Origin of the sequence: Streptomyces pallidus (ex Mingjun et al. 2026) (assembly GCF_051550185.1) — a bacterium.
Taxonomy (GTDB): Bacteria; Actinomycetota; Actinomycetes; order Streptomycetales; family Streptomycetaceae; genus Streptomyces.
The window spans coordinates 4,796,919-4,909,771 of the sequence record NZ_CP196181.1 but is presented as its reverse complement, the minus strand read 5'-3'; the positions used below and the strand labels follow the sequence as shown (position 1 = coordinate 4,909,771).

Here is a 112,853-nt window from a genome sequence, read left to right as displayed (position 1 = left end):
TGGGCCGAACTGCTGCTCCTGGGGCTGCTCTACGGCGCGTACTCCGGCGGCAGACTCCTCGCCCGCGGTGACGTGCACCTGGCCGTCGACCACGGGCTCGCCATCCTCCGGACCGAAGAACTGCTGGGGATCGCGTTCGAACGGCCGCTGAACCGGCTCTTCTCCCAGCACGCCCCGCTCGGCGTACCCGCCGACTTCGTGTACGCCTCCCTGCACTACCTGGTCACCCCGGCCGTGCTGGTCTGGCTCTACCGCCGCCGCCCCGCGCACTACCGCACCGCCCGCACCTGGCTGGCGGCCTCCACCCTCCTCGGGCTCGTCGGCTTCGCCCTGATGCCCACCTGCCCGCCCCGGCTGCTCGACGCGGCGCACGGGTTCACCGACACCATGGCCCAGTACAGCGGGTACGGCTGGTGGGGCGCCGAGGCCAGCGCCCCGCGCGGGCTCGGCGGGCTCACCAACCAGTACGCGGCCATGCCGAGCCTGCACGTCGGCTGGGCCCTGTGGTGCGGCGTCCTGTTGTGGCGGCACGGGCGGCACCCGCTCCTGCGGGCCTTCGGCGTCGCCTACCCGGCCGTCACCGTGCTCGTGGTCATGGGCACCGCCAACCACTACTTCCTCGACGCGGTCGCCGGGGCCGCGGTCATGGGCCTCGGCCACGCCGCGGCCCGCGCCCTGTCGGGCCGCACGCGGGCACGCACGAAGACCCCCGCGACAATCCGCGAGGCAGTCCGCGAGGCGCCTCCGGCGGGGGCCGGGGAGGCCGCCCCACCGGCCGGTTTCCGCGGCACGACCCCGATTGTCGGTGGCGGATGGGACACTTCCGCCCGTGAGCTCCCACCCGCACAGCGGCCCGCCCCAGCAGACGACCCTGCGGCAGCGGCTCGCTGACCTGCGCGGCCCCGCCGTGCCTCCCCGCCCGCTCGACGCCCGCGCGCTGGCGGCCCTCGCCGCCAACCCGGGCTGCGGCAGACGCGCGCTGCTCGACGGGGCCGGGGTGGACAAGACCGCCCTCGCCGCGGCCCTGGGCACCCCGGCCGCCTTCGGCCAGTCGCAGTTCGCGATCATCCGGGGCCACTCCTTCGAAGCCCGGGTCAAGGCCGACGGCGGGGCCGAGCTGCTGCGGCTGGTCCACCGACACCTGGCCGGCGGGGCCGAGGCCCCCGGCAGCGGCGCCCGCGTCCCCGACCTCACCGCCGCCGGCCCCGAGGGCCGCGCCGCGCGCACCGCGCTCGCCCTGCGCGAGGCCACCGCCGCCGGCGAGTGGACCCTGCTGGACCACCCGATGCTGGCCCTGGAGGTGGCCGGCACCCCCGCCTTCCTGGAGCCGGACGCCGTCGTGGTGCATCCCGACGGCCGCTGGACCGTGGTGGAGATCAAGTCGTTCCCGCTGCTGGACGGCGCCGCCGACCCGGCGAAGGTGGGCGCCGCCGCCCGGCAGGCCGCCGTCTACGTCCTCGCGCTGGAGAAGACCGCCGAGAAGCTGCCCACCGCCTCCGTCGGGCACCGCGTGCTGCTCGTCTGCCCCGAGGACTTCTCCAACCTGCCCGCCGCCGCGCCCGTCGACATCCGCCGCGAGCGCTCCGTGACCCTGCGCCAGCTGGACCGGCTGACCCGCGTCGAGGAACTGGCCGCGGCGCTGCCCGAGGGGCTCACCTTCGACCCCGCCCGGCCCGCCGAGGAGCTGACCGAGGCCGTCGCCGCCGTCGCCGCCGCCTACGCCCCCGAGTGCCTGGCCGCCTGCGAGCTGGCCTTCCACTGCCGGGAGCGGGCCCGGGCCGCCGGAGAGGCCACCACGCTCGGCCGCGGCGTCCGCGCGGAGCTCGGGGCGTACACCACCGTCGAGGAGGCCCTGGCGGCCGCCGCCGGCACGCGCTCCCCCGACGATCCGGCCGACCCGGCCGACCCGACCGCGGCCGCGCTGCAGCACGCCGCCCGGCTGCGCTCCGAGGCCCTCGGGGAGGCCGCATGCCGCTGATGGACACCCTCGCCCGACTGGAGGCCGTGCGCTCGGGCCGGGCCCAGGCGCTCGCGACCGTACGCCACCGGCACCTGCACGAGCGCCCGCTGGTCCTCGTCCCGCTGACCACCGCGGGCGAGACGGGCGCCCCGCTCGGCGCGCTCGTCGGCACCGACCCGGACGAGCCGCGACTGCTGGTGGTGGCCCAGCCCCGCGACCGCGACCTGCGCTGGGCGTTCCTCGCCCGGCTGGCCGACGAGGTGCTGCCGTACGTGGAGGCGTACGCGGACGAGGTCGAGCTGGTGGAGCGCACCGAGACCGACCCGGAGACCGGCGCCCGCGCCAAGGTGTCGGCGGAGCTGTGCCTGGACGCCCCGCAGCTCGTGGTGCCGAGCCGGGCCGGCGTCGACTTCGTCCGGCTGCTGGGCCGGTCGATGCGGTTCAGGCGGACCGCCGAGGAGGACCCGGAGAACCCCTACCCGGCCCCCTCCCGGGTCCCGCTGCTGGGCCGCTGGCTCACCCATCTGGGCGAGCGGGCCCGCGTCCCCGGCTCGTCGATGCTGCTGGCGGCGACGGAGCTGCTCGGCCGACACTGGGCGACCGGCCAGAGCAACCTGGAGGACCAGCACCTGGGCGCGCTGCTGGCCTGGATAGCCCCGCCGGAGGGCGTGTCCGGCGCCGCCGCGGCCCTGCGTGCCGAGCAGGGCCGCGGCCCCGACGGGCAGCTGCTGGTCCCGCCCGCCGGACCGGCCACCGACCCGGCCTTCGACAACAAGCTGCTGGCCCCGGCGATGGCCCGGTACGACGCCGCCCGCGCCGCCGGCCGGCCGACCGAGGTGGCCCGCGCCGAGGAGGCCGTGCGCGAGCTCGTCGCCACGCAGCTGCGACCGACGTGGCGGGCGGTGTGGCAGGCCCTGGAGCTGGTGCGCGCCCTGCCCGGGGCGGAGCGGGCGGAGGAGCGCTGGGTCCGCGACCGCTGGTCGTACACCGGGCACCGCGACCGGGTCCGGGCGGGCGAGCCGCCGCAGCCGCGCCGCGACGACGCGGTGACGGCGGCCCAGAAGCTGGCCACCCGGGAGACCGAGCAGGTGCGGCTCGACGCCCAGGAGGCGTTGGACGACCCGCTGGTGATGGCGGGGCGGCGGCTCGCGGGCGAGGCCTTCGCGGGCGAGGTCACCGATGTCGTCATGGAGTGGACGGAGTCGAAGCGGCCCAGCCCGCGCCCGCTGGTGACGGTGGCCACCGAGGACCGGCCGCAGCTCGCCGACGGCCCCGGCAGCGGCGGGCAGAAGGTGTTCCGGTCCCTGGAGGGGCGCCCGCAGAGCGCGCAGTTCGTCCGCCTGGAGTCCGACGGCAGCGTGGTGCTGCGGCTGCTGGACAAGATGGGCCGCGGCCGGGAGCCGGAACCGGGCTCGGTGCCGGAGAAGGGCGAGCGGGTGTGCTGGACGCTGTTCGAGCACGACGCGCGCGGCGGCCCGAAGCTGCCCGAGCCGGAGAAGACGCCCTGGACGCACGGCGGCCCGCCCGGATCCGCGACCGCCGTAGCCTGGCTGCCCGACGCCGTGACCGACGAGGACCTCCTGTGACCGCGATCGAGAGCTGTTCCGTGGCCGGCTTCGACCCGGGTGCGGCGGCCGCCGCGGCCACCGCCGCGATCCTGCACGACACGCTGCACGGGCCGGAGCGGGGCGTCGTCGTCGACTCCCCGCCGGGGGCCGGCAAGTCCACCCTCGTGGTGCGCGCCGCCCGCGAGCTGGCTGCGGCCGGCCGCCGGCTGATGGTGGTGGCGCAGACGAACGCCCAGGTCGACGACCTGGTGCTGCGGCTCGCCGAGAAGGACCCGGAGCTGAAGGTCGGCCGGCTGCACAGCAGCGACGCCGACGCCTACGACCCCGCGCTGCGCGAGCTTCCCTCGGTGACGCTGTCGGCGAAGCTCGCCGACCTCGCCGAGCTGCCGGTCACCATCTCCACGGCCGCGAAGTGGGCGTACGTCAAGGACGCCGAGCCGTGGGAGCACGCGATCGTCGACGAGGCGTACCAGATGCGCTCGGACGCGCTGCTGGCCGTGGGCGGGCTGTTCGAGCGGGCGCTGTTCGTGGGCGACCCGGGGCAGCTGGACCCGTTCAGCGTGGTCGGTGCCGAGCAGTGGGCGGGCCTGTCCTACGACCCCTCGGCCTCGGCGGTCACCACGCTGCTGGCGCACAACCCGCAGCTGCCGCAGCACCGGCTGCCCGTGTCCTGGCGGCTCCCGGCGACGGCCGCGCCGCTCGTGTCGCGCGCCTTCTACCCGTACTCGCAGTTCCGCAGCGGGACCGGCCCCGGCGAGCGCCGCCTCGCGTACGGGGTCCCCTCGGACGGCTCCGGCCCGGACCGGGTGCTGGACGAGGCCGCCGAGGCCGGCTGGGGCCTGCTGGAGCTGCCCGCCCGGCACACGCCGCGCACGGACCCGGAGGCGGTCCGGGCCGTGGCCCTGGTGGTCCGGCGGGCCCTGGACCGCAGGGCGGCGACCTCGGACGAGCAGTCGCCCGCCCCGGTCCCGCTCACGGCGGACCGGATCGCCGTGGGGACCGCGCACCGCGACCAGGCGGCCGCGGTGCGCACGGCACTGGCCTCGCTCGGGGTGTCCGGGGTGACCGTGGACACCGCGAACCGGCTCCAGGGCCGCGAGTACGACCTGACGGTGGTGCTGCACCCGCTGTCGGGGCGGCCGGACGCCACGGCCTTCCACCTGGAGACGGGCCGGCTGTGCGTGCTGGCCTCGCGGCACCGGCACGCCTGCGTGGTGGTGGCCCGGGCGGGGATAGCGGAGCTGCTGGACGACCATCCGTCCGCGGAGCCGGTGCAGCTGGGGGTGACGGTGAAGTTCCCCGACGGCTGGGAGGCCAACCACGCGGTGCTGGCGCACCTGGCGGAGCACCGGGTGTCCTGGCGGCCCTGAGCCCGTCGGACGGTCTCAGCGGGGGGTACGGGGCTTGCGGGTGACCATCCGCTCCCGGAGCAGCTCGCCGACCTCGGCGAAGGTGCGCAGCTGCTCCGGGGTGAGGACGTCGACGAGGTGGCGGCGCACGGACTCGACGTGCAGCGGGGCCGCCGTCGTGATCGTGTCCACGCCGAACGGGGTGAGGACGACCTCGGCGCCGCGCCCGTCGGTGGCGACGTCCTCGCGGCGGACGATGCCGCGCTGCTCCATGCGGGTGAGCTGGTGGGACAGGCGGCTGCGGGACCACTGCATGAGCTCGGCGAGGGCGCTGATGCGCAGGCGGTGGCCGTCGGTGGAGCCGAGGACGGACAGGACGTCGTAGTCGGCCTCGGACAGTCCGCTGTCCTGGGTCAGGTCGCGGGCGATCTCGGCGTTGACCAGCGGGAACATCCGCCGCCACGCGTACCAGGCATCCTGCTCGGAGTCGGTGAGCCAGCGCGGCCCCGATGCGCTCATACGGCCACTCTACCCAGATCGATGACATGTCATCTACATGGTTGACGCGTCACCCATCCATCCGCTTCGATAGGTGACACGTCAACCACTCACACTCCGCGCGCCACCGGGGAGCCCCACCATGACCCGTCTGCACGTCATCTCCGCCCCCGTCCGCCCGACCTCCTCGGCCCGCCCGGTGGCCCGCTGGGTCGCCGAGCAGGCCCGCGCCCACGGCGGCTTCGAGGTGACACCCGTGGACCTCGGCGAGATCGCCCTGCCCTTCCTCGACGAGCCGGAGTACGCCTCCACCGGCATCTACACCCACCGGCACACCCGCGACTGGAGCGCCCTGGTGGACTCCGCCGAGGCCTTCCTGTTCGTCATGCCGATGCACAACGGCGGCTTCACCGCCCCCTTCAAGAACGCGATCGACCACCTCTTCCACGAGTGGCAGGGCAAGCCGGTCGGCCTGGTCAGCTACAGCGCCGGACCCACCGGCGGTGCACCGGCAGCCGAGATGCTGCGCCCCGTGCTCACCCGCGTAGGCATGCTGCCGGCGCAGCGGACCCTGGCGCTTCCCGGGATCCACGAGCTCCTCGACGGAGCCGGCGGCTTCCGGGCGCCGGAGGGGGCGGCAGGGGCGCTGGCCGGCGTCCTCGACGAAATGACGTCGTCGCGGCGGCGGCGGGTCGCGGCCTGAGGACGGCGCCCTTGCGCGGCGTTGGACAATGGAGGGTGGCCCGGAAGGACCGGTCCCGTACGTCCAGCAGGTCAGCAGGAGGACACGCATGGCAGAGCCCGAGCGGACCGAGCGGAAGCTGCGACCCGCACCCCTGCTCTTCGAGCCCTCGGAGGCGACCGCGGACCCGGAGCACTTCTTCGACCTGGAGTCGATCGAGGACCCGCGGGAGCTGCTGGCCCGGGCCACCGAGCTGACGCTCGCCTTCCGGGCGGCGACGGAGCGGGCCATGGAGTTCCAGGCGGTGGCGGCGGCCCAGCTCGCGGACCCGCGGCGGTTCGACCGGCTGGACCCGGCGGTGATCGCCGCCGAGGCCGAGTGGACCGAGGACTACGCCCGCAAGATGATCGAGTTCGGGGAGACCCTCCAGCGCAGCGGCGGCCCGGGCACCGCCTGACCGGGACGGGACGGGCGGGCTCGGCGGGGCCCGGCGGGCGGGTCGGGCGCGGCGGAACGGGCGGAACGGAACGGGCCGGTGGAACGGGCCGGGCGGATCGGCCCGCGGCATATGCGGAGCGCAACATAGCGCATGCGCACCGCCCCGGTCCGGGTTTCCGGTAACTGCTGGAAACCGTATCGCTACGCGCGGTAGACCGGACGGCATGACGACGCTGACGACGGCCTCCGCTTCCGCCTGTCCCACCCAGGACGCCCGCACCGCCACCCACGTCACCCCGCTGGGCGCCGCCTGGCTCGCGTCGGCCTCGGCCCGTCCGCACGGCACCCTCGCCGCCTGGCAGGCCCGTCCCGCCGCCCCGGCCGTGCTGCCCTGCGGGACCGCCTTCGACGTCGTCAACGTCCCCCTCGTCCTCGGCCGCCGCATGCTGGACCTGCTGTGGTCCGAGGGGCCGGGCTGCGGGCCGGTCGCCGTGCACCGCGGCCGGATGCTGCTCTTCGCCACCACCGGGACCGCCCACCGGCTCCCGTCCCTGCTGACCTGGGAGGAGTGGGGCGGGCCGCTCCCAGCGCCGCTGTGCCACGGCCACGGGGACGCCGTCACCGTCCCGCCACTGGCCGCCGCCCCGGGCCCGTCGCGCTGGCTCGTGGCCCCGGACACCCGCTCGCCGTGGCTGCCCGGGCCGGAGACGCTGCTGTGGGCGTACGTGCGGGCGGCCCGAGCTGCGGATATCGATTTTTCCTTCCGGCCGTCCTCCTGCTAATGTCTTCCTCGTCAGCAAGCGCCGCTAGCTCAGTTGGTTAGAGCAGCTGACTCTTAATCAGCGGGTCCGGGGTTCGAGTCCCTGGCGGCGCACAGACGGAAGAAGGCCTCCCACGCGAGTGGGAGGCCTTCTTCGTCATGCCGGCGCCCTCCGGTCAAGTGGTGATCTTGACGGTGTACGCGCCCGTCGCGGTCCGGTCCGCCACCTCGACCCTGATCCGCTCCCCCGGCACGGTGAACGACTGCCCCACCTCCAGCGGTGCGTCCGCCAGCGGCGGGTACACCGAGCGGTCCCAGCACGCCTCCGTGTCCGGGTGCCCGTCCAGCACCTCGATCGGGCCGCCGCCCGAGGGCGCCTCGTTGCGCACCCGGTAGACCAGGACGCCCTCCGTGCAGGTGCCCCCGTCGTTCCCGGAGGAGCCGCGCGCCTCGACGGCGATGGCGCTGCCGGGCCCCGTACGGATCACCGCGAGCCGGGTCCCGCCCGTGACGCCCGGCAGCGGGGAGCGCCCCACGGGCTGCAGGGTGTGCAGGGAGGAGCCCGACTGCACGCAGTCCACCTGGGAGGCGTCCAGCCAGCCCAGCTTCCACTTGTGCCAGCCGAAGAGGTCGGGGGACATGCCGAACTGGCTCCCCATGACGTCCCAGTCGCCGACGTACGTGTCCCAGTCGCCCTTGCCGTCCGTCGGCCGGTGGTAGAGGTCGGGCAGGTCGAAGACGTGGCCGGTCTCGTGCGCCAGGACGTTGCGGTCCGGCGGGTGCCGCTCGAAGACGGTGACGATGCGGTGCAGATCCGTCCCGTCGGCCCGGATCGGCCGCTCGAAGTTGACCACCTTGGTGGCGTCCGAGTCCACGCCCGGCGCGTCCGGGTCCGCGACGAAGTACACGATGTCGTACCGCGAGAAGTCGACCTCCCGGTCGGCGGCGACGACCGCGTCGCGCAGGTAGGCGGCCCGGTCCCGGGCGGCCCAGTCGCGCTGTATCCCGTACGCGGTGGACGGCTTGGGCATGGTGATCCACTGCGCCTGCGGGTGCGGGACGAGGCGGAACCGGCCGTACGAGGCCCGCTCGAAGAAGTCGCTGGTGGCGGGGAAGTAGTCGGCGGCCAGCTCCCCGGTGGTCAGGGTGGCCCGGTGATCGGGGAAGGACAGGAAGACCATGACCGCGTTCAGACTGCGCTGCGGCTGCGGGTAGGCGCCGTTCCAGGTGTCCAGCCCCAGGGAGTGGTGGGCCGAGGTGCGGGTCAGCGCACAGGGCCCGGCGCCGGGATCGGCGGCGGACGCGGGGCCCGTGACGAGCGACATGGCCGCGAGCGCCGTCAGGGAGGTGAGGGCAGCCGCCGTGCTGCGCATGCGGGAGCGATCCACTCCCCCGGGTGTCTCCTGTCGCGGCACATCGACCTCCCGTGGTGGATTCGTACCAACTCCTCCCACCCTGAGGTGATTGTCGTACTAGCGCCCTGTTCCAGTGCCCCACACGAGTGAGCAATACGGCAACCCGGTGACTTCAGAGGTTCACCCTCTTGCTACAGAACGTCACGACCGATCACGGGAGATCAGTAGGGGCCGGAGGCCGCTCAGGGCTGCGCAGAAACGATCGCGCGAGACGTGCCGACAGCCCGTCAGCACACCGACGCAGCGCCCCCCATCCGGCGACGCCGCTGGATGGGGCCGTACGGCTACCTCTATGATCGGCACACTTTCCTGCACGGACACGACGAGCACTGCGGGAGCCAACGGTGAGCGGAACCTCTGACGAAACCGGTTCGGCGGCCGACAGCATCCGATCGGCCATTACGGAGCGTCACCCCACCGTGCCAGTCATGCCCACCCCGGCCCCCCGCACCGACTCCGAATCGCGCGACTTCCGGGCCGCGTTCAACGCCGCCCACCTCGCCATGGCCGTCGTCGACCGCAGCGGCCACGTCGTCGCCGCGAACACCGCCCTGGCCGGCCTCCTCGGCACCGAACCGCACGCGCTCGTCGCACAGCGCGCCGCCGACCTCGTGGACCTCGGCGCCGAGGCCCGCACCTGGCAGGCGTACCAGGAGGTGCTGCGCGGCCGGCAGGCCCGACTGCGCTGCACGCGCCGCCTCAAGCACCCCGACGGGCATTCCCTGTGGACCGAGGTCACCCTCGGCCCCGTCCCCGGCACCCGGGACGTGCTGCTGTCCGTCGCCGACATCAGCGACCGCCGCGACCTCCAGGCACGGCTGCGGCACCTCCAGATGCACGACCCGGTGACCCGCCTGCCCAACCGGACCCTGTTCTTCGAACGGCTCTCCGCCGCCCTGGAGGCCTCCTCGTACGAGCACGGCGGCACGGGCCGGATCGGCCTGTGCTACCTCGATCTGGACGGCTTCAAGGCGGTCAACGACACCCTCGGCCACCGGGTCGGCGACCGGCTGCTGACCGCCGTCGCGGCCCGCCTCACCCAGTGCGCCGACCAGTCCGGGTACGGGCGCACCGGCGGGCACCTCGTCGCCCGGCTCGGCGGCGACGAGTTCGCCCTGCTGGTGGAGGACTCCACCGGCACCGAGCAGCTCGTGGACCTGGCGCGCAGCGCCCTGGCCGCCGTCCAGGAGCCCTTCGACCTGGCCGGGCAGCGGCTGTCGGTGTCGGCGTCGATCGGCGTGGTGGAGCGGGCCGCGGCCGGCACCTCGGCGACCGGCCTGATGCAGGCCGCGGACACGACCCTGTACTGGGCGAAGGCCGACGGCAAGGCCCGCTGGACCCTCTTCGACCCGGAGCGCAACGCCCACCGGATGACCCGTCAGGCCCTCGCCTCCACGCTCCGCCCGGCCGTGGACCGCGGCGAGTTCGAGGTCGAGTACCAGCCGCTGGTGGACCTGGAGAGCGGGGCGGTGCGCGGGGTGGAGGCCCTGGTCCGGTGGAACCACCCGCAGTTCGGCAGCCTGATGCCGAATCGGTTCATCGGCATCGCCGAGGAGGACGGCTCCATCGTCCAGTTGGGCCGCTGGGTGCTGCGGACCGCCTGCCGGCAGGCCCGGCGCTGGCAGATCGAGCACCCCAGCGACTCCCCCGTCTTCGTCTCCGTCAACGTCGCGGTCCGCCAGGTGTGGGACTCCGACCTGGTCGGCGACGTCGCGGGGATCCTCGCCGAGACCGGGCTCGCCCCGCAGCTGCTCCAGCTGGAACTCACCGAGTCCGCGGTGATGGGCTCCGCGGGCCGCCCGCTCCAGGCCCTCCAGGCCCTCAGCGACATGGGCGTGCGGATCGCCATCGACGACTTCGGCACCGGCTACTCGAACCTCGCCTACCTGAGCCGCCTCCCCGTGTCGGTGCTCAAGCTGGACGGCTCCTTCGTCCGCGGCTTCCGCTACGACGAGGGCACCCACCCGAACCCGGCCGACGAGACCATCGTCGAGGCCCTCGTACAGCTCGCGCACCGGCTGGGCCTCACCGTCACCGCGGAGTGCGTGGAGACCGCCGGCCAGGCGGCCCGCCTGCGGCGCGTCGGCTGCGACACCGGCCAGGGCTGGCTGTACTCGCGCGCGGTCGCCCCGGAGCGCATCGCCGAAATGATCGGCACCCGCCCGGGCGCCGACCCCGACGGCTGGTAGGCCACGCCCGTGGCCTGGTCGCACCGTCCCGCAACTCCCTCCGCGACGCAGCATGGTGGCCGCGGCCAGGCCACGTCCGACACCACCGCACGGATCCCCCGGCCGGCGTAAGGGGCCGCGGGAGCCGCCCGGGTTGCGGTTCGTCGGCGAGGGGGGACACCTCCGCCCCGCACCCGGGCTGGTGGGTGCGGGGCGGGGTGTCGCTCGGCGCGGGGTGGGGGGAGATCAGCAGGCGCCGAGGTCCTTCCAGACACCCCATTCACCGGTGGTGCCGGGCTCCTCGTTCTGCGTCCACCACTGGGCCTTCCACTTGCGGCCCTTGTGCGAGACCTCCGCACCGCCGGTGTAGACCGTGCCCGCGGCGTAGGCCGGGGCGGTGCAGCCCGTGGTGGGCGGCGGGGTGGTCGGGGGCTGCGTGGTCGGCGGGGTGGTGGGGGGCGGGGTCGTGGGGGGCTGGGTGCTGGGCGGCGGCGTGGTCGGGGGCTGCGGGGAGCCGCCGAGGGCGTCGGAGATCTGGTTCAGCAGGGTGGCGTTGTCGTCCAGGCCGAGCAGGGAGTACATCATCGCGCCGGCGAGGCCGCGGCTCTTGCCGTAGTCGACGCGGGCCCGGACGGACTTCTGGTCCAGGCCGGTGAAGAACTCGCCGTCCTTGTGGAAGTACGAGGCCTTGGCCCGGTCGTCCCAGAAGGTGGTCGCCGGGTTGTCGACGATGCCGCCGAGCTCCTTGTAGTGGGCGATGCCGGCCTGCTGGCTGTAGGGGCGCGGGCCGGAGCCGCCGGTCGCGGTCTGGGCGAGGCCGTGGGTCGTGCCCTCCGGGACGCCCTTCCAGCCGCGGTAGTAGAACTCGTAGCCCAGGGTCAGCTTGTCGGCGGGGAAGCCGCCGGCGATGCCGTAGACCGGGTCGCCGTCGATCCAGGCGTCGATGGCGTTCTTGATGCCGTACTTCTCGGTGCCCGGGGCGATCGGGTCGGTCGGGTCGGCCGGGGAGTCCAGCAGCGGGGACTGGTGGTAGGTGGGCCCGTCGCCGTCCCAGGCGCCGTGCATGTCGTACGTCATGATGTTGGCGTAGTCCAGGTACCGGCCGATCTTGTCGGTCTCGATGTACCTGATCTTGTCCTGGCCGGCCGGGAGGGCCGCGGTCAGCATGTACTTCCTGCCGCCGCCCGCGGCGCCGTACTCGTCGAGCTGCTTGCGGAACTCGGCGAGGAGGAGGGTGAAGTTCTGCTTGTCCTCGGGGCCGTAGTGGTTGCCGAGGTGACCGCCGGAGGAGCCCGGGTACTCCCAGTCGATGTCGATGCCGTCGAAGATGCCGGCCGCGGTGCCGGGGCCGCCGAAGCCGCCCTCGACCGGGAGGTTGCCCTTGAGGTACTGGTCGATGCAGGAGGAGACGAACTTCTTGCGGGAGGCGTCCGTCTTGGCCGCGTCGTGGAAGTACTTGGAGTAGGTCCAGCCGCCCAGCGAGATGTTGACCTTCAGGTGGGGGTACTTGGCCTTCAGCTCCTTGAACTGGTTGAAGACGCCCACGATCGGCTGGTCCCACTTGTCGGCGACGCCGTCGACGGAGTCGGCCGCGCCGAAGGACTTCTGGTAGTCGGCGTAGGAGTCGCCCGCACCGTCGCCCGCGTTGGGGTTGTTGTCGTCACCCGCGGCTTTGTTGGCCATGAAGCAGGTGAGGTTGGTGGGGTGGATATTGCCGAACGAGTAGTTGATGACGTCCAACTTGCCCGCTATGCCACGGGTGTCGAGGTGCTTGGGGTAGAAGGCGTTCCCGTACACGCTCCACTGGTCGTAGTACGCGATCCGGACGTTGCCGCCGCCGGCCGTCGCGGAGGCGTCCGCGGCCCGGGCGGTGCCGAGCCCCGCGAAGCCGGCCATCGCTCCGGCTGCCAGCGCGGCCGTGGCGGCGGCCGCGACGAGGGGTTTACGGATGTGCATGAACTGCCTCCGGGAAGTGGGAGGGGAGGGCAAGAGGTTCGGGTGGGAGAAGTGATAGCGATCACCAACTGACCCCGTCAATGGTTTGGACCAAATAAGGACTAGACCACTTGGCGCACAAAACCCCTCGTCAGAGGCGTGCGAGGGCAACAGAAACCGCTCGCCACCCCGGGTGACGAGCGGTTTAAGGGTCCCTTAGGACAAGCTCCCGCAAGGTTTCGGCAACAAACCAGCCGAACTGCGTTCGCCTGGGATCAATCAGCTGCCGGCTCCCCGGCGGGCATCCTGTACGCATCTGCGACGAGCTCGTACGAGCGCAGCCGGGCCGCGCCGCCGTGCGCGTTGGCGGTCAGCATCAGCTCGTCGGCGCCCGTGCGGGCGACCAGGGCGTCGAGCCCGGCGCGGACCTCGTCCGGGGTGCCGTGCACGACGTTGGACATCCAGTTGTCGACGAACTCCCGCTCCAGCGGGGAGTATCCGTACGCCGCCGCCTCCTCGGGGGTGGGTATCAGCCCGGGCCGGCCGGTGCGCAGCCGCAGCATCGACAGGGCGCCGGTGAGGACCTGGGCGCGGGCGTCCGCGGTGGTCTCCGCGGCCAGCGTGGACACGCCGATCAGGGCGTACGGGGCGTCCAGGACGGCCGAGGGGCGGAAGGTCTGCCGGTAGAGCTCCAGGGCGGGCAGGGTGCCGGCGGCGGAGAAGTGGTGGGCGTACGCGAACGGCAGGCCGAGCTCGCCGGCGAGGCGGGCGCTGAAACCGGAGGAGCCGAGGAGCCACAGCGGCGGACGGCCGGTCGGCCCCTGCACCGGGCCGGGCACGGCGTGCACCCGGGCGTACGGGTGGCCGGCGGGGAAGTCGTCGTCGAGGAAGCGGGTGAGCTCGGCGAGGAGGCGGGGGAACTCGTCCGCGGCCTCGTCGAGCCGGCCCGGCCCGCGCAGCGCGGCGGCCGTGCGCCCGTCGGTGCCTGGGGCGCGGCCGAGGCCGAGGTCGATCCGGCCGGGTGCGAGGGCCTCCAGGGTGCCGAACTGCTCGGCGACGGCGAGCGGGGCGTGGTTGGGCAGCATGACCCCGCCGGAGCCGAGGCGGATCCGGGAGGTGTGGGCGGCGAGGTGGGCCAGGATCACCGCCGGGGAGGAGCTGGCCACTCCGGGCATGGAGTGGTGCTCCGCGACCCAGTGGCGCTGGTAGCCACGGGACTCGGCGAGCCGGGAGAGGGCGACGCTGGTGCGCAGGGAGTGGTGGGCGGTGCTGCCGCTGCCGACGGTGACGAGGTCGAGGACGGAGAGCGGGACGGGCGCGCGGCCGTGGCGGGTGCCGCGCACCGGGTCGGGCACGGGGTCCGTCGCCGCGGCCGCGTCCGCTCCGGGGTGTCGTCCGGCGTCCTGTCCCGTGTCGCGTCGGGCGTTCTCGGGGTCCCCGATGTCACTCACTGTCGCTCCCGTCTCGGTTCGGCATCCGTACGAGGAACTCGAACCGTGAGGGCCCGGCGGGCATTCCCGCCCCTTCTGGGGTGGGCCCTTGACCTTGGCATATGCCAATGGAGTAGATCGAGGCAGAGGCACATGATTGAGCCATCAATCTCCCCAACAGGCGCTCCACGCGGGCCCCTTGGTGGCTATCGTGGTAACGCAAGCGGTAACAACCTGGTAGGGGGAGACCGTGGCGCTGAAGCCCGAGCCGACCGCGCCGTTCCATTCGGTGCAGTACGCCCTGCGCGTGCTCGAAGCCATCGCCCGCCATGCCGGCGGGGTGACCGACGTACAGATCGCGCGCGAGACCGGACTGCCCGCCGTCCACCTCGCGCCCATGCTCCTCATGCTGCGCAGGGAGGGGTACGTGCTGGAGGTGTCGGACGGCGCCTACGCCATAGGCGACTCCCTCGTGCTCCTCGGCTCGGGGACGGACAGGCAGCAGGCCCTGCAGAACAAGCTCCAGGACACCCTGGACCGACTGCGGGACTCGGTCGGCGCGGCGGTCTACATCAGCCGGTACGAGGACGGCGAAGTGAAGATCACGCAGGTCGCGGACAGTCCGCGCACCCCGAAGGTGCACGAGTGGGTCGACTTCCGGTCCGCGGCGCACGCCAGCGCGGTCGGGAAGTGCCTGCTCACCCAGCTCGACCAGAACGGGCGGCGCGACCACCTGTCCCGGCACAAGATCGCCCGGCTCACGTCGAAGACCATCGTGAACGAGCGGGTCCTGATGTCGAAGCTCGACGCCCAGCCGGCCACGGTCCCGATGCTGGACCTCCAGGAGTACGCGCTCGGCACGGTGTGCGCCGCGGTCCCGATCACCGCGGGAGCCTCGGTGGGCTGCCTGGCCCTGTCGATGCCGGTCGAGCACGCGCACCGGCTGCGGGCCGCCGCGGAGGTCCTGAACCGGAAGGCCGCGCCCCTGCTGCTGTCGCTCGCCCTCTGAACCGCCCTGTGACGCGCCTCACGGGAGAGGGCGCGGACGGGCAGGGCGGGGCGGGACAGCGCGTGGCGGAGGCGGCGGCCGGGGGAACGGCCCGGGGCCCGGAGGCGCGGGAAAACACTTCGGGCGGTTACCGGTGAACCGGTAACCGCCCGAAGGACAGGTGCGCCGCCAGGGACTCGAACCCCGGACCCGCTGATTAAGAGTCAGCTGCTCTAACCAACTGAGCTAGCGGCGCCTGCTGACAGAGAAAATACTACCTGGTCCCGAGGGGTGCTCCAAACCAGGTTCTCCGGTCAGCGCTCCAGGAGCTCCGCCCGGCCGTGAGCGGCGTACGCGGCGAGCAGGGCCGCCCGGGATTCCGGGTCGAGCGGGCGGTAGCCCTGCGTGCCCGGGGGTGACCACCAGACCGGGTCCGGGCAGCGGAAGCCCGCACGGCGCAGCGCGACCCGGTGGATCTTGTTGGTGGCGGTGGTCGGCATGGCGTCCAGGACGCGGACGTAGCGCGGGGCCATCTTGGTGCCGAGGTCGGGCTGGGCTGCCAGGAACGCGGAGAAGGCCTCCGGTGCGAACCGCTCCCCCGGCTCCAGGACGAGTGCGGCCATGACCTGGTCGCCGGCCGCCTCGTCCGGCACCGCGTACACGGCGACCGCGGCCGCCGGGGACCAGCGGGCCAGGATGTTCTCGATCGCCGCGGCGGCCAGGTTCTCGCTGTCGACGCGCAGCCGGTCGTCCGTGCGCCCCGCGAAGTAGAGGAACCCGGCGGCGTCCCGGTAGAAGAGGTCGCCGGTCCAGTACCAGCCGTTGCGGGTGCGGGCCGCCTCGGCGTCCGGGTTGCGCCAGTACCCCTCGAACCGGGCGCGGCCGCGGTTGACCAGCTCGCCGATGGCCGCGGAACCGTTGCGCAGGCGGCCGTGGCCGTCCAGCTCGGCCGGCGGGCACTCGGCTCCGGTCTCCGGGTCGACCACGGCGAGGTCGTCCCCCGGCGCCGCCCGGCCGAGGGCGCCGGGCGGGGTGTCGGGGGTGCGCTGCACGGAGGCGCCGCCCTCGGTGGCCCCGTAGCCCTCCACCAACCGGACCCCGAAGCGGTCGGTGAAGCGGGCCGCGTCCACGGCCCCGGCCTCGGTGCCGAAGCCGAGGCGCAGGGGGTGTTCGCGGTCGTCGGGGCGGGGCGCGGTGGCCAGCAGGTACTGGACGGCCCGGCCGACGTAGGTGAAGTACGTCGCGCCGAAGGCCCGTACGTCGTCCAGGAACGCGGAGGCGGAGAAGCGGCGGCGCAGCGCCACCGGGGCGCCGGCGGCGAGGGCGGGCAGCCAGTCGGCTATGACGGCGTTGCCGTGGAAGAGCGGCATGCAGACGTAGTGGACGTCGTCCGGGGTGACCGAGAAGGCGCGGGCCAGGGAGTCGCCGGCGGCGGCGAGCCGGCCCTGGCTGCAGACGGCGGCCTTGGGGGTGCCGGTGGAGCCGGACGTGAAGTAGAGGAGGAAGCGGGAGTGGGACCCGGGGGCGGTGTCGATGCCGGCGTCGCCGGGCGCGGCGGCCGCGTACGGGGCGAGCAGGGCGGCGTACTCCTCGGTGCCGGTCACCAGGATGCGCACGCCCGGCAGGTCGAGGCCGCGCAGCAGCGGCTGGTGGGCGGGCTCGGTGACCAGGATCCGGCAGTCGGTGTGCAGGACGTCCCGCGCCAGCTCGGGGCCGCGCCGGGTGGGGTTGATCCCGGCGACGGCGGCCCCGGCGAGGGCCGCCGCCCCGAGCCAGAACGGGAACTCGGGGGTGTTGTCGAGCAACACCCCCACGTGCGGTTCGGCCCGGGCCGGCAGGAGGTCGGCGAGCAGCGCGGCGCGCGCGGCGCTCTCCTGGGCGGTCCGGTGGCGGCTGAGCACGGTGACGGCGCCTCCGTCCGGGCCGTGGTACTTCAGCCCCGGGCGGTGGTCGCCCCATTGGCGGGCGACGAGCTCGGCCACGGTGCGGGGGGCGGGGGTGCCGGGTGTCGTCCGCATGCGGCCGGAGGGTAGCTGACGCAGCGTCAGAACTGAATGCCGCCGCGGTGCCCGGCCCCGGCCCTACGGCCCCGGCCCCCGACCCTCGGCCCCGCTGCGACCCCCGGCCCCGCTGCGGCCCTCGCCCGCCGCCGCTCAGAACTGGACGTCGGAGCAGGCGTAGAAGGCGTTCGGGGTGTCGTGGACCGTCCAGACGGCCAGGATCATGTGCCGGCCGGTCTTGCCCGCGGGCATGGCGCCCTGGTGGACGGTGGTCATGGCGGGGCGTGCGCCGTTGTAGGCGACCGTGAGGAAGGGCTGGGATTCGAGGGCGGCGCGGGTGAGGGGTTTGGTGGGGTCCCAGCCGTTCCTGGTGACGTAGTACCTGATGTCGGTGGTGGCGTGGTTGGCGGTGAACTGCCACCGGAAGGCGTAGCCCTGCCCGGCGGTGACCCGGGTGGCGGGCCAGGCGCCGCCGCGCGGGTCGTCGAGCTGGGCGAACTCGCCGTGCCCGCCGGCGCATATGCGGCCGTCGGCCGGGCCGGCGGCGGGGAAGCCCTTGAGGCCCTCGACGCTCTGCGGCTCCCACTGGATCGGGCCGCAGTCGGGGACGGTCCTGTTGGCGCAGAGCTTCTGGCGGCTGATGGGGGTGTCGGTGTAGCCGTGGCTGCTGGCTCCGGGTGCGACGGCGAGCGCGAGACCGGCGGCCACGCCGATCCCGAGGGCGGCGGCGCCGGCGCGCCGGGGCAGGCGGGCGGGCGTACGGAACGGCGTGCGGACGCGAACGGGCATGCGGATGGGGCGCATGGGTCAGCTGCTCCTCGAACGTGGGGGGAGTTCCGGCGAGAGCGTGCGCGCGTGCGGGGATGGCCGCGGGGGCGGTTCCCGCGGCCGCACCGGGCACGTTTCCAGGTCTAGACCAAGTTCCAATCTATTGACGGGAGTTGGCCATGTCCAGACCAATGCGGGAACGTTCGGTCCGGATCGGACCGCCGGGAGGAGGGCTGCCCGCACGGGCCTCCGCCCCTCTTCCCGGCCCCGGGCAGCCGATGGCGGGCGGCCGGCGGCCGTGGCCGAAAGGAGCGGCGAGGCGGGCACGACCGCGGCCCCGGCCCCCGCCCTGGTCGGGGCCGGGGCCGGGGCCGGGAGCCGGGAGCCGGGGGCTGGGGGCTGGGGGCTGGGGCTACTCCGAGCGGCCCGTGTAGAAGGCGACGGTGAGGTCCTTCACCAGGGCCTTCCGCTCGTAGTCGTCCAGCTCGACCAGCCCGCGCGAGGTCAGCCGGTGGACGGTGTCGTCCACCGCGTCGACGACCGAGGTCAGCACGGTGTCCCGGTGCTTGGCGTCGATCGCCGCGACCCGGCGCCGCCGCATGGCCTCGGCGACCTCGGGCGCGTACTCGATGCGGGTCGGCTGGGCCGAGTACACCTCGATCCCGACGGCCTCGGTCTCGGCCGCCAGCATCCGGGTCAGCGCGTCCCCCACCGCCTCGGCGTCGCGCAGGGTCGGCGCGTCCTCGTGGAAGGCGTCGGCCGGCAGCTGGGACAGCACCCGGGCCATCGCCGACTCCACCTGCTCGGCGAGGTACTCGGTGTGGTCCTCGACGGCCAGCACCGCCCGGGCCGTGTCCTTGACCTGCCAGACGACCTGGACCACGACCTGGAGGGCGAGACCGCCCGAGTCCACGGCGGGCATGGGGTCGCTGCGCCAGTGCCGCAGGCGTACGTCGACGCGGCGGCGCAGGAGCAGCGGGCTGACCCAGATGAGGCCGGTCCGGCGGACCGTGCCGCGGTAGCGGCCGAACAGGGTCAGCACGCAGGCGTGCCCGGTCTTGCCGCGGCCGAGACCGCCGAGGGCGAGCAGGGCCACGATCCCGAGGAAGGCGAGCGGGGGCCAGTGGGTGGGGCGCAGCCCGTGGTACGGGCGCGGGGTCGCCCCGGCTGCGGCCTCGAACGCGCCGGGCAGGGCGCCGGCCCGCCAGAACACCGCCAGGCAGCCGGCGAGGGCGAGCCCGCCGACGGCCACCCCGACCCAGCCGGGCAGGACGGGCCCGCGTTGCTCCCGCAGCCGGTCGTCCCCGCGGGGGACCCGCCGGCCGGGGGCGGGGCGGGTGGCGCTGCGCCGGGCCGCGGCCGCGGGCGATCCGGCCGGGGCGCCGCCGGGGCGCGGCGCGCGGGCGGCAACGGGCGGGAAGGGCAGGTGCACCGGCACGTCGGTGACCGCGAGCCCGCGTCCGGGCGCGCCCTCCGGGTCGTCGCCGTCGTCGCCCTCCGGGCCGGCGCCGTCCGGCATGCCGCGGGCCACGGCCTGCGCCACGATGTCGGCGACAGCGGGCGCGCCCTCACGGTCCCCCTGCCGGAGCTCCGGCCCGCGGGTCCCGGGTTCGCCCCGGTCGTCCGCGGCGTCCGCGAGCTGCGGTGCAGGTACGCGGACCAGGGTGTCGGGGTCGTGCACGTCCGAACCCCGGCCCGGCCCGCTGCGGTCGGGGGCTCCGGCCGGCATGGACGGTGGTTCGGCCGCGGCCGCGGGCCCCGGCACGCGCGGTGGTTCGGCCGCGACTCCGGCAGACGGGTTCGGGGGTTCGGGCGCGACCCCGACCGACGCGTGCGATCGCCGGCCGGCGGCTCCGGCCAGTGGGTGCGGTTGTTCGGCCGCCCCGGCGGGAGCATGCGAGGGTTCGGCCGCAGTACCGGCTGACGCCTGCGACGGCTCGGTGGCGGCCCCGGCGGGGGCATACGGCGGCCGGACCGAGGCTCCGGGCTGCGCGTGCGGCAGGTCGGCCGCCACTCCTGCGGGAGCATGCGGTGGTTCGGCCCCCGCTCCGGCGGGCGCGGGCGGCCGTTCGGGCGCCGCCCCGGCGGGCAGGTGGGGGAGCAGGGACGCGATCCCGGCCGACGAGCGAGGCAGTTCAGCCACCCCGCCGGGAACGTGCGACGGCTCGGCCGCAGCTCCGGCTGACCGGTCCGGCCGTCCGGCCTCGAAGCCCACCGACGGGTGCGGCAGTTCGGTGGTAACTCCGGCCACCGCGCGCGGCATGTCGGCCGCCACCCCCGTGGGGGCCTGCGGCGGTCGGGCCGCAGCTCCGGTCGGCGCGTGCGGCAGGTCGGCCGCCGCCCCGCCGGGCAGGTGCGGCGGCATCGCCGTGATCCCGACCGACGGGTCGGGCGGTCCGGCCACCCCGCCGGGAACATGCGACGGCTCGGCCGCAGCTCCGGCTGACCGGTCCGGCTGTCCGGCCTCGATCCCGACCGACGCGTGCGACGACTCGGTGGCGGCTCCGGTCGGCGTGTACGGCGGCTCCGTGACGGCTCCGGTCGGCGTGTACGGCGGGTCGGCCACGGCCCGGGCGGGCGCGTGCGGCGGTTCGGGCGCCGTGGCAACGGGCGCGGTGGGCGGCTGAGCCGTGGTTCCGACCGGCGGGGGCGGCGGGGCGGGGCGGGTTCCGGCCGGCGGGGGCGGTGGTTCGGCTGCTGCCTCGGCGCGGGCCGGCGGCACCTCGCCGCGGGCCGGCGCCGGGCGCCGGTACGAGACCGCCAGCAGCGGCGCCGGAACCCCCACGGCCCAGCCGTGGCGCCCGGGGCCGACCGGAGCCTCGGCCCGGGCCGGGGCCGACTCGGTGGCCTGGTCCGCGGTCTGCGGTGCAGCCCGATGCGCGGACGGCGCAGGGCCGGGCGCGGCAGTGGCGGTGTCCTGGCCCGTCTGACCGCCCGCAGCAGCCACGGTGACGGCGCCCCCGGCGGGGCGGGCCCCACCGGAGCCTTGCCCGTCCGGCCAGAACCCGTATCCGGCCGGGTCTGCCTGCCCCGCGGCCGACGACACGGTCAGCGCCACCCGCCCGATCCGCCCGGCCGGTACGGGCTCCGCGCCGCCGGCGTCGGCGCGCTGCCCGGACGCCGCCGGGCCGGGAACACCGCCGTGCGGCCGGGCCGGGCCCGCGGCGGCCTGCGCCGACACCGCGGCGGCCGGACTGTCGTGGCGGGACCGGTCGGCGTGCCGGGCGACGCCGGCGTACGCACCGTCCGGCGCGGCCACCGCATCCGGCACGGCCGGGGGCCACCCGGTCGGGGTCGCCTGCCCGGCCGCGGTCCGCGCGGCCGTGCCCGCCGAGGCGGAGACGTCGCCCTGCGGCGGAACCTGACCGGCGGTCACGGGCCCGCCCGGCGCGGCGGCGGTCGACCGCACGGCCGAAGCCATCGCGTCGGCGAACCCGTCCGGCGACTCCGCGTTCTCCGGCGCGGCGGCCGCGGCGGGAAGCCCGCCCTGCGGCCGGATCCGAGCGGCGGAGACGGCGGGCCCGCCCACGGCGTCCGCGGCGGCGGCGTGTCGCCCGGACTGACCCGCCGCGGACGGGACGCCGTCCTCCGGCGCATCGGCGGCGCGTACCGCGACGCCGGGCGGATCGGCCGGGCGCAGGACCGCGACCTGCGGCCGGCACTGGGCGGCGGCGGGCGGTGCCTCGGGGTCGCCGGCCGCAGCAGTGGGTTGCTCCGGGAGGTCGGGCACGGCAGCGGTGTCCGGCAGGACGTGGTCCGTGGCGCGGGCCTGGCCGACGCCAGCGACCGGTGCCGGGGCCGACGCCGGTGCCGGGGCCGCCGGGCACGGCGGGGACGCAACGGCCGGGGCCGTGGCCGGCCGCATGAGGAGGAGGGTGCCCGAGGTGTGGGAGGTCGGGGCATGCGGGGAGGCCGGGGGCACGCGGAGGGTGCCCGTGGTGGAGGTGGTGCGGGTGGGGTACATCGTTGCCTCCGTCATGCGAACAGCCGGCGCCAGGTTTCCGGGCCCGGATAACCGTTGGCCGCGGCGCCGCGCCAGCCCTGGGCGCGCTGGAACGCCTCGACGCTGCGGCGGTCGGCCTCGCTCCAGCGGGGTCCCGGACCGGCGGTGTAGTGCTTGCCGAAGCCCTTCTGCACCAGCCGGTGGCCGAGGGCGGCGATCGAGGGGTGGGTGGACCCGGGCCGGAACACCGCCGCACCCGGATAGGCGGGCACACCGGCCGCCACACCGGCCGACACGCCCACGGGCACACCGGCGGGCATGCCGGCGGGCAACGCGGCGGGCACGACCGTCGGCGCCCCGGCCGGCCCCGGGCGGGCCACGGAGCCGGCCGCCCCGGGGCGGGTCGCCGCACCGGGAGCCACCGGACCGGCCGCAGACCCGGGAGCCACCGGACCGGCCGCAGACCCGGCTGCCACCGGACCGGCCGCAGACCCGGGAGCCACCGGACCGGCCGCAGACCCGGGAGCCACCGGACCGGCCGCAGACCCGGGAGCCACCGGACCGGCCGCGACACCGGGCGCGCCGGGGCGGGCCGGGGAGCCGAGCGGGCCGGGGGCGGCTTCCAGCGTCGGGAGGATGTCGTTGCCCTGCCCGTCGACCAGGAGCTGCCAGGTGTGCGGGCCGGGGATGCCGTCCACGTCGGTGCCCGTCCAGCCCTGGGCGATCTGGAAGGCCTGGGTGGCCAGCAGGTCGGAGTCGGACCACTTCGTGCTGGGCCCCTTGGGGTAGAACCGGCGGCCGCCCCGGTCGATCAGCATCCTGCCGAGCTCGGCGACGTACTGGTTGTCGGCGCCCGGGCCGAACATCGCCGCCCCGGGGTAGTCCTTGGACGGGAGCGCCGGCTTGGGATCGGCCCCGGTGTCGGGCCCGGTGGTCCCGCCCGTCACCCCGTTGAACCGGTACGGGACGTACTTCGCCGCGTTGTTCCAGTACCCGTACGGGGTGGCCAGCTTCCGCGTGTGCGGGCGGGTCTGCTCGTAGGCGACGTAGTGGGTGTGGGTGTCGTCGACCCAGCCGCCGAAGAGGGTGACGTGCGAGCCGTTGTTGGGGTCCGCCGGGTTGTGGAAGAGGAGCATGTCGCCCGGCAGCAGCTCCTCTTTCGTGATCTTGGTGGCGAACTTGTCGAGGCTGCCGGTCCACTCGTTCGTACCGAGGTTCCACGCCATGGACACGTAGCCGGAGCAGTCCTGCCGGTAGCCGTCGGCCCAGTAGCTGTACATGCTGTACGGGACCTTCGCCTCCAGCCACAGCTGCGCCCGGTTGATGATCGACGTGCGGTCGATCCGCTTGATCGAGGACGGCGCTCCCGGCGTGCCGCCGGGCTTGACCGGCCCCGGGCGCCCGTGCAGCGGGGACCGGCCGCCCTGCGGCGAGGAGGGACCGTCCCCCTCGCCGCCGTCGGCGCGCGCGGGCTTGCCTCCCTTCGCGGGCTTGCCTCCCTTCGCGGGCTTGCCTCCCTTCACCGGCTCGGTGGGCTTCGCAGGATTGCCCGGCTTGACGGGCTTGCCCGGCTTGGCGCCCTGACCGCTCTCCCCGATCCGTCCGGCCCCCTGGGTCGGCCCGCCGGGCCCGGTGTCCGCGGGGCCCGGGACGGGGTCGGCGGCCGGTGCGTGCGCCACCGCTGCCGGTACCGTCGCGCCGCCGGTCAGGACCACGCCCGCCGCGGTGGCCAGCACCAGCGCACGGCGCGCGCCGTGCGCGGCCGGGTGGCCGCCGTCACGAAACGCTATGGCCCGCGTACGGGAGAGGGAGCGGCGCCGGTGTACACATCCCGGGCAGCCGCAGTCACCTGCGGGCTCGTACTCCTCGAAAACGGGCGTCGGCATCGGCACCTGCGTCGGGGGCTGCTTCGTCATGCGGGTCCGTCCACTCCCCTGCTCGTCCACTTTTCAGGCAGCCGGACATCTGTCGGGGCGTCAGATTCGGCTGCACCCAGACATATCGTGCACGATAAACCCCTCAAACATGGGCTAATCGGACAAGGCGGGCGCGGCTGGTCATGAGTACCCCTGGATGTGGGGTAGAGTTTTCTCTGTCAGCAGGCGCCGCTAGCTCAGTTGGTTAGAGCAGCTGACTCTTAATCAGCGGGTCCGGGGTTCGAGTCCCTGGCGGCGCACCGACAAGAGGAAGCCCCTCGCAGTGAGAACTGCGAGGGGCTTCCTCGTCGTGCGCGTCAGATCGGCCCGGTCCCCCGTCCGGCCCTGCCCGAGGTGCGCCCGGGCGCGCCGACCGGTGTCACACCTTCTCCGGCGTACCCGCGCCGGTACTCGTACCCGCGCCCGTGAGGTAGGCCGAGACGACCACGTTCGCCGTGTACTCCTTGGCCGCCTTGTCGTACGTGCCCCCGCAGGTCACCAGCCGCAGTTCGGGCCGCCCCGCGATCCGTCGGCCGTACGCCTTGTCCGGGTCGAAGCTGCTGCGCTCGTACACCTGGACGTCCTCGATGGTGAACTCGGCGACCGAGCCGTCGGCCCGCACCACCCGTACCCTGCCGCCCGGTAGCGCCGAGCTCAGGCCGTAGAAGACCGCCGGTCTGGACGCGGTGTCCACGTGCCCGACCAGCAGCGCGGCCCCCGCCTCGCCCGGCGTCGTGCCCCCCTGCCACCACCCCACCGTGCCGGGGCTGCCGTACGGGGGCGGGTCGATCGCGCCCCGGGCGTCCAGGCCGCGCGGGACCACCGGGGCCCGGATGCCCAGCGACGGCACCTCGACCCGCACCGGCGGGGCGGCGGCCAGCGGGGCGTGGGCGGCGGGCAGGCCGGGCACCGGGAGCGCGGGCCCGCCCGCCCGGGCGGGCTCCGGCAGCGGCGGCATGCCGGTGATCTCCCGGCCCCACAGCCACAGGCCGAGCACCAGCACCGTCCAGGCGGCGAAGGTCAGCAGTCGCCCGGTCGGGGAGGCTCCCGACTCGTCGGGGCCGGTCACCGGCGGACCCTCACTCGCCGCTGCGACGGCGGCGCAGGGTGAGGGCGCGGCCCGCGACGGCCAGGGTGGCCGCGGCAGCGAGGACGGCGCCGACCACGGTGTGCGGCAGGCCGGGGCCGTCGGCCCCGTGGTTCTTCTTCGCGGCGACGGCGGCAGTCCGCGCCGCGTCCGCCCCGGCCCCGTCGGTCCCGCCGGCCGCGTCGGCCGTCCCGGCCCCGCCCGCCTGCTTCGCCCGTTCCGCGATCCGGGCCGTCTCCGCGAGCTCGGCGGCCATGCCCCCGCCCCCGGCGTGGACCGGCCGGATCGGCGACTCGTGGGGGTCCGGGCGCTCCCGGCCCTCGTCCGGGTCGCCCTGGCCGTGTTCCTTCGACGAGTCCCCGTCGCGTTCCTTCGCGGAGTCCTCGTCGCGCTCCCGCGCCGACTCCTTGTCGTGCTCCTTGCCGGAGTCCTCGCCGCGCCCGCCGGTCGAGTCCTCGCCGCGCCCCCTCGCGGAGTCCTCGCCGCGCTCCCTCGAAGAATCCCTGTCGGGGTCCCGGCCCAGGCCCTTCCCCGGATCCTTCCCGGAGTCCTTCCCGGAGTCCTTCGCCGACTCCTTCCCCTGTGCCTGGCCCCCGCGCCGGCCGACCTCCAGGGAGCCGCGCAGTTCGGAGCCGTCGCACCGCACGCGGACGTCGTACCGGCCCGGCTCGGCCCGCGAGCTGATCATCGTGTCGCCCCGCAGCGTCCCGTCACCGTCCGGGCCGGAGGACAGGTGTGCCTCGGCCACGAAGACGGAGGACCTGGCGGTCGCCCAGCGGGCGTCACAGCCGTGGACCCGCAGCTTGACCTGGGCTCCCGGCTCGGCCCGGTGTGGATCGACCGAGACGCCCCCGCGGTCCTCCTCACCCGCGAAGTAGGCGGTGGGTGCGGATGCGGCGGGGCCGGCGACGGCGGTGAACGCCGCCAGGGCTGTGGCCAGCCCGCCGGCGCGGAGAGCGATCAGAGCACTGCGCATGGTGAACCTCCTCATCAAGGAGGTTCACGCGCGGCGCGGCACTCCGCATCCGGAGCGACACGCCGTTGCGCCGATCGGATCAGACAAAATCGACCAGGTCGGCGATGGAGTCCACCGTCCGGGTCGGGCGGTAGGGGAACTTCTCGGTGTCCTCGGCCGTGGTCAGGCCGGTCAGCACGAGGAAGGTCTGCATGCCCGCCTCCAGCCCGGCCAGGACGTCGGTGTCCATGCGGTCGCCGATCATCGCGCTGCTCTCGGAGTGGGCGCCGATGGCGTTCAGACCCGTCCGCATCATCAGCGGGTTGGGCTTGCCGGCGAAGTACGGCTGCTTGCCGGTCGCCTTGGTGATCAGGGCGGCGACGGCGCCGGTGGCGGGCAGCGGGCCCTCGGTGGAGGGGCCGGTCTCGTCGGGGTTGGTGCAGATGAAGCGGGCACCGGCGTTGATCAGCCGGACCGCCTTCGTCATCGCCTCGAAGCTGTACGTCCGGGTCTCGCCCAGGACGACGTAGTCGGGGTCGTGGTCGGTCAGGATGTAGCCGATGTCGTGCAGGGCGGTGGTCAGGCCCGCCTCGCCGATGACGTACGCCGTGCCGCCCGGGCGCTGGTCGTCGAGGAACTTCGCGGTGGCCAGCGCAGAGGTCCAGATGTTGTCGACGGGGACGTCGAGGCCCATGCGGCTCAGCCGGGCCTGGAGGTCGCGCGGGGTGTAGATCGAGTTGTTGGTCAGCACGAGGAAGGGCTTGCCGGACTCGCGCAGCCGCTTGATGAAGGCATCGGCGCCGGGGATCGGGGTGCCCTCGTGGATGAGGACGCCGTCCATGTCGGTGAGCCAGGATTCGATCGGCTTGCGCTCTGCCACGGGACTGTTCTCCGCTCTCGGTGACCCGTCACCGGTGACGGTGTCCGGTGACCTGAAAGTGTGGTCTCCGCCACCCTATCGGTGCCGGGCCGTGGGCACGGAGGGCGTCCACAGCCCGGGCACCGGGCCCCCGTGGGGTCAGCCGAGCTTGACGTTGTCCACGGGCCGGTACCAGTTGTTGCTGCCGCTGTACCGGAAGCGGACCTGTACGTTGGTGGCGCCGGCCGGGACCTGGAGGGCCAGGTACTCGGCCTCGGCGACCGCGTCGGCGGTGTGGTTCCTGACGAGGGTCGGGGTGCCGCCGTCGTAGGAGAACAGGACCTGCGCGGTCTGGCCGGCCTCGTGGCGGTAGTGGGTCTGGTAGGTGAGGGTGCGCCTGGTGCCGCCGGTCACCGGCCAGGCAGGGGTGACCAGGGTGGAGGCAAAGCTTCCGGTGTGGGTCCCGTCGTCCCACTCGTCGGAGTCGGCGACCGCGAAGACGTCACGGGAGCGCACGTTCAGCTCGCGCCACTGGTCGCGCTGGGACCGGGTCCAGAACTCGTCGGTGGCGAAGGCCCATCCGGCCCACTCGGTGACACCGCCCGCGCCCGTCCGGGAGTTGCCGACGGACCAGCCGGCCGGCGGGGTGTGCGTGAAGCCCTTCACGGCCGCCGGGATGCCCGTCTCGTCCACGCGGGCCTGGAGGTTGGGGCGCAGGGTGTCGAACGGGTCGTCGTCCGGGGCGGAGAGCGGGACCCCGTCGACGGCGGTGCCGGCGCCGACGTGGGCGAGCGCGGTCGCCGCGACGTCGACGGGCTTGACGTCGTCGCGCACCGAACCGGCGGGGATGCCCGCGCCCTTGGCGATGACGAAGGTGCCGCGCTCGGCTGCGGTGGAGCCGCCGTGGCCGCCGGTGCCGGTGTGGCCGTGGTCGGTGGTGACCAGGATCTTCCAGTTCTCCCGGGCGTGGGCGGGGCGGGCGGCGACCGCGTTCAGCAGCTGGCCGACGAGGACGTCGACGCGGGCGACGGCGTCGAGCTACTGCTGGCTGGCGGCGCCGTAGGAGTGCCCGGCGGAGTCGACCTGGCCGAGGTAGCCGAAGGCGGCGTCCGGGTTCTGGTCGCGGAGTTCGGCCGCGGCCGCGGCGGCGATCCTCGGGTCCTCGTTGGTGTAGCCGTCGCGGTCGCCCTTGAGGCTGAGGCGCTTGTCGACCTTGGCGGAGAAGACCGGGCCGTTCTGGTCGGTGGAGGTGATGGGCTCCCAGTCGGCGGCCGCGTAGGTGTTGAGCGAGGGCTTGGTGTTCTCGATGCGGGTGAGGGGGTCGGGGTGAGCCGCGTAGTTCTTGCCGGTGAAGGAGTTGTCCTTCACGCCGTGCTCGTCGGGCCAGACGCCGGTGGCGATGGTGGACCAGCCGGGGCTGGAGGAGGTGGCGGCCATCGGGCCGGCGTACAGGGTGCTGCGGGCGGTCAGAGCCTGGGCCGTCAGGCCGTTCAGGTGCGGTGCGTCGGCGGCCTTGACGCGGTCGAGGACCCCGCCGTCCAGGCCGATGACGAGGACCTTGCCGGTGGTCGCGGCGGTCACGGCCGACGCGGTGTGCCCGCCGGGGGCGGTGGCGAGCAGGACGGTGGCCGTAGCGGTCGCAGCCGTGGCGAAGGCGCGTCCGGGCAGGACAGTGGGCACGTCGAACTCGTTGAGGCACATGACCAGGACCAGGCTGCCGCCGGCGGCGAGCGCCGGCAGGGCCTCGGGCAGGATCACCCGGCGGACGATCCGGGCGGGCATGGACCTCCGGGGTCCCCTTACCAACGAAACCGTGAACACCCCCGGCCATGTGGACCAGACCCGTTACTTTCCCGTGACCGAAGGCGGGCACCTGCCTCCCCTCAAGCGCGCAGACGCGTCGTGAAACTGAACCGGTCACCGCGGTAGAGCGAACGCACCCGCTCCAACGGCCGCCCGTCCTGGTCCCTGGAGAACCGGTGGATCAGCAGCATCGGCAGCGCGGGCGGCGTACCGATCAACAGCGCCTCGCGCGGCGTGGCGAGCACCGTCTCCACCTTCTCCTCGGCGTCCCCGAAGGCGATCCCGCCGACGAGTCCGGTCGGAAATCACTGTCCAGCCGCGGCGCCGATACCGGGAGCCAGATCGGGAGGACAGGCGAACTGTTCGAGCCCGATCAGGTTTCGGCCGGGCCTCCGGCCCTGACGCCGTACGCCCTTGGTGTAACTCGCCAACGACAGCGGCTGTTCGAGCTTGGGCCCGGCCACGACGGTCCCGCGGCCGGAGCGCCGGATCCGCCCCTTGGGGATGCGGCCGTGCTCCGGAATACCGGAACGCACGGGCGAGCCAGGACGGTGTTCTTCCACCCTCGGACTGTACGCAACCGGAGTGTCCGCACCCGCCCACCCCTCACGCGGCCCCCCTCACCCTCCTCAACCGACGCCCGGCGAACACCAACCCCCCGCCCAACACCACCGCCGCAACAGCCACCGCACCCCCGTACACCCGCTCCCCGCTGTCCGCGAGGGCCCCGGCCTCCACCGCCTCACCGTGCGGCCGCTCGACGGAGAACCGGTACCCGCCGGCCTCACCGACCCAGTCGCCGTCATCGGCCCGACGCTGCACGAGGGCCGCGTCGACCACCACCTCCCCGGCAGGGGCGTCCGGCGCGAACTCCAGGTACACCCGCACGGTCAGCGACCCGCCGCCCCCCACGGCGAACCCGGGAAACGCGGACCCGCCGTCGAAAACGGCAATGATCTCGTCCCGGTCGCTCCGCTCCAGACTCACCGGGAACGTCCCGCCGGGAGCCTCGAACTCCATCCGCAGGTGCTCCGGACGCAGCACCCGCGCCTCGTCCGTGAACACCACCACGGGATGGATGGCGGTGCACTCACCACCAGTGGTGTTCGTCAGATCGAGGAACCAACTCTGCGCCCCGCCGCCGGTCCGGTACACGGCCGGACCACCACGGATCCGGGCCCCGATCGGAAAGGCGCTGCTCTTCCCGTCCCCACACGTCGCATGAGCCCGCGACGGCAGCGCGGGCGCGGGCCGGGCACCACCACCGGTACCGACGTCGGCACCCGCGGTCGGTGCGGCGACGGCAACCAGGGCGGCGGAGAGAGCAAGGACTTTGCGCAGTCGCATGGCAGACCTCTTCCGCATGGCAGACCTTCGCTTCGCTGCTCGCCGGACGGACTGACGGTCGGACGAGGCGACAATCACCACGGCCTGCCCGCACCCTGCCACGCGCGCGCGACACCCCCGCCCCAGCCGCGCCCGAGTCCGACCCGATTACGCCTGATCGGCCCAGACACCCACGACAGCCGCGCCGGCCCCGCCTCCCCCTCCCCCGGCGAAGCCCCGGGAGCGGGTCCCCCACCAGCGGCAACCCGCCCGTCGCGCCTCCGACGGGGCCGCATCCGACTCGTGTGCTCCGGCCCGTTCCTCCGGTGTTTCCCGGCAGCTCTTCGGCATTCCGGGGTGGGCCGGTCGGTCAAGGGGGGCCGAAGGCCCTCGCGCAGCGACGCGACGCAGGAGCGCCCTTGAGGGACCGGCCCACCCCGGAAGGACGATGGGCGGCCGGGAAACACCCCGCGGCTTCGGCACCCCGACCAAGGGGACCCCGGCCACCGCGCCCCCTTATGCAGCCACCCTCCCACCCGCGGTCCCCCACCCCTCAGCCCTCACCCCCACGCCCCCACACGCACCCCACCCCCGAAGAACGGCGCCAACGCCAGCTCCGCCGCGCCCTCGGCCACACCGCCCGCGGCTACGCCGACCTCCGGTGCGGTGCCGCCGAGGCTGCGCACCTGGAGGACCCGGCGGACTCCCGCCGTGAACACCTCCGGGGCGGAATCCACCACGCGTCCCCCGAGCCACACCCGGTCCGCGTCGAGCAGCGCCACCACGTTGGCGGCACCCTCGCCCAGGATCCGGGCCGCCCCCGGCAGGTCCCCGCGGGCCACCGCGGCCAGGCACAGCACCTCGGCGCAGCCCCTCCCCCCGCACCGGCAGGGCGGCCCGTCCAGGCTCAGCACCTGGTGCCCGAACTCCCCCGCCGCCGAGCGCGCCCCGCGGTACACCTCGCCGTCGAGCCGCAGCCCCGCGCCGAGGCCGCTGCCCAGATGCAGGTACAGGGAGGCCCCGGAGCCGGCGTTGCCCAGCCCCGGACCCGCCCCCGCAGCTCCCGCGTTGGTGTCCTTGTCCACCACCACCGGCGGCGCGTCGGGCCCCAGCCCGTCCACCACCGCCCGGCGCAGCGGGAACCCCTCCCACTCCGGATGTCCGGTCACCCGTCCCATGACCCCGGCCCGCCAGTCCAGCGGCCCCGGCGCGGCGACCCCCACCCCGAGCAGCTCCGGCAGCCGGCCGCGCACCAGCCCGACCGCCCGCACGACCGCCTCCACCACCGCATCCGGACCGGCCCCGAAGTCCAGGGGGCCACTGCACCGGTCCACGACCCGGCCCGCCAGGTCGACCCGTACCGCCCGCAGCTCATCGCGGTCCGCGTGCACGCCCACCGCGTACCGGGCCCCTGCCGCCAGCCGCAGCAGGGTCCGCGGTTTGCCGCCGGTGGACGCGCCCCGGCCGGCCTCGGCGACGAGTCCCTCGGCCCGCAGCCGCGCCGTGATCTTGCTGACGGCCTGCGGGGTGAGTCCCGTACGGGCGGCGAGGTCGGCGCGCCCGAGGCCCGCGGCCCCGGCTCCGCGCAACAGGGCGAGCACGAGGGCATCGTTGTGCCCGCGCAGGGCGGGCAGGTTCACGCCGCCGGCGCCGACCCGAGCCGTACCCCCGCCACCCGACTCCCACTCAGATTCCACCCACCCATTCTCCCCCGTCCTTGCACTTAAGCAACACTGTTGCCAAAGTTATCCCCATGAACCCCACACCCCCCACACCCCCCACACCCCCCAAGCCCACCCCCACCCACGCCCACACCCCCGCCCACCCCCTCCGCGTAGCCGTGATCGGCTACGGCCTCGCCGGATCGGTCTTCCACGCCCCCCTGGTCGCCGCCGCCGACGGCCTCGTCCTCGACACCGTCGTCACCTCCGACCCCGGCCGCCAGGCCCAGGCCCGCGAGGCCTACCCGGACGTCCGCATCACCGCGTCACCGGAAGACGTGTGGGTCCGGGACCCGGAGGTCGCCCTGGACCTGGTCGTCATCGCCTCCCCGAACAAGACGCACGTCCCCCTGGCCACGGCCGCCCTGAAGGCCGGCATCCCGGTCGTCGTGGACAAGCCCCTCGCCGCGACCGCCGCCGAGGCCCGCGAGCTCGCGGAGCTCGCCGACCGGACCGGAACGTTCCTCTCGGTCTTCCAGAACCGCCGCTGGGACAACGACTTCCTCACCCTCCGCCGCCTCCTCTCCGCCGGCGAACTCGGCGACGTCCAGCGCTTCGAGTCCCGCTTCGAGCGGTGGCGCCCGCAGCTCAAGGGCGGCTGGCGCGAGTCCGGCGCCCCTGAGGAGATCGGCGGCCTGCTGTACGACCTCGGCAGCCACGTCGTGGACCAGGCGCTCGTGCTCTTCGGCCCTGCCGTACGCGTGTACGCGGAGACCGACGTGCGCCGCCCGGGCGCCGAGACGGACGACGACACCTTCATCGCCATCACGCACGCGAACGGCGTCCGCTCCCACCTCTACGTCAGCGCCACCACCGCCCAGCTCGGCCCCCGCTTCCGCGTCCTCGGCTCCCGCGCCGGCTACGTGAAGTACGGCCTCGACCCGCAGGAGGCCGCGCTGCGCGAGGGGCACCGGCCGGGCGGCGACGGCACGCCGTGGGGCGAGGAGCCGGAGCACATGTGGGGCCGCCTGGGCTCCGGCGAGTCCCCGCTGACGGGCGGCGGGACCCCCGTACCCACCCAGCCGGGCGACTACCCGGCTTACTACGCGGCCGTGGCGGCCGCACTGCGCGGCGGCGGGCAGGCTCCGGTCACCGCGCACGAGGCGGCGCAGTGCCTGGCAGTGCTGGAGGCCGCACGCGTCTCGTCCCGCGACGGCGTCACCGTCGACCTCTGAGAAAAACCCAGCCGGCCGGCCCATCGTCGTCTCCGAGCCACAGGACGGTAATAGAAACGGCTCACAGCCACGACACCCGGAACAAACGATCTATCCTTCACAATCTGACGATCAGCACACTCGTTCGCTCGTGAAGGATGGACCCGCCTCGTGAAGCTGCTCCGGATCGCCTCGGCCGTCGTCACGGCCGCGATCGCCCCGGCCGTCCTGCTGGCCTCGCCGGCCTTCGCCGCCGAAGCCTTCACCGCCGTGGCGGTCGGCAAGCCGGCAGCCGCTCAGGCCGTCCTCGACAAGGACCCCGTCGGCGGGAGCGGGCAGCAGCAGGACAAGCCGGGTGAGGACCCGCAGGCCGCCAAGGACCGGGCCGCCATCCAGGCGATCCTGGCCGACCCGGCGACCGGGCCGGGTGTCCGCGAGGCAGCCGAGAAGGCACTCAAGGGGACGGCCGAGGACATGCGGAAGTTCCTCGACGTCGAGTGGGCCAAGCAGCAGCTGTCGGACGACCGCGTACTGGTCGCCCGTATCACCGAGGCCGGCGGTCCGGCCGTACGGAAGGCCGGCGACGCCGCCATGGCCATCGGCACGCGCGAGGCGCTCACCGAGTTCCTGCGCAACGGTCAGCACGTCGCCCGCTTCGAGGACGACAAGGCGGAGCTGGCGCGCATGCTCCCCGGCGCCGGCAAGGCGGTCACGGAGGCGGTGAACAAGCTGCTGAGCAGCGGCACGCGCGACGAGGTGCGCGAGTTCGTCCAGAACGGGCAGCACAAGGCCCGCGCCGAGGACGACCGGGTCGCACTGCTCGGCATGTTGAAGGACGCCGGGCCGGGCCTCAAGGAAGGGATCACCAAGCTCCTGGAGAAGAACCCGACCCCCGCCGAGCTGCGTACGTTCGTGACGACGACGCAGCACGAGCTGCGCGACAACGACAACTCCGCCCTCATCTCGGCCATGCTGAAGGGCGCCGGACCGGAGCTGAAGAAGGCCGCTCTCGCCGCCCTCAAGGGAACGCCCGCCGACCGCGTCGAGTTCCTCAAGAACGGTCAGCACGCCGCGCGCGCCAAGGACAAGGCGGGCGACCAGGGCGGCAAGGACGAGGGCGAGGGCGGCGACAAGAGCGGCAGCAAGGACTCCGCCGCCAAGTCCGCCTCGGACAACGGCTCCGCTTCCGGCACCGGCACCGGCGCCGGAAGCAGCACCAAGGCGACCCCGCCCGGCAGCTCCGGCCCACTGGCCAGCACGGGCGCCAACGCGCAGCTCGCCGTGGCGGCGGGCGCGGGCGCAGCCGCCCTGGGTGCGGGCGCGGGCCTGCTCTACGCGGGCCACCGCCGGCGCATGGCGACCAAGCGCTGACCAACGACACGGCCGCAGCGGGGTGGACGGCACAAGCCCACCCACCCCCTGCGGCCGAACCCAAAGCAACCGGGCCAGCACCAGCACCAGCACCAGCACCAGCACCAGCACCAGCACCAGCACCAGCACCAGCACCAAACGCTAGGCGCTCTTGAACACCTGCCGCTGCCGCCCCAGCAGCCCGATCTCCAGCTCCACGACATCACCGGCCCGCAGGTACGGCTTCGGCTCCGGCTGACCCATGGCGACACCGGCCGGCGTACCGGTGACGATGACGTCGCCGGGGTAGAGGGTCATGAGCTGGCTCAGGTAGCGCACGACCTCGCCGACGGGGAAGATCTGGTCGGCCGTGTTGCCGTCCTGCTTGAGCTCCCCGTTGACCCACAGCCTGACGTCCAGCGCCTGCGGGTCCTGGATCTCGTCGGCGGTCACCAGCCACGGGCCGAGCGGGGTGAAGGTCTCGCAGTTCTTGCCCTTGTCCCAGGTGCCGCCGCGCTCGATCTGGAACTCCCGCTCCGAGACGTCGTTCACCAGCACGTACCCGCCCACGTGGGCGAGTGCCTCCTCGGCGGAGGCCAGGTAGCGGGCCGTGCTGCCGATGACGACGCCGAGCTCGGCCTCCCAGTCGGTCTTCACGCTGCCGCGCGGGATCAGGACGGTGTCATCCGGCCCGACCACCGTGTCCGCGGCCTTGAGGAACAGGATCGGCTCGGCGGGCGGCTCGGCACCGATCTCGGCGGCGTGCTCGAAGTAGTTCAGCCCGATGCCCACGACCTTGCCGATGCGGCCGACCGGCGCACCGATCCGCAGCCCCTCCGCCTCCAGGACCGGGAGCGCCCCGGACGCCGCAGCCTCCCGGACCCGGGACAGCACGGGGTCGTCGGCGAGCAGGGCGCCGTCCACCTCCGTGACCAGGCCGGACAGATCGCGCAGCGACCCGGCCTCGTCGAGCAGTGCGGGGCGCTCCGCCCCGACCGGTCCGACTCGCAGCAGCTTCATGGGCATTCTCCCGTGGTCGAGGGTGGTCGGCCCACGGGCGTGCCCCGGGCCGGACGATGGGTGCGGCCATCGGAGGATTGGCTGATCCTCCAAGACCCTCGAACAATCCGCAAGACCCTGTTCACAGGCTGGAACACCCGGCCGGAACCATCCCCCCGGGGCCACGCGCCCCGGGGACCACACTCCGCGGCGCCCTACGCCCCGCCCACCACCTCGCGCCGCTCCTTGCGGTACCGGAGCCACGCCTGCTCGGCCACCGACCAGGCGGTGGTGGTCGCGAGGTACAGCCCGGCGGCCAGCGGCACCACGGCGGCGGTGATCAGCGTCCCGAACGACAGCAGCGGCAGTACGCCGCCCACCCGACGCAACATCTCCCGTTGCTGCGCACTCAGCTCAACCCCCGCCGCCGAACCGGCACGGGCACCAGCACCCGGACCGGAAGCAGCAGAGGCGGAGGCGGAAGCAGAAGTAGAGGCAGCGGCAGAAGCACCCCCCACCAACGCAGCCGTCCGCCGCGCCCGCACCGCACTCAACGCGGCCACCACGGCTATGACCGCGAACAGCGCCAGGAACACCAGTCCCTGCGCCCCGAGCACGCCCCCGGCTCCGAGCGCGTCACCCCACCGCGCGCTCAGCGGGGCCGCGAACAGCCGGTGGTCCAGCAGCTCACCGGGCGTGGTGAAGGCCCGGTACATGAGGATGAACACCGGCGCCTGCAACAGCATCGGCAAGCATCCGGCCACGGGCGTGGCGCCCTTGAAGGCGGCACGGTTCAGCGGGTGCAGGGCGAGCCGTACGAGCACGGTGAACAGCACGATCGCCGCAGCGGTCGCGGACCCGGACAGTGCCGGCTCCAGGAGCCGGCCCAGCTCGACAACAAGATCAGCGAAAACGGACACGCGGGCCCTCCGAGGGGTCTCGTCGAACGTCGAAAAACAGGCATGCATTTCGGCGCGACGACCCGCGAGGGACGCACGGCAAAGCCCGACCCGCGCCCGACACGGCAGGCAGCACGGGCAACGTGGGCGGAGTAGAAAGCAGAAAGGGTAGGCAGCGGCGCTGCGCGTCCCTACGCGGCCGTCAGGACGAGACGGCCGGGCGCCCTGGGCCGTGACCGGCCCGAGGCGTCGGGATCACGCTGTGGCAGGAACGCCGTACGACGCTCGCGATCACGGATCGCGGTACGTATGCGGTGCGGCGGCACGGGCCGCACGAGACGCGCCACCAGGGCCGCAACCCCTACGGTGACGGCGGCGGCGGTGGCGGCGAGGGCGACCATGACGGCGCCCGGCCCGTTCTCCCCGGCGAACAGCCACAGGGCTCCCGCGAGCAGCAGCAGCGGCGCCAGCCGCGAAGCGGCGGCCCCGACGAGAGAGCCGGACCATCGAGCCCCGAGAGACGGGAAAGACCGGGAAGACCAGGGAGACCGGGAAGACCGCAGATGCCTGGAAACCCGGAAAGACCGCAAGGACACCCGGCGCTCGCCACCTTGCTCGTCCACGACCCGACCCACCCCCTCTCGCCTTCCCGCGGTCGCTCACCTCCACGACCCGCGCACACGCGCACGCACGCACGCACCCCGATACTAACCGCCCCCACCGACAACACCCCCGCCGGCCAGGCCACTTAACGGACCAGCGTCCCCCACACCACGAGCCGGTACTTGGAGGAGAACTCGGGCGTGCAGGTGGTGAGCGTGATGTAGGCCCCGGGTTCGCCGAACCCGAACTCCGGCCTGACCGTGCTCCGCGGTACTGGTGCGATCACCCCGACGTCGCGCTCGCTCGTCTCGGCCAGCGTCCTGCGCACGGTGTACGTGAACGTGCGCCCCCGCACCTCGACGACCAACTCGTCCCCGACCCGCAGCCGGTTGATGTACCGGAACGGTTCCCCGTGGGTGTTGCGGTGCCCGGCCAGCGCGAAGTTGCCCTCCGCGCCCGGCTGGGCGGTCCCGGGGTAGTGACCGGCGTACCCCTTGTCGAGCACGGACCGCTTGTCGACCCCCTGCGCAATCGGCGCGACGACACCGAGCCGGGGAATCCGCAGCACACCGTACGCAGAGACCGGCCCCGACCCCCCACCACCCGCCGACGAACCCGATGCAGCCGGCACAGGCAAAGGCACAGGTTCCGGCGCAGGCGCAGGCGTAGCCGCAGGCGCGGGCGAGGAACCTCCGAGCTCCCCAGGGGCGGGACCGGGCCCACCCCCGATCCCGCCCCACCCCCTCTCCAGCGCCGCGACCTGCCGCTGGGCCGAGGCGGCGACCAGCCGGTTGGTCCACCACACCTGGTGCACGACGAACAGCAGCACCACCACACCCACCGTGACGGTCAGTTCGGCGGCCACCCACAACAAGCCACGCACCCCGCGCAACCCCCGCAAACCGGCCCGGGAGGACCCCGCTCCGCGGCCGTGCACCACCACACGCATGTGATCCCGCACGGGGCGCACCTTAAGACCTCCCCCGCCAACAGACCAGCGGCAGTACGGTGTGAACCATGCGCCCCGACACGCCTGCCGAGCACATCGCCGAAGCCGAGCGCCTGATCCGCACGGCGACCCGCTACCCCGAGGACCAGGAGCCGCTGCTGCTCCAGGCCGCGGCCCATCTCGAACTGGCCGACGCACGAGAGCGGGCGAGCGCGCTCTACGACCAACTCCTCGCCGGCAAACCGGCCAACGTCCACCTGATCAAGGCGTTGCAGGCCGCGAACCTGTGGGAGTACGGGCACGAGCCCGAGGCCCGCGCCCTCATCCAGGGCATCCGGGCCGCAGCCCCCTCGGACCCCGCCCCATGGGAGGTCATCGCGGAGGCCCTGGAGGCCCACGACGAGCTCGCCGACTCGCAGGAGTGCTTCACCCAGGCGGCCACCCTCCTCATCTCGGACGCCGCACCGCTGACCCCGGCCACCACCGCGCTCCTCACGGGCCGCCACCGGGTACGCCGCCTGCTGGGGCTCCCGCACGACGACTGGGACATGGTCGCCGACACCCGTCACACCGGCCCGATCCCGCTGGACGAGCTGCACGACCCGAAGCGCATCTGGGCCCTGGGCTCCGACGACCCGGCCGAGCTCCGGGCCGAGATCGCCCGGCTCCGCGCGGAGCTGGGCGACCGACGCGCCGCCCTGTCCCGCCCCTTCCCGGTGGCGATCCTGCACTGGCCGCAGCGGGAGCTGGCCGAGCTCCTGACGAGCTACCCGACCCTGGCGGCGGAGTACCCCTCGCACGAGGCACACCTCGCCCAGATCGAGACGTCGCTGCGCGCCCTGGCCGCCTCGGGCACGACCAACCTCGGCATCGTCACCGCCAGCGTCCCCTCGTACGAGGCGTTCGCCGCGTCGGAGAAGACCTCCCCGGCGTCCCCGTCCCTCCTCCCGGAGTACGCGACGACCCTGGCCGCCCGCGGCAAGGCCACACCGTGGCCCCCGTCCCCGAACGCCCCCTGCTGGTGCACCTCGACCAAGCCCTACGCGGAGTGCCACGGCCGACCGGCCGCGGCGTGACCCCGGCCGCGGTGGCCCCTACCTGCTCAGCCCGCTCAGCTTGCTCAGCAGCGGAGCGGCAGTTCGAGTTGTTGGTGGCCGCGGGCCACCGCCCTCGGCGGGGTGGGGCGGGTGGAAGTGAGGGTCAGGAGGGCGCGGAGGGCCCTGGTGACCTCGTCGGGGGTGTCGCGGATCATCGACGGGGTCGCGCTGACCACCAGGATGCCGTGGGCCTCCAGGCGGAGCCGGCGGCGGAGGGTGGCCTGCCAGGCGTCGCGGGTGTAGTGGTACTCGGCCGAGTCGATCTCCAGGGCGACGCCCTCGTCGGGCCAGTACGCGTCGGGGCTGGCCAGGAAGGCGCCGTCCGGGGTGTAGAGGCGGGCGTTCCACAGGGGGGTCGGGAGGTCCGTCGCGGTGAGGGCGTCGCGGGCACGGGCCTCGGCCGGGGAGCGGACCCCGGCCACGAGTTCCGCGGCCGCGGCGCGGATGGCCGGGCGGCGCAGGAGGCGGGCGGTGCGGAGTTCGGCGTACAGGTCGTGCGGGTGGCACCAGCCGGACTGGACGACGTGGGCCAGGATCGCGCGGACCCGGTCGGGGTCGGTGGCGCGCGAGGCGAAGTCGGCCGCCGCGCGGACGGGGCGGGTGGAGGGGATGCCCGCCACCGTGATCGTCCGGGGCCAACGGGTCGTCGGTACGGGCCGCACCTCGGCGGTGGCGGCCGGCTTGCGCGGGGCGCGGACCAGGACGTCGGCCGGGGTCCAGGGGGCGTCGCGGATGCCGAGCAGGGCCAGGGCGGCGCCGCCGGTGAGGGCGGCCGTCGCGCCGGAGAGCGGGTCCGCGGCGGGCTCGGCGGCGTACAGGACGGCGGCGAGGGCGCGCTGGCGGTGGTCAGGGGGGCCGGTCTGGAGGAGGTACACGCGCGGCAGTAACCGCTGCCAGGGGCCTCCGGGGCGGGTGCGGGAGGTGACGGTGCCGTCCGGGACGCCGGAGGCGGTGAGCTGGTGGCGGGTGGCGAGGTTGAGCTGCCTGCGGAACCGGGGCGGGGGCTTCGGTGTGATCATGCCGGCGGTATGCCCGCCCCACAGCCCCGGGACCCCTGACCGACCCCTCTGCCCCTCCCCGGCTCGCCCGGCCCCGCCCCAACCGGCCCGACGCAGTTCAGCCCGGCCCGGCGTGCCGAAGGCCGACCGGCCCCGCCAGGCCCGTCCCCGCCGGGCCGCCGCAACCCGGCGAGCTGCGCCCCGGGCCACTGCGACCCCGGGCGCAGCTCGCCGCGGCCACGCCCGACCCGACGAGCCCCACCCTGCCCAGACCGGCCTACCCTGGCCCGACGCGGCCAGCCCCACGCGGCCGGCCCCGGTCAGCCGGCCCCGGTCAGCGTCCCGGCCGGTCAGCGGCCCGGGTGGTCCGGGGAGAGGAAGACGATCACAGCGGTGGTGTGGGCGGTCGGCAGGGCGGGGACCTCGTGCCAGCCCAGGCGGCGGTAGGTGGCCACCGTGTCCGCCGCCAGGCGGGAGGTCAGCAGCCACGCCCGCCGGTCCGGCGCGTCGGCGGTGACCTCGGCGAGCAGGGCCCGGCCGGTGCCGCGGCCGCGCGCGTACGGGCGTACGGCGAGCTCGTCGATCTCCAACGCACCCGCGAGGAGGTCCCGCACCCGGTCCGGGCCGAGCTGTGCGGCGACCTGGGCGTATCCGCGGTCGGAGGGGAAGTCGGCCGGGGTGAGCCGGGCCGTGGCGAAGCCGTCGACGCCCACGGCGGACTGGGCGATCGCCGTGCGGAAGCCGGGGCGCCGGCTGTCGGACTGCAGCCGGGCCGCGAACTGGCGAATGGTTTCCGCACCCTCGTTCCACGGCGGTGCCGAGAACACCTCGGCGTAGGCGTCGACGAGTTCGTCCGCGAGGTCGAGGACGGCAGCTCCGTAGCAGATCACGATGTCCGCACCTCTCTCTTCGTCCCGATTGGGGTGGGACGGCGACTGTATGCCCGTCCGGGACCGCAGGGCGCGTACCGCACGGATCCGGCGAGTGTGCGACAAATCCCTCCCCCGCGCGCGTGTCGCGGACCGTGCAGCCGCGTTGAGCAGCCCGTGGACAGACTGCTTCGGGCGGCCGGCCGGTGCGCCCTCGCCTTCCTCCTCGTTCTGGGTGTGGTCGCACTGCTGCCGCGTGCCGTGCAGGAGGCCGTACCGGATGCGGTGATCGGCGGGGCCGTGCTCGTGCTCGGGGCGCTGGCTGCCGCCCGCCGGGTACCGAAGCGGCCGCGTTAGCCTCGTAGACGGGCTCGCCGCGCGTACGTACGCGTGCGTACGGGGGCCCTGCGGTGCGGTGTGGTGTGCTGTGGTGCAGTGCGGATCGGACCGGGCGCAGGCCCGCGGCCCGAGCCGCGGGCCATACGGCATGCGCACGCACAAGCGAAGGCACACGCACGCGCACACACACGCACGCACCGATACACGGATTCGACGAACTGACGAGGGAGTTGGGAATGGCGCGGGTACCGAGTTCCGCAGTGGCGGCCGTCGGACTGGTCGGCGGTTACGCCGTCGCCCGGTGGACCAAGAAGCGTCCGCTGGGCGGTGTCGTCCTGGGCGCGGCCGGGATCGCGGCCGGGCGCGAGTGGCACCGGCGCGGCGGCGTCCCCGCAGCGGCCGGGCTCGGGGCGCTGTACCTGGCCGGCTTCGCGGGCGCGCACCCGCTGGCGAAGAAGGTCGGGGCGTGGCCGGCCGTTCTCGGCGCGACCGCGGTCGTGGCCACCACCGCCTGGGCCGTGGCCGACCGCGGCTGACCGACCGGGGCCGCCCCGCCCACCCCACGGCCGGCCAGGGCCACGGCCGGCCGAGGCCACGCCCCGGCGCGGCCGAGGCCACGGGTGCCGGGGCGGGACCACGCCCGCGCCGCTCCCCAGGACCCGTTGCGGCACGGGAGCCACGCCACCACCGCGTCCGTTCCCCTCGGCGACCGCCCGGCACGCTCGGAGCTCGCACGCCCGACACCTCGGCGGTGCGGTAGCGGCAGACCCGGAGGGCGGCGGAGAAGCCCGCGTACTCAGCTACCGGGGGGCCAGGGCCGTCCTCGGTACCGGTACCCAGCGCGGCGGGCACGGCGCGGCACGGCACACCACCGTCGGCGCGGCGCGGCGCCGGCGGCCAAGCGTCGCCGGGGGCGCCGGCGCCCGCGCCCCCGGGTCACGCGCCGAAGGCTCGGGACACGGTGTGGATCATGAGGCCGGCCAGGGCGCCGACCACCGTGCCGTTGATGCGGATGAACTGGAGGTCGCGGCCGATGTGGGCCTCGATCTTGCGGGTCGTCTGCTCCGCGTCCCACCCGGCCACCGTCTCGGTGATCAGCGAGGTGATCTCGGCCCGGTAGGTGGTCACCACGTACACCACCGCGCCCTCCATCCACCCCTCCACCTTGTCCTGCACCCGCTGGTCCGTGGCCAGCCTCGTCCCCAGCGACAGCAGCGAGGCCCGTACCCGCAACCGCAGCTCGCTCCGTTCGTCCTCCGCGGCCGCCAGGATCAGCGACCTGATCGCCGTCCACGCGGAGGCGATCACGTCCTGGATCTCCTCCCGCTCCAGGATCTCGGTCTTGAGCCGTTCCACCCTGGCCCGGGTGTCCGTGTCCGCCTGGAGGTCGGCCGCGAAGTCCGTCAGGAAGCGGTCCACCGCCCCGCGCGCCGGGTGCTGCGGCATGTCCCGCATCTCCGTGAGGAAGCGCAGCAGCTCCTTGTACACGCGCTCGCCGACCTTGCGGTCCACGAAGCGCGGGGTCCAGCCCGGTGCACCGCCCTGGACGGCGCCCATCACCGAGTCCCCGTGCGTCACCAGCCAGTCGCGCGCCTTGGCGCACACCAGGTCGACGACCCTGTGGTGCCCGCCGTCCGCGACGACCCGCTCCAGGGTCTTGCCGATGCCCGGCGCGATCTCGGCGGACTCCGCGCGACGCGTGATGGCCTCCCCGACGACGGCCTGGACGTCGGAGTCGCGCAGTACGGTCAGGGCCCCGCGCAACGCCGTGGCGAGCTCGGCGGTGACCCGGTCCGCGTGCGCGGGCTCGGCCAGCCAGACCCCGAGCCGGCGGCCGATGCCGAGGGCGTGCAGGCGGGTGCGGACCACGTCCGGGGCGAGGAAGTTCTCGCCGACGAAGTCGCCGAGCGTGGCACCGAGCTGGTTCTTCTTGGTCGGGATGATCGCGGTGTGCGGGATGGGCAGGCCGAGCGGGTGGCGGAAGAGCGCCGTCACCGCGAACCAGTCCGCGAGCGCGCCGACCATGCCCGCCTCCGCGGCGGCCCGGACGTAGCCGACCCACGCGCCGGCGCCGGTGTGCTCCACCCAGGTGGTGAGGACGTACACCAGCGCCACCAGGAGCAGCAGGCCGGTGGCGGTGACCTTCATCCGGCGCACGCCGCGGCGGCGCTCCTCGTCCGCCTCGCTGAACACGAAGCCGCTGCGGGTGGGGGTGCGGTCCGACCGGCCCCCGCTCCGCGGGCCGGTGCCCGGGCCCGCGCCCGTGCCCGTGCCCGTGCCGCCGCCGGCCACGGCCAGCGCCGCGCCGGCCCCGGGTCCCGCCCCGGCCCCGGGTCCCGGTCCCGCCCCGGCCCCGGCTCCGGTCCCGGCCCGTGCTCCGGGGCCTGATTCCGACCCCCGCCCGTGGCCCGGGTCCGGGCCCTCGGGGGTGTCGCCTTCGGGTGCGGTGTGGTCGTTCACGTGCTTCTACCTTCCCCCGGGCGCCGGTTTTGTCTGCATAGCATCCGACTCCCCGCGATCCCCAGGAGTTCCCGGCGCGCCCGGCGCGCCGTCCTTGAAGCCCTCGGACCCGCGGACTCGCGGACCCTCCGCCCCTCAGGCACTCGGACCCTCAGGCTTCCAGGCCCTCAAGCCCCCGGCCCCCTCGACCCACCGGCCCCGGGCCACGTACCCCGGCCCCGGACCCAGGCCACTGACCCGGGCCCCGAACCCCGTACCCGGGCCCTCACAGCTCCTTGCGGAGGCTCGGGCCGCCCAGGCCCTGCTGGCCCTGCTGGCCGTTCGGCAGCTTGGGCGTCTTCGGCGGCTTGACCTTGACCTCCACCCCGCCCCAGAAGGCGAGGCCCGTCACGACCACCCGCGGGGCGCCCGGCGCCGGCGGGCCCGCGGCGCCCTTCTGGTCGAAGCCGCCCATGATGCCGACGCCCCGTACGTCGAGCTCCACGTCCGGCGGGACGATGATCTCGACACCTCCCATGATCGCGACGCAGTTGATCACGACCTCGCGCTCCGCGAAGTACGCCTCGCGCAGGTCGAGCTGGCCGCCGCCCCAGAACGCCACGGCGTCGAAGCGCGGGGGCACGGTCCAGTTGCCCTTGCGGTCGAACCCGGACATCACGGCCACGGCCGTGCCGGACGTCCCCGCGGGCCTCCCGACGCCGACCCGCGCCGCCCAGGAACCGTCGGCCCCCGTCCCCGCCGCCGGGAACGGCACTCCCGCCGGGGCACCGCCGGGCGCCGGCAGGTCCCGGGTCAGCGGCTCCAGCTCGGCGTAGGTACGCGAGGTGTACGCCGCCTCCAGCCGCTCCTCGAATTCGTCCATGTCGAGCCGTCCCTCGGCGACGGCGTCGCGCAGCCGCTCCACCACCCGCTCCCGGTCGGCATCCGACGCCCTCAGTTCCGGCAACGCCTTCTGCGGCCCCTCGTCAGTCATGGGGTCCAGCCTATGCAGCGGGGCCCGGGAGTTGTACGGCCCGGACCCCCGTCTTGTCCCCTGATCCGCCCCTGACTCGTCCCTGGCCCGCACCCCCTAGAGGTCCCGGACGAGCCACCCCCCGCGCACCCGCCCGCATCCGCCCGCCCCCGTTCCGCCCCTGCCCACACCCCCGCAGGCCGCTCCCCTCAGCCCCGTCCCGCGTACATCCGCGCGATCACGTCCTCGATGTCCGGCTCCCGGACCGACAGGTCCGACAGCGGGTACCTGGCCGCCACCTCCGCCACCAGCGGCGCCGCCGAGGCCCCGGCCGGGAAGGCCAGCCACTGCCGCGGCCCCTCCACCTTCACCACCCGCGCCCCCGACACGCTGATCGCCGGAAGCTCCCGCTCCAGGTCCAGCACGAGCATCCGCTCGCTCTCCCCCACCGACCCCGCCGCGTACAGCCCGGCCAGCGCCCCGTCGTACATCAGCCGCCCCTGGTCGATGACCATCACCCGCTCGCACAACTGCTCGATGTCCTGGAGGTCGTGGGTGGTGAGCAGCACCGTCGTGCCGAGCTCCCGGTTCAGCTGCCGCAGGAAGCCCCGTACCTTCGCCTTGCTCACCACGTCGAGCCCGATGGTCGGCTCGTCCAGGTACAGCACGTCGGGATCGTGCAGCAGCGCCGCCGCGATGTCCCCGCGCATCCGTTGCCCCAGCGACAGCTGCCGCACCGGTACGTCCAGCAGCGCGCCCAGGTCCAGCCGGTCCACGCAGCGCTCCAGGTTCTCCTCGAAGCGGGCCCGCGGAATCCGGTACAGCCGCCGCACCAGCCCGTACGAGTCCTTCAGCGGCAGGTCCCACCACAGGGTGGTGCGCTGCCCGAACACCACCCCGATGCGGTGCGCCAGCCGCATCCGCTCCCGCGCCGGGTCGATGCCGGCGACCCTCAGGCGGCCCCCGCTCGGGTTCAGGATGCCGGTCAGCATCTTGATCGTGGTCGACTTCCCGGCGCCGTTGGGTCCGATGTAGCCGACCACCTCGCCCCGCGCCACCTGGAAGCTGATCCCGTCCACGGCCCTGACCTGGCGTTTCTCCCGCCGCACCAGGCCGGCCCGACGCCGGACGTCGAAGACCTTCTCGACCCCGTCCAGCTCGATCAGCACCTCCCCGCGCACGACGTCCCCACCCACATCCACACCCGCACCCGCACCCGCACCCATGCCCCTGCCCTCACTACCCACCACGCCTCAACTCCCCGTGCTCCGATACATGCGAAGGCCCGCGCGCCAGGCCAGCGACGCGGGCACGAACACCACGAACGCCACCACCGGGCTCATGAACGCCAGCCACCCGGGCAGCCCCAGCGGATCCGGCCGCCCCAGCACGTACAGCGCGGGCAGCCAGTTGACGAAGGCGAGCGGTACGAGGAACGTGACCCCGCGCAGCAGGTCCTTCGCGAAGACGGTCGGCGGGTACTGGAGCATCGTGTTGCCGCCGTACGTGAACGAGTTCTGCACCTCCGCCGCGTCCCCGGCGACGAACTGGAACGCGGCCCCGGCCACCATCACCGCCCCGAAGATCGCCGCCCCGGCCACGACCATCACGGGCAGCAGCAGGGCCTTGGCGAGCGTCCACTGCACGTCCAGCACCGCCACCCCCCAGGCCATCACCCCCAGCCCCTGCACGACCCGCCCCAGCCGGCGCAGCGCGAACCGGTCCGCCGCCACCTGGGCGAGCACCGGCACCGGCCGCACCAGCATCGTGTCGAGCGAACCGTCGCGGATCCGCAGCCCGATCCGTTCGGTGGTGCCGAGCAGCAGGTCGGCGAGCCCGAGCGAGGCCGAGGAGGCCCCGTACAGCAGCGCGATCTCGGGCAGGGTGAATCCGCCCAGGGCGTCGACGTGCGAGAACATCAGGAAGATCGCGACGAAATCGAGCAGCGTGATCGCCGCGTTCCCGACCGTAGAGAGCACGAACGACGCCCGGTACGCCATCGTCGACCGGATCCACATCGCGGCGATCAGCCCGTAGCCGCGCAGCCCCTCCAGCGCACGCCCGCCCCACGCCCCCGGGAACCCCGCAGCGCCCCGGAACCCGGCAGTGCCCGGGAACCCGCCGGCGCCCTCGAACCCCCGTACCGCGCGGACCTCCTCAGCCACCCTGCACCACCACCTTCCGTGTCGCGGCCGACTGCACCAGCCGCCCCAGCCCCAGCAGCACCACGACCCACCCCGCCTGGAAGGCCAGCGCCCGCGCCACCCCCGCGGCCCCCGCATCCCGGCCCAGCAGTACGTCCATCGGCACCTGGAGCATCGCCGACCACGGCAGCACCCGCACCAACTCCCCGAAGCCGCCCGGGAACACCGTCAGCGGCAGCAGCATCCCCGAGAAGAAGACCGAGGCGACCGTCGCCATCAGGTTGACCCCGGAGCCGTCCATCAGCCAGAACGCCGCGAGCCCCAGCAGGTACCGCAGCGCGAAGCTCACCACCAGCCCGAGCAACACCGACACCAGGAACAGCAGCCAGCGCAGCGGATCCGCGGGCAGCGCCAACTCGAAGGCCAGCGCCCCGGCCACCAGCGGCACCGCCCCGCGCGCCACCAACTGGAACGCGGCCCGCCCCAGGTCGGCGGCGAGCCACCACAACTGCAGGTCCGCCGGCCGGTACAGGTCGACCGCGATGTCCCCGGTCCGGATCCGCTCCTGGAGCTCCTCCTGGAAACCGCCGCCGATCAACGCCGCCGCGGCCAACATCGCCTGGCTCACCCATACGAAGGTCAGGGCCTGCGCCTGGTCGTAACCGCCGAGGCCCGGACGCTCGTCCCACAGCGCGAGGTACGTGTACGCGAGGATGAACCCGAAGACGGTGTTGGTGAAGACCCCCGCCGCCGTCGCCGTTCCGTAGGTGGCGTACCGCCTCAACCCCCCGGCCGCAACGGCCAGATAGAGCCGCACCCGCCCAGCCGCCCGACCGCCGGCCCGACCCACCGCCCGCTGGCGCACCGTATCCCTCCGATTTCCCGCGTCGTTCCCACGTCGTCCGTGCCTGCCCAGGCCAAAGACGCGCGAGCTTAGTGCGGAGGAGCGATCCGTGCGACCGATTTGCACCCGCGTTACGCCCGTTCGACGCGGAACGAGCAGCCATCGGGTAGACAGCATGGAGTACAGATCCGGATATTTCGAACACCTTCGAGGAGCCCCGGCCATGAGCGACCAGTCACCACCCCCTGGCTGGACCCCTCACGACCCGGACGCCTCCCGCAGACAGCCCGCCGGACAGCACCCCGCCCCCGAACCGAAGCGCCCGCGCACCGGATGGCGCCGCCTGGTCCCCACCTGGCGCGTGGTCCTGGGCTGCGTCCTGCTGCTGCTCCTGCTCCTCGGCGGCGCCCTCATCGCCGGCTACCTGCTCGTCGACATCCCACCCGCCAACGCCGCGGCCACCGCCCAGTCCAACGTCTACCTCTACTCCGACGGCTCCCAACTCGCCCACGACGGCGAGGTCAACCGCGTCAACGTCCCGCTCTCCCAGATCCCCCGAACGGTGCAGGAAGCCGTACTCGCCGCCGAGGACCGCGACTTCTACTCCGAGCGGGCCGTCGACCCCAAGGCGATGGTCCGCGCCGCCTGGAACACCCTCACCGGCAAGGGCAAACAGTCCGGCTCCACCATCACCCAGCAGTACGTCAAGAACTACTACCTCGGCCAGGAACAGACCATCAAGCGCAAGGTCAAGGAGTTCTTCATCGCGATCAAACTGGGCCGCGAGAAGTCGAAGGACTACATCCTGGAGGGCTACCTCAACACCAGCTACTTCGGCCGCAACGCCTACGGCATCCAAGCGGCCGCCCAGGCCTACTACGGCAAGGACGTCGGCCGGCTCACCACCGCCGAGGGCGCCTACCTCGCCACCCTCCTCAACTCCCCCAGCACCTTCGACGTCGTCACCCACCCCGGCAGCCGCGACCGAGCCCTCGCCCGCTGGAACTACGTCCTCGACGGCATGCTCAAGAAGGACTGGCTCACCGACACCGAACGCGCCACCATCCGCTTCCCCGAACCCGGCAAGGTCCGCGCGGCCCCCGGCCTCTCCGGCCAACGCGGCTACCTCGTCGAAGCCGTCAAGGACTACATCACCGAACACAAGATCCTCGACGAGAACACCCTCGCCGAGGGCGGCTACCGCATCACCACCACCATCGACCGCCGCCGCCAGACCGACCTCGTCGACGCCGTAGACGACCAGATGGTCAGCAAACTCGACCCCGAACAGCGCCCCGTGGACCGCTTCGTCCGCGCCGGCGGCACCTCCATCGACCCGGCCACCGGCAAGGTCGTCGCCATGTACGGCGGCATCGACTACACCAAGCAGTACGTCAACAACGCGACCCGACACGACTACCAGGTCGCCTCCACCTTCAAGCCGTTCGTCTTCGCCTCCGCCGTCGAGAACGACTCCCGCACCCAGGACGGCCGCCTGATCACCCCCGCCACCCTCTACAACGGCGACAACAGGCGCCGCGTCGTCGGCACCCGCATCTCCTACGCACCCGAGAACGAGGGCCAGATCAGCTACGGCCTCATCCCCGTCACCACCGCCACCGACCTCTCCGTCAACACCGTCTTCGCGCAGATGGTCGTCGACGTCGGCACCGCCAAGGTCAAACGGACCGCGATCGCCCTCGGCATCCCCGCGAACACCCCCAACTTCACCGCCACCCCGGCCATGGCCCTCGGCACCATGCAGGCCAGCGTCCTCGACATGACCCAGGCGTACGCCACCCTCGCCGACCACGGGCAGTACACCCCGTACACCTTCGTCGAGAAGATCACCAAGGGGGACGACACCGTCCCGCTCCCCGACCGCACCCCGCGCCAGGCCGTCAGCCGCGAGTCCGCCGACACCACCACCTCCGTCCTGATCGGCGTCGTCGACAACGGCACCGGCACCGCCGCCCTCGCCGCCGGCCACCCGTCCGCCGGCAAGACCGGCACCGCCGAACTCGACCGCGCCGCCTGGTTCGCCGCGTACACCCCCAACCTCGTCACGGTCGTGGCGATGATGGGCCAGGACCCCGACACCGGCACCCCCGAATCCCTGTACGGGGCACTCGGCCAGGCCCGCATCGGAGGCGGCGGCTACCCCGCCCGGATCTGGGCCCAGTACACGAAGACGGCCCTGGAGGCGACCGACCCCGTCGACTTCGACCTCGAACTCCAGCCCGGCGCGGCCGCCACCCCGCCGCCCTTCGCCCCGCAGACCCCGCAAGAACCCGGCGAGACCACCCCGGGCACGCCGCTTCCGCCGGAACGCCCCGGCCGGCCGACCGGACCCCGGGACGGGCAGGACCAGGGCCAGAACGAAGGCCAGGACCAGGGCGACCAAGACCGAGGAGGCCAGAACCAGGACCAGAACCAGAACCAGGACCAGGACCGGACCGAGGGACAGCAGCAGGGCGGCCAGGAAACCGGCGGCCGGACCACCGGCGGCGGCACGGGCGGCGGCACCAGCAGCGGTACCACCGGCGCCCTCGGCGGCACGGGCGGCGGCCCGCCCCTGCGCACCCGTACCCGCCCGCCCTCCGAATACCTGGAGTGACGAAACCCGGAACGACGAACGACACCCGGTCAGTGCCCGGACGTCGCCTTCAGCCCCACCACGGCCACCAGCAGCAGCACGATGAAGAACACCCGGGACGCGGTGACCGGCTCACCCAGCACGACCATCCCGAGCACCGCGGCCCCGGCCGCACCGATGCCCACCCACACCCCGTACGCCGTCCCGATCGGCAGCGTCCTCGCCGCGTACGACAACAGCACCATGCTCGCGACGATCCCCGCACCCGTGAACACGCTCGGCCACAGCCGCGTGAACCCGTCGCTGAACTTCATGCCGACCGACCAGCCGACCTCGAGCAGACCGGCGACGAGAAGAAGAACCCAGGCCATGACGGCACCTCCGAAAACGAGAACGGAAACGGGGGTGCGTCGTCTTGTCGTCAACCCGGTACGGCGCGTCTCGTCGGGGCGGTCCACCCCACCGTAGCAAAGCGCCAGCACGACAAAAGGGCCGGTGACCGAGGTCACCGGCCCAGCGGCCGACCGCGGCACGACCGCGAACGAAAACGAGAACAAGCCAGACGAAAGAAACCGATCAGAGGTAGAGGCCCGTGGAGTCCTTCGACCCCTCCAGGCGCTCCGACGCCACCGCGTGCAGGTCCCGCTCGCGCATCAGCACGTACGTCGCACCCCGCACCTCGACCTCCGCCCGGTCCTCCGGGTCGTACAGCACCCGGTCACCCGGCTCCACGCTGCGCACGCTCTGCCCGACCGCCACCACCTCGGCCCAGGCCAGCCGCTTGCCCATGGCAGCGGTCGCCGGGATGAGGATCCCGCCGCCCGAGCGCCGCTCGCCCTCGGGCGAGTCGGACTTCACGAGCACGCGGTCGTGCAGCATGCGGATGGGCAGCTTGTCGTGGGTGGTGTTGGTGTTGTCGCTCACGCCACGAAACTACCCGCCCGCGCCCCGCCTGTCCGCCGCAGGGTCCTCAGCGCTTGCGGCGCGCCGACACCACGATCAGCCCGACCACGCCCGCGGCCAGCAGCACGACCGGCACGATCCGGTCCATGCGCGGGGCGCCGTCGTCGTCCCGCAGGCCGTCCCGCACGTCCGTGACGAAACGGTTCACGGTGACGACCGCCCGCCCCGCCGTGTGGTCGACCGTCGACACGACCTTGGCCTTCGCGTCCCCGACGATCGTCCTGGGGTGCAGGCGCACACCGATCTCGTCGAGCGTCTCGGCGAGCTGCCCGCGGCGGCGGACGATGTCCGCCTCGATCTGTGCGGGGGTCCTGGCTTCCGGCACCGCGCTGCCTCCGTCGTCGTGGTCGTGCCCATGGTCTGGTCGCATGGGGGCGTGATCCGCCATGGACAGTCTGTCAGCTTAGTCTCGTGGCGTAGCGATCCACCTCCCGAGGAGACTGTCGAGATGAGTGAGCGACTCCAGCCGGGCGACACCGCCCCTGCCTTCACCCTGCCCGATGCGGACGGCAACGAGGTCTCGCTCGCCGACCACAAGGGCCGCAAGGTGATCGTGTACTTCTACCCCGCCGCGCTGACGCCGGGCTGCACCAAGCAGGCCTGCGACTTCACCGACAACCTGGACGTGCTGGCCGGGGCCGGCTACGAGGTCATCGGCGTGTCGCCGGACAAGCCGGAGAAGCTGGCGAAGTTCCGCGAGAAGGAGCACCTGAAGGTCACCCTCGTCGGCGACCCGGAGAAGCAGGTCCTGGAGGCGTACGGCGCGTACGGCGAGAAGAAGCTGTACGGCAAGACGGTGACCGGGGTCATCCGCTCCACGGTGATCGTGGACGAGGAGGGCAAGGTCGAGCGCGCCCTGTACAACGTCAAGGCCACCGGCCACGTAGCCAAGATCATCAAGGACCTGGGCATCTGACGCCCGCTCCACCCCGGAACGGCCCGCACCAAACCGGTGCGGGCCGTCCCGTCTATCGGCGGTGATCGAGAACGGAAGCGAAGGGGTGGGGTGACCGATGCCGGTGACCCGGTACGCCCGTGAACGACTCACGGAGGCGGCGCGAGCGTCGCGGACGCTGAGCGAGGCGGTGTGGCCGGGCCACTCCCCCTGGAGGTCGACCGCATCGACGGCGACCGGAGTCACGACCGGCAGGAGAATCTCCGGCTGCTCTGTCCCAAGTGGTATGCCGTCACCAGCACCTGGTGTCGAGGGGGCCGCCGCCGCAAGGGCCAACTGGCCGCAAATGAGCACGCTCACCGCCCGCTATCATGACAGGCGTTCGGCGGCGGTGGCGCAATGGCGACGCAGCAGACTTAGGATCTGTGGCCCGTGAAACGGCTTGAGGGTTCGAATCCCTTCCGCCGCACCAGAAGAGCCTGCGAGTCAGATGTGATTCGCAGGCTCTTGGCTTTAGCCCAGCAGGTCACGGATGAGCGGGACCAGGGCGCGGAAGGCCTGGCCGCGGTGGGAGATGGCGTTCTTCTCGGCCGGGGTCAGTTCCGCGCAGGTGCGGGTCTCGCCCTCGGGCTGGAGGATCGGGTCGTAGCCGAAGCCGCCCGTGCCGGCCGGGCTGTGGCGCAGGGTGCCCAGGAGGCGGCCCTCCACGACGTGCTCGGTGCCGTCCGGGAGGGCGAGGGCCGCGGCGCAGGCGAAGTGGGCGCCGCGGTGTTCGTCGGCGATGTCGGAGAGCTGGGCGAGGAGCAGGTCGAGGTTGGCCTTGTCGTCGCCGTGGGTGCCGGCCCAGCGGGCCGAGAAGATGCCGGGGGCGCCGTTCAGGACGTCGACGCAGAGGCCGGAGTCGTCGGCGATGGCGGGCAGGCCGGTGGCCTGCGCCAGGGCGTGGGCCTTGAGGAGGGCGTTCTCGGCGAAGGTGACGCCGGTCTCCTTGACGTCCGGGACCTGCGGGTACGCGTCGGCGCCGACGAGCTCGTGGGGCAGGCCGGCGTCGGACAGGATGTGGTGCAGCTCGGTGACCTTGCCGGCGTTGCGGGTGGCGAGGACGAGGCGGGGGGCGGAGGGCGTCGAGGTCATGGCGCCCATTATCGCGGCGCCGTGACGTCACCCTCCTGCCCGCCGGCCCGGGGGCAGTTCGGCCTCAGCTCGGGGTGCAGACCTTGGAGATTTCCTTGGCGGCGTCGGCGACGGGGGTGACGTCGGGGGTCTTGTTGCCGCTCTGGATGGAGTCGCGGACGTTCTTGACCGCGGTGTTCATCGAGTTGATGGCCTTGCCGAGGTCGGCGTTGTCCGTCTGGTCGCCGATCTTCTTCAGGTTCTGCTCGATCTTGTTCAGGGCGTTCTGTGCGTCCTGCGGGCTGTTGCCGGCGTTGGAGACCGACTGCTGGAGCTCGCCGACGCCGTCGGTGATGGCGACGGCGGTGTTGGCGCAGTCCATGGCCGTCGAGATGGCGTCGCAGGCCGTCAGGGCCGGGAGCGTCAGTGCGGCGGCCACGGCCACGGCGGCTATGCGGAGCTTCATGCGGGTCCCCTCACGAGCATGGGTGAATGCGGTGTTCGGATGTGTGTGCGGACGCGCGTACGTCCACGGGCGCACGGTTGTGTCTCCGTGCGCCCGTGATCACAAGGACGCAGGAGTGCGGCTCGTGGTTCTCGGCGTCCGTGGGCCCGTCGGTCAGAGTTCGTGGGCGAGGGCGCTGCGCTGGATGGCTTCGAGGTCGGCGCAGCCGCCGGCGGCGAGGTCGAGGAGGGCGTTGAGTTCCTTGCGGTCGAAGGGTTCGCCTTCGGCGGTGCCCTGGACCTCGACGAAGCGGCCGTCGCCGGTGCAGACGACGTTCATGTCGGTTTCGGCGCGCACGTCCTCTTCGTAGCAGAGGTCGAGGAGGGGGACGCCGTCGACGATGCCGACGCTGACGGCGGCGACGGTGCCCGTGAGCGGCTTGCGGCCGGCCTTGATCAGTTTCTTCCGCTGGCCCCAGGCGACGGCGTCGGCGAGGGCGACGTAGGCGCCGGTGATGGCGGCGGTGCGGGTGCCGCCGTCGGCCTGGAGGACGTCGCAGTCGAGGACGATGGTGTTCTCGCCGAGGGCCTTGTAGTCGATGACGGCGCGGAGCGAGCGGCCGATGAGGCGGGAGATCTCGTGGGTGCGGCCGCCGATCTTGCCGCGTACGGATTCGCGGTCGCCGCGGGTGTTGGTGGAGCGGGGCAGCATCGAGTATTCGGAGGTGACCCAGCCTTCGCCGCTGCCCTTGCGCCAGCGCGGGACGCCTTCGGTGAAGGAGGCGGTGCAGAAGACCTTGGTGTCACCGAAGGAGATGAGGACGGAGCCCTCGGCGTGCTTGCTCCATCCGCGTTCGATGGTGACCGGGCGGAGCTGTTCGGGCGTGCGGCCGTCGATGCGTGACATGCGTCCGAGCCTAGTGGGTGCGGGGGTGCGCGAAGACCCCGTCGGCCGGGCGGGCGGGCGCGGGGACGGGGTCTGCGGCGGTGGCGCGGCGGCGCGCGGCGTGGTGGCGCGCGGCGTGGTGGCGTGGTGGTCAGTGCGCTCGGCGGGGCCGGGCGGTGGGGACCGGTGTCACATCATGTCTTCGATTTCGGCGGCGATGGGGTCGGCGTCGGTGCCGATGACGACCTGGACGGCGGTGCCCATCTTGACGACGCCGTGGGCGCCGGCGGCCTTGAGTGCGGCTTCGTCGACGAGGGCGGGGTCGGCGACTTCGGTGCGCAGGCGGGTGATGCAGCCTTCGACTTCTTCGATGTTGTCGATGCCGCCGAGCCCGGCGACGATCTTCTCAGCCTTGGTGGCCATGTGTCTCTCCCTGAGTTCTGCGAAGAACGAGTCTCGGCGGCCCTGGTCCGGCCAGTGCGCTCCGGTTTGTCACGGTAGCCCACTGTTGGCCCAGCTACGCGGGCGCGGGTGTTGCCCGTGCCGAATGATGGCGGTCAGTGGCAACCCGCCTTGTGGTGCGGGCGTGTGGGACCGCACCGGAAGTGGTCTACACCAGTGTGCCGTACGGACGCAGCTGCCCCAAACAGGCCCGCCAGGGAGGTAGCCGATGAGCGCGAGCAGTGCGGCGGCAGCGCCGCGGCGCAGCGGGTGGAACAGCCTGTTCCAGGGCCTGCAGAAGATGGGGCGGAGTCTGCAGCTGCCGATCGCGGTCCTGCCGGCGGCGGGGATCCTCAACCGGTTGGGGCAGCCGGACGTGTTCGGCGTGGAGGGTCTGGACTGGCAGGCGGTGGCGAGGGTGATGGCGGGCGCGGGGGGCGCGCTGCTGAACCCGGACCTGGGCCTGCCGCTCCTCTTCTGCGTCGGCGTGGCGATCGGCATGGCGAGGAAGGCGGACGGTTCGACGGCGCTGGCGGCGGTGGCGGGCTTCCTGGTGTACCGGGGGGTGCTGCACGCGTTCCCCAACGTGTGTCCGCCGGGGACGCGGAACATCGGTCCGGGCTGCATCGGGCCGAACGAGACGTTCGTGGAGTTCACGTACCAGAATCCCGGGGTGTTCGGGGGCATCGTCATGGGCCTGCTGTCGGCGTGGTTCTGGCAGCGGTTCCACCGGGTGCGGCTGGTGGACTGGTTGGGGTTCTTCAACGGGCGGCGGCTGGTGCCGATCGTCATGTCGTTCGTGGCGATCGGGTTCGCGGTGTTGTGCCTGTGGATCTGGCCGCCGGTGGGCGGTGGGCTGGAGGGTTTCTCGGACTGGCTGGTGGGGCTGGGTTCGTGGGGTGCGGGGATCTTCGGGGTGGCGAACCGTGCGCTGCTGGTGATCGGGTTGCACCAGTTCCTGAACGTGCCGGTGTGGTTCCAGTTCGGCAGTTACACGAAGCCGGACGGGACGACGGTGCACGGTGACATCAACATGTTCCTGGCCGGTGATCCGGAGGCGGGGCAGTTCCTGACGGGTTTCTTCCCGATCATGATGTTCGCGCTGCCGGCGGCGGCGTTGGCGATCACGCACTGTGCGAAGCCGCGGCGGCGCAAGGAGGTGGGCGGCCTGATGCTGTCGGTGGCGTTGACGTCGTTCGTCACGGGGATCACGGAGCCGCTGGAGTACTCGTTCCTGTTCGTGGCGCCGGCGTTGTACGTGGTGCACGCGCTGCTGACGGGGGTGTCGATGGCGGTGACGTGGGCGCTGGGGGCGAAGGACGGGTTCACGTTCTCGGCGGGGCTGATCGACTACGTCATCAACTGGGGGTTGGCGACGAAGCCGTGGCTGATCGTCCCGGTGGGTCTGGTCTTCGCGGTGGTGTACTACGGGATCTTCCGGTTCGCGATCACGAAGTTCGACCTGCCCACCATGGGTCGGGAGCCGGACGAGGAGATCGACCGGATGGAGCGGGAGAACACGCAGGCGTAGCCGGGCCGGGAGCAGGGTTCCGCCCGTTGCCCCGGAGGGCGTCGAACCGGGCCGTTCCGGGGGCTTCCGCTTGTTCCGGTTGGGGCTTCGGCGGGTCGGATCCGGGTCGGGCGGGGAGTTGTGGGGAATGTGGTGCACGCCACAAAAAATCGAAGGTTCCTTATCTAACCCTCACCGTGCTACAACTGGTCTACACCACGTCATTGGTGTAGACCACGCGGGCCAATTCCGGGCCCGCGTCACCCCCGAACGAAGACGTCGCCGTCCCCCGTGCTCCTCCGGCGGCGCCTTGCCCTCTGGAGGAAGTTGTGACCACGGTTGCCGCCCCCGCGGCCGAGAAGAAGAAGGGCGCCGGCGCGATGGCTGTCATGCAGCGCATCGGCCGCAGCCTCATGCTGCCCGTTGCGGTGATGCCCGCCGCCGCGCTCCTGGTCCGCTTCGGCCAGGATGACATGCTGGCCGACGACTCGCTGCCCGCGCTCGTCCAGAAGCTCGGCGGCTACATGGCCGCAGGCGGCGACGCCATCCTCGGCAACATGGCCCTGCTGTTCTGCGTCGGCATCGCGATCGGCTTCGCCAAGAAGTCGGACGGTTCGACCGCACTGGCCGCGGTCACCGGCTACCTGGTCTTCAAGAACGTCCTCGCCACCTTCACCGACTCGAACCTGCCGACGGTCGCCAAGGTCGTCGACGGCAAGATCGTCAACGTCGAGGCCCCGGTCAACGCGGGCGTCCTCGGCGGCGTCGTCATGGGCATCATCGTCGCCCTGCTGTACCAGAAGTTCTACCGGACCAAGCTGCCGGACTGGGCGGGCTTCTTCGGCGGCCGCCGCCTGGTCCCGATCCTCTCCGCCTTCGCGGGCCTGGTCGTCGGCATCGTCTTCGGCCTCGTCTGGCCCGTCCTCGGCACCGGTCTGCACAGCTTCAGCGAGTGGCTCGTGGGCTCCGGCGCCGTCGGCGCGGGCATCTTCGGTGTCGCCAACCGCGCGCTGATCCCGATCGGCATGCACCACCTGCTGAACTCCTTCCCGTGGTTCCAGGCGGGCGAGTACAACGGCAAGAGCGGCGACATCGCCCGCTTCCTCGCCGGCGACCCGAGCGCCGGCCAGTTCATGACCGGCTTCTTCCCGATCATGATGTTCGCCCTGCCCGCCGCCTGCCTCGCGATCGTCCACTGCGCCCGGCCCGAGCGCCGCAAGGCCGTCGGCGGCATGATGTTCTCCCTCGCGCTGACCTCCTTCGTCACCGGCGTGACCGAGCCCATCGAGTTCACGTTCATGTTCATCGCGCCGGTCCTGTACGCGGTCCACGCGCTGCTCACCGGTGTCTCGATGGCGCTGACCTGGGCCCTCGGCATGAAGGACGGCTTCGGCTTCTCCGCCGGCCTGGTCGACTTCGGCCTGAACCTCGGCATCGCGACCAACCCGTGGGGTCTGGCGTTCGTCGGCCTGTGCTTCGCGGTCGTCTACTACGTGATCTTCCGGTTCGCGATCACCAAGTTCAACCTGCCGACGCCGGGCCGGGAGTCCGACGAGGAGCTGGCCGAGCTGCAGAAGGCCGAGGCCAAGTAGGCCGAGCCGGCCTACCGGCCCCGGCGCTTCCGCCGTGCGCCGCGGACGAGGCCCCCGCTCTCCCTTCCGGGAGGGCGGGGGCTTCGCCGTACGCCGGGGCGGCCGTGGGGCCGAGCAGGCGGTGCCGGGGCGTCAGACCTCGTAGACGGCGCCGGCGTGCGCGAGGTCGACCGGGCCGTCGTAGACCGCGCGGGCGTCGGAGAGGTTCTGCCGGGGGTCCGTCCACGGCGGGATGTGGGTCAGGACGAGCCGGCCGACGCGGCCGCCGTGGGCGAACTCCCCGGCCTCGCGGCCGTTGAGGTGGAGGTCCGGGATGTCCTCCTTGCCGTGCGTGAAGGACGCCTCGCACAGGAACAGGTCCGCGCCGTCGGCGAGCTGTGCGAGCTCGGGGCAGACACCGGTGTCGCCGGAGTAGGTCAGCGTGCGGCCGCCGTGCTCGATGCGGATGCCGTAGGCCTCGACGGGGTGGCTGACCCGCTCGGTGCGTACCTGGAAGGGGCCGATCTCGAAGGCGCCGGACTTGAGCGTGCGGAAGTCGAAGACCTCGCTCATCGAGCGCTCGTCGGGGACGTCCTCGTAGGCGGTGGTGAGGCGCTTCTCGGTACCCTCGGGCCCGTACACGGGGATGGTGCCGCAGCGGCCGCCCTCGTGCCGGTAGTAGCGGGCCACGAAGTACGCGCACATGTCGATGCAGTGGTCGGCGTGCAGGTGGCTGAGGAAGATCGCGTCGAGGTCGTAGAGGCCGCAGTGGCGCTGCAGGTCGCCGAGGGCGCCGTTGCCCATGTCGAGGAGCAGCCGGAAGCCGTCGGCCTCGACGAGGTAGCTCGAACAGGCCGATTCCGCGGACGGGAACGACCCCGAGCAGCCGACGACGGTGAGCTTCATGGAGCGACAACCTCCGGGACGGTCCGTGGACGGAATGCGGGCCGTGCGTGGGTCGAGCGTAAGGCGCGAAACGTCGGGTCGCTCCTCCGCGGCAGGCCGTTGTGGGGGGAATCACCTGTGGTGTCACCCGGGGGAGCGACGGTGTGCACGGGCGTGCCGGGGCCGTGCGGGGTTGGTTGCGTGCCGTGGGCGACGGGCGCGGCTACCGTCGGACTATGGATACGTCCTGGTGGCCCGCGGCCCTCGCGGTGGTCGCCGTGATGTTGTTGGTCCTGGTCGTGGGGCGTCGGCCGGGGATCGGCCGGCGGGCGCCGCCGCCGCACGGTCCGGGTCCGGCGCCTCGGCCGCGGGCGGGCGAGCTGTGGACGCTGGCGGACGGGCGGTCCTGTCTGGTGCTGGCGGCGGCGTCCGTGCGCGGGCACCGGGCGCGGGTCGCCTGGATCAGCGGGAAGTACGACGACCGGCGGGCCGGGGTGATCCCGCTGCCGCCGGGGACGGTCGGGGTGACGCCGGGCCGGGTGGGCTACCTGGAGGCGGACCGGCCGTCGGAGGTGTGGGTGTGGGAGTTCCGGAGCCGGCTGGGGGTGCTGGACCCCGCGGTGTGGGACGAGGTCAAGGGACTCGGAGGTGGCGGCTGATGGCAGCGGCGCGGGGCAGGGTGCGGGTGCGGCGCGTCTACGATCCGCCCGAGCCGGGGGCGGACGGGGTGCGGGTCCTGGTGGACCGGCTGTGGCCGCGGGGCCTGGCGAAGGCGGCGGCCGCGGTGGACGAGTGGCCGAAGGCGGTGACCCCGTCGGGGGAGCTGCGCACCTGGTACCACGGAGGCGGGGGGACTCCGGAGGAGTTCCGGGCGCGGTACGAGGCGGAGCTGGCGGCCCCGGAGGCGGCGGCGGAGTTGGAGCGGTTGCGGAGGCTGGCGGAGCGTGGGCCGGTGACGTTGCTGACCGCGGTCCGCGAACCGGGGTCGAGCCACGCGGCGGTCCTGGCGGATCTGCTGTCCCCGTAGCCCGCGCCCCGGGGCCCGTGCCCGCCCCGGGGCCCGCGGGGCGCCGCGGGGCCGGGAGCGGGGCGGGAGTCAGGCCCAGAGCTGGTTCTGGACGGCTTCGATGGCCGCTTCCGTCGTCGGGGCGGTGTAGACGCCCGTCGACAGGTACTTCCAGCCGCCGTCGGCGACGACGAACACGATGTCGGCCGGTTCGCCGGCGGCCACCGCCTTGCGGCCGACGCCGATCGCCGCGTGCAGTGCGGCGCCGGTGGAGACGCCGGCGAAGATGCCCTCCTGCTGGAGGAGCTCGCGGGTGCGGGTGACGGCGTCCGCGGAGCCCACCGAGTAGCGGGTGGTGAGGACGGAGGCGTCGTACAGCTCGGGGACGAAGCCCTCGTCGAGGTTGCGCAGGCCGTAGACGAGGTCGTCGTAGCGCGGCTCCGCGGCGACGATCTTCACGTCGGGCTTGTGCTCGCGCAGGTAGCGGCCGACGCCCATGAGGGTGCCGGTGGTGCCCAGGCCCGCCACGAAGTGGGTGACGGAGGGCAGGTCGCGCAGGATCTCCGGGCCGGTGCCGGCGTAGTGGGCGCCGGCGTTGTCCGGGTTGCCGTACTGGTAGAGCATCACCCAGTCGGGGTGCTCCGCGGCCAGCTCCTTGGCGACCCGGACCGCGGTGTTCGACCCGCCCGCCGCGGGCGACGAGATGATCTCGGCTCCCCACATGGCGAGGAGGTCGCGGCGCTCCTGGCTGGTGTTCTCCGGCATGACGCAGACGATCCGGTAGCCCTTGAGCTTCGCCGCCATCGCCAGGGAGATGCCGGTGTTGCCGGAGGTGGGCTCCAGGATCGTGCAGCCGGGGTACAGCCTGCCGTCCTTCTCGGCCTGCTCGACCATGTGGAGCGCGGGGCGGTCCTTGATCGAGCCGGTCGGGTTCCGGTCCTCCAGCTTGGCCCAGATGCGGACGTCCTCGGAGGGCGACAGCCGGGGCAGCCGGACGAGCGGCGTGTTGCCGACCGCGGCGAGCGGGGAGTCGTAACGCATCAGGCGGCGCCGCCGGCCACCGCGGGGAGGATGGTGACGCTGTCGCCGTCCTTGAGCTCGGTCGCGATGCCGTCGAGGAAGCGGACGTCCTCGTCGTTGAGGTAGACGTTCACGAAACGGCGCAGCTTGCCGCCCGCCGCCCGGTCGATGAGTCGCTCCTCGATGCCCTTGTGGCGCGTCTCCAGGTCCGCGAAGAGCTCGGAAAGGGTGCTGCCCTCACCGCTCACGGCCTTCTCGCCGTCGGTGTAGGTGCGGAGGATGGTGGGGATGCGGACCTCGATGGCCATGGCAGGCTCCAGTGTGAAGTGGTGCGGGGAGGGGTTGAGGGCGCGCGGCTCAGGGCCCCCGCGCGAGGGGCTGCGGTGCTCAGGCGGCAGGACAGATGCTGCTGGCGAGACGGCACAGGTCGACGTGCAGCCGCGCCACGAGCAGCAGTCTGCCGGGCGTCTCGATGCTCACGTCGGGAGGAACCATGCGGTCATGTTAACGATTCCCGGTCCGGCGTTTGGAGTGTGATCCCGCATCATGGACTCCTCCGTCCCGCATCCTGGTCAGTAGGCCTCGACGACCTCGACCGCCTCCTCGGTGATGACGCCGTCGACGATGCGGTAGGAGCGGAACTGGAACTCCCCGAGGCCGTCGGTGTCGGCGGTGGAGACGAGGACGTAGTGCGCGGCGGGCTCGTTGGCGTAGGTGACGTCGGTGCGCGACGGGTAGGCCTCGGTCGCGGTGTGCGAGTGGTAGACGATGACGGGTTCCTCGTCGCGGTCGTCCATCTCGCGGTACAGCTTCAGCAGGTCCTTGGAGTCGAACTCGTAGAACGTGGGCGAACGGGCCGCGTTCAGCATGGGGATGAACCGCTCCGGGCGGCCGGTGCCCGCCGGGCCGGCCACGACGCCGCACGCCTCGTCGGGGTGGTCCTTGCGGGCGTGCGCGACGATCTGGTCGTAGAGGGCCTGGGTGAGGGTCAGCATGAGCGACAGGATAAGCATGCGGGCCCCCGCGTACCGAGGTGTGGTACGTGAGGGCCCGCATGCTGGACACGTGGCTGGTGGGCCACGGTCGGGGTGCCGGTCAGGAGGTGGTGCTGCCGGCCTTGGTGAAGGCGGCTCCGGCCGGGTTGCGGCGCTTGAGCACGAGGTAGGAGACGCCGAGGATCAGCGCCCACAGCGGGGCGCAGTACAGCGAGACGCGGGCGTCGGCGTCGGCGCCCATCATCACGATGACCACGCCGATGAAGGCGAGGGACAGGGCGCTGGTCCACGGCGCGCCCGGCGTCCGGAACGGGGAGGCGGGCAGTTCGCCGCGCTGGACCCTGGCCCGGTAGCGGATCTGGCAGACGAGGATGACGATCCAGGCCCACATGCCGGAGATGGTGGCGAAGGAGACGACGTAGTCGAAGGCCTTGCCGGGGGCGACGTAGTTGATCCAGACGCCGAGGAGCATGAGCGCGGCGGAGAAGGTGGTGCCGACCAGCGGGGTGCCGTTCTTCGTCAGCTTGGTGAAGAACTTCGGGCCCTGGCCGTTGAGCGCGAGGTCGCGCAGCATGCGGCCGGTGGAGTACATGCCGGAGTTGCAGGAGGACAGGGCTGCGGTCAGGACGACGAAGTTGACGATCGCGGCGCCGATCCCCAGGCCCATCTTCTCGAAGGCCAGCACGAAGGGGCTCTCCCCCGCCTTGAACTGGGACCACGGGATGACCGACATGATCATGATGAGGGCGCCGACGTAGAAGACGGCGATGCGCCACGGCACGGTGTTGATGGCCTTGGGCAGGGTCTTCTCGGGGTCCTTGGACTCGCCGGCGGTGACGCCGACCAGCTCGACGGCCAGGAAGGCGAAGACGACGATCTGGAGCGTCATCAGCGTCTCGCCGATGCCGTTGGGGAAGAATCCCCGGTCGTTCCACAGGTTGGAGAACGAGGCGCCTGCGGCGGCGTCGGAGAAGCCGATGGTGAGGATGCCGGCACAGATCAGGATCATGCCGACGATGGCGGTGACCTTGACCATGGAGAACCAGAACTCCAGCTCGCCGAAGAGCTTCACGGAGATCAGGTTGGCGGTGTAGAGGACGACGGTGAAGATCAGGGCGTAGGCCCACTGGGGGAAGCTGTCGTGGGTCCAGTACGACATGTACTTGGCTGCCGCTGTGACCTCGGTGATGCCCGTGACCACCCAGAACAGCCAGTAGGTCCAGCCGGTGGCGTATCCCCAGAACGGGCCGAGGAACTCGCGTGCGTAGTCCGAGAAGGAGCCCGAGACCGGGCGGTACATCAGCAGCTCGCCCAGGGCGCGCATGATGAAGAAGATGGCCAGGCCCGCGATGGCGTAGGCCAGGATGAGACTCGGTCCGGCCTTCGAGATGGCCTTGCCGGCGCCCAGGAAGAGGCCGGTGCCGATGGCTCCGCCGATCGCGATCATCTGGATCTGGCGGGCGCCGAGCGTGCGGTGGTACCCCTCCCCGCCGTCGGCCCCGGTTCCCTCACCGGGTGCCGCGTGGTGCTGCTCGACCTGCGCTGAGGTCATGATCTGGTGCGCCTTTCTCCACGCCGACCCGCGCCTGACTGGCTGCGGATCGGGTCCTCGATCCCCCCGGATACGGATGGAGTTGCACGCCGGCGGTCAGCCGGTTCAAGCAGGCCGGCGGGAACATGGGTGGCGCCCCTTCGGCAGTCGTGAAGATCTATCACGGTTCGGGGACGACCGAAGGGAGTAAAAGTGGCACTGTGCCCGATAAAAACGGGACAAGAGACAAGAAAACGATCAGATCACCGTATGGCGGTGATCTGATCGTTATCCCGATCTGAGCATCAGCTGAGGATCCGCACCGGGCTTTCCGGGGGGATCCAGCGAGTTCCCGTGGGGCCTCAGAGGGTTTCGATCAGGGTTTCCTGGAGGCCGCCGAGCCAGAGGTACGCCATCACCATCGGCTTGCGCGGGTCGTCGTCCGGCAGCCGGTAGAGGGCGGCGCTCTCGTCGTCCTCGGTGATGTCCAACCGGGCCGCGATCGTCAGCCGCAGGTCGTTGAGGGCGCCGAGCCAGCGCAGCGGCAGCTCACCGGTGAGCTCCAGGACCGCCGCCCCGTCACCCCCGGGGGTGAGCGCGTCCAGGCTGCGGACGACGGCCAGCGCGTCCTGGCGCTTGCGGGTGCGCAGGTCGTTCTCGGTGAACCGGCGGAACTCCGCCGACCGGGCGACCAGCTCGTCCGCGTCGACACCCTCCTCCGCGCTGCCGGGACCGGGGCCGTAGGCGTCCGGGAACAGTCGCGCGAGCGCCGGATCGGAAGGGGGCTCGGTGGGGCCCTCGGCGAAGAGGGCGGCCAGCGGGTCGGCCCCCGCGTCCGGCTCGGGCCCGCCGGGGCCGATGAGCTCCAACAGCTGTACGGCCAGGGAGCGCAGGATGGAGATCTCGATCTCGTCGAGCGCGATGGCGGCGCCGCCGCCGTTGCGTGCTTCGAACATTCCGGTGGAGCGCCCCATCACATCCGGTCCTGGGAGAGGGTCGCCCACAGGCCGTAGCCGTGCATGGCCTGCACGTCGCGCTCCATTTCCTCGCGGGTGCCGCTGGACACCACGGCCCGCCCCTTGTGGTGGACGTCGAGCATCAGTCTGTGCGCCTTGTCCTTCGAGTAGCCGAAGTACGCCTGGAACACGTACGTCACGTAGCTCATGAGATTCACCGGGTCGTTGTGCACCAGCGTCACCCAGGGGACGTCGGGTTCGGGGACCGCGGATGCCTCTTCGGCCGATTCGGTGCGTTCGATCTCAATGGGAGCAACACTCACCCGTCCCATGCTGCCACTGTGACAGGCCCGTCGCACAAACGGGACCTACATTTCGTCACTCTGACGAAATGTGCGCTAGCATCCCTGACATGAACCCTGCGGACCTGGGCCTGCCGGTGGACGTGCCGTCGACAGCGCTCTTCACGGACCATTACGAGCTCACGATGCTGCAGGCCGCCCTGGCGAACGGCACCGCCGACCGCCGCTCGGTCTTCGAGGTGTTCACCCGCCGGCTGCCCGAGGGGCGGCGCTACGGAGTGGTGGGCGGCACCGGCCGCGTCCTGGACGCGGTGGAGAACTTCCGCTTCGACACCGCCGTGCTGGAGTTCCTGCGCGAGCGGGCCGTCGTCGACATGCGGACCCTGGACTGGCTCTCCTCGTACCGCTTCTCGGGTGACATCTGGGGCTATCCGGAGGGCGAGGTGTACTTCCCCGGCTCGCCGATCCTGCGGGTCGAGGGCAGCTTCGCCGAGTGCGTGCTGCTGGAGACCGTCGTCCTGTCGATCCTCAACCACGACTCGGCGATCGCGGCCGCCGCCTCCCGGATGGCCTCGGCCGCCGGCGACCGGCCGCTGATCGAGATGGGCGCGCGGCGCACCCACGAACTGGCCGCCGTGGCCGCCTCGCGGGCCGCGTACGTCGGCGGCTTCACCTCCACCTCGGACCTGGCGGCCGGATTCCGCTACGGCATCCCCACCGTCGGCACCAGCGCGCACGCCTTCACCCTGCTGCACGACAGCGAGCGGGACGCGTTCACCGCCCAGGTGGCCTCGCTCGGCCGGGGAACCACCCTGCTGGTTGACACGTACGACGTGGCCGAGGCGGTCAGGGCCGCCGTCGACATCGCCGGCCCGGAACTCGGGGCCGTCCGGATCGACTCCGGCGACCTGCTGCTGGTCGCGCACCGGGTGCGGCAGCAGCTCGACGAACTGGGCGCCACCGGGACACGGATCGTCGTCACCTCCGACCTCGACGAGTACGCGATCGCCTCGCTGGCGGCCGCCCCGGTCGACGCGTACGGCGTCGGCACCCAGCTGGTCACCGGCAGCGGGAACCCGACCTGCTCCATGGTCTACAAGCTGGTCGCCCGGGCCGACTCCGCCGACCCCAAGGCACCGCTGGTGCCGGTGGCGAAGAAGGCCTCGAGCGGCAAGACCTCCATCGGGGGCCGCAAGTGGGCCGCCCGCCGGCCGGACGCCGACGGCGTCGCCGAGGCCGAGGTGGTCGGGACCGGGCCGGTCCCGGCGGCCCTGGCCAACCGGCAGCTGCTGGTGCAGCTGGTCAAGGGGGGCGAGGTGATCGGCCGCGAGCCGCTGGAGGTCGCCCGGGACCGGCACCGCGCCGCCCGCGGGCGGCTTCCGCTCTCCGCGACGCAGCTGTCGCGGGGCGAGGCCGTGATCCCGACCGAGTACGCCTGACCGCTGGCCGCGGCCCCGCCGCCCCCTCTCCCGCCCACCACCCTGACCGCCCACCACCCTGACCGCCGCCCGGCCTGACCGCCGCCCGGCCTGACCGCCGCCCGGCCTGACCGCCGCCCGGCCTGACCGCCGCCCGGCCGGGTCGCCGCCCGGGCCTGACCGCCGACCGGGCCTGACCGCCGACCCGGCCTGGTCGCCGACCGGGAGGGCCCGGCGCCGCCCGGCGGCTGCCGCCGGGGGGCTGCCGCCGGGGGGCGCCGGGGGGCGCCGGGGGGCTGGCGTTGCCGCTGCGCGGAGCCTTCCCCTACCCCGCCCCTTACCGAAACCGGGGACTCCGCCCCGACCCCCGGCGCCTCAAACGCCGGCGGGGCTGAAAGTCGGGGCTCCGCCGGACCCCGCGCCTCAAACGCCGGCGAGGCTGGAACTACCCCGCGCGGCGGGGGCGCTTGGCACCGCGGGGGCACCTGGCGCTTGGGGCGCAGCAGACCTCGGCGCGGCTGGGGCGGCCGGCGCTGGGCGTGGCCTCTCTCGCCAGCAGGCCGGGGGGCCCGGCGGGGCTGGGGGCCCGGCGGGGCTGGGGGCCCGGGGGGCTGGGGCGCCTGGTGGGGCGGGAGCCTTGAACGCGGGGGCTGGGGTCCGGGTGCTGCGCGGCCGGTGCGGTCAAGCGCCGCGCGGGCCGGATCATGGCGGTGGTCGGCATTCCGGCGCCGCCGGGGAAATCCAGCCTCGCCGGCGTTTGAGGCGCGGGGGTCCGGGGGCGGAGCCCCCGGAGTTCAGCCCCGCCGGTGTCGAGCCGCCGGGGGTCCGGGGGCGGAGTCCACGGTTTCGGGAAGGGGCGGGGTGGGGGAAGAGGCCCCACGCAGGGCCCGCCGCCGGACACCGCACCGCGCCACACCGCACCACACCACACCACACGCACACCACAAGACAAGCCGAAGGGCACGCGACATGCACCGCGCACTGATCGTCGTCGACGTACAGAACGACTTCTGCGAAGGCGGCAGCCTCGCGGTCGCCGGCGGGGCCGACGTCGCCGCCGCCATCACCGAACTGATCGGGCAGTCCACCGCCGGCGGCTACCGGCACGTGGTCGCCACCCGCGACCACCACGTCGACCCGGGCCCCCACTTCGCGCGGCCTCCGGCCGACCCCGACTACGAGACCACCTGGCCGGCCCACTGCGTGGCCGGCACCGAGGGCGTCGGGTTCCACCCGAACTTCGCGCCCGCCGTGGCCTCCGGTGCCGTGGCCGCCGTGTTCGACAAGGGCGCGTACGAGGCCGCGTACAGCGGCTTCGAGGGCGCCGACGAGAACGGCACCCCGCTCGCCGACTGGCTGCGCGAGCGGCAGGTCACCGAGGTCGACGTCGTCGGCATCGCCACCGACCACTGCGTGCGGGCCACGGCCCTGGACGCCGCCCGCGCGGGCCTGCGCACCCGCGTCCTGCTCGACCTCACCGCGGGAGTGGCCCCGTACACCACGGAGCGGGCCCTGGACGAGCTCCGGGCCGCCGGGGTGGACCTCGTCGGCACCCCGGTCGTCCGGGCCGCCTGAGGACCCGCACCGGCGCTCCCGCCCGCCGGCATTCCGCGCCGGCGCGCGGCCGAGCCGCTCAGGCGCCGCGCAGCAGGGCCCGTATCGGGTGCCAGAGCTCGCCCGCCTCGTCCGGGACGGCCCGCCACAGCAGGCCGTCCGGATGGTGCAGGACTGCCGTGACCTCGTCCGGGGTCGGTGGCTCGGTGTTGCCGCGCAGGTACACCGCGCGCAGCCCGAGGTTCCGCAGCCTGGTCAGGGCGCGGGCCCGGTTCGCCGCGAGCACCAGGACCCGTACGGGCCCGGAGTCGCTGCTCCCCGCCGGTCTGGGCAGGGTCAGCGCAACGACGACGCTCCCGTTCGGGAGCCTGGTGAAACCTCCTGCAGGCATGCTGTACGTCTCCCCCGTCAGCTGGATGTCTAATAACACCGGTCGCATGCGCATCTAAACGCGATCGGCCGCCGCCCGCTAGGGGGCGACGGCCGATCATGCTGTGACCTGCGGTTTTATCCGATCACTTGGTGGCGGGGCCGACCTCGATCGTCATCTGGAGGCCGTCGTAGGTCTCCTTCGCGATCTTGATCTTGGTGTTGGTGTCAGCCACCTTCACCGAGCCGGTCGGGTTCTCGTCGTAGTAGTACTTGCCCTTGTGGTCGTCGAAGACCAGGTTCGCGGGCTTCGGCTTCAGGAAGAGCGACTCACCCTTGTTGTGCAGGGTGAAGGCGTCCGTGGAGTACGCGCTGAAGGTGGCGTCGTACGGCTGGATCTTGTTGCGCAGCAGGGTGCCGTCCGACCACTTCATCGGCTTGGCGTTGGCGTCGATCGGCAGGATCAGACCCTGGCCCGGGTGCTGGCTGGTGTTGTTGTCCTTCTGGGACTTGTCCCACAGCCAGATCAGCAGGCCGTCCTGGTACGGGTAGTGCTCGACCCAGTTCGGGCGGGTGTTGGCCCAGCCGAAGTTGTACGGGCCCACCTTGAGGGTGGAGTCGTACGAGACGTAGCGACGGTTCTCCGCGATGTAGTACTGCGGGTACTCCTTGGTGAACCCGGAACCGACGCGGGAGAAGCCCTTGCCGGTCCAGCCGTTGTCGCCGTTCTCGGCGCCGTCGGTGAACAGGGTCTGGCCGTCCGCGGTGATCGCGAGGGCGTCGGCGGTGAAGCCCTTGCCGCCCGCGCCGCCGTCCGTCTGGTAGCGGAAGCGGAGGTCGATCTTCTTGCCGGCGTAGGCGTCGAGCGGGAACTTCAGGTCCTGCCAGCCGCCGGAGACGTCGGTGAGACCGGCGTTGCCCGCGGCGTCGGCCGGGATGGCCTTGCCGTTGGCGGTGCCGTTCAGGACGGTCCAGGTGGCGCCGCCGTCGGTGGACACCTCGGTGTAGAGGTAGTCGTAGTCCTTCTCGATGTCCCACCAGCCCTTGAGGGAAAGGGCCGCGGAGGACTTGCCGGTCAGGTCGACCGAGCGGGTCAGGGTGTTCTTGAGGTCGTCACCCATGTTGCTCCACCACTGCGAGGAGCCCTCGGCGGGAGCGACGATGTCGGTCTTGACCTGCTTCTTCGGCAGCTCGACGACCAGCGCCTGCTTGTCCTTGGTGTTGTACTCCGAGACACCGAGCTTGTGGGTGGACTTCGTCGCGGCCTTGGCCGTGTCGTAGTTCAGCCAGCCCAGCTGGAGCTTGTCCCAGGCGGTCATGTCGCCCGGCATGTCGCCTATGGAGTCCTTGCCCTCGCCGAGCCAGGAGCCGGCCGACATCAGGGACCAGAAGCCGACCGAGTTCTCGCCGCCACCGGAGGTGTCGTAGAGGTCCGGCAGACCGAGGTCGTGGCCGTACTCGTGCGCGAAGACGCCGAGGCCGCCGTTCTCCGGCTGCATCGTGTAGTCGCCGACCCAGATGCCGGTGTTGCCGATCTGGGTACCGCCGGCCTTGTTGTTGGCCGGGCCGGTCTTGCCGGCGTCGGTGCCGTAGGCGTACCAACGGTGCGCCCACAGCGCGTCCTTGCCCTGGACGCCGCCGCCGGCCGACTCGTCCTCGCCCGCGTGGACGATCTGGAAGTGGTCGATGTAGCCGTCGGGCTCGTTGAAGTTGCCGTCGCCGTCGAAGTCGTTGCGGTCCCACTGGTCGTACTGCGCCAGCGTGGCCTTGATGTCGGCGTCGGACTTGCCGGCCTTCTTCTGGGCGTCGACCCACGCGTTGACGCCGTCGCGGACGGTGTCCCACACGTTGGCGCAGTTGCTCTGGCCGCAGTAGTTCGAGCCGTAACGGGCCTCGTTGTACGGGATCTTGACCCAGTCGGCGACCTCGCCGTCGACCGAGTAGCGGCCCGAGGAGGTCTTCTCGTAGTAGGTCTTCAGCGACTCCTTGCCGTTGCCGGTACCGAAGTACAGGTCCTGGAAGTACTGCCGGCTGAAGTCCTTGCGCCACGCCGTGCTGTTGTTGTTGGCACGGTCGGGCTGGGCGATCGTGTTGTGCAGCGGGCCGGGGGTGCCGCCGTACTTCGGGACCGCGGGCTTGGGGCCGTCGGGGCCGTCCGGGTCGAACATGGTCGTGTTGTCGACCTGGTCGCCGAACTCGACGAGGATCGTGAAGATCTTGTCGGTCTTCTCGCGGCCGAGCTCGACGTACTTCTTGTCGTCGAGCTTGACGACCTTGGAGGCGCCCCGCTGCTCGACGGTCTTCTTGCCGCTCAGCACCTGGTCGAGGGCAGCTTCACGGGCCTGGGCCTGCTGGTCGCTGAACGGGCCCTTCAGGTTGTGCTGGACCTGCTCCTTCGCGGGAGCGGTCGGGTCCTGGCGGTTCGCGGCGGGCGCGGTCGCCGGCGCGTCGACGGCCTGGGCGGTGGTGAGGAAGGCGCCGGAGGCCGTGGTCGCGGCCAGGGTCACGCCGATGGCCGCCGCACGCAGGGCACGCCGACGGTAGGAATTGCTGGTCACTTGATGTCGTTCCCCTCCCGCGGCCGCGACACAGGTCGGAACGTCTCCGTAGGAGTGGGGGGTTCCGCGCGGCGCGCGTCTCAAGTGACGACATTTGACCGGAGAGTCTAAAGAAAAGACAGACCTTGACTTCTTCCTTACAACTGCACTATGCGGTCGGGGAGTTCCGCTATCCGGACGTTACGCAGTCATACGGGACGAAGGACGCGTCCTGCCCACGATGTGGGACGGGCGTACCCCCGTGCGCCCCCCGTGCACCGGGCACCGTGGGTCAGGTCACGCTTACGGCCCGTTCCGTCCGGGCATGCCCGGGACGTAGAGTCGCTTGACGCGCGACCCAGTTGAGCAGACTCCCCCGCAGCCGCCTTGAGGACGGAAACCGCCATGCCGCGCCCGACTGCCGCCCAGTTCCTCTACGGGTCCGCCGCCGTCGTCGCCTCGACGATCGCCATGCTGCTGCTCTCGCAGAGCAGCTCCGGAGCGGGTGTCGCGGTCATCACCACCGCCGGCCTCGCCCTCGGCCTGCTCGTCGCGCTCACCGCCGCCGCGCCCCGCGGCCGGGGCCGGCACGCCTCCGGGGCCGGATCCGCCGCCGGAGGCCGGCCGGGAGCCGTCACTGTTACCGAAGTCACTCCCCTTCAGGCGCCCGAGGGCGCCGACGAGGACACGGCGGCGGCCGCCCGGGTGCCGGAACCCCGGGCGGCCGCCGCCGAACAACCCCGACGACCCGTACAAGCGGCACGGCCCGCACACCCCGCACAGGCCGTGCACCACTGAGCTAGGTGTTCTGTCCGGGGAGGTTGTGTACAGGTGATGCAGGTCTCGGTTGGAGCATCTTGAACGGGTGAGGGCCTTCCGGGTTCGGTGTGGATTGCGACATCTCCACCGAACGACAGAAGGCCCTCATGCCCCACCGTAATGCACCCCTGACCGAGACCGGTCGTCTGCGCCTGGCCCGCTGCGTCGTCGAGGACGGCTGGCCCTTGCGGAGGGCAGCCGAGCGTTTCAGGGTCTCGCCGACCACGGCCCAGCGGTGGGCGGTCCGCTACCGGGCCCTGGGTGAGGCCGGCATGGCAGACCGGTCCTCCCGCCCCTTGCACAGCCCCCGCCGCACGCCGACCCGCACCGAGCGCCGGATCATCAAGGTCCGTCTCGCCCGCCGGTGGGGCCCGGCCCGCATCGCGTATCTGCTGGGGCTGGTGCCCTCGACCGTCCACCGGGTCCTGGCCCGGTTCGGCCTGGCCCGCCTGGCGCACCTGGACCGGGCCACCGGCCGGCCCATACGCCGCTACGAACGCGAGCGGCCCGGGGAACTGGTCCATGTGGACATCAAGAAGCTCGGCAACATCCCCGACGGCGGCGGCCACAGAACCCTCGGCCGTGCCCGCGGCGGGCGCAACAGCTCGGCACACCGGGACCCCGCCCGGCCCCGCACCGCCCACGGCCGCCCCAACCTCGGCTACAGCTACCTCCACACCGCCGTCGACGACCACTCCCGCCTGGCCTACAGCGAGATCCTGGCCGACGAGACCAAGGAGACCGCCACCGCGTTCTGGACCCGCGCACAGGCATTCTTCGCCGACGCCGGGATCACCGTCGAACGGGTCCTGACCGACAACGGCTCCTGCTACCGCTCCCACACCTGGCGGGACACCCTGGCCGCGGCCGGGATCGCCCACAAGCGAACCCGGCCCTACCGGCCCCAGACCAACGGCAAGGTCGAACGCTTCAACCGCACCCTCCTCGACGAGTGGGCCTACGCCCGCCCTTACCGGTCAGAGACCGAACGGCGCGAGGCATTCCCGCAGTGGCTGCACTCCTACAATCACCACCGCGGACACACCGCACTCGAAGGCAAGCCACCCTCCAGCCGCGTCCCCAACCTCACAGGGCAATACAGCTAGGCGGTCACCACCACCGTCTTGCCGACCTTGTCGTGCAGGGCCTGCCGGTACGGCTTGTCCACGAGCATCGACACGATCAGCGCCAGCGGCCACAGGCAGAAGCAGCAGATGAGCGTGGGCAGCCACAGCACCGCGGCACGGGCCAGGGCCGGGCCGGACTGCGGGACGCTGCCGTCGTTGAGCATCGCCACGCGCAGCCCCAGCGCCCTCTTGCCGACGGTCCTGCCGTCCTTCCTGGTGAACCACCAGTCGTAGCCGACGAACGCCACGATCGAGAGCAGGGTCATGGCCAGACCGGAACCGCTGTACGACTTGGCGAAGACCTCGCTGACGTCCTCGCCCTTGTCGGTCTGGACCGCGTACCGGTTCGTGCCGAAGGCCAGTTGGATGAGGAACAGGGGGATGAACACGATGACGACGTCGATGGCCCGGGCCGCGAGGCGCTTGCCGAAGTCGGCGAGCGGGGGCATGCCGGCGAGCGGGTCGGGCATGCCGTAGCCGCCGCCGGCTCCCGAACCGAAGGGGTCGCCGCCGTACGGGGGCGGCGGGGGCGGGTAACCGCCGCCCGGGCCGCCGCCGCGCGGGCCGCCGTCGTACGGGCCCCCGGGGGGCGGCGGGCCTCCCGGAGGGCCGGCCGGGGGGCCGGCCGGGGGCGGCGTCCCGCCCGGGGGCGTTCCGTTCGCCGGGGTCGGGCCCCCGGGCTTCTTGCGGAAGGGGTCGTCCTCGGGCGGCTGCTCCGGCGGCGGCTGGTCGGTGCTCATGCCCCGAGTCGAACCCGGCCCCGGGGGCCCCGCAACGCGGCGGAGTCCGATCGGGGGAGGCCGCTCCCGGCCCGCCTTCTGAGGGGTGGTCAGCGGGCCACGTAGGTCCCGGCGGCCCTGTCGTGCGCGGCCCGGCGGCGGGGTCGGTCCGCGAGGCACCACAGCCCGCCCACGGGCCCGAGGAACGCCCCGACCAGCCAGCGGGACAGGGCCGCGCCGAAGCCGGGCGGGCGGTACGTGGCGGCGGACAGGACGCGGACGCCGAGCAGCTTCTTGCCGGGGGTCCGGCCCCAACGGGCGGTCGGCAGCACCTCGTAGAGCAGTCCGAACACCACGAGGGCGCCGAGGACCAGGCCCGCGTACCCGGCGATGGTCGCGTCGAACAGCCAGACGGTGGTGGCCCTGCCGGTGCCCCGGGCCGCGTCCACCTTGGACTGGAGGTGCGCCTCGGCCGCCGGTACGAGGGGCAGGGCGACGGCCGCGGCGACGGCGCCCAGCACCAGGCTGTCCAGGGCGCGGGCCAGGAACCGGCGCGGCAACCCGGAGGGGCGCACGGCCCGCTCCGCCATCTGCTCGAAGACGGCCCGGTCGGTGGTCCGCGCCGGAGCCGGGACCGTCGGGGAGGCGGCGGGGGCCGCGGTGGCGGAGGCCTCGCGCACGGTGCGGGGCGGCTGCGCGGGCCCGGCTGCCGGCGGGGTCCGGTCGGCGAAGCCGCGGTCGGCCGGGGACACGGGGGGCTCGGCGGACGTACGGGGCGTGGGCGACGCGGGAGGCACGGCCGCGGCGGGGGCTTCGGCGGCCGCGGGGAACGCGGCGGCTCCGCGCGCCGGGGCCGACGCACGGGACGGCCGTGCGTCGGGCTGCGGCTCCGGGCGCGGGGCGGCGGGCGCGGCCGGGGCGCGGCGCTCCGTCGCCTGGGGCCACGAGGAGGTCATCCCGGAGTCCGCTCCGCTTCCGGGGACGGTGGGCCACGCCGTGACCGGGGCCGACTGCACGGCCGCGGCGGCGGCTGCGGCGGCCGGGGAGCGGGCCGACAGGATGCCCACGCCTTGGGCGGGGTACCGCTCGGCGGCCGCGGCCGCCGCCGCGGATGCGGCCGGGGTACGGGCGAAGGAGACGCCGGGCCCGCGCTCCGGCGCCCCGTCCGGGCGGCGGTCCGCGTACCCCTCCGGGCCCCTGCTCGGACCTTCGCCGGGACCGCTGTCGCTGCCGCCTGCCGTGCCCTGCGCCCCGCCCGTGGCTCTGCGGACGGTCGGCTCCGGCTCCGGGTGGGGGCCGCGGCCCGGAGCCGCGCCCGCGGGCCGGGCGGGTGCGTGCCCCGCGGCCGGTTCCGGCTCGGGCCGCCCGGCGGGGTCGCCGCCCCAGGACACCCGGCGGTCGTACGGCCCGCCGAAGCCGGACTGGCGCAGCGGGTCGGCCTGCCAGGCGTCGGCGCGGGCCGCCGGAAGCGGCGTCGACGGCGCCGGAAGCGGCGCCCGTTCGGGTTCGGGATCGAGATCGGGTTCGGGATCGAGATCGGGGTCGAGATCGAGATCGGGTTCGGGATCGAGATCGGGGTCGAGATCGGGGTCGGGTTCGAGATCGGGGTCGGGCAGGGCCTCGGTCACGGAGGTCTCGTCCGGCAGTGCCGGGCGGAGCCGGTCGGCCGGCGTGGCGGGCCGGCTCGTGCCCGGCACCCAGGACAGGCCGTTCCAGTACCGGACGTAGCCGGGGATGGACGGATCGGGGTAGTAGCCCTCGCGGGCCGCGTGCTCTCCGTCACCAGGGGAGGCCGTCATGTCCCCAACTCCGATCGTGGGCTTGAGGCTTGTGCAAGGGAAGGACCATAGCCAAGAACCGCCCCCCGGGAGGTCCGGTAACGGGAGAATCCAAGCCTTCGGGCGAACATCCCTCCGTAGGGTTGTTTTCAGCCACCAAAAGATTCACGCCATAGTGCGATCCGGTGCGCGAAGTCGCGTCATAGCCGGGCGCACGGGCGCTCTCTGCGGGTGTGGGGCGACAACCCGGCCCCGCGCACCGAACCGAAGCGAGGCCGCCATGCACCACCACCCCGTCGTCGAGCGCGAGCTGGAAGTCAGGCTGGTCCTGTCCCCCGAGCACAGCGTCCCGGTCCCCGCGCGACTGGTGTACCTCGTGGACGACCCGTACGCCGTCCACGTCACCTTCCACACCGGCTCCTGCACCCCGGTCAACTGGACCTTCGCCCGCGAGTTGCTGGTCGAGGGGGTGTTCCGCCCCTGCGGGCACGGGGACGTCCGGATCTGGCCCGCCAGGCTGGAGGACCGGTCGGTGCTGTGCCTGGCGCTCACCTCCCCCGACGGAGACGCCCTGCTGGAGGTCCCGGCGGCCTCGGTGTCGGCGTGGCTGGAGCGCACGCTGCGGGTGGTCCCGCCGGGCACCGAGGCCGACCTGCTGGGTCTGGACGCGGCGCTGGCCGAGCTGCTCGCCCCGACCCCGGCCGACGACCTGTGGATGCGCGATGCGTGGCCGTCGGACGAGGCCGCGGACGGTGACCTGTGATGCGGGGCGTACGCGGCCGCGTACGGGGCCGTCGGGGGCCGGGCCTGGGACCGGGTACCGGTCCGGGTCCCGGGCCCCGTGAGCGGGAGCGGCAGCGGTCAGAAGAGCTTGCCGGGGTTGAGCAGACCCAGGGGGTCGAAGGCCTGCTTGACCGCGCGTTGCATCTCCAGCCCCACGGGTCCCAGTTCGCGGGCGAGCCACTCCTTCTTCAGGACGCCGACCCCGTGCTCCCCGGTGATGGTCCCGCCCAGCCCCAGACCGAGGTCCATGATCTCGTCGAAGGAGGCGCGGGCCCGGCGCGTCTCTTCCTCGTCCGCGGGGTCGAAGCAGACCACGGGGTGGGTGTTGCCGTCGCCGGCGTGCGCGCAGACCCCGATGACGAGGTCGTGGGCGCGGGCGATGCGGGCGGTCCCGTCGAGCATCTCGGCCAGCCGCGAGCGGGGTACGCAGACGTCGTCGATCATCGTGGCCGGGCGCAGCGCGTCCAGCGCGGTGAGCGCCATCCGGCGGGCCTTGAGCAGCAGTTCCGACTCCGCCTCGTCCTCGGCGGGTACGACGGCCGTGGCGCCGGCGGCCGTGCACAGGCGGGCGACGGCCGCGAGGTCGTCGGCGGCGTGCGGGGTGTCGAACGCGGCGAGCAGCAGGGCCTCGGTGGTCTCGGGCAGGCCCATCCGTCCCAGGGCGTTGACGGCCCGTACGGTCGTACGGTCCATCAGCTCCAGCAGCGAGGGCGTCAGCCCGGCCTCCATGACGGCGCAGACGGCGGCGCAGGCGGCCGCGGCGGAGGGGAACTCGGCGGCCAGCGCGAGCTGTCGGGGCGGGGCCGGGCGCAGGGCGAGGACGGCCTGGACGACGACGCCGAGGCTGCCTTCGGAGCCGACGAAGAGCCGGGTGAGGTCATAGCCGGCGACGCCCTTGGCGGTGCGCCGGCCGGTGCGCAGCAGCCGGCCGTCGGCGAGGACGACGTCGAGGCCGAGCACGTATTCGGCGGTGACCCCGTACTTGACGCAGCACAGGCCGCCGGAGCCGGTGCCGATGTTGCCGCCGATGGTGCACTGCTCCCAGCTGGACGGGTCGGGCGGGTAGTACAGGCCCTGTTCGGCGACGGCCCGCGAGAGCACGGCGTTGACGACGCCCGGTTCGACGACGGCGGTGCGGTCGACGGTGTTGATTTCGAGGATGCGGTCCATGCGGACCAGGGAGAGCAGGATGCAGCCGTCGGTGGCGTTGGCGGCGCCGGACAGGCCGGTGCGGGCGCCCTGGGGGACGACCGGGACGCGTAGGGCGGTGGCGGTGCGCAGGACGTGCTGCACCTGCTCCGCGGTGCGGGGCAGGACCACGGCCGCAGGGGTGCCGGCGGGGCAGAAGTTCGCCATGTCGGTGGCGTAGGCGGCGGTCACGTCCGGGTCGGTGAGGAGGGCCTCGGCGGGGAGGCCTTCGAGGAGGCGCGTGCGCAGCCGTGCGGTGAGCTCGTCGTCCTTGAGTTCCATGGGCCCAGCGTGGCACCGGGGGCCATCGGTGTGAACACGGCCGCGGCGGGGTTCGGACACTGCGGCGGCCCATTCATATTGACGCACAGTGATCGCATGGACCGTATCGACAGGGAAGCCCAGGAGGCTGCGCCGCCGCCCGTGACGTTCACCGGCCGCAAGACGCTCGTGGCGGCCGCGGTCGCGGTGGTCCTGATCGCCGGGGCGCTGGTCATCCGGCCGGCCCGCGCGGGCGACGACGCCCGCCCCCCGGGGCCGATGGAGCGGGCCGCGTCGGCGGTCGGGACGGGGGCGCCGGCGGCGGTCGTGGACCTGTCGGCGCTGATCGCGGACCGGGAGAAATGGGTCGCGGAGCACCCGCGGGACGGGGCGGCGTGGGCGGTGCTGGGCTCGGCGTACCTGGAGCAGGCGCGGCGCACCGCGGACCCGGTCTGGTACCCGAAGGCGGAGCGGGCGTTGAAGCGGTCGCTGGAGCTCCGCCCGGCGGAGAAGGGCAACTTCGACGCGATGACGGGCATGGGAGCGCTGGCCAACGCCCGCGGGGACTACGGGACCGGGCGCAAGTGGGGCGAGCTCGTACGGGCGCAGGCACCGAAGCAGTGGACGGCGTACCCGGTGCTCGTGGACGCGTACTCGGGGCTGGGCGACTACCCGGCGGCCGAGAAGGCGATGGAGCGGCTGGTCGAGGTCCGGCCGGGGCTTACGGCGCACCTGAAGGCCTCGCAGGTGTACCGGGACCGGGGCTGGCGCGAGGACGCGGCGGTGGCGCTGGAGCGTGCGGCGGGGGCGGCGAAGTCCCCGGTGGAGAAGGCGTACGTGCTGTACCGGCGCGGGGAGCTGTTGTGGGAGCGGGGCGAGCCGGCCGAGGCGATGCGCCAGTACGAGGGGGCGCTGCGGGCGGATCCGGCTCAGGCGGACGCGCTGGGCGGCCGGGCGCGGGCGCTGGCGGGGCTGGGGCGCGGTGGGGAGGCGGTACGGGACTACCGGCTGGCGCTGGGGCGGGCGCAGTCGCCGCGGCTGGCGCTGGAGCTGGGCGAGCTGCTGGAGTCGCTGGGGCGCGGGGACGAGGCGAAGGCGCCGTTCGACCTGCTGCGGGCGGCGGCGGCCGCGGGTGGGGGGAACGCAGGCGGGCCGGCCGGGGTGCGCGCGGCAGCCGGGCGGGGCGGGGTGAACGACTCCGTGGTGCTGGGCCTGTTCGAGGCGGATCACGGGGATCCGGGTGCGGCGGTGCGGCGGCTGACGGCGGAGTGGGCGCGGCACAAGAACATGCAGGTGGCCGATGCGCTGGGGTGGGCGCTGCACCGGCTGGGCGATGACGCGGCGGCGTTGGAGTACGCACGGAAGGCGGCGGACCGGGGGCTGCGGAGCGCGGACTTCGCCTACCACCGGGCGGTGATCGAGCAGGGGCTGGGCGACGACGCGTCGGCGCGCCGGCACTTCCAGGAGGCGGTGCGGACGAACCCGCGGTTCTCGCCGGTACGGGGACCGCTGGCGGCGGGGGCGCTGGCGGCGCTCGGGGAGCCGCCGCCGGGCGGGCCGGAGAACGTGCAGCCGACCGCGCCGTGGGTGATGCCGGAGCTGCCGAAGCCGTCGGCTTCGGCGTCGGCGTCGGCGTCGGCGTCGCCGAAGCCGAGCGGCCCGGCGGAGAAGCGGGGACCGGCGGGACCGAAGCCGGCCAGGACCGGGGAGCCGGCCCGGCCCGCGGAGCCCGCCGAGCCCGCGAGGACCGCGGAGCCCGCCGAGCCCGGGCCGGCGAAACGCGGGCCGGCGCAGCCGGACCCCGACCCCGGTCCCGAGCGCGAGCCCGAGCACGAGGCTGATCACGACCCTGAGCACGAGCCCGAGCCGCAGCCAGGGCACGGTCAAGGGGCCGAGCCCGATCGCGGGCACGGGCACGAGGACGGGCCCGTGCCCGGGCCCGGGCACGCCCGGCCGAAGCCGAACGGCCCGGCGGCGCGCTGATCCGGTCCCGGGCACGGGGCAGGCCCCCTGCCGTCGGGCGAGGGGCCTGCTGCCGTCGGGTCCGAGGCGGGGCCGGGGCCGGGGCCGGGCCGGGGCCGGGCTCGTGGCTCCTGGCGGTCCTAGAGGTTGCCGCGCTTCTCCTGCTCGCGCTCGATCGCCTCGAACAGGGCCTTGAAGTTGCCCTTGCCGAAGCCCATCGAGCCGTGGCGCTCGATGATCTCGAAGAAGACGGTCGGGCGGTCCTGCACCGGCTTGGTGAAGATCTGGAGCAGGTAGCCGTCCTCGTCGCGGTCAGCGAGGATCTTCAGCTCGCGCAGGGTGTCGATCGGCACGCGGGTCTCGCCGACCCACTCGCCGAGGGTGTCGTAGTACGAGTCCGGGGTGTCGAGGAACTGCACGCCCGCCGCCCGCATCGACCGGACGGTCGCGACGATGTCGTTCGAGGCGAGCGCGATGTGCTGGACGCCGGCGCCGCCGTAGAACTCCAGGTACTCGTCGATCTGCGACTTCTTCTTCGCGATCGCCGGCTCGTTGATCGGGAACTTCACCTTCAGGGTGCCGTCCGCGACGACCTTCGACATCAGCGCCGAGTACTCGGTCGCGATGTCGTCGCCCACGAACTCCTTCATGTTCGTGAAGCCCATGACCTTGTTGTAGAACCCGACCCACTCGTCCATGCGGCCGAGCTCGACGTTGCCGACGCAGTGGTCGATGGCCTGGAAGGTGCGCTTCGCCGGCGGCTCGACGATCGGGGCGGCGGCGACGTAGCCCGGCAGGTAGGGGCCGGTGTAGCCCTTGCGCTCGACCAGGGTGTGGCGGGTCTGGCCGTAGGTCGCGATCGCGGCGAGGACGACCGTGCCGTGCTCGTCGGAGATCTCGTACGGCTCGTCGAGGCCGCGCGCGCCCTGCTCGACGGCGTACGCGTACGCGGCGCGGACGTCCGGGACCTCGATGGCGAGGTCGACGACGCCGTCGCCGTGCTCGGCGACGTGCTCGGCGAGGAAGCGGCCGCGGTCCGTGCTCGCCTTGATGACCGAGGTCATGACGAAGCGGGCGGAGCCGTTGGTGAGGACGTAGCTCGCCGTCTCGCGGACGCCGTTCTCCGGGCCGGAGTAGGCCACCAGCTTCATTCCGAACGCGGTCGCGTAGTAGTGCGCGGCCTGCTTGGCGTTGCCGACGGCGAAGACGACCGCGTCCATGCCCTTCACCGGGAAGGGGTCGGCCTCACGCGCGGTGTGCGGGGTGGTTTCGAAGTTCACCAGAGACTCAGTCATGAGCGCAGAGTCCCGCCGATCCACAAGCTGCGCAATAGTTTCCTGTTCTGCTGTACAAAGTGCCCAGCATGGCCGCAACATTGTTGAAACATCTGTGCAGGATGACTACCAGTGAGCCGCCTGGAGGCACCGCTATGGGAATCGATGAACTCGACGGTCGCCTCATCGTCCTGCTCGACCGTGAACCGCGGATCGGCGTCCTGGAGGCCTCGCGCCGGCTCGGGGTGGCGCGCGGCACCGCGCAGGCCCGGCTGGACCGGCTCCAGTCGAACGGGGTGATCCGCGGTTTCGGGCCGCAGGTGGACCCGGCCGCCCTCGGGTACCCGGTGACCGCGTTCGCCACGCTGGAGATCAAGCAGGGCCAGGGCGCCGACGTGCGGTCGCATCTGAGCGGCGTGCCGGAGGTGCTGGAGCTGCACACGACGACGGGGCACGGGGACATGCTGTGCCGGCTGGTGGCGCGCTCCAACGCCGATCTGCAGCGGGTGATCGACCGGGTCGTCGGGTTCGAAGGGATCGTGCGGGCGTCGACGGCGATCGTGATGGAGAACCCGGTGCCGCTGCGGGTGATCCCGCTCGTGGAGCAGGCGGCGCAGGAGGGCTGACCGGAGCCCGGATCCGGGGGCCGAAGCTCCAAAGGAAGCGTTGCAAAGAAACCCTTGCATAGATTTCTTTGCAGGCTTAGGGTTGCGGCATGCCCGAGAAGCCGGAAGCCCCGGAAACCCCGGAACTGCAGACCCGCACCCTCGACGCCCGCTCCCTGCGGGGCCTCGCCCATCCCATGCGCATCCGCCTGCTGGGCGCCCTGCGCCAGGACGGCCCGGCCACCGCGTCGCAGCTCGCGGAGCGGCTCGGCGAGTCCAGCGGCGCCACCAGCTACCACCTGCGCCAGCTCGCCGCCCACGGCTTCGTCGAGGACGCCCCCGGGCACGGCAAGGGCCGCGAGCGCTGGTGGAAGGCCGTCCACGACGGCACGGTCTTCGACGAGCAGCTCGTCTACGCCGAGGACCCGGCCACCCGCGGCGCCGCCGACCTCTTCCTGCACGAGATCGCGACGATCCACACGCAGGAGATGAGCACCTGGCTCGGCAACGCCCACGCCTGGTCCCAGGAGTGGCGGCGGGCCTCGGACATCAGCGACTTCAGCCTGCGCCTGACCCCCGGCCAGAGCCACGAACTCATCCACCGGGTCCACGACCTGATCAACAGCTACCGGGACGCGCCCCAGGACGAGACGTCCGAGACGGTGCGCTTCCACACCCACGCCTTCCCGCGCCACACCGGCGCCGGCGAGTAACCACCGGGCCCGGCCCGCACGCCAGCGCGACCCACGGCACGCAGCACGCAGCACGCAGCACTCAGCCCACGCAGTCAGCACGCAGCACTCCCGGCACGGCGCCCGAGACCCGCGCACCCTCCACGACGGGTGGCGCGCCGGTCAGCCATGCCCTCCACCGCCTTTCCCCACGCAGAAGGAGTCCTGCCATGCACGCCTTCACCCCTGCCGACGTCCAGGCCGGCACCGCGCTCCCGGCCCACGCCGCCCGTACCGCCGAGTTGGCCGCCGAGGCCGCCGCCGGGCAGCTGGCCGCCGAGGCCGCCGACCCCCGGCACCGCACGGCCGGCGCGCTGCGCAACCGGCTCGGCGAGACCCTGGTCCGCGCCGGGAACCGGCTGCTCCAGCCCGGCCACGGCCACGGTCACGGCCAGGTCCGGGCCGCCGGATGAGCCGCCGCCCCTTCGCCGCCGTCCTCGCCGCCAACACCATCTCCACGGCGGGGAGTTCCCTCACCCTCATCGGTGTCCCGTGGTTCGTGCTGCAGACCACCGGCAGCGCCGGCCGGGCCGGGGTCGTCGCCTTCTGCGCCACCCTGCCCGTCGTCGTCGCCGCCCTCGTCGGAGGCCCGGTCATCGACCGGGTCGGCCGGCGCCGGGTGTCCGCGGCGTCCGACGCGGTCTGCGCACTGGCGGTCGGCGCGATCCCGCTGCTGCACTACGCGGGCCTGCTGGAGTTCTGGATGCTGTGCGCGCTGATGGCGGTCGGCGGCCTCGTGCACACCCCCGGCCTGACCGCCCGCCACGTCCTGCTGCCCGACCTCGCCGAGCACGCCGGCACCACGGTGGCCCGTGCCGCGAGCCTGTACGACGCGGTCTTCCGCGGGGCCAGGATGATCGGAGCGGCGGTGGCCGGCGTCCTCATCGCGGTGGTCGGCGCCGAGGCCGCCCTGCTGGTGGACGCGGCCAGCTTCGCGGTCTCCGCCCTGCTGGTCGCCGTGTTCCTCCGGGGCGTCCCGGCGGCAGAGCCGCAACCGCGCCCGGAGAAGGCCTCGTTCGCCCGCTACCGGGCCGAACTGGCCGAGGGTTGGGCCTTCCTGGCCGGCTCGCGGCTGCTGCTGGGCGTCACCGTGATGGTGATGACGACCAACGGCCTGGACCAGGGCTGGTCCTCGGTGCTGCTGCCCGTCCACGGCCGCGAGGCCCTCGGCGGGGCGGCCGCGCTCGGCCTGCTCGTCGCCCTCTTCGGCGGCTTCGCACTGCTCGGCGCCCTGCTGTACGGGGCGTGGGGCGAGCGGTTCCCGCGCCGGGCGGTGTTCGCGGCCGCCTTCCTGCTCTGCGGGGCGCCCCGCTACGTCGTCGCCGCCCTCACCGACACCACCCTGCCGCTCGCGATGACGATGGCCCTGTCCGGGCTGGGCGCGGGCGTGCTCAACCCGATCCTGACCACCGTGGTCTACGAGAAGGTCCCCGACGCGCTGCGCAGCCGGGTCGCCGGTGTGACCACCGCCGGCTGCGAGCTGACCATGCCGCTGGGCGGCCTCGCGGCGGGCCTGCTCGTCGACGGGTTCGGGCCGGTCCTGGCGCTGCTCGCGTTCGGCGGGGTCTACCTGCTGACGACGCTCGCGCCGCTGGTCTTCCCGTCCTGGCGGTCGATGGAGCGGGAGCCGGTCAGCAGGACGGGGCCGGCTCTCCCCGGTTCAGCGCGCGCAGCGCGTTCACCGCGTCCGACAAGGAGCTGACGGGGATCAGCTGGAGGCCCTCGGGCAGCTCGGAGGCCGCGTCCGAGCACTCCGCCGCCGGGACGAGGAACACGCTCGCCCCGTCGCGGTGGGCGGCCTGCGTCTTCAGGGCGACGCCGCCGACGGCGCCGACCCTGCCCTCGGCGGTGATGGTGCCGGTGCCGGCGACGGTGCGGCCGCCGGTGAGGTCGCCGCCGCTGCCGTCGCCGTCGAGCTTGTCGACGATGCCGAGGGAGAACAGCAGGCCGGCGCTGGGGCCGCCGACGTCGGCGAGGTTGAGGTCGACCTTGACGTCCTTGGGGTCCTTCTTCAGGAAACCGAGGGCGGCCCTGGTCGCATCCTCCTGCGATTCGGTCATCTGCTCCAGGTTGTGCTTCTCGATCTCCTCGTCACTGCCGCCGGAGGGGTAGACGGCCTCCTTCGGCATGACCGAACGGCTGCTGTCGAACCAGTCGTCGAGGAGCTCGGGCAGGCGCACGGTCGTCGACGGCCCGGTGGCCTCGATCGTGGTCATGCGCAGCTGGCCCTTGGTCTCCCGGGCCGGGGCGCCGGTGATGACGATGACCGGCTTGCCCTCGTGCGCCCCGAGCACGTCCGCCGTGAGCCCGGGCTGGGCGATCACGAAGGGCAGCGGTGCGAGGGCCGCCACGGCGAACAGGCCGAGCACGGGCACGGCGCAGACGGCCAGGGCGGCGGGACGCGACAGACGTGAGAGGCGAGAGAGCACGCGGCCAATCTATCGGGCGGCCCGGGCACGGCCGCGCCCCGGCAGCCGGGACGCGGCCGCACGGGGCGCCGTAAGCGGTCGGCGCCGGGCGCCGTACGCGGTCGGCCCCAGGCCTCGTACGCGGTCGGCGCCGGGCGCCGTACGCGGTCGGCCCCAGGCCTCGTACGCGGTCGGCGCCGGGCGCCGTACGGCCGGTGGGTGGCGTCGTACGGGGCCTGCGGTGCGGGTCAGCGCAGGGCGTCGGCGACCTCGCGGGCCGCGTCCACCACCCGGGGCCCGATCCGCTCGGGCACGGCGTCGGACAGCATGACCACGCCGACGCTGCCCTCCAGCCCGCTGATCCCGACGAGCGGGGCGGCGGCGCCGCTGGCACCGGCTTCGAGCTCGCCGTGGGTCAGCGTGTACCCCGGCTCGATGAGGGTGCCCTGGCGGGCGGCCAGGATGGCCCGCCCGGCGGCCCCGCGGTCCAAGGGGTGGCGGAACCCGGCCCGGTAGGCCACGTGGTAGTCGGTCCAGGTGGGCTCGACGACGGCCACGGCCAGCGCCTCCGTACCGTCGACGAGGGTCAGGTGCGCGGTGGCCCCTATGTCCTCGGCGAGGGAACGCAGCGCCGGCAGGGCCGCCTCGCGCACCAGCGGGTGCACCTGCCGGCCCAGGCGCAGTACGCCGAGCCCGACACGGGCCCGGCCGCCGAGGTCGCGGCGGACCAGGGCGTGCTGCTCCAGGGTGGCCAACAGGCGGTAGACCACGGTGCGGTTGACGCCGAGACGGTTGGAGAGCTCGGTGACGGTCAGACCGTGGTCGGTGTCGGCGAGCAGCTTGAGGACTCTGAGACCTCGGTCGAGAGTCTGTGAGGTTTCCGCGGTCACGAAGCCTCTCCCTCGTGGTGAGCGGCGGTGACTCTCGGGGTGGAGCGGCGCCGGTCCCACGGCGACACGCACGGAGAGGCCGCCGGTTGCGGCCATGGCACCGGCTGCGCTCCCGCGGCGGCGCTGCCACGGGGCGTTCGATGCGGGGACAGTAGCGAGCAGGTCCGCTGAGCGGAAGTCCTCGTCCAGAATCCGGGCGCGGACGGGCCATTTATGCCGTTTCGGCAGCGCGGAACGCGCCGATCCGCGCTGCCGTGCGCCCCAGTACGCCTGTGCCAATCACACGAGCACCGGCGGAGGCGGCGGCTGACGCCCCCACCCACCGGAACCGCCAATTCCGCAGCAGGGCGGGCCCGTACGATGCTCCACACCGCGGGCCCGCCCGAAACGTTTCCTACGCCGGAGCCGTCACCGCATGCGGGTGGCCCACTCCTGGACCTTCTTGATCCGCTCGCGCAGCTGCCCGGCGGTGGCCTCCGCGCTCGGCGGCCCGCCGCACACCCGCCGCAGCTCGGTGTGGATCACCCCGTGCGGCTTGCCGCTCTGGTGGACGTACGCCCCCACCATCGTGTTGAGCGACCGGCGCAGCTCCAGCAGCTCCTTGTGGGAGACCACCGGCCGGCGCTCGGCCGGCAGCTCCAGCAGATCCGCCTCGGTGTCCGGCCTGCGGCGGCTGTGCGCGATCTGCCGCGACTGCCGCTTCTGCAGCAGCAGCTGCACCTGGTCCGGCTCCAGCAGGCCCGGGATGCCGAGGTAGTCCTGCTCCTCCTCGCTGCCCGGGTGCGCCTGCATGCCGAACTCGGCGCCGTCGTACAGCACCCGGTCGAAGACGGCGTCGGACTCCAGCGCCTCGAAGGACATCTGCTCGTCCTCGCCGGTGTCCTCGTCCTCCTGCCGGTTGGCCTCCTCCATCTCCTTCTCGGACTGGGCGTACGGGTCGTCGTCCTCGCCCGCCTTCTTCGGCCGGTCGAGGACGTGGTCGCGTTCGACCTCCATCTCGTTGGCGAAGCCGAGCAGGTACGGGATGGTCGGAAGGAACACGGACGCGGTCTCGCCGCGCCTGCGCGAACGCACGAAACGGCCGACGGCCTGCGCGAAGAACAGCGGGGTCGAGATGGTCGTCGCGTACACGCCCACCGCGAGGCGGGGGACGTCGACGCCCTCGGACACCATGCGGACCGCGACCATCCAGCGGTCGTCGTTCCCGCTGAAGGTGTCGATGTGCTTCGAGGCGCCGGCGTCGTCGGACAGCACGAGGGTCGCCTTCGTGCCCGTGATCTCCCGGATCAGCTTGGCGTACGCGCGCGCCGAGTCCTGGTCGGAGGCGATGACGAGCCCGCCCGCGTCCGGGATGCCCTTGCGGACCTCGGTCAGCCGCTGGTCGGCGGCGCGCAGCACGTTCGGCATCCAGTCGCCGCGCGGGTCGAGCGCGGTCCGCCACGCCTGGCTGATCGCGTCCTTGGTCATCGGCTCGCCGAGCTTGGCGGCGATCTCGTCGCCCGCCTTGGTGCGCCAGCGCATGTTGCCGCTGTAGGACAGGAAGATCACCGGCCGGACGACGCCGTCGCCGAGCGCGTTGCCGTAGCCGTAGGTGTAGTCCGCGGACGAGCGGCGGATCCCGTCGTTGCCCTCCTCGTAGGTGACGAAGGGGATCGGGTTGGTGTCGGAGCGGAACGGCGTACCGGTCAGGGCCAGGCGCCGCGTCGCCGGGTCGAAGGCCTCCAGGCAGGCGTCGCCCCAGGACCGGGAGTCGCCGGCGTGGTGGATCTCGTCGAGGATGACGAGGGTCTTGCGCTGCTCGCAGCGGTTGCGGTGCAGCATCGGGCGGACGCCGACACCGGCGTAGGTGACGGCGACCCCGTGGTACTCGCGGCTCAGCGGGCCCGCCGAGTACTCGGGGTCGAGCCGGATGCCTATCCGGGCGGCGGCCTCCGCCCACTGCTTCTTCAGGTGCTCGGTCGGCGCGACCACGGTCACCTGCTGCACCACGTGGTGGTGCAGCAGCCAGGAGGCGAGGGTCAGCGCGAAGGTGGTCTTGCCGGCGCCGGGGGTGGCGACGGCGAGGAAGTCACGCGGCTGGGTCTGGATGTACTTGTCCAGCGCGCCCTGCTGCCAGGCACGCAGCTTGCTGGCGGTACCCCACGGCGCACGGCCGGGGAAGGCGGGTGAGAGGTGGTGGGAGGCGGTAGTAGTCACGGTCTCCGGTTCGGGCTCTCGGCGGCGGTCGATCGAAGGACAACCGGGCCACCCTACCGGGGTCGGCCCGCCCCTCGCGGAGGGACAGGCCCCTGACCTCGGGCGGTGCGGCGAGCGTCACACCGGCCGCAACTCCCGCAGCCGGGAAGCGATCACCGGCACCTCGGCCTCGGCTCCGGACGCCACGTCGACGACCAGGTCGTACGCGGCGTCCTGGTCGGCGTCGGCGAGGTCGACGCCGTTGACGGCGAGGAAGGTCGCGGCCGCGAGCCAGGCGGTGCGCTTGTTCCCGTCGACCAGGGGGTGGTTCGTCGCGATGCCGTGGAGCAGCGCGGCGGCCTGCTCGTACGGGTCCGTGTACGCGGGCGTGCCGAACATGCGCGCTCGCGGCCGGTGCACGGCGGACTCCAGCAGGCCGGCGGCGCGCAGCTCCACGGGCTGGTCCTGGGCCAGGCAGGCGTGCCGGGCCAGGTCGAGCACCTCGGCGAGGGTGAGGTGCCGCACGACGGGGGCGCGGAGGGCGTCTCCACGGAGGGGGTCGCTCATGCGCCGAGCCGCTTCAGGAGCGGGGCGTGCCGCAGGGCCAGTCGGGCCGCCGTTTCGCCGACCCCGTCCCGTTCCCGGCGCAGGCGGTCCCGTACGGCCGCGGCGGCGTGCTCCTCGGGCGTGGAGCCGGTGGCGTCGGCGAGGTCGGAGAGCTCCGCGTACTCGGCGGCGGAGAGCCGGATGATCAGCTCGGTCATGCACGCAGCGTAGCGGCTGGGCGCCAGCGGCTCAGCTGCTTTCGGCGGCGGCCGGCCGCTCGTGCAGGCGGGTGGCGACCCAGGCGCCGACCAGGGCGACCGCGGCCATCGGCAGGAAGACGACCACGAAGGCGGCCGGGTGCGAGACGGCGGCGGCGTCCGGCCCGCCGGCGGTGTGGGCGGCGGCCCCGACCGTGCCTCCGCCGAGCGCGGCGAAGGCCGCCCCGCCGGCCGCGAGCAGCACCACGTTCGCGAGCGCGTCGGAGATCTGCAGCGCGGCCGAGTTGGCTCCCGCCTCCTCGGGTGCCGACAGCTTCAGCAGCAGCACGCTCGTCGAGCCGATCACCAGCCCCATGCCGAGGCAGCCGACGCCCCAGGCCAGGGCCAGCGTCCACACCGGCACCCACGGCACCAGCACCGCCGGCGCGGCCGCGATCGCGAACGCCACCAGCACCATCCCGCACACCATCAGCCGCTCCCGGTACGGCGCCACCCGGCCCGTGGACTGGATCCACGACCCGCCTGCCCACGTCAGCCCGCCCAGCGCCAGCGAGAACCCGGCCAGGGTGGGGCTCAGCCCCCGCTGCGTGACCAGCATCAGCGGCACGAAGCTCTCGGCCGCGATGAACGAGCCCGCCGCGACCCCGCGCAGCAGGACCACCGACGGCAGCCCGCGCCGCGCCCGGTACGTCCCGCGCGGCAGCAGCCCCAGCACGGCCGGCACCAGCAGGCCCGCCCCCACCGCCCCGGGAACCAGCGACCACCACCGCAGGTCCTGGGCGGCGTACTGGAGCAGCCCGGCCCCGAGGGAGATCCCGAGCGCCAGGCGGATCCGGCGCCGGTCGAACGCGACGGGCGGCGCATCCGGACCCACGGGCCCGGACGCGGTCCGCCGTATCGCGGGCAGCGCCACCGCGAGCGGGACGACGACCAGCACCGGGATCCCGAGGAACACCCAGCGCCAGCCGAGGTGCTCGGTCACCGTCCCGGCGGCCAGCGGCCCGACGATCGACGGGACCACCCAGCTCGCGGCGAAGGCCGCCATGATCGCGGGCCGCAGCTGCTCCTCGTAGGCCCGGCTCACGACCACGTACAGGGCGACGATGACGAGCCCGCCGCCGAAGCCCTGCACGGCCCGGCCCAGCACGAACACCCACATGGCCGTCGCGGTCCCGGCCAGGACCAGCCCGGCGGCGAACGCCCCGATCCCCACGGTCAGCGCCCGCAGCGGCCCCTGCCGGTCGCACCACTGCCCGGACAGCACCATCCCGAGGAGGCTGGTGGTGAAGTAGGCGGAGAACGCGAAGGCGTAGACCCCGATCCCGTCGAGCTCGCGCGCGGCGACGGGCATGGCGGTGCCGACGGCGGTGGCCTCGAAGGCGATCAGGAAGATGCAGGAGACCATCCCGATGCTGAGCGTCCGGTACGCGGACCCGAGGATCCCGCCCTGGGGGCGGGGTGGGGCGGGGGTACTGGTCTGCGTGACACGGGGTTCAAGGGCACTCATCGCTTCAGCGTAAGCGGCACCCCCCGCTTTCGCTCCTGTCCGTAAGGCGGATTCCTCCCTCATCCCCAAGCCCTAGGCCGGGGGTCTGCTGGGGCCGCCGGGGGGCCGGCGGGGGGGCGGACTGTGAACACGACATGGCGATCCCGTTGCACACCCCGGCAATCCCTTCCCGGGGTGTGCACGGCGCCCGTACGGTCTTACCAGAAGCCGAACAAGGCCGTGTGCCCGAGTGGTTGAGGGACTCGACTGCAAATCGAGTAACGCCGGTTCGATTCCGGTCACGGCTTCTCCCGAAGACCGTCCAGGCCAGGCGCACCCGGACGGCCTTCGGCACGCCTTGGTGCGTCAGCTACGCCGACGCCGCATGAGGACCGCCGTCACGGCACCGCCGACGAGCACGCAGGCCCCCAGCCCGAGCGCGATCCAGGTGACGCTACTGCCGCCGCCCTCCTCGGCCACGACCTGGGGCTCAGGCGCCCCCGACTGCGGCTTCTTGTCGCTGCTACCAGCGGACGGGGCGGGCGAGTTCTTCGCATCCGCGGCGGCAAGGTCCGGGAGCGGATACACGTCCGCGGGCCCGGGGTCGCCGGGCGTAGGCAGAGCGATCTTCGGGCGGACAATGCCGTAGCCCAGGTAGTCGTTGCGCTCCTTGCCGTCATCGCCCTTGCCAGCGGTGTTCAGCAGGACACGGAGCACCTGATTGTTGGTCCACTCGGGATGAGCGGACCAGAGCAGGGCCGCCGAGGCGGAGGTCAGAGCAGTGGCGTCACTGGTGCCGTGATTCTTGCAAAGTCCGGTCTTGCCGGCGCACGCCGTCAGGATGTCTATGCCGGGGGCCGACATGTCGACCTGCGGACCGTGCTGCGACTCCTTGGTCGCGACGCCGTCCGGCCCCACAGCGCCGACACCCACCACACCAGGGGTCGCCGCGGGATACAGGACCTTGTTCGTCGTATTACCGTCGTTGCCCGCGCCGGCAAAAATCAACTTCCCCTTGGACAGGGCGTACTTCACTGCCTCAAGTCGCCTAGGATCATCCTGTTCTGCAACCATGGAGATATTGATGATCTTGGCTTCAGAGTCGGCCGCGAACCGGATCGCCTCAGTCCAGATCGGGCTCGTTTTATTGAACTCGTGCGGCACACGAATCGGCAGAATCTTGGCACCCGGAGCAAGACCGAATGCCCCATCGCCGCTCGGATGCTTCCCAGAGGCAGCGATCAGCGCAGCCATGGTGGTGCCGTGCTTATCGTAGTCTGAGCGCTCGTCCCCTGAGTATTCCGTCGCAAAATCCTTACCTGGAAGGACTTGGCCCTCAAGCTCAGGGATGCGGTCGACGCCACTGTCGATGACGGCAACGGTGACACCCTTGCCCGTGCTGATTTTCCAAATGTCGTCGGCCTTCATGGCGTCGAGATGCCATTGCCTGGACCGGATGGTCTCCGCATGAGCCGGGGTCGCGGCGACCCCGGCCAGCAGGAGGCCCACCAGGGCCGCAGTCGCCTTGCGCATGTGCATCCCGTACAACATCCGTTCTGCTCAGTCGATCACCGGCGGGACAACACGGCCGTTAGTCCGCCAGGTCTCCTCGTCCTCGGACAGGTAGTCCGGGCGCTCGCTGGCCTGCTGGTCACGCCGGTTACCCGGAGCGTGCGCACCCGCACCAGGGTGACCCACCGCGCCGCGAGCCGAACCAGCCCCGGCCTCGTTGCGGACAAGACCCGCACCGCCCTGCGTGAACGGCTGTCCTCCGGTCTGGGTTCGGCCGATCATGCCAGGCTGGCGCCCACCGACAACACCGCCCGGCTCCATGGCCAGTCGGCGCCCCATCAGGGAACCGCCCGGTGTACCGACGTGAGGGCCGCCCACGCCGGGGGGCACGCCGCCGGCGCGGCCACCGCCCATCGGGCCTTCCGTACCGATGACCGTTCCGCGCGGGATACCCGGGGTGGGGCCACCCGCGGATACCTGACGGCCGCCGATGATGCCGGTGTCACGCGGCAGCAGCGGAGGAAGTCCCCCGAGCTTGCCACCAGAAGTCGGCGGAGAGGGGATGGACGGAACCTTGCCGATGGGGCCGCCGCCACCAGGCAGATTCGGCCCCCCGCCATGGGGCGGGAGTCCGACCGGCGGCATGGGCACGACCGGGTTAGGCCCGTTGGGACCGGGAGCTGGGAGATTGGGCAGGCTGGTGACCGGCGGGACAGTCTTGTCCGGCAGGACTGCGACATGGTCGAGGTCCACGTCCACATCCTTGTCCGGCAGAGGCACCGGCGCGGGCCCGTTCGTCGGCGGCAGGCTGACATCCGGTCGACTCGAGCCTCCGCCGAAGTCGCCGGACGGGCCGCTGCCACGCGGCGACGACGGCGTGAACGCAGCGCCAGCCGAACCTGAGGCAGCCCCGTATCCACCTCCAGAGCGGTCGGCATCCTGACCTCCGTCCACGCCCTTGGGCTGGAAATTAGGCGGCGGCGGCGGGAACGTCGGGATCTCGGTGTTGCCGATTTGTGTCGACGACTGCTCGTACGCCCCGGCCAGCTTCGTCAGCTGGTCGACGGCCTTCTTGTGGTCGCTGTTCAGCTTGAAGCTGGCCAGTTGGCCGATCTTTGCCGCATCCGGGTCGTTGTGGAAGTCCTTCGAGGCCTGGAGGTCATCCGCCGCCGACTTGTCGTAGGCCGGCATGTTGACCTTGACCTCGTGCATGATCTGGGCGGCCTCGCCCATCCACTTGCCGCCCGCGGCGCTGAGGTCGCCCAGGCGCAGCGTGGCGCTGCCCGCCTGGCTCGCCCAGTCCTCGAAGGCAGTGGCGGCCTCGCCCTCCCAGCCCTTGACCTTGGTGTTCTTGAGGGCGAGGCCGATCTCCTTGATCGTGCTGGCTGCCGCGGTCAGCAGCGTGGCACGGGCCTCCACCGTCTTCGGGTCGATGGAGGCGACCATTGCGAGCAGCTGCTGGTGGGTGAAACCCTCGAAGTTCGTCGCCATCAGATGTTGCCCTTCGGCTTCTTCGCCTCGCCCGCCGCGGCGTGCTCAGCGTCCTCGCGCTGCTTCACCAGAGGATCTCGCTCCGGAACGTACTCGTCCTTCGCCTGGACGACGATGGAGTGCATACGGCGCTTCGTCTCCTCGTCGACGCCCGCGAAGCCCTTGCCGGACGTGAGGATTGCGATGCCCAGGCCCTCGATCTGGGCGGCCAGGCCCTTGGAGAGGTTCTCCAGCTGCGTCTGGACCGTGCCGTACGTCTTGAAGAGGGCCTCCGCCTCGGCGAAGCCCTGGCCGAGGCTGCCCTCGGGGAGGGTGCCGTCAGCCAGCTTCTTGTCGTACGCCTCCGAGCCCTTCAGCTTCGTCAGAAGCTCGTCGACCTTCTTCTTGTAGCCGGTCAGCGTCTCGAAGTCGACTTCAAAGGCCTTGGCCTGGGCTCGGATCGCGGCCGCCGCTTCGTTGGCCGCACCGCCCCCGAGCAGCCATTCCAGGTTGTTCTCCGCCACGGCGGCCTCCCCGACTCCCCGTTTTCCCCGTTGCGGGGAGCGGCGTTGCCGCCGCGCCCCGTTTCCCCGTTTCCCGTTCGCTTGCGTTCACACGCATGCAAGAACAGTCCTACTCGATCACTCTAGCGAGCGGCAACGACAGTCCCAACCTCCGGGTTGCACGTGCAATGCGAGTCACACGGCTACGAGTTGGGTGCCGCCACCGCCGCCGAAGGCCTGATCGGGAGGCGGTTCACGGGGCGGCCCGTGGCGGCCCTGACCGCCGATGCCACGGCTGCCGGGGCCGTCACCACGGGGATCGCGCTCGCCGCCTTCGCGCCGAACGGGGCCACCACGTCGCGCTCCTCGACCAGCTTGACGATCCGGACCGCCGGGGCGTCCAGCGACGTCGGCAGGGCGTACCCCGTCAGGTCGGGGTGGCGGACCAGGCCCGCCGCCGTGCGGAGGTTCTCCGTCAGGGCCGCGCCCACGCCCTGCGTGACGCCCGCCTCGATACGGGCCGCGAGCTGGGCCGGGTTGAGGATGCGGCCGACGTCCTGGGCCACCGCGAGCTCGACCACGCGCACCGTGCCGAGCTCGATGTCGACGTCCACCACCGCGCGGATCGCGCAGAACGCCAGGCCGACGAACGCGTCGCCCTGGCCGTCGGCGTTCAGGGGCTCGGTCGGGTGGGGGCGGCACTGGGCGGTGGCCCACAGCTCCTTGCCCATCATCGCCTCGACGACCGGCATCGAGAACGCGCCGTCGTAGGACGTGATGCGGCCGTCCTGGATCTGGAGGAGTTCCGTGGACATGCCCAACTTGTGGGCCATCGGCTGGAGGAGCTGCGTGCGGACCATCTTCGCGGCGCGCTCCACCGCACCGCCCGACACCCACGTGTGCCGGCCGTGCGCCGACGGACCCGCCGGCGGCTGGTCCGTGTCGACGGGGGCGGTGACGACCTCGTCGACGCCCAGGACCTCCTGGACGATCTGGCGGGCGAGGGTGGCGAAGCCCTGGCCGGTGTCGACAGCAGCGCAGATCACCGTCGCCACGCCGTTGACGACCTTGACCGTGGCCGTGGAGACCTCGTCGGTGCCCTCCGCGCCGAGCATGTGAACCATGCCGACGCCGTACCCGACGCCGCGCCGCACCGCGCCCGGCTCGCCCGCGCCGTCCGGGCCGCCCGGCAGCAGCCACTCGTCCTCCGGGGCGTCCTTCGGGAGGGAGGGCAGCTCGAAGTCGCGGACCGCGCGCAGGAGTTCCGCGACCGGGGCCGGGCAGGTCACCGTCTGGCCGGTGGGCAGCAGGTCGCCGGTGGCGAGGACGTTGCGCATGCGCAGTTCCGCGCCGTCGATGCCGAGGGCCGCGGCCAGCTTGTCCATCTGGCCCTCGTACGCGGCGCAGACCTGCATGGCGCCCTCGCCGCGCACGTGCCCCGACGGGGGGTTGTTCGTCCGGACCGCCCAGCCCTCCACGAAGGCGTGCGGGACCACGTACGGGCCGCAGGCGAACGCGACCGCCGCCGCCAGCGACTCGGAGGAGGCGTCCGCGTACGCGCCCGCGTCCATCAGGATCTGCGCCTCGACCTTGACGAGGCGGCCCTCCGCGTCGGCGTGGTGCCGGTAGCGCAGCAGCGTGGGGTGGCGGTGGGTGTGGCCGAGGAAGGACTCCTCGCGGGTGGCGGCCAGCTTGACCGGGCATCCCGTGCGCAGGGCGAGCAGGCCGAGGGGGAGCTGGAAGGCCGCGTCCTCCCGGTCGGCCGTCGCGCCGGGCACGCCGGTGACGACGACGCGGACGCGGTCCGGTTCGAGGCCGAAGCAGGCGGCGGCCAGGTCGCGGTCGAGGTGCGGGTCGGTGGAGGCGGTGTAGATCTCGACGCCGCCGTCGGGCCGGGGGACGGCGAGTCCGGCCTCGGCGCCGATGGGCGCCGGGTCCTGCCGGCCGATCCGGTAGAGGCCCTCGACGACGACCTCGCCGGTGGCCTCCGGGTCGCCGTAGCGGAGCGGGATGTGCCGGATCAGGTTGCCGTCGGGGTGCAGGGGCGGGGCGCCGAAGGACTGCTCGGGGTCGGTGACCGCGTCGAGGAGCTCGTACTCGACGGTGATGGCGGCGGCCGCGAGGCGCGCCGTGTCGGGGTGGTCGGCGGCGACGGCGGCGATGGGCTCGCCGTGGTGCCGGACGACCTCGTGCGCGAACACGGGCCGGTCGGCGATCCGCCGGCCGTGCGTGGTCGCGCCGGGCACGTCGGCGTGGGTGACGACGGCGCGGACGCCGGGCATCTCGCGGGCGGCGGAGGTGTCGACGGACAGGATCCGGGCGTGCGCGTGCGGGGACCGCAGCACGGCGGCCCACAGCAGCCCCTCGGCCCACAGGTCGGCGGCGTACGGGAAGGTGCCCTCGGCCTTGGCGTGCGCGTCGGCGGCGGGCACGGAGACCCCGACCCCGCGCAGGACCGTCTGTTCCGCCGACTCGTCGGGGCCGCCGGCCGAGCCCGCGGCGCCGGCCGCAACGCTCGTGGTGACCGTGACGGTCGTCGTCGCCGTCGCCGTGGCCGCGTCCTGCCCGCTCACGCCATGCCTCCGTTGTGGTGGATCCCGCCCTCGCCCGGCTGTGCCTGGTGCGGGATGCGCGGGGGCTCGCCCGCGCCGCCCGCCGCCTCGGCCGTCGCAGCCGCCGCGGTGGCTGCCGCTTCGGCGTCCGCGCGCTCGGCGACGACCTCGCGGACCGCCTCCATGACGCCCTTGTAGCCGGAGCAGCGGCACAGGTTCCCGCACAGTGCCTGGCGGGTCTCCAGCTCGCTGGGGGCGTGGTTGCCCTCCAACAGGTCGTGGATGGTCATGGCCATGCCCGGCACGCAGAACCCGCACTGCACCGCACCCGACCTGCACAACGCCTGCTGCACGTCGGAGAGTTCCCCGTCGCTCGCCAGCCCCTCGACGGTACGGACCTCACTGCCCGCGGCCGTCGCGGCCGGGACCAGGCAGGACGCCACGAGCCGCCCGTCGACCTGCACCGCGCAGGCCCCGCACTCGCCCTGGGAGCAGCCGTCCTTGGCGCCGGCCAGGCCGAGGCGCTCGCGCAGCACGTACAGCAGCGACTCGCCGATCCACGCACCGGTGACCGGCCGGTCGGCGCCGTTGACCCGCAGCACGTACGAAGCCAGCGGGTGCTCGTGGTGGGCGACGGCCGCGGCGGTCGCCTGCTCTTCCCCGTACGAGGGCCCCGCCAGCGGGATCCCTTCCCCGATGCTCGCGTCCGGCGGTGGCACGGCACCGTCCGCGGAGTCCGCCCCCGGCGCCACCCCGCCCGCGGCTCCGCCCGGCGTCGCGACGGCGGCTTCGGCGAAGCCGTGCCCGTCCGGCCCGGCCGGCTCCGCCGCGGCGGCGTGGCCCGCTCCGGTGAAGCCGTGCTCGACGGCCGGCCCGGCCGTCGCCCGACCGGTCTCCCAGCCGGACTCCCGGCCCGGCTCGTGCCCGGGCTCGTGGCCGGTCTCCGCCGCAACCCCGTGGTCCGGCAGCCGACCCGGCTCCGGGCGGGGCTGCGGCTCCGACTGCGGCTCGGGCTGCGACTGCACCTGCGGTTCCGGACCGGCGCCGTGGCCGGATGCCGGGAAGCCGTGCCCGCCGGGCTCCGCCCCCTCGGCCGGCCCCGCGGGACCGCCGGCGAGGGCGTACTCCACCGGCGCGCCGGCCGGCTGCGCCTCGAACGGCTGCGCTTCGGCGAGGGGCCCGGCGACGGCCCCGGCCGGAGCCTCGGCAGCCGCCTCGTGGTGGACCGCGTGCTCACGCTCGGCACCCGCATGCGGCCCGGCGGCCTCGGCGGGCGCGCCGCCGCCCGACACGTCGGCGTGCTGCGGCTGCTCGTGCTGCCCGGGGCCGTGCGCGTCCCCGAGGACGAGGCCGCGCCCGAGCGTGTGCGGGTGCCCCTGCTCGGACTCGTACGGGCCGTGGCCGTACTGGCCCTGCTCGTACTGCCCGTGCCCGTGCTCCTGCTGCCCGTGCCCTTGCTCGTGCTGGCCGTGCTCCTGCTGCCCGTGCCCGCGCTGGCCGTGTTCGTGATCCTGCTGGCCGTGTTGCTGGCCGTGCCCATGCTGCTCGTGCACGCGCGCGTAGGCGTCCGCGGGCCCGTGCAGGTCCGCCGACCCGTGCGGGCCGGCTGCCGCGGCGTGCGCGGCCTCGACGTCGTACGCGGCGGGGTGCGCCGGCTCGCCCTCGGGGAGGGGGGTGCCCACGCCCGGGCCGCCCAGCACCCGGGGGGCGCGGCCGGGGGCGCCGACGCCGGGGCCGCCGAGGAGCCGCTGGCCGGTGCCGGAGGTGCCCGCCCCGCCCGCCTGCGCGTCGGGCAGTACGCCCGAGCTGAGCGGGGCGTCCGCGGGCGCGCTCTCGAAGCCGGGGTGCGTCGCCCACGGGGCGGCGGCGCCGCCCGGCAGGGTCGCCGGGGCCTGGCTCCAGTCGGCGTCGAGGGCGCCGGACCGGAACTCGCCGGTCTGCTCGTTGAGGTCCGGCAGGGTCCACTGGCCGGTGGTCACCGGCTCTTCCGCCCGCAGCGCGTCGGGGAAGTGCCACTCCGCGGTCTCGCCGGAGTCCTCGCCGTCCGCGGGACCGGCCGGCTCCTGCCCCGGCACGGCGTCGGCGAACTCCGCCGCGACTGCCGCGGGGATCGGGATCGACGCCGGGATCGGCCCACCGACCGGAGCCGCAGAAGCCCCGCCGGCCACCGCAGCCCCTGCACCCGCACCCGCCGCGCCCGCGTGGCCACCCGCGTCGCCCGCGTGGCCGCCCGCGTCCGGCCACTGAGCCGGGAGCGTCCAGGTCCCGGTGGCCGAGGGGTCCGTACCGGGGGAGCCCAGCGGAACGATCATCGGCGGCGGGACGTACCCGTGCCCGGGCGCCGCCAGCGGCTCACCCGTGCCGAGCGCGTTCAGCATGTCCGGCGGCAGGCTCACGAAGGCCGTCGCGTCCGCGGCGTCGGTGAACTCGCCGCCCTGCGGCACCGGCTCCCAACCCCAGGCCGGAGCGGCCCGGCCGCCCGTGTCCCCCGTCGTTCCGCTCACGTTCTCGTTCCCACTCATGAGGTCAGCGCCCTCCCCAGGGCCCTGCGCGCCAGCACGGCCACCGTCCGCCGCAGATGCAGTACACCGGGAGCAACCGGTTCCCCCTGGTCGGGGACGCAGGCGGCCGCGACGTAGTCGCCGAAGGCCTCCAGCGCCTCGGGGGCCAGGCTCCGCTCCCCGTCCCAGTCGATCAGCGAGGCCACCCACTGCTCGGCCTCCAGCGGCCGCAGCGGCATCGGGGCGACCGCGCCGATCGCACACCGCACACCACGGCGCGCGGGGTCCAGTACGAGCCCCACGGACGCCACGGCCCGGCCCGGGCCGGTCCGCCCGGTGGCCTTGAGGAACACCTGCGGGGCGTGCAGCAGCGGCACCCGTACGAAGCCGATCAGCTCGCCGGGCCGCAGCATCTCGCGGCCGGCCAGCAGGTACGAGACCGGGATCTCGCGCTGCCCGATCGGGCCGACGATGACGAGGGTGGCTTCGAGCGCGGCCAGCACGGGCAGTGTGTCGCCCGTCGGCGCGGCGCTGGCGATGTTGCCGCCGAGGGTGCCGGCGTTGCGGATCTGCGGCGGCCCGGCGGCGCGCGCGGCGGCGGCCAGCGCCGGCATCAGCGCGGCGAAGTCGGGGCGGCCCATGCGGGCGTGGGTGAGACCCGCGCCGAGCAGGGCGTGGCCGTCCTCCTCGTACTGCCAGCCGCGGATCTCGTTGATCCGGCCCAGGCTGACCAGGCCGGCCGGCCGCAGCAGCCCGGCGTTCACGGCCGCCATGAGGTCGGTGCCGCCGGCCACGGGCACGGCGGCGGGCATGGCGGCGAGTGCCGCCACGGCCTCGTCGAGCGAGGCCGGCAGCATCACGGACTGCGCCGCCTGCGGTGTGTGCGGTGCGTGCGTGGTCAACCCAGCTGCCCCTTCCCGATGTCCCGGTAACAGCGCTCACGCCTGTCCGCCGTACGGTACGTGCTCACCGCCGGGACGTGGCAACTCTGGCACATCTTCCCGACGGCCCGGCGCGAGGGTCCGCCGGGCGCCCCTTCGAGCTTCCGACCGTCCGGTTTCCCCCGTATCGGACGAATCATCCGCATCAGGCGAATCGACCGGAATCCAGCACTGCCCGGCGATTCGCCGCGGTGCGCAACGCTTCACACCGGTGTGCAGCGAATGCGCCTGATCGGGCAAGAGTTGCCGACGGCCCTCAAGCACGTAGGACGCCCCGGATTCCCCAGGAGTTCCGATCAGCACCGGAGAATTCCGAACGGCTCCGCGGGCACCCCGGGGCCGCCCGGGGGAATCCGCCCCGTACGGCCCCGTACGGCCCCGCGCACGCCCCGCGGCCGCGGGGGGCGCGCGGTGGGCGGCGGACCGCCCGTGCGCCCCGCCCGGCGCCCCGCCCGGCGCCCCGGGTCACACGTTCGGCGGCGCCCCTTCGAGCGGACGTCCGAGCACCCCGGGCCGCCGCTGCCAGGGCAACGGCCCGCCGGGCGGCCGGTACTCGACGCCGAGCACGTCAAGGCGGCGCCGGTGCGCGGCCATCCGGGCCTCGAAGCCGGCGTGGTCCCGTTCGGCCGGTGCGGGCAGCGTCGACCACACCACCTCGGCGAAGGCCGCGAGCCGCGGGAACACCTGGTAGTCGATGCGGCCCTGGTCCTCCGTCACCTCGGTCCACACGTTGGCCTGCGCACCGAGGACCCGTCGCGCGGCCGCCCCGGACAGCTCCGGCGGCACCGGCTCGAACCGGTACACGTCCTGCGAGGTGCGCACGTATCCGATCGGCACCGGCTCCTCGGGGCCCGCCGCCTGACGGTGGTCCAGGTACACGTGCTGCTCGGGGCACATCACGACGTCGTGTCCGGCCTCGGCGGCGGCGATCCCGCCGGCGTAGCCGCGCCAGGAGGAGACCGCCGCTCCGGGGGCGAGCCCGCCCTCCAGGATCTCGTCCCAGCCGATCAGCCGCCGCCCGCGCCGCGCCAGCCAGCCGTCGAAGTGCCGGACGAACCAGGACTGCAGCCCGTCCTCGCCGTCCACGCCCAGCTCGCGGATCCGCTGCCGGGCCGCGGGCGAGGCCCGCCACTGCGCCTTCGGGCACTCGTCGCCGCCCACGTGCACGAACGGCGAGACCTCCGGCGGGAACAGCTCCAGCACCTCCTCGAACACGCCCTCGTAGAAGCGCAGCACGGCCTCGGTCGGTGCGAGGACGTTCTCGCTGATCCCCCAGTCGTCCCACACGCCCAGCGCGGCGGTGTCGACGACGTCGGTGTTCCCCAGTTCGGGGTAGGCGGCGATGGCGGCCTGCGAGTGCCCCGGCACGTCGATCTCCGGGACCACCCGCACATGCCGTTCGGCGGCGTACGCGACGATCTCGCGGATGTCGTCCTGGGTGTAGAAGCCGCCGTGCGGGGTGTCGTTCCACAGCGGTGAGGCGCGGTGGCCGCGGCGGCTGCGCGGGCGCCAGGCGCCGACCTCGGTGAGGCGGGGGTGGCGTTTGATCTCGACGCGCCAGCCCTGGTCGTCCGTCAGGTGCAGGTGCAGCACGTTGAGCTTGTGGGCGGCCAGCAGGTCGAGCCAGCGCAGGACGCCGCCCTTCGGCGTGAAGTGCCGGGCCACGTCGAGCAGCATGCCGCGCCATCCGAAGCGGGGGCCGTCCTCGACGGTCCCGCGGGGCAGGCTCCACACCCGCGGGACGGCGCCGCCGAGCGGCGCGGCCCGCCGGTACGCGTCGGGGCCCAGCAGCTGGCGCAGGGTCTGGGCGGCCCAGAACACACCCGCCGGGGAGGCCCCGGCGAGGTCCGCGCCGACGTCGCCGACGGTGAGCACGTACCCCTCGGGCCCGAGGCGGTCGGCGAGCCCCTCGTCGAGGCGCAGCCGGATCCCGCCCGCGGCCCCGCCGCCGCAGCCACCGCTGCCGCCGGAGTCCTCCGCCCCGCCGCCGTCCGCTCCGGCGGGCGGCAGGTCCCAGCCGGTGGCGGCGCCCAGTTCGCGGCGCAGCCAGCGGGCGGTGCCCTCGGTGCCGGGTCCGGCGTCCAGCGCGGGCCGGGGCCCGAACACGTAGGGGGGCGCGTCCCCGGGCAGGTCGGCGGTGCGGGGTGCGGGGATCAGGTCCATGCGTCGGCCCTTCGCGGCAGCGCGGCGTGGCACCCTGCGCGGCACACGGGGCGCGGGGCGCTCGTGACGCCGCCGACCCTAAGCGGTCCCGGGGAAGTGCGGTGCGCTTCCGCGCATTCCGGTGAGGCGCGTTTCCGCCGGCGTCCGGTGCTCCGCGTTTCCGCCGCGTCCGGCGCTCTGCGTTTCCGCCGCGTCCGGCGCGGCGAGGTGCCGGGCCGGGCCGGGCGGCGCGGGAGCGCGCCCCGCTTCCCCGGGACCGGCCGGGACGCGCGAGGGCCCCCGGGGTACGCGTTCGTACGCACCCCGGGGGCCCCGGGTTCCGCGGAGCCGGCCCGGGCTGTCCGCCCCGCCCCCGGGGCGGTGGGCAGCCGCCGGTCGTCGGCGAAGGCCTGCGGCTACTTGTCCTTGCCGCCCTTGTCCTTGTCCCCGCCGGAGCCCATGGAGTCGTAGATCTCCTTGCACATGGGGCAGACCGGGTACTTCTTCGGGTCCCGGCCCGGCACCCAGACCTTGCCGCAGAGCGCCACGACGGGGGTCCCGTCGAGGGCGCTCGCCATGATCTTGTCCTTCTGGACGTAGTGGGCGAAGCGCTCGTGGTCGCCGTCACCGTGGGACACCTGCGGCGTCGGCTCGACGAGGGTCCCCGTACCAGTCCCGCGCTCGGGCTCAAGAGTGCTCATGCAAGCCAGGGTACCGATCCGCGGGCGGGTCAGTTCAGCGACGGGTCGTCGGGATACGTGGCGACCATGGCGAGCTCGCTGCGCTGCCGGCGCAGCACCGCCCGCCACAGCCGGGCCGGGTCGGGGAAGGAGATGTCACCCGGCTCGGACTCCACGACGTACCAGGCGCCCTCGCCGAGCTCGTCCTCCAGCTGGCCGGGGCCCCACCCGGAGTAGCCGGCGAAGATCCGCAGGGATCCGAGGGCGGAGGCCAGCAGCTCCGGCGGCGCCTCCAGGTCGACCAGGCCGATCGCCCCGTGCACCCGGCGCCACCCGAGCGGGCCCTCGTCGCCCGGGATGACGGCCACCCCGAGGGCCGAGTCCAGGCCGACCGGGCCGCCCTGGAAGACGACGCCGGGGTCACCGGCCAGGGCCGCCCAGGGCAGCAGGATGTCGCCGACCACCACGGGGGTGGGCCGGTTCAGGACCACGCCGAGCGAGCCCTGCTCGTCGTGGTCGAGCAGGAGGACCACCGCGCGGTCGAAGTTCGGATCCGCGAGGGCGGGGGTGGCCACGAGCAGCCGCCCTGTGAGGGAGGACACCTCGGTCATGCCGACATGATCTCGCACATTCGCCCTTGAGGGGGAGCCGGAGCCGCAATCCGGCGCCCGGCAGCCCCGGGCGCACGGCAGCAGGCGGGAGCGCGCGCAGGGCTCCGGTCCCGGTCGGACCGCGCGCCGGGGCCCGAGCGGGTCCGGCGAGGGCCCGCGGCGGGCTCGGGAGCCGGCGGAATGCAACGCTCCGCCCACGGGTGGGCACGGAGGGTGTTGTGGCCGCTTCATGACGCTTTTCCGGTCGCGTCGGCCTTACGAACAGGGGGTCACTGCCCCTTACCCTTTTCCCTGGTCCCTGCCCACCTCCCCCGGCCCCGCCGGGCGGACCCGTTCGGAACGCGAGATTCATGACCGGCACAGACTGTGACGACGTACTGCTTGTCCATGGCGGTACCCCGCTCGAGGGTGAGATCCGTGTCCGCGGTGCGAAGAACCTCGTGCCCAAGGCCATGGTCGCCGCTCTGCTCGGCAGCGAACCCAGCCGGCTCCGCAACGTGCCCGACATCCGCGACGTCCGGGTCGTCCGCGGCCTGCTGCAGCTCCACGGGGTGACCGTTCGCCCCGGCGAGGAGCCGGGCGAGCTGGTGCTCGACCCGACGCACGTCGAGAGCGCGAACGTCGCCGACATCGACGCCCACGCGGGTTCGTCCCGCATCCCGATCCTCTTCTGCGGCCCGCTGCTGCACCGCCTCGGCCACGCCTTCATCCCGGGCCTGGGCGGCTGCGACATCGGCGGCCGGCCGATCGACTTCCACTTCGACGTGCTGCGCCAGTTCGGCGCCACCATCGAGAAGCGCGAGGACGGTCAGTACCTGGAGGCCCCGCAGCGGCTGCGCGGCTGCAAGATCCGCCTGCCGTACCCCTCGGTCGGCTCGACCGAACAGGTGCTGCTGACGGCCGTCCTGGCCGAGGGCGTCACCGAGCTGACGAACGCGGCGGTCGAGCCCGAGATCGAGGACCTCATCTGCGTCCTGCAGAAGATGGGCGCGATCATCTCCGTGGACACCGACCGGACCATCCGGATCACCGGTGTCGACCGCCTCGGCGGCTACAACCACAAGGCGCTCCCGGACCGTCTGGAGGCCGCCTCGTGGGCCTCCGCGGCCCTGGCGACCGGCGGCAACATCTACGTGCGCGGCGCCCAGCAGCGCTCGATGATGACCTTCCTGAACACGTACCGGAAGGTCGGCGGCGCCTTCGAGATCGACGACGAGGGCATCCGCTTCTGGCACCCGGGCGGCCCGCTCAACGCGATCGCCCTGGAGACGGACGTGCACCCCGGCTTCCAGACCGACTGGCAGCAGCCGCTGGTGGTGGCCCTGACCCAGGCCACCGGCCTGTCGATCGTCCACGAGACGGTCTACGAGTCCCGCCTCGGGTTCACCTCCGCCCTCAACCAGATGGGCGCGCACATCCAGCTGTACCGCGAGTGCCTGGGCGGCTCCGCCTGCCGCTTCGGCCAGCGCAACTTCCTGCACTCGGCGGTCGTCTCCGGCCCCACCAAGCTGCAGGGCGCCGACCTGGTCATCCCCGACCTGCGCGGCGGCTTCTCGTACCTGATCGCGGCGCTGGCGGCCGAGGGCACCTCGCGGGTCCACGGCATCGACCTGATCAACCGCGGCTACGAGAACTTCATGGAGAAGCTCGTGGAGCTGGGGGCCAAGGTCGAGCTCCCCGGCGGCGACCTCGTCTGAGCCGGACTCTCCCACCGGGCCCGTGCGGCCCCTGGGGCCCCTGAGGGGCCCTCAGGGGCCCCGTACGGGCCGCGGACAGACCGAAGGGCGGCCACCCACCGGGTGGCCGCCCTTCGGCGTCCTGCCTACCACTGCCGTCCCGGGGGCCTGTGCGGCCCCGGCACAAGGGCGGGACTTACTTGCCCTTGGCGGCTTCCTTGAGCTTGGAGCCCGCGGAGACCTTCACGCTGTAGCCGGCCGGGATCTGGATCGGGTCGCCGGTCTGCGGGTTGCGCGCGGTGCGAGCGGCACGGTGGGTGCGCTCGAAGGTCAGGAAGCCGGGGATGGTGACCTTCTCGTCGCCCTTGGCGACGACCTCGCCGATGGTCTCGGCGAGCGCGGCCAGAACGGCGTCGGCGTCCTTGCGGGTCACCTCGGCGCGCTCGGACAGAGCGGCCACCAGCTCACTGCGGTTCATGTTGTACTCCCGTGTTCAACTTGCCTTGGGGGCGTGAGATCGAAGCCGATGCTGCCAGGGCCCTCGGACAGTGCCCGGACCCGGGTCTGAAGCGTCAGACCCTCGCGCCCGGTTACGCATCCTGCCCCCACCAGCGGCGGGAAAGCCAATCCGGCACCCGCCAGGGTCACACGAAAAGCGCCACAGTCACGCCACGGTGACGCTCCGTCCGCACCGGCGGGAAGGGCATCCCGGTCCTCGTGGGCATTCCCCGCAACACTAGAGGCGGCCCGGCCGCCCCGCATCCCGCGACGCGCCGGGATCCGGCTCAGACGGACGTGGGCGTCGTCACAGCGGCCGCCGCGGCGGTGGCGGCCTTGCGGACGGCGCCGGCGACCGCGCCCGCGACCTTGTCGTTGAAGACGGACGGGATGATGTAGTTCGCGTTGAGCTCGTCCTGACCGACGACGTCGGCCAGCGCGGTCGCGGCGGCCAGCATCATGTCGGTGTTCACCGTGCGGGACTGGGCGTCCAGCAGGCCGCGGAAGACGCCCGGGAAGACCAGCACGTTGTTGATCTGGTTCGGGAAGTCGGAGCGGCCGGTGGCCACGACGGCCGCGGTCTGGCGGGCGATCGCCGGGTCCACCTCGGGGTCCGGGTTCGCGAGCGCGAACACGATCGCACCCTCCGCCATGGCGGCGACGTCCTCGCCGGACAGCACGTTCGGGGCCGAGACGCCGATGAACACGTCGGCGCCGACGACGGCCTCCTTCAACGTGCCCGTGTAGCCCTCGGGGTTGGTGTTGTCGGCGATCCAGCGCAGCGGCGAGTCCTCGGCGGCGTCCACCAGGTCGGGCCGGCCGGCGTGCACGACGCCGTGGATGTCGGCGCTCACGACGTTCTTCACGCCGGCCGCCAGGAGCAGCTTGAGGATGGCCGTGCCGGCCGCACCGGCGCCCGACATGACGACCTTGACGTCGCCAACTGCCTTGCCCACGACGCGAAGTGCGTTGGTGAGGGCGGCGAGCACGACGATCGCGGTGCCGTGCTGGTCGTCGTGGAAGACGGGGATGTCCAGGGCCTCGCGCAGCCGGGCCTCGATCTCGAAGCAGCGCGGCGCGGAGATGTCCTCCAGGTTGATGCCGGCGAAGCCGGGGGCGATCGCCTTGACGATCTCGACGATGGCGTCGGTGTCCTGGGTGTCCAGGCAGATGGGCCACGCGTCGATGCCGGCGAACCGCTTGAAGAGGGCGGCCTTGCCCTCCATGACGGGCAGGGCGGCCTTCGGGCCGATGTTGCCCAGGCCCAGGACGGCGGAGCCGTCCGTCACGACTGCGACGGAGTTGCGCTTGATGGTGAGGCGGCGCGCGTCCTCGGGGTTCTCGGCGATCGCCATGCACACGCGGGCCACGCCCGGGGTGTAGATCATCGAGAGGTCGTCGCGGTTGCGGATGGGGTGCTTGGACGCCATCTCGATCTTGCCGCCGAGGTGCATCAGGAACGTACGGTCGGAGACCTTGCCGAGGCTGACGCCCTCGATGCCGCGGAGCTTGTCGACGATCTCGTCCGCGTGTGCGGTGGAGGTCGCGGCGATGGTGACGTCGATACGGAGCTTCTCGTGGCCGGAGGCGGTCACATCGAGGCCGGTGACCGAGCCACCGGAGGACTCCACGGCGGTGGTGAGCTGGGAGACCGCGGTTCCGCTCGCGGGCACTTCCAGGCGGACCGTCATCGAGTACGAGACGCTGGGCGCCGTTGCCATGGCCGTGTTTCCTCTTCTGTCCCTGTTTTTCGTGTACGCACAGGGCCCCGCAGCACGCCGGGTGTTGCAGGACCGTGTTGTCCGATCGTCCCACCTACTGGTCAGTAGCAGGTAACCAGCCGCGAATTTCGGAAAGACTCTTCCACCATACGAGATATAACGGGGTCGAGGAAGCGTATGCGGGCACGAAAAAGGTCCGCGCCCCTCGGCTTCGAGGGGCGCGGACCTGTGCAAGAGCATGACACCGACCCGCCATGCTCGCCTCGCGGCAAGTGGTCGCTCTAGGCGACGAAGGTTGGGCCCGGGGGCTTGGATCGAGCCGGTGTCGTACCCAGGCTAACAAAGGATCCGTCCGACCGGTCCCCCGCACGGGAGTGCGCTCCGTCCCACCACGCTTCCGGCCGCGGGCCATCCGTGACGGCGGCGCCCGCCGGGGCCGCCGTCACCCTGCCGCCGTGTGGCGGCGCGTCACGGCCGGAGCAGGGACGGCAGACCGTCCGCGTCCGGTTCGTCCCGCCCGGTGGAGATCACCGTCAGCTGCTGCGTCGCACGCGTCAGCGCCACGTAGAGCACGCGCAGGCCCGCCGGGAAGTCGCCGGCCTCGACCTCCTCGCGAGTGGTGCCGCCGGCGATCTCCGCCGGGGAGACGACCACCGTGGCGTCGTACTCCAGGCCCTTGGCCTCCAGGCTGCCCAGCGCCACCGCCCGCTCGCCGAGGTCGGCCAGCCAGCCGGCGGCCTCCTCGCGCCGCTCCATGGAGACGACCACGCCGACGGTCCCGTCGACCTGCTCCAGCAGCTGCCGCGTCTCCTCCCGCACCACGGCCCCCAGATCGCCGTCGGCGGTCGTGAACCGCGGCTCCAGACCGGTGGAGCGGACCGCGGTCGGCGGCTCCATGCCGGGCATCGCCAGCTTCAGCACCCGGGCGGCGATCTCCGCGACCTCCGCCGGGTTGCGGTAGTTCACCGTCAGGGTGAAGCGCCGGCGCGGCCGGGTGCCCAGGGCCTCGTCACGGGCGGCGGCCGCCTCCTCCAGGTCGATCCACGAGGACTGCGCCGGGTCGCCGACCACCGTCCAGGTGCCGTGCCGGCCGCGGCGGCCGACCATCCGCCACTGCATGGGCGTCAGGTCCTGCGCCTCGTCCACGATCACGTGCGCGTACTCGGTGCGCTCCGCCGCGATCCGCTCCGCCCGCTCCCACTGGCTCTCCTCGCGGACCGGCATCAGCTCCTGCAGCCCGGTCAGCTGGTCCAGCGGGTCCGCCTCCCGCTTCCGCTTCGGCCGGGCCGGGGCGCCCAGCAGCTGCTGGAGCTCGTCCAGCAGCGCGACGTCGTGGACCGACAGCGGGCCCTTGCCGTCGGGTCCGACGCGGCGCAGCGAGCGGGCCAGCCGGCGGACCTCGCGCGGGTTCAGCACCCGGCGCGACCAGCGGCCGAGGCGACGCTCGTCGCCGAGGGCACCGAGGACGCCGCGCGGGGTCAGTTCGGGCCACCAGGCGTTGAGGAAGCCGATGAAGGAGTCCTCGGTGGAGACGTCCTCGTCGAAGGCCGAGCGCAGCTCCGCCGCGAGCTCCGGGTCGCTGTGCCGGCCGGACGCGCCGGTCTTGGCGTACAGGGCGTCGAGGAGCAGCTTGCGGGCGCGCGGACGCAGCAGGTTGATCGGAGCGGTGCCGCCGAGGACGTTCTGCCGGATCCGGTTCAGCTCGTCGGCCTCCAGCTCCACGCGGCGGGAGAAGGCCACCACGCGCAGCCGCTCCGGCGCGTCGCCGAGTTCGAGCGCACCGCGGACGGCCTTGCGCAGGACCTTCAGCATCCGGGAGGAGCCCTTGATCCGGGCGACGGCCGCCTCGTCGTACGCGGTCGCCTCGGCGCCGTCGACCAGGGAGCCCAGTGCCCGGATGGCGACCTGGCCCTCCTCGCCGAGCGAGGGCAGCACGCCCTCGGTGTACGCGACGAGCAGCGGGGTCGGCGAGACGATCAGGATGCCGCCGGAGTAGCGGCGCCGGTCCTGGTAGAGCAGGTAGGCGGCGCGGTGCAGGGCGACGGCGGTCTTGCCGGTGCCGGGCCCGCCCGCGACCTCGGCGACGGACGCGGCGGGGGCGCGGATCACCAGGTCCTGCTCGGCCTGGATGGACGAGACGATGTCGCGCATGGAGTGCGTACGGGCCCGCCCGAGGGCGGCCATCAGGGCGCCGTCGCCGATCGCGGGCAGTTCGCGGCCGTCGAGGAAGGCGGTGACCTCCGGGCGCATCAGGTCGTCCTCGACGCCGAGGACCTTGCGGCCCTTGGAGCGGATGACGCGGCGCCGCACGACCCGGCCGGGCTCCTTGGGCGTGGACCGGTAGAACGGGGCGGCGGCCGGCGCGCGCCAGTCGATGACCAGCGGCGTGTAGTCGGCGTCGAGGACGCCGATGCGGCCGATGTGCAGGGTCTCGGCGATGTCGGCGACCGGGCCGGCCCCGCCCTCGCGGATCGCGTCGTCGGCGGGCTCGACGGAGGTGTACGCGCCGTCCGGGCCGCGCTCGCCGTCCTTGCCGAGCACCAGGTCGATGCGGCCGAAGAGGAAGTCCTCGAACTCGTTGTTCAGCCGGTTGAGGTGGATGCCCGCCCGGAAGACCTGCGCGTCGCGCTCGGCCAGCGCGCCGGGCGTGCCGACCTGGCCGCGCTTGGCCGCGTCGTTCATCAGGAACTCGGCCTCGTCGATCTTCTCCTCGAGGCGGCGGTACACCTGGTCCAGATGAGTCTGCTCGATCGCGATCTCCCGATCGCGGACGGAATCCGCCGTGCTGTCGACAGCGGCATCCTGCGCGGCCACCAATGGCCCCCTTCTGACGTGCATGGGCGACCGTCAACCGTACGCGAAGCCGCGGCCTGTCCGCACGCCCGTTCCGTCGACGGCGCGCGGATCACCTGGCCGGGCGGGCGGCGAGGACCCGGCGCCGGTACCGGGCGACGCGCTCGCGGTTGCCGCACACCTCGCTGGAGCACCAGCGGCGCCGGTGGCCGCGGGAAGTGTCCAGGTAGACGCGGGTGCAGCCGTCGGCCGCGCAGGAGCGCAGCAGGGCGCGGTCGCCGGGGTCGGTGAGGAGTTCCACGGCGTCCCGGGCGACGGCGGCGAGCAGTGCGCCGCACTCCACCCCGCCGCACAGCTCCCGTACGAGGTGCCCCTCCTGGTCCCGGACGGCGCACAGGCCGGGGGGTGGTCCGGCGGCCAGCGCGTTGACCCGGGCGAGTGCCCCCTCGTCGGGCCCGGACCCGGCGAGCTCGCCGCGGACCAGGCTGCCGACGTCGGCGCGCAGGGTGCGGAAGGCCGCGACCCAGTCGGGGCCCACCCGCGTGAGCGGGGTCCGGTCGGGGACGAGCCCGGCGCCGGCGAGCCAGAGCCGCAGCCCGTCGCCGTCGCGCAGTTCCTCGGCGCGCCCGACGTCCGCCGGGTCGCCGGGGGCACCGGGGGCGCCGGGGGCGCCGGCGGATCCCACGCCGGCGGGTCCTGCGGCGGCGGGCCCCGTGAAGGTGGCCAGTAGGTCCAGGCACACCCGCCCGGAGTCGAACCACATGCCCGTCACCGCCTCTTGTCCAGGGACGCGCTTTCAGAGTGCCCCTCGGCGCGTGGATGCGGAACCCCCCGTACGGGCGGCCGGTCCGGCTCCGGCGGGCGTCCTACGGCGGCGGGTCGTCGTGCAGCAGCCGCTGGAAGAGGAGGTGGTCGCGCCAGGCGCCGTTGATGTGCAGGTAGCCCGGGGCGAGGCCGATCCGGGCGAAGCCCGCCTTGGCGAGGACCCGTTGGGAGGCGGTGTTGTCGACGAGGGTCGACGCCTCCACCCGGTGGAGCCGGAGTTCGTCGCGGGCGATCCGGCACACCTCCCGGAGGGCTGCGGTGGCGACGCCCCGGCCGGCCCATTCCCGGTCGACCCAGTAGCCGACGCCGCCGCTGCGGAAGGGGCCGAGGCTGACGGAGCCGAGGTTCATCATGCCGATGGGCGCGTCCGTGGCCGCCTCGACGAGCACGTACGGGAAGAGGCGCCCCTCGTCGCGTTCGGCGAGCAGGCCCGCGATCCGGACCCGCTGGCCCTCCTCGGTGTAGAACACCTCGGACCGCCACGGCTCGAACGGCGCCATGTACGCCCGGCTGCGCACCAGCGCCTCGGCCAGCCCGGCGGCGTCGCCGGGCTCGACGCACCGCATCCCCACCCCGTCGATGATCATCCGGGCACGGTAGCCCAACCCGCTGCCCGCAGCCAGGGGTTGGCGCCGTACGGGACCGCCGGGCGCTCCGGCCGGCCCCGCCGTACGGGCGCCCGGGATCAGTGCCCCGGCGTGCACTCCCCCGCGTCCAGCGCCAGCCGGTAGCCCCGCTTGACCACCGTCTGGACGAGGTTCGGCACGCCCAGGGCGCCGCGCAGCCGGGCCATGGCCGTCTCCACGGCGTGCTCGTCCCGGCCCGCCCCGGGCAGCGCCCGCAGCAGGTCCGCCCGGGACACCACCCAACCGGGCCGCCGGGCCAGCGCCCGCAGCAGGGCCATCCCGGCCGGCGGTACGGGCCGCAGCCCGTCGTCCACGAGCGCGGCCTGGCCCCGGATCTCCAGCCGGTGCCCGGCGACCGGCAGCACCTTCGCCCGGCCGGGCAGCTCCCGGCAGAGCAGCTGCACGAGCGGGCCCAGCCGGAACCGCTCCGGCTGTACGGTGTCCACCCCGCGCGCCTGCAGCGGCACCGCCGTGACCGGTCCCACGCAGGCGGCGAGGACGCCGTCGTGCAGCCCGGCCAGCACCGGCTCCGCGAGCCCCCGCTCCTCGGCCCGGGACAGCAGCGAGGCCGCCGCCGGGGCGGAGGTGAAGCTCACCGCGTCGACCGCGCCGCCCGCCACCGCGTCCAGCAGCCGGTCCAGCGGCCCGAGGTCCTCCGGGGCCATCCACCGGTACACCGGCACCCCGACGACGTCGGCCCCGCCGGCCCGCAGCGCCTCGACGAACCCGGGCAGCGGTTCGCCGTGCAGCTGGATCGCGATGCGCCGACCGGCCACCCCGCCGGCCAGCAGCCGGTCGAGGACCTCGGCGAGGGACTCCGACTCCGGGGACCAGTCCTCCACCAGTCCGGCGGCCCGGATGGCGCCCTTCACCTTCGGCCCGCGCGCGAGGAGTTCGGCGGCGCGCAGCCGTCCGAGGAGTTCCTCGCCGATGCCCCAGCCGTCGGCGGCCTCGATCCAGCCGCGGAACCCGATGGCGGTGGTGGCGACGACGGCGTCCGGGGGGTCGGCGAGCAGTTCCCGGGTGGCGGAGAGGAGTTCGCCGTCGTCGGCCAGCGGGACGATCCGCAGCGCGGGGGCGTGCAGGACGGTGGCGCCGCGCCGGCGCAGCAGGGCGATCAGCTCGTCCGCCCGCCGGGCGGCGGTGACCCCCACGGTGAAGCCGGCCAGCGGGGCGACCGTTGCCTCCGCGGTGCCGGCGTCTGGAGCGGCGGCGGCCGTGGCGGTCGCCTTGCCGGTCGCCGTGGCGGCCGCCCTGCCGGTGGCGGTGCGCGTCGGGGTGGGGTCGTCCATGGTGACCTGCCTTGCCCAGTGGGTCGATATCACGTTCGCGACCGCGTGTCGCGCGACGGGAACCGAGCCTGTCAAGTCTGCGTGTCAGGGCCGGTTCCGCCGTATTTCGTGGCCGTAAACCGCTGTTACACCGACGTGAGCTGCGGCTTCGCTTCGACTCCGGCGTCCGGGCGGGGCGCGGCGGTGGGCCGGCGAAGGTATACCGCCCAGGTGACCGTGCCGCAGACGGCGTAGCAGCCGAGGAAGGTGACGAAGGCCGCGGTCCCGGATCCGGAGGCCCGGAAGGCCTCCCGGAAGGCCAGGTTGATGCCGAGCCCGCCGAGGGCGCCCACCGCGCCGATGAGGCCCATGGAGGCGCCGGAGAGCCGCCGTCCGTACGCCGCCGCGGCCTCGCCTCCCATGCCGCGGGCCAGGGCCTGGGCCTGGAAGATGCCGGGGATCATCTTGTAGGTGGAGCCGTTGCCGATCCCGCTGAGCACGAACAGTCCCGTGAAGCCGACGAGGAAGAGCGGCAGCGACTCCCTCAGCGAGGCGTACACGACCACCCCGGTCGCGGCGGCCATCGCCGCGAACGCGCCGAGAGTGATGCGCGCCCCGCCGAACCGGTCGGCGAGAGCACCGCCCACGGGCCGGATCAGTGATCCGAGCAGCGGTCCGACGAAGGTGAACGAGGCCGCCTGCAGCGGGGTCCGGCCGAACTGCGTCTGCAGCACCAGCCCGAAGGCGAAGCTGTAGCCGATGAAGGAGCCGAAGCTGCCGACGTACAGCAGCGCCACGATCCAGGTGTGCCGTTCGCGGACGGCCTCGCGGACGGCGCCCCCGTCGTTGCGTACGGGCGCCAGGTTGTCCATCCGCAGCAGCGCCATCACGGCCGCGACCACGATCAGCGGCAGGTAGACGGCCAGGAGCAGCCTCGGATGCCCGGCCCCGGCGGTCGCGATGACGAGCAGCGCGGCCAACTGCACCACCGGGACGCCGATGTTGCCGCCGCCGGCGTTCAGGCCGAGCGCCCAGCCCTTCTTGCGCAGCGGGAAGAAGGCGTTGATGTTCGTCATCGAGGAGGCGAAGTTGCCGCCGCCGACGCCGGTGAGGGCCGCCACGGCCAGGAAGGTGCCGTACGCGGTCCCGGGCTCCATGACGAACAGTGCGGCCACGGTCGGCGCGAGCAGCAGCAGGGCGCTGACGACGGTCCAGTTCCGGCCGCCGAACCGGGCGACGGCGAAGGTGTAGGGGATGCGGACGAGGGCGCCGACGGTGGTGGCCGTCGCGATGAGGAAGAACTTGCCGGCCGGGTCGATCCCGTACTCGGGGCCCATGAAGAG

The 112,853-nt window shown here is 73.5% G+C and carries 96 protein-coding genes, 5 tRNA genes, 6 pseudogenes and 1 riboswitch (2 of these 108 cut by a window edge); of the genes and pseudogenes, 35 read left to right on the top strand and 72 right to left on the bottom strand.

Annotated elements, in window-relative coordinates; translation table 11 throughout:
- The 4 genes in view from ACSHWO_RS21710 to ACSHWO_RS21695 are tightly spaced (each overlapping or abutting the next) and all read left to right on the top strand, a layout consistent with a single transcriptional unit that may run on beyond the window.
- On the top strand, positions 1–891 hold the 3' portion of the coding sequence (locus ACSHWO_RS21710; RefSeq protein WP_385848712.1) for a phosphatase PAP2 family protein. Its footprint begins 30 nt before the window's first position; 891 of the gene's 921 nt are visible here — the last part of the coding sequence; its start codon lies beyond the left edge, outside the window; it ends in the stop codon at positions 889–891.
- Positions 830–1,978: a hypothetical protein gene (locus ACSHWO_RS21705; RefSeq protein WP_438313968.1), complete on the top strand. Its 1,149-nt coding sequence runs from the start codon at positions 830–832 to the stop codon at positions 1,976–1,978. The genes ACSHWO_RS21710 and ACSHWO_RS21705 overlap by 62 nt, the downstream gene beginning before the upstream one ends.
- Entirely contained in the window at positions 1,969–3,546 is a 1,578-nt protein-coding gene (locus tag ACSHWO_RS21700) for a hypothetical protein (RefSeq protein ID WP_438313965.1), read from the top strand. The genes ACSHWO_RS21705 and ACSHWO_RS21700 overlap by 10 nt, the downstream gene beginning before the upstream one ends.
- Positions 3,543–4,898 carry an AAA domain-containing protein gene (locus tag ACSHWO_RS21695; protein WP_438313962.1) on the top strand — a complete coding sequence of 452 codons (1,356 nt, stop codon included), beginning with the start codon at positions 3,543–3,545 and terminating at the stop codon, positions 4,896–4,898. The genes ACSHWO_RS21700 and ACSHWO_RS21695 overlap by 4 nt, the downstream gene beginning before the upstream one ends.
- 15 nt (positions 4,899–4,913) lie before the next feature.
- On the opposite strand, the gene ACSHWO_RS21690 is transcribed toward ACSHWO_RS21695, so the two are convergent.
- Complete coding sequence (locus ACSHWO_RS21690) at positions 4,914–5,396, bottom strand: MarR family winged helix-turn-helix transcriptional regulator (RefSeq protein WP_438313959.1); 483 nt, start codon at positions 5,394–5,396, stop codon at positions 4,914–4,916.
- Positions 5,397–5,517: 121 nt separating this feature from the next.
- Between ACSHWO_RS21690 and ACSHWO_RS21685 the strand changes: the two genes are divergently transcribed.
- The 4 genes and pseudogenes from ACSHWO_RS21685 to ACSHWO_RS21670 all read left to right on the top strand — a co-directional run bounded on the left by ACSHWO_RS21685 (position 5,518) and on the right by ACSHWO_RS21670 (position 7,369).
- Positions 5,518–6,078 carry an NADPH-dependent FMN reductase gene (locus ACSHWO_RS21685; protein WP_438313956.1) on the top strand — a complete coding sequence of 187 codons (561 nt, stop codon included), beginning with the start codon at positions 5,518–5,520 and terminating at the stop codon, positions 6,076–6,078.
- 88 nt (positions 6,079–6,166) lie between these two features.
- Entirely contained in the window at positions 6,167–6,514 is a 348-nt protein-coding gene (locus tag ACSHWO_RS21680; protein ID WP_385848706.1) for a hypothetical protein, read from the top strand.
- A gap of 205 nt (positions 6,515–6,719) precedes the next feature.
- Positions 6,720–7,305 (top strand): annotated as a pseudogene (locus ACSHWO_RS21675) (bifunctional DNA primase/polymerase).
- Positions 7,296–7,369, top strand: a tRNA-Lys gene (locus ACSHWO_RS21670). The pseudogene ACSHWO_RS21675 and the gene ACSHWO_RS21670 overlap by 10 nt, the downstream one beginning before the upstream one ends.
- A gap of 62 nt (positions 7,370–7,431) precedes the next feature.
- Here ACSHWO_RS21670 and ACSHWO_RS21665 read toward each other — a convergent pair.
- The gene (locus ACSHWO_RS21665; protein WP_438313953.1) at positions 7,432–8,628 is read right to left on the bottom strand and encodes a M6 family metalloprotease domain-containing protein; all 1,197 of its coding nucleotides are present in this window, start codon (positions 8,626–8,628) and stop codon (positions 7,432–7,434) included.
- A gap of 386 nt (positions 8,629–9,014) precedes the next feature.
- On the opposite strand from ACSHWO_RS21665, the gene ACSHWO_RS21660 reads away from it, so the two are divergent.
- Positions 9,015–10,859, top strand: a complete 1,845-nt coding sequence (locus ACSHWO_RS21660; RefSeq protein ID WP_438313950.1) for a putative bifunctional diguanylate cyclase/phosphodiesterase — start codon at positions 9,015–9,017, stop codon at positions 10,857–10,859.
- Positions 10,860–11,084: 225 nt separating this feature from the next.
- On the opposite strand, the gene ACSHWO_RS21655 is transcribed toward ACSHWO_RS21660, so the two are convergent.
- Together ACSHWO_RS21655 and ACSHWO_RS21650 are read right to left on the bottom strand one after the other, a co-directional pair.
- Positions 11,085–12,794, bottom strand: a complete 1,710-nt coding sequence (locus ACSHWO_RS21655; RefSeq protein ID WP_438313948.1) for a glycosyl hydrolase family 18 protein — start codon at positions 12,792–12,794, stop codon at positions 11,085–11,087.
- A gap of 254 nt (positions 12,795–13,048) precedes the next feature.
- Positions 13,049–14,128, bottom strand: coding sequence for an LLM class flavin-dependent oxidoreductase (locus tag ACSHWO_RS21650; protein ID WP_438319213.1), 1,080 nt, complete (start codon positions 14,126–14,128; stop codon positions 13,049–13,051).
- Positions 14,129–14,453: 325 nt separating this feature from the next.
- Between ACSHWO_RS21650 and ACSHWO_RS21645 the strand changes: the two genes are divergently transcribed.
- On the top strand, positions 14,454–15,212 hold the full coding sequence (locus ACSHWO_RS21645) for an IclR family transcriptional regulator (protein ID WP_385848702.1): 759 nt from the start codon (positions 14,454–14,456) through the stop codon (positions 15,210–15,212).
- A gap of 161 nt (positions 15,213–15,373) precedes the next feature.
- On the opposite strand, the gene ACSHWO_RS21640 is transcribed toward ACSHWO_RS21645, so the two are convergent.
- From ACSHWO_RS21640 to ACSHWO_RS21620, 5 genes and pseudogenes are all read right to left on the bottom strand, one after another.
- Positions 15,374–15,447 (bottom strand) — tRNA-Lys (locus ACSHWO_RS21640).
- A 58-nt stretch (positions 15,448–15,505) separates the two neighbouring features.
- Positions 15,506–17,209: an AMP-binding protein gene (locus ACSHWO_RS21635; protein ID WP_438313943.1), complete on the bottom strand. Its 1,704-nt coding sequence runs from the start codon at positions 17,207–17,209 to the stop codon at positions 15,506–15,508.
- A 135-nt stretch (positions 17,210–17,344) separates the two neighbouring features.
- Complete coding sequence (locus ACSHWO_RS21630; protein ID WP_361084913.1) at positions 17,345–17,938, bottom strand: lytic polysaccharide monooxygenase auxiliary activity family 9 protein; 594 nt, start codon at positions 17,936–17,938, stop codon at positions 17,345–17,347.
- A 433-nt stretch (positions 17,939–18,371) separates the two neighbouring features.
- A pseudogene (locus tag ACSHWO_RS21625) lies at positions 18,372–19,469 on the bottom strand (SPFH domain-containing protein); the annotation flags it as partial.
- 2,465 nt (positions 19,470–21,934) lie between these two features.
- On the bottom strand, positions 21,935–23,425 hold the full coding sequence (locus ACSHWO_RS21620) for a peptidoglycan-binding protein (RefSeq protein ID WP_438319211.1): 1,491 nt from the start codon (positions 23,423–23,425) through the stop codon (positions 21,935–21,937).
- A 579-nt stretch (positions 23,426–24,004) separates the two neighbouring features.
- On the opposite strand from ACSHWO_RS21620, the gene ACSHWO_RS21615 reads away from it, so the two are divergent.
- Positions 24,005–24,078, top strand: a tRNA-Lys gene (locus tag ACSHWO_RS21615).
- A 119-nt stretch (positions 24,079–24,197) separates the two neighbouring features.
- On the opposite strand, the gene ACSHWO_RS21610 is transcribed toward ACSHWO_RS21615, so the two are convergent.
- The 9 genes and pseudogenes from ACSHWO_RS21610 to ACSHWO_RS21570 form a co-directional block, all read right to left on the bottom strand.
- Positions 24,198–24,887, bottom strand: a complete 690-nt coding sequence (locus tag ACSHWO_RS21610) for a class F sortase (protein ID WP_385848698.1) — start codon at positions 24,885–24,887, stop codon at positions 24,198–24,200.
- Between the two features lie 10 nt (positions 24,888–24,897).
- Positions 24,898–25,881, bottom strand: a complete 984-nt coding sequence (locus ACSHWO_RS21605; RefSeq protein ID WP_438313940.1) for a hypothetical protein — start codon at positions 25,879–25,881, stop codon at positions 24,898–24,900.
- 79 nt (positions 25,882–25,960) lie between these two features.
- Positions 25,961–26,740, bottom strand: coding sequence for an HAD-IIA family hydrolase (locus tag ACSHWO_RS21600; RefSeq protein ID WP_385848696.1), 780 nt, complete (start codon positions 26,738–26,740; stop codon positions 25,961–25,963).
- Positions 26,741–26,878: 138 nt separating this feature from the next.
- Positions 26,879–27,553, bottom strand: coding sequence for a hypothetical protein (locus tag ACSHWO_RS21595; protein WP_438313935.1), 675 nt, complete (start codon positions 27,551–27,553; stop codon positions 26,879–26,881).
- Positions 27,554–27,757: 204 nt separating this feature from the next.
- Complete coding sequence (locus tag ACSHWO_RS21590; protein WP_438319209.1) at positions 27,758–28,420, bottom strand: alkaline phosphatase family protein; 663 nt, start codon at positions 28,418–28,420, stop codon at positions 27,758–27,760.
- Positions 28,397–28,498 (bottom strand): annotated as a pseudogene (locus ACSHWO_RS21585) (2-aminoethylphosphonate ABC transporter permease subunit); the annotation flags it as partial. The pseudogene ACSHWO_RS21585 and the gene ACSHWO_RS21590, both read right to left, overlap by 24 nt.
- A gap of 104 nt (positions 28,499–28,602) precedes the next feature.
- Positions 28,603–29,085: pseudogene (locus ACSHWO_RS21580) on the bottom strand (GntR family transcriptional regulator).
- A gap of 43 nt (positions 29,086–29,128) precedes the next feature.
- Entirely contained in the window at positions 29,129–29,869 is a 741-nt protein-coding gene (locus ACSHWO_RS21575) for a hypothetical protein (RefSeq protein ID WP_385848693.1), read from the bottom strand.
- A gap of 539 nt (positions 29,870–30,408) precedes the next feature.
- Positions 30,409–31,545 (bottom strand): ROK family transcriptional regulator, encoded by a 1,137-nt coding sequence (locus ACSHWO_RS21570; protein WP_438313932.1) that lies wholly within the window; start codon positions 31,543–31,545, stop codon positions 30,409–30,411.
- Positions 31,546–31,601: 56 nt separating this feature from the next.
- Between ACSHWO_RS21570 and ACSHWO_RS21565 the strand changes: the two genes are divergently transcribed.
- Positions 31,602–32,744: a Gfo/Idh/MocA family oxidoreductase gene (locus ACSHWO_RS21565; RefSeq protein ID WP_438313929.1), complete on the top strand. Its 1,143-nt coding sequence runs from the start codon at positions 31,602–31,604 to the stop codon at positions 32,742–32,744.
- Positions 32,745–32,894: 150 nt separating this feature from the next.
- Positions 32,895–34,094 carry an ALF repeat-containing protein gene (locus ACSHWO_RS21560; protein ID WP_438313926.1) on the top strand — a complete coding sequence of 400 codons (1,200 nt, stop codon included), beginning with the start codon at positions 32,895–32,897 and terminating at the stop codon, positions 34,092–34,094.
- A 141-nt stretch (positions 34,095–34,235) separates the two neighbouring features.
- Here ACSHWO_RS21560 and ACSHWO_RS21555 read toward each other — a convergent pair whose 3' ends face one another.
- The 4 genes from ACSHWO_RS21555 to ACSHWO_RS21540 all read right to left on the bottom strand — a co-directional run bounded on the left by ACSHWO_RS21555 (position 34,236) and on the right by ACSHWO_RS21540 (position 37,523).
- The gene (locus ACSHWO_RS21555; protein ID WP_438313923.1) at positions 34,236–35,093 is read right to left on the bottom strand and encodes a fumarylacetoacetate hydrolase family protein; all 858 of its coding nucleotides are present in this window, start codon (positions 35,091–35,093) and stop codon (positions 34,236–34,238) included.
- Between the two features lie 194 nt (positions 35,094–35,287).
- The gene (locus tag ACSHWO_RS21550; RefSeq protein WP_438313921.1) at positions 35,288–35,992 is read right to left on the bottom strand and encodes a YidC/Oxa1 family membrane protein insertase; all 705 of its coding nucleotides are present in this window, start codon (positions 35,990–35,992) and stop codon (positions 35,288–35,290) included.
- Between the two features lie 170 nt (positions 35,993–36,162).
- Positions 36,163–36,441, bottom strand: a complete 279-nt coding sequence (locus tag ACSHWO_RS21545; protein ID WP_438319207.1) for a DUF6412 domain-containing protein — start codon at positions 36,439–36,441, stop codon at positions 36,163–36,165.
- Positions 36,442–36,719: 278 nt separating this feature from the next.
- Complete coding sequence (locus ACSHWO_RS21540; RefSeq protein WP_438319205.1) at positions 36,720–37,523, bottom strand: class E sortase; 804 nt, start codon at positions 37,521–37,523, stop codon at positions 36,720–36,722.
- Between the two features lie 68 nt (positions 37,524–37,591).
- Here ACSHWO_RS21540 and ACSHWO_RS21535 point away from each other — a divergent pair, with 68 nt between their 5' ends.
- Positions 37,592–38,599, top strand: a complete 1,008-nt coding sequence (locus ACSHWO_RS21535) for an SEC-C metal-binding domain-containing protein (protein ID WP_438313918.1) — start codon at positions 37,592–37,594, stop codon at positions 38,597–38,599.
- Between the two features lie 44 nt (positions 38,600–38,643).
- Here the strand turns inward: ACSHWO_RS21535 and ACSHWO_RS21530 are convergent, their stop codons facing one another.
- Complete coding sequence (locus ACSHWO_RS21530; protein ID WP_438313915.1) at positions 38,644–39,639, bottom strand: hypothetical protein; 996 nt, start codon at positions 39,637–39,639, stop codon at positions 38,644–38,646.
- A gap of 329 nt (positions 39,640–39,968) precedes the next feature.
- Entirely contained in the window at positions 39,969–40,508 is a 540-nt protein-coding gene (locus ACSHWO_RS21525; protein WP_438313912.1) for a GNAT family N-acetyltransferase, read from the bottom strand.
- 156 nt (positions 40,509–40,664) lie between these two features.
- Between ACSHWO_RS21525 and ACSHWO_RS21520 the strand changes: the two genes are divergently transcribed.
- Positions 40,665–40,844, top strand: a complete 180-nt coding sequence (locus ACSHWO_RS21520) for a hypothetical protein (RefSeq protein WP_360637662.1) — start codon at positions 40,665–40,667, stop codon at positions 40,842–40,844.
- A 218-nt stretch (positions 40,845–41,062) separates the two neighbouring features.
- The gene (locus ACSHWO_RS21515) at positions 41,063–41,362 is read left to right on the top strand and encodes a hypothetical protein (RefSeq protein WP_404237495.1); all 300 of its coding nucleotides are present in this window, start codon (positions 41,063–41,065) and stop codon (positions 41,360–41,362) included.
- A gap of 400 nt (positions 41,363–41,762) precedes the next feature.
- On the opposite strand, the gene ACSHWO_RS21510 is transcribed toward ACSHWO_RS21515, so the two are convergent.
- The 5 genes from ACSHWO_RS21510 to ACSHWO_RS21490 all read right to left on the bottom strand — a co-directional run bounded on the left by ACSHWO_RS21510 (position 41,763) and on the right by ACSHWO_RS21490 (position 47,199).
- The gene (locus ACSHWO_RS21510) at positions 41,763–43,118 is read right to left on the bottom strand and encodes a DUF445 domain-containing protein (RefSeq protein ID WP_438319203.1); all 1,356 of its coding nucleotides are present in this window, start codon (positions 43,116–43,118) and stop codon (positions 41,763–41,765) included.
- A gap of 433 nt (positions 43,119–43,551) precedes the next feature.
- A complete protein-coding gene (locus ACSHWO_RS21505) occupies positions 43,552–44,259 on the bottom strand; it encodes a DUF1707 SHOCT-like domain-containing protein (RefSeq protein ID WP_438313908.1) in 708 nt (235 codons plus the stop codon).
- Positions 44,260–44,447: 188 nt separating this feature from the next.
- On the bottom strand, positions 44,448–45,464 hold the full coding sequence (locus tag ACSHWO_RS21500; RefSeq protein ID WP_438319201.1) for an ABC transporter ATP-binding protein: 1,017 nt from the start codon (positions 45,462–45,464) through the stop codon (positions 44,448–44,450).
- A 27-nt stretch (positions 45,465–45,491) separates the two neighbouring features.
- The gene (locus ACSHWO_RS21495; RefSeq protein WP_385849208.1) at positions 45,492–46,403 is read right to left on the bottom strand and encodes an ABC transporter permease; all 912 of its coding nucleotides are present in this window, start codon (positions 46,401–46,403) and stop codon (positions 45,492–45,494) included.
- Complete coding sequence (locus ACSHWO_RS21490) at positions 46,396–47,199, bottom strand: ABC transporter permease (protein WP_361084572.1); 804 nt, start codon at positions 47,197–47,199, stop codon at positions 46,396–46,398. Before ACSHWO_RS21490 ends, ACSHWO_RS21495 begins: the two co-directional genes overlap by 8 nt.
- A gap of 250 nt (positions 47,200–47,449) precedes the next feature.
- Here ACSHWO_RS21490 and ACSHWO_RS21485 point away from each other — a divergent pair, with 250 nt between their 5' ends.
- Entirely contained in the window at positions 47,450–49,843 is a 2,394-nt protein-coding gene (locus ACSHWO_RS21485; protein WP_438313903.1) for a transglycosylase domain-containing protein, read from the top strand.
- 29 nt (positions 49,844–49,872) lie between these two features.
- Here the strand turns inward: ACSHWO_RS21485 and ACSHWO_RS21480 are convergent, their stop codons facing one another.
- The 3 genes from ACSHWO_RS21480 to ACSHWO_RS21470 all read right to left on the bottom strand — a co-directional run bounded on the left by ACSHWO_RS21480 (position 49,873) and on the right by ACSHWO_RS21470 (position 51,155).
- Positions 49,873–50,193, bottom strand: coding sequence for a DMT family transporter (locus ACSHWO_RS21480; RefSeq protein ID WP_361084578.1), 321 nt, complete (start codon positions 50,191–50,193; stop codon positions 49,873–49,875).
- Positions 50,194–50,226: 33 nt separating this feature from the next.
- Positions 50,227–50,291: riboswitch (guanidine-III (ykkC-III) riboswitch) on the bottom strand.
- A 107-nt stretch (positions 50,292–50,398) separates the two neighbouring features.
- Entirely contained in the window at positions 50,399–50,701 is a 303-nt protein-coding gene (locus tag ACSHWO_RS21475; protein WP_385849228.1) for a GroES family chaperonin, read from the bottom strand.
- Positions 50,702–50,792: 91 nt separating this feature from the next.
- Positions 50,793–51,155 carry a DUF3618 domain-containing protein gene (locus ACSHWO_RS21470; RefSeq protein ID WP_385849212.1) on the bottom strand — a complete coding sequence of 121 codons (363 nt, stop codon included), beginning with the start codon at positions 51,153–51,155 and terminating at the stop codon, positions 50,793–50,795.
- Positions 51,156–51,233: 78 nt separating this feature from the next.
- On the opposite strand from ACSHWO_RS21470, the gene bcp reads away from it, so the two are divergent.
- On the top strand, positions 51,234–51,701 hold the full coding sequence (gene bcp / locus ACSHWO_RS21465) for a thioredoxin-dependent thiol peroxidase (protein WP_385429312.1): 468 nt from the start codon (positions 51,234–51,236) through the stop codon (positions 51,699–51,701).
- A 364-nt stretch (positions 51,702–52,065) separates the two neighbouring features.
- A tRNA-Leu gene (locus tag ACSHWO_RS21460) sits at positions 52,066–52,152 on the top strand.
- Positions 52,153–52,193: 41 nt separating this feature from the next.
- Here the strand turns inward: ACSHWO_RS21460 and rdgB are convergent.
- The 4 genes and pseudogenes from rdgB to ACSHWO_RS21440 form a co-directional block, all read right to left on the bottom strand.
- Positions 52,194–52,814, bottom strand: a complete 621-nt coding sequence (rdgB, locus tag ACSHWO_RS21455) for an RdgB/HAM1 family non-canonical purine NTP pyrophosphatase (RefSeq protein WP_385849213.1) — start codon at positions 52,812–52,814, stop codon at positions 52,194–52,196.
- Between the two features lie 64 nt (positions 52,815–52,878).
- Positions 52,879–53,259 (bottom strand): hypothetical protein, encoded by a 381-nt coding sequence (locus tag ACSHWO_RS21450; RefSeq protein ID WP_385849214.1) that lies wholly within the window; start codon positions 53,257–53,259, stop codon positions 52,879–52,881.
- A 153-nt stretch (positions 53,260–53,412) separates the two neighbouring features.
- Complete coding sequence (gene rph / locus ACSHWO_RS21445; protein ID WP_438313897.1) at positions 53,413–54,144, bottom strand: ribonuclease PH; 732 nt, start codon at positions 54,142–54,144, stop codon at positions 53,413–53,415.
- Positions 54,145–54,312: 168 nt separating this feature from the next.
- Positions 54,313–54,552: pseudogene (locus ACSHWO_RS21440) on the bottom strand (glucose PTS transporter subunit EIIB); the annotation flags it as partial.
- Positions 54,553–54,793: 241 nt separating this feature from the next.
- Here ACSHWO_RS21440 and ACSHWO_RS21435 point away from each other — a divergent pair.
- Both ACSHWO_RS21435 and ACSHWO_RS21430 read left to right on the top strand, forming a co-directional pair.
- A complete protein-coding gene (locus tag ACSHWO_RS21435) occupies positions 54,794–56,095 on the top strand; it encodes a PTS transporter subunit EIIC (protein ID WP_438313894.1) in 1,302 nt (433 codons plus the stop codon).
- A gap of 359 nt (positions 56,096–56,454) precedes the next feature.
- Positions 56,455–57,666 carry a PTS transporter subunit EIIC gene (locus ACSHWO_RS21430; protein WP_438319198.1) on the top strand — a complete coding sequence of 404 codons (1,212 nt, stop codon included), beginning with the start codon at positions 56,455–56,457 and terminating at the stop codon, positions 57,664–57,666.
- Between the two features lie 132 nt (positions 57,667–57,798).
- Here the strand turns inward: ACSHWO_RS21430 and ACSHWO_RS21425 are convergent, their stop codons facing one another.
- Entirely contained in the window at positions 57,799–58,551 is a 753-nt protein-coding gene (locus ACSHWO_RS21425) for an MBL fold metallo-hydrolase (RefSeq protein WP_438313891.1), read from the bottom strand.
- A gap of 215 nt (positions 58,552–58,766) precedes the next feature.
- Between ACSHWO_RS21425 and ACSHWO_RS21420 the strand changes: the two genes are divergently transcribed.
- Positions 58,767–59,189, top strand: a complete 423-nt coding sequence (locus tag ACSHWO_RS21420) for a hypothetical protein (RefSeq protein ID WP_361084611.1) — start codon at positions 58,767–58,769, stop codon at positions 59,187–59,189.
- A complete protein-coding gene (locus tag ACSHWO_RS21415) occupies positions 59,189–59,557 on the top strand; it encodes a DUF488 domain-containing protein (RefSeq protein WP_361084613.1) in 369 nt (122 codons plus the stop codon). Before ACSHWO_RS21420 ends, ACSHWO_RS21415 begins: the two co-directional genes overlap by 1 nt.
- A 69-nt stretch (positions 59,558–59,626) precedes the next feature.
- Here the strand turns inward: ACSHWO_RS21415 and ACSHWO_RS21410 are convergent, their stop codons facing one another.
- The 7 genes from ACSHWO_RS21410 to clpS all read right to left on the bottom strand — a co-directional run bounded on the left by ACSHWO_RS21410 (position 59,627) and on the right by clpS (position 64,370).
- The gene (locus ACSHWO_RS21410; protein ID WP_361084616.1) at positions 59,627–60,577 is read right to left on the bottom strand and encodes a PLP-dependent cysteine synthase family protein; all 951 of its coding nucleotides are present in this window, start codon (positions 60,575–60,577) and stop codon (positions 59,627–59,629) included.
- A complete protein-coding gene (locus ACSHWO_RS21405) occupies positions 60,577–60,864 on the bottom strand; it encodes a MoaD/ThiS family protein (RefSeq protein ID WP_361084619.1) in 288 nt (95 codons plus the stop codon). Before ACSHWO_RS21405 ends, ACSHWO_RS21410 begins: the two co-directional genes overlap by 1 nt.
- Before the next feature lie 79 nt (positions 60,865–60,943).
- Positions 60,944–61,051 carry a putative leader peptide gene (locus ACSHWO_RS21400; RefSeq protein ID WP_360637723.1) on the bottom strand — a complete coding sequence of 36 codons (108 nt, stop codon included), beginning with the start codon at positions 61,049–61,051 and terminating at the stop codon, positions 60,944–60,946.
- A gap of 77 nt (positions 61,052–61,128) precedes the next feature.
- A complete protein-coding gene (locus tag ACSHWO_RS21395; RefSeq protein ID WP_385849219.1) occupies positions 61,129–61,551 on the bottom strand; it encodes a Mov34/MPN/PAD-1 family protein in 423 nt (140 codons plus the stop codon).
- Positions 61,552–61,651: 100 nt separating this feature from the next.
- Positions 61,652–63,103, bottom strand: coding sequence for an amino acid permease (locus ACSHWO_RS21390; protein ID WP_361084625.1), 1,452 nt, complete (start codon positions 63,101–63,103; stop codon positions 61,652–61,654).
- A gap of 341 nt (positions 63,104–63,444) precedes the next feature.
- A complete protein-coding gene (locus tag ACSHWO_RS21385; protein ID WP_438313884.1) occupies positions 63,445–64,056 on the bottom strand; it encodes a DUF2017 domain-containing protein in 612 nt (203 codons plus the stop codon).
- On the bottom strand, positions 64,056–64,370 hold the full coding sequence (clpS, locus tag ACSHWO_RS21380; RefSeq protein ID WP_361084631.1) for an ATP-dependent Clp protease adapter ClpS: 315 nt from the start codon (positions 64,368–64,370) through the stop codon (positions 64,056–64,058). Before clpS ends, ACSHWO_RS21385 begins: the two co-directional genes overlap by 1 nt.
- A gap of 80 nt (positions 64,371–64,450) precedes the next feature.
- Here clpS and ACSHWO_RS21375 point away from each other — a divergent pair, with 80 nt between their 5' ends.
- Together ACSHWO_RS21375 and ACSHWO_RS21370 are read left to right on the top strand one after the other, a co-directional pair.
- Positions 64,451–65,779, top strand: a complete 1,329-nt coding sequence (locus ACSHWO_RS21375) for a nicotinate phosphoribosyltransferase (protein WP_361084633.1) — start codon at positions 64,451–64,453, stop codon at positions 65,777–65,779.
- Between the two features lie 948 nt (positions 65,780–66,727).
- Positions 66,728–67,333, top strand: coding sequence for an isochorismatase family protein (locus ACSHWO_RS21370; protein WP_438313880.1), 606 nt, complete (start codon positions 66,728–66,730; stop codon positions 67,331–67,333).
- Between the two features lie 58 nt (positions 67,334–67,391).
- On the opposite strand, the gene ACSHWO_RS21365 is transcribed toward ACSHWO_RS21370, so the two are convergent.
- Together ACSHWO_RS21365 and ACSHWO_RS21360 are read right to left on the bottom strand one after the other, a co-directional pair.
- Positions 67,392–67,703 carry a hypothetical protein gene (locus ACSHWO_RS21365; protein WP_361084638.1) on the bottom strand — a complete coding sequence of 104 codons (312 nt, stop codon included), beginning with the start codon at positions 67,701–67,703 and terminating at the stop codon, positions 67,392–67,394.
- A 124-nt stretch (positions 67,704–67,827) separates the two neighbouring features.
- A complete protein-coding gene (locus tag ACSHWO_RS21360; RefSeq protein WP_361084641.1) occupies positions 67,828–70,239 on the bottom strand; it encodes an immune inhibitor A domain-containing protein in 2,412 nt (803 codons plus the stop codon).
- 384 nt (positions 70,240–70,623) lie between these two features.
- Here ACSHWO_RS21360 and ACSHWO_RS21355 point away from each other — a divergent pair, with 384 nt between their 5' ends.
- Together ACSHWO_RS21355 and ACSHWO_RS21350 are read left to right on the top strand one after the other, a co-directional pair.
- Positions 70,624–71,016 (top strand): hypothetical protein, encoded by a 393-nt coding sequence (locus tag ACSHWO_RS21355; protein WP_438313876.1) that lies wholly within the window; start codon positions 70,624–70,626, stop codon positions 71,014–71,016.
- Positions 71,017–71,144: 128 nt separating this feature from the next.
- Positions 71,145–72,143, top strand: coding sequence for an IS481 family transposase (locus tag ACSHWO_RS21350; RefSeq protein ID WP_438309881.1), 999 nt, complete (start codon positions 71,145–71,147; stop codon positions 72,141–72,143).
- Here ACSHWO_RS21350 and ACSHWO_RS21345 read toward each other — a convergent pair.
- Complete coding sequence (locus ACSHWO_RS21345; RefSeq protein WP_385849391.1) at positions 72,140–72,904, bottom strand: RDD family protein; 765 nt, start codon at positions 72,902–72,904, stop codon at positions 72,140–72,142. The genes ACSHWO_RS21350 and ACSHWO_RS21345 overlap by 4 nt on opposite strands.
- A gap of 89 nt (positions 72,905–72,993) precedes the next feature.
- The gene (locus tag ACSHWO_RS21340) at positions 72,994–74,682 is read right to left on the bottom strand and encodes an RDD family protein (RefSeq protein WP_438313873.1); all 1,689 of its coding nucleotides are present in this window, start codon (positions 74,680–74,682) and stop codon (positions 72,994–72,996) included.
- 259 nt (positions 74,683–74,941) lie between these two features.
- Here ACSHWO_RS21340 and ACSHWO_RS21335 point away from each other — a divergent pair, with 259 nt between their 5' ends.
- Complete coding sequence (locus ACSHWO_RS21335; protein WP_361084652.1) at positions 74,942–75,424, top strand: SsgA family sporulation/cell division regulator; 483 nt, start codon at positions 74,942–74,944, stop codon at positions 75,422–75,424.
- 98 nt (positions 75,425–75,522) lie between these two features.
- On the opposite strand, the gene ACSHWO_RS21330 is transcribed toward ACSHWO_RS21335, so the two are convergent.
- On the bottom strand, positions 75,523–76,914 hold the full coding sequence (locus tag ACSHWO_RS21330; RefSeq protein ID WP_385849389.1) for an FAD-binding oxidoreductase: 1,392 nt from the start codon (positions 76,912–76,914) through the stop codon (positions 75,523–75,525).
- 96 nt (positions 76,915–77,010) lie between these two features.
- Here ACSHWO_RS21330 and ACSHWO_RS21325 point away from each other — a divergent pair, with 96 nt between their 5' ends.
- Positions 77,011–78,876 (top strand): tetratricopeptide repeat protein, encoded by a 1,866-nt coding sequence (locus ACSHWO_RS21325; RefSeq protein WP_438313870.1) that lies wholly within the window; start codon positions 77,011–77,013, stop codon positions 78,874–78,876.
- A 119-nt stretch (positions 78,877–78,995) separates the two neighbouring features.
- On the opposite strand, the gene hppD is transcribed toward ACSHWO_RS21325, so the two are convergent.
- A complete protein-coding gene (gene hppD, locus ACSHWO_RS21320) occupies positions 78,996–80,150 on the bottom strand; it encodes a 4-hydroxyphenylpyruvate dioxygenase (protein WP_361084660.1) in 1,155 nt (384 codons plus the stop codon).
- A gap of 134 nt (positions 80,151–80,284) precedes the next feature.
- Here hppD and ACSHWO_RS21315 point away from each other — a divergent pair, with 134 nt between their 5' ends.
- The 4 genes and pseudogenes from ACSHWO_RS21315 to ACSHWO_RS21300 all read left to right on the top strand — a co-directional run.
- Positions 80,285–80,755 (top strand): Lrp/AsnC family transcriptional regulator, encoded by a 471-nt coding sequence (locus ACSHWO_RS21315; RefSeq protein ID WP_361084663.1) that lies wholly within the window; start codon positions 80,285–80,287, stop codon positions 80,753–80,755.
- A gap of 89 nt (positions 80,756–80,844) precedes the next feature.
- Positions 80,845–81,447, top strand: coding sequence for an ArsR/SmtB family transcription factor (locus ACSHWO_RS21310; RefSeq protein ID WP_438313865.1), 603 nt, complete (start codon positions 80,845–80,847; stop codon positions 81,445–81,447).
- Positions 81,448–81,635: 188 nt separating this feature from the next.
- Positions 81,636–81,878, top strand: a complete 243-nt coding sequence (locus tag ACSHWO_RS21305) for a hypothetical protein (RefSeq protein ID WP_438313862.1) — start codon at positions 81,636–81,638, stop codon at positions 81,876–81,878.
- A pseudogene (locus ACSHWO_RS21300) lies at positions 81,824–83,167 on the top strand (MFS transporter); the annotation flags it as partial. The gene ACSHWO_RS21305 and the pseudogene ACSHWO_RS21300, both read left to right, overlap by 55 nt.
- On the opposite strand, the gene ACSHWO_RS21295 reads toward ACSHWO_RS21300, so the two are convergent.
- From ACSHWO_RS21295 to ACSHWO_RS21270, 6 genes are all read right to left on the bottom strand, one after another.
- A complete protein-coding gene (locus ACSHWO_RS21295; RefSeq protein WP_438313859.1) occupies positions 83,097–83,894 on the bottom strand; it encodes a YlbL family protein in 798 nt (265 codons plus the stop codon). The pseudogene ACSHWO_RS21300 and the gene ACSHWO_RS21295 sit on opposite strands and share 71 nt — an antisense overlap.
- Before the next feature lie 227 nt (positions 83,895–84,121).
- Positions 84,122–84,763: an IclR family transcriptional regulator gene (locus ACSHWO_RS21290; protein ID WP_361084677.1), complete on the bottom strand. Its 642-nt coding sequence runs from the start codon at positions 84,761–84,763 to the stop codon at positions 84,122–84,124.
- Positions 84,764–85,171: 408 nt separating this feature from the next.
- Positions 85,172–86,959, bottom strand: coding sequence for a DEAD/DEAH box helicase (locus tag ACSHWO_RS21285; protein WP_361084680.1), 1,788 nt, complete (start codon positions 86,957–86,959; stop codon positions 85,172–85,174).
- A gap of 117 nt (positions 86,960–87,076) precedes the next feature.
- Complete coding sequence (locus ACSHWO_RS21280) at positions 87,077–87,505, bottom strand: type II toxin-antitoxin system death-on-curing family toxin (RefSeq protein ID WP_438313854.1); 429 nt, start codon at positions 87,503–87,505, stop codon at positions 87,077–87,079.
- Complete coding sequence (locus ACSHWO_RS21275) at positions 87,502–87,702, bottom strand: hypothetical protein (RefSeq protein ID WP_385849384.1); 201 nt, start codon at positions 87,700–87,702, stop codon at positions 87,502–87,504. Before ACSHWO_RS21275 ends, ACSHWO_RS21280 begins: the two co-directional genes overlap by 4 nt.
- A gap of 31 nt (positions 87,703–87,733) precedes the next feature.
- Complete coding sequence (locus ACSHWO_RS21270) at positions 87,734–89,209, bottom strand: MFS transporter (protein WP_438313851.1); 1,476 nt, start codon at positions 89,207–89,209, stop codon at positions 87,734–87,736.
- Between the two features lie 215 nt (positions 89,210–89,424).
- Here ACSHWO_RS21270 and ACSHWO_RS21265 point away from each other — a divergent pair.
- Positions 89,425–89,496, top strand: a tRNA-Cys gene (locus tag ACSHWO_RS21265).
- A 58-nt stretch (positions 89,497–89,554) separates the two neighbouring features.
- On the opposite strand, the gene mycP is transcribed toward ACSHWO_RS21265, so the two are convergent.
- From mycP to ACSHWO_RS21220, 9 genes are all read right to left on the bottom strand, one after another.
- A complete protein-coding gene (mycP, locus tag ACSHWO_RS21260; RefSeq protein WP_438313848.1) occupies positions 89,555–90,727 on the bottom strand; it encodes a type VII secretion-associated serine protease mycosin in 1,173 nt (390 codons plus the stop codon).
- Between the two features lie 21 nt (positions 90,728–90,748).
- Complete coding sequence (locus ACSHWO_RS21255; RefSeq protein WP_438313845.1) at positions 90,749–92,191, bottom strand: hypothetical protein; 1,443 nt, start codon at positions 92,189–92,191, stop codon at positions 90,749–90,751.
- Positions 92,191–92,694, bottom strand: a complete 504-nt coding sequence (locus ACSHWO_RS21250) for a hypothetical protein (protein WP_438313842.1) — start codon at positions 92,692–92,694, stop codon at positions 92,191–92,193. Before ACSHWO_RS21250 ends, ACSHWO_RS21255 begins: the two co-directional genes overlap by 1 nt.
- 182 nt (positions 92,695–92,876) lie before the next feature.
- Positions 92,877–95,246 carry a xanthine dehydrogenase family protein molybdopterin-binding subunit gene (locus ACSHWO_RS21245; protein WP_438313839.1) on the bottom strand — a complete coding sequence of 790 codons (2,370 nt, stop codon included), beginning with the start codon at positions 95,244–95,246 and terminating at the stop codon, positions 92,877–92,879.
- Entirely contained in the window at positions 95,243–97,729 is a 2,487-nt protein-coding gene (locus ACSHWO_RS21240; protein WP_438313836.1) for a 2Fe-2S iron-sulfur cluster-binding protein, read from the bottom strand. Before ACSHWO_RS21240 ends, ACSHWO_RS21245 begins: the two co-directional genes overlap by 4 nt.
- 14 nt (positions 97,730–97,743) lie before the next feature.
- Positions 97,744–98,628, bottom strand: a complete 885-nt coding sequence (locus ACSHWO_RS21235; protein WP_385849376.1) for an FAD binding domain-containing protein — start codon at positions 98,626–98,628, stop codon at positions 97,744–97,746.
- A 504-nt stretch (positions 98,629–99,132) separates the two neighbouring features.
- Positions 99,133–100,830, bottom strand: a complete 1,698-nt coding sequence (locus tag ACSHWO_RS21230; protein ID WP_438313832.1) for a beta-N-acetylhexosaminidase — start codon at positions 100,828–100,830, stop codon at positions 99,133–99,135.
- A 395-nt stretch (positions 100,831–101,225) separates the two neighbouring features.
- A complete protein-coding gene (locus tag ACSHWO_RS21225) occupies positions 101,226–101,510 on the bottom strand; it encodes a DUF3039 domain-containing protein (RefSeq protein WP_179173989.1) in 285 nt (94 codons plus the stop codon).
- A gap of 29 nt (positions 101,511–101,539) precedes the next feature.
- Positions 101,540–102,100 (bottom strand): YqgE/AlgH family protein, encoded by a 561-nt coding sequence (locus ACSHWO_RS21220; protein WP_360639347.1) that lies wholly within the window; start codon positions 102,098–102,100, stop codon positions 101,540–101,542.
- A 350-nt stretch (positions 102,101–102,450) separates the two neighbouring features.
- On the opposite strand from ACSHWO_RS21220, the gene murA reads away from it, so the two are divergent.
- Positions 102,451–103,797 carry a UDP-N-acetylglucosamine 1-carboxyvinyltransferase gene (gene murA / locus ACSHWO_RS21215; protein WP_360639350.1) on the top strand — a complete coding sequence of 449 codons (1,347 nt, stop codon included), beginning with the start codon at positions 102,451–102,453 and terminating at the stop codon, positions 103,795–103,797.
- 175 nt (positions 103,798–103,972) lie between these two features.
- On the opposite strand, the gene ACSHWO_RS21210 is transcribed toward murA, so the two are convergent.
- The 7 genes from ACSHWO_RS21210 to ACSHWO_RS21180 form a co-directional block, all read right to left on the bottom strand.
- Positions 103,973–104,254, bottom strand: coding sequence for an HU family DNA-binding protein (locus ACSHWO_RS21210; protein ID WP_030875040.1), 282 nt, complete (start codon positions 104,252–104,254; stop codon positions 103,973–103,975).
- Between the two features lie 307 nt (positions 104,255–104,561).
- On the bottom strand, positions 104,562–105,995 hold the full coding sequence (locus tag ACSHWO_RS21205; protein ID WP_438313827.1) for an NAD-dependent malic enzyme: 1,434 nt from the start codon (positions 105,993–105,995) through the stop codon (positions 104,562–104,564).
- A 468-nt stretch (positions 105,996–106,463) separates the two neighbouring features.
- The gene (locus ACSHWO_RS21200) at positions 106,464–108,809 is read right to left on the bottom strand and encodes a HelD family protein (RefSeq protein ID WP_438313824.1); all 2,346 of its coding nucleotides are present in this window, start codon (positions 108,807–108,809) and stop codon (positions 106,464–106,466) included.
- A 91-nt stretch (positions 108,810–108,900) separates the two neighbouring features.
- Positions 108,901–109,551, bottom strand: a complete 651-nt coding sequence (locus ACSHWO_RS21195; RefSeq protein ID WP_438313821.1) for a CGNR zinc finger domain-containing protein — start codon at positions 109,549–109,551, stop codon at positions 108,901–108,903.
- A 103-nt stretch (positions 109,552–109,654) separates the two neighbouring features.
- Positions 109,655–110,200, bottom strand: a complete 546-nt coding sequence (locus ACSHWO_RS21190) for a GNAT family N-acetyltransferase (RefSeq protein ID WP_385848582.1) — start codon at positions 110,198–110,200, stop codon at positions 109,655–109,657.
- Between the two features lie 98 nt (positions 110,201–110,298).
- On the bottom strand, positions 110,299–111,531 hold the full coding sequence (locus tag ACSHWO_RS21185; protein ID WP_438313818.1) for a uroporphyrinogen-III synthase: 1,233 nt from the start codon (positions 111,529–111,531) through the stop codon (positions 110,299–110,301).
- Between the two features lie 125 nt (positions 111,532–111,656).
- Positions 111,657–112,853: the 3' portion of a nitrate/nitrite transporter gene (locus ACSHWO_RS21180; protein ID WP_438313815.1), read on the bottom strand. 174 nt of this gene lie beyond the right edge of the window; only the last 1,197 of its 1,371 coding nucleotides appear in the window; its start codon lies off the right edge, out of view; its stop codon occupies positions 111,657–111,659.

Excerpts from the sequence above, each read along its gene's own strand:
- ACSHWO_RS21700 (WP_438313965.1), top strand. The coding sequence starts at position 1,969 with ATGCCGCTGATGGACACCCTCGCCCGACTGGAGGCCGTGCGCTCGGGC.
- ACSHWO_RS21690 (WP_438313959.1), bottom strand. The coding sequence starts at position 5,396 with ATGAGCGCATCGGGGCCGCGCTGGCTCACCGACTCCGAGCAGGATGCC.
- ACSHWO_RS21685 (WP_438313956.1), top strand. The coding sequence starts at position 5,518 with ATGACCCGTCTGCACGTCATCTCCGCCCCCGTCCGCCCGACCTCCTCG.
- ACSHWO_RS21680 (WP_385848706.1), top strand. The coding sequence starts at position 6,167 with ATGGCAGAGCCCGAGCGGACCGAGCGGAAGCTGCGACCCGCACCCCTG.
- ACSHWO_RS21665 (WP_438313953.1), bottom strand. The coding sequence starts at position 8,628 with ATGCGCAGCACGGCGGCTGCCCTCACCTCCCTGACGGCGCTCGCGGCC.
- ACSHWO_RS21655 (WP_438313948.1), bottom strand. The coding sequence starts at position 12,794 with ATGCACATCCGTAAACCCCTCGTCGCGGCCGCCGCCACGGCCGCGCTG.
- ACSHWO_RS21635 (WP_438313943.1), bottom strand. The coding sequence starts at position 17,209 with ATGCGGACGACACCCGGCACCCCCGCCCCCCGCACCGTGGCCGAGCTC.
- ACSHWO_RS21605 (WP_438313940.1), bottom strand. The coding sequence starts at position 25,881 with ATGCGCAGTGCTCTGATCGCTCTCCGCGCCGGCGGGCTGGCCACAGCC.
- ACSHWO_RS21590 (WP_438319209.1), bottom strand. The coding sequence starts at position 28,420 with ATGTGCCTCAACGAGTTCGACGTGCCCACTGTCCTGCCCGGACGCGCC.
- ACSHWO_RS21575 (WP_385848693.1), bottom strand. The coding sequence starts at position 29,869 with ATGCGACTGCGCAAAGTCCTTGCTCTCTCCGCCGCCCTGGTTGCCGTC.
- ACSHWO_RS21565 (WP_438313929.1), top strand. The coding sequence starts at position 31,602 with ATGAACCCCACACCCCCCACACCCCCCACACCCCCCAAGCCCACCCCC.
- ACSHWO_RS21555 (WP_438313923.1), bottom strand. The coding sequence starts at position 35,093 with ATGAAGCTGCTGCGAGTCGGACCGGTCGGGGCGGAGCGCCCCGCACTG.
- ACSHWO_RS21540 (WP_438319205.1), bottom strand. The coding sequence starts at position 37,523 with ATGCGTGTGGTGGTGCACGGCCGCGGAGCGGGGTCCTCCCGGGCCGGT.
- ACSHWO_RS21535 (WP_438313918.1), top strand. The coding sequence starts at position 37,592 with ATGCGCCCCGACACGCCTGCCGAGCACATCGCCGAAGCCGAGCGCCTG.
- ACSHWO_RS21530 (WP_438313915.1), bottom strand. The coding sequence starts at position 39,639 with ATGATCACACCGAAGCCCCCGCCCCGGTTCCGCAGGCAGCTCAACCTC.
- ACSHWO_RS21515 (WP_404237495.1), top strand. The coding sequence starts at position 41,063 with ATGGCGCGGGTACCGAGTTCCGCAGTGGCGGCCGTCGGACTGGTCGGC.
- ACSHWO_RS21505 (WP_438313908.1), bottom strand. The coding sequence starts at position 44,259 with ATGACTGACGAGGGGCCGCAGAAGGCGTTGCCGGAACTGAGGGCGTCG.
- ACSHWO_RS21500 (WP_438319201.1), bottom strand. The coding sequence starts at position 45,464 with ATGGGTGCGGGTGCGGGTGCGGGTGTGGATGTGGGTGGGGACGTCGTG.
- ACSHWO_RS21485 (WP_438313903.1), top strand. The coding sequence starts at position 47,450 with ATGAGCGACCAGTCACCACCCCCTGGCTGGACCCCTCACGACCCGGAC.
- ACSHWO_RS21480 (WP_361084578.1), bottom strand. The coding sequence starts at position 50,193 with ATGGCCTGGGTTCTTCTTCTCGTCGCCGGTCTGCTCGAGGTCGGCTGG.
- ACSHWO_RS21475 (WP_385849228.1), bottom strand. The coding sequence starts at position 50,701 with ATGCTGCACGACCGCGTGCTCGTGAAGTCCGACTCGCCCGAGGGCGAG.
- ACSHWO_RS21470 (WP_385849212.1), bottom strand. The coding sequence starts at position 51,155 with ATGCGACCAGACCATGGGCACGACCACGACGACGGAGGCAGCGCGGTG.
- bcp (WP_385429312.1), top strand. The coding sequence starts at position 51,234 with ATGAGTGAGCGACTCCAGCCGGGCGACACCGCCCCTGCCTTCACCCTG.
- rdgB (WP_385849213.1), bottom strand. The coding sequence starts at position 52,814 with ATGACCTCGACGCCCTCCGCCCCCCGCCTCGTCCTCGCCACCCGCAAC.
- ACSHWO_RS21450 (WP_385849214.1), bottom strand. The coding sequence starts at position 53,259 with ATGAAGCTCCGCATAGCCGCCGTGGCCGTGGCCGCCGCACTGACGCTC.
- rph (WP_438313897.1), bottom strand. The coding sequence starts at position 54,144 with ATGTCACGCATCGACGGCCGCACGCCCGAACAGCTCCGCCCGGTCACC.
- ACSHWO_RS21435 (WP_438313894.1), top strand. The coding sequence starts at position 54,794 with ATGAGCGCGAGCAGTGCGGCGGCAGCGCCGCGGCGCAGCGGGTGGAAC.
- ACSHWO_RS21430 (WP_438319198.1), top strand. The coding sequence starts at position 56,455 with ATGGCTGTCATGCAGCGCATCGGCCGCAGCCTCATGCTGCCCGTTGCG.
- ACSHWO_RS21425 (WP_438313891.1), bottom strand. The coding sequence starts at position 58,551 with ATGAAGCTCACCGTCGTCGGCTGCTCGGGGTCGTTCCCGTCCGCGGAA.
- ACSHWO_RS21420 (WP_361084611.1), top strand. The coding sequence starts at position 58,767 with ATGGATACGTCCTGGTGGCCCGCGGCCCTCGCGGTGGTCGCCGTGATG.
- ACSHWO_RS21415 (WP_361084613.1), top strand. The coding sequence starts at position 59,189 with ATGGCAGCGGCGCGGGGCAGGGTGCGGGTGCGGCGCGTCTACGATCCG.
- ACSHWO_RS21410 (WP_361084616.1), bottom strand. The coding sequence starts at position 60,577 with ATGCGTTACGACTCCCCGCTCGCCGCGGTCGGCAACACGCCGCTCGTC.
- ACSHWO_RS21405 (WP_361084619.1), bottom strand. The coding sequence starts at position 60,864 with ATGGCCATCGAGGTCCGCATCCCCACCATCCTCCGCACCTACACCGAC.
- ACSHWO_RS21400 (WP_360637723.1), bottom strand. The coding sequence starts at position 61,051 with ATGGTTCCTCCCGACGTGAGCATCGAGACGCCCGGCAGACTGCTGCTC.
- ACSHWO_RS21395 (WP_385849219.1), bottom strand. The coding sequence starts at position 61,551 with ATGCTGACCCTCACCCAGGCCCTCTACGACCAGATCGTCGCGCACGCC.
- ACSHWO_RS21390 (WP_361084625.1), bottom strand. The coding sequence starts at position 63,103 with ATGACCTCAGCGCAGGTCGAGCAGCACCACGCGGCACCCGGTGAGGGA.
- ACSHWO_RS21385 (WP_438313884.1), bottom strand. The coding sequence starts at position 64,056 with ATGGGGCGCTCCACCGGAATGTTCGAAGCACGCAACGGCGGCGGCGCC.
- clpS (WP_361084631.1), bottom strand. The coding sequence starts at position 64,370 with ATGGGACGGGTGAGTGTTGCTCCCATTGAGATCGAACGCACCGAATCG.
- ACSHWO_RS21375 (WP_361084633.1), top strand. The coding sequence starts at position 64,451 with ATGAACCCTGCGGACCTGGGCCTGCCGGTGGACGTGCCGTCGACAGCG.
- ACSHWO_RS21370 (WP_438313880.1), top strand. The coding sequence starts at position 66,728 with ATGCACCGCGCACTGATCGTCGTCGACGTACAGAACGACTTCTGCGAA.
- ACSHWO_RS21365 (WP_361084638.1), bottom strand. The coding sequence starts at position 67,703 with ATGCCTGCAGGAGGTTTCACCAGGCTCCCGAACGGGAGCGTCGTCGTT.
- ACSHWO_RS21355 (WP_438313876.1), top strand. The coding sequence starts at position 70,624 with ATGCCGCGCCCGACTGCCGCCCAGTTCCTCTACGGGTCCGCCGCCGTC.
- ACSHWO_RS21350 (WP_438309881.1), top strand. The coding sequence starts at position 71,145 with ATGCCCCACCGTAATGCACCCCTGACCGAGACCGGTCGTCTGCGCCTG.
- ACSHWO_RS21345 (WP_385849391.1), bottom strand. The coding sequence starts at position 72,904 with ATGAGCACCGACCAGCCGCCGCCGGAGCAGCCGCCCGAGGACGACCCC.
- ACSHWO_RS21340 (WP_438313873.1), bottom strand. The coding sequence starts at position 74,682 with ATGACGGCCTCCCCTGGTGACGGAGAGCACGCGGCCCGCGAGGGCTAC.
- ACSHWO_RS21335 (WP_361084652.1), top strand. The coding sequence starts at position 74,942 with ATGCACCACCACCCCGTCGTCGAGCGCGAGCTGGAAGTCAGGCTGGTC.
- ACSHWO_RS21330 (WP_385849389.1), bottom strand. The coding sequence starts at position 76,914 with ATGGAACTCAAGGACGACGAGCTCACCGCACGGCTGCGCACGCGCCTC.
- ACSHWO_RS21325 (WP_438313870.1), top strand. The coding sequence starts at position 77,011 with ATGGACCGTATCGACAGGGAAGCCCAGGAGGCTGCGCCGCCGCCCGTG.
- hppD (WP_361084660.1), bottom strand. The coding sequence starts at position 80,150 with ATGACTGAGTCTCTGGTGAACTTCGAAACCACCCCGCACACCGCGCGT.
- ACSHWO_RS21315 (WP_361084663.1), top strand. The coding sequence starts at position 80,285 with ATGGGAATCGATGAACTCGACGGTCGCCTCATCGTCCTGCTCGACCGT.
- ACSHWO_RS21310 (WP_438313865.1), top strand. The coding sequence starts at position 80,845 with ATGCCCGAGAAGCCGGAAGCCCCGGAAACCCCGGAACTGCAGACCCGC.
- ACSHWO_RS21305 (WP_438313862.1), top strand. The coding sequence starts at position 81,636 with ATGCACGCCTTCACCCCTGCCGACGTCCAGGCCGGCACCGCGCTCCCG.
- ACSHWO_RS21280 (WP_438313854.1), bottom strand. The coding sequence starts at position 87,505 with ATGAGCGACCCCCTCCGTGGAGACGCCCTCCGCGCCCCCGTCGTGCGG.
- ACSHWO_RS21275 (WP_385849384.1), bottom strand. The coding sequence starts at position 87,702 with ATGACCGAGCTGATCATCCGGCTCTCCGCCGCCGAGTACGCGGAGCTC.
- ACSHWO_RS21270 (WP_438313851.1), bottom strand. The coding sequence starts at position 89,209 with ATGAGTGCCCTTGAACCCCGTGTCACGCAGACCAGTACCCCCGCCCCA.
- mycP (WP_438313848.1), bottom strand. The coding sequence starts at position 90,727 with ATGCACATGCGCAAGGCGACTGCGGCCCTGGTGGGCCTCCTGCTGGCC.
- ACSHWO_RS21255 (WP_438313845.1), bottom strand. The coding sequence starts at position 92,191 with ATGGCGACGAACTTCGAGGGTTTCACCCACCAGCAGCTGCTCGCAATG.
- ACSHWO_RS21230 (WP_438313832.1), bottom strand. The coding sequence starts at position 100,830 with ATGGACCTGATCCCCGCACCCCGCACCGCCGACCTGCCCGGGGACGCG.
- ACSHWO_RS21225 (WP_179173989.1), bottom strand. The coding sequence starts at position 101,510 with ATGAGCACTCTTGAGCCCGAGCGCGGGACTGGTACGGGGACCCTCGTC.
- ACSHWO_RS21220 (WP_360639347.1), bottom strand. The coding sequence starts at position 102,100 with ATGACCGAGGTGTCCTCCCTCACAGGGCGGCTGCTCGTGGCCACCCCC.
- murA (WP_360639350.1), top strand. The coding sequence starts at position 102,451 with ATGACCGGCACAGACTGTGACGACGTACTGCTTGTCCATGGCGGTACC.
- ACSHWO_RS21210 (WP_030875040.1), bottom strand. The coding sequence starts at position 104,254 with ATGAACCGCAGTGAGCTGGTGGCCGCTCTGTCCGAGCGCGCCGAGGTG.
- ACSHWO_RS21205 (WP_438313827.1), bottom strand. The coding sequence starts at position 105,995 with ATGGCAACGGCGCCCAGCGTCTCGTACTCGATGACGGTCCGCCTGGAA.
- ACSHWO_RS21195 (WP_438313821.1), bottom strand. The coding sequence starts at position 109,551 with ATGTGGTTCGACTCCGGGCGGGTGTGCCTGGACCTACTGGCCACCTTC.
- ACSHWO_RS21190 (WP_385848582.1), bottom strand. The coding sequence starts at position 110,200 with ATGATCATCGACGGGGTGGGGATGCGGTGCGTCGAGCCCGGCGACGCC.
- ACSHWO_RS21185 (WP_438313818.1), bottom strand. The coding sequence starts at position 111,531 with ATGGACGACCCCACCCCGACGCGCACCGCCACCGGCAGGGCGGCCGCC.